The following is a 93701-nucleotide window of genomic DNA, read 5'->3' on the forward strand; positions in this document are numbered from 1 at the left end:
CTCCACCCCGCAACAAACTTTTGCTCACCTTGATTATCTGAGTAACCCTGTGGGTCGGCCTCAAACCCGAAGGTCGGTGACTCCCTTCGGCTTTCGTGGGTTGGGGAGCCCGACGAGCTACCAGACTGCCCCACCCCGCAACAAACTTTTGCTCGCTCTCTGTATCTGAGCGGCTTCAACGAGGTGCGTATATTAGGCACTATTTTACATTTTGTCAATTCATTGAGCGAAAAGATCGGCAGAAAAAGTTAGTTCCGGATCCTTGGATAAGCTTACGGGCAAGCCCATTTGCGCAATGGCTTCCTGTACCGGGCGGAAGGATCGGCGGTGGTGGGGCGTGGCGCCAAGACGAGCCAGGGCCTCCAGGTGATTCGGGGTGGCATAGCCTTTATGCTGGGCCAGACCGTAGCCCGGGTATTCCAGTTCCAGGGCAACCATTTCCCTGTCGCGAGTTACCTTGGCCAGTATGGAGGCCGCGCTTATAGCCTCTACCCGGCCATCGCCCTTGATGACAGCCTCAGAGCGCCAGCACCAGTTCGGACACCGGTTGCCGTCCACCAGCACATACTCGGGATCAATGCTGAGCCCTGCCACAGCGCGCTCCATTGCGACCAGAGTGGCCTGAAAGATATTAAGCTGATCTATTTCGTCGGCCTCGCACCGACCCAGACTCCAGCAGGCGGCATTCGCAAGGATCTGCTCGTACAGTTCCTCCCGGCGCTGTTCGGTGAGTACCTTTGAGTCGGCAAGTCCCTTTATGGGCTTTGCCGGGTCCAGTATCACAGCAGCAGTCACCACCGCACCCAACAGAGGGCCGCGCCCTACTTCATCGACGCCGGCAACTTTCCAGCCCGGATATTGACACACAAACGGAGGCAGGACTTCTTTAACCATTATGTGTTCGCTCGATAAGTTCTGAGACACCGTCGGCTGCCTGTTCATCAGCATTTTGGCGCAACTGATCATGAAGGTCGGCAAACGCTGCGGTGACCTGTTCCCGCTCAGCTCGGTTTTCCAGTTGATCCAGTATTGCCGCACCCAATGATTCGGGCGTTGCCGCATCCTGCAACAGCTCGGGCACCAGCGCCTTTCCAGCCAGCAGGTTGGGAAGCGCTATGTGAGAGACCTGAATAATACGAGAGACAATGGCATAACTTAAGCCTGACAAACGATAGCCCACTACCATCGGTTTTTTCAACAGCATGGCCTCAAGAGTGGCCGTACCGGACGCCAGCAGGACCACATCAGCGGCGGCCATTACCTCACGGGACCGGCCGGACACCAGGGTCACCGGCAAGGTAACCTCAAGCGCGTCTACAAGATCCTGGACCTGCTTCTGACGTTGACGGTTTACGCAGGGGATAACCAGTTGCAGATCGGGACGCTGGCTTTGCAACCATCGCGCGGCCTCAAGAAACAGGCGGCCCAAGCGATCAATTTCGCCGGCTCGGCTGCCAGGCAGGATCGCCAGCACCGGCACGCCAGGCGGTATGCCCAGCCCTTCGCGGGCAGCCGTAGTGTCGGTTTCCATTGCAATGCGATCTGCAAGCGGATGCCCGACAAAGCGCACAGGGACCTTGTGGTCTTCGTAAAACCGGGCTTCAAAGGGAAACAGGGTCAGCATCAGATCAACGGACCTGGCAATCTTGAAAATACGCTTTTGACGCCAGGCCCAGACTGAAGGGCTGACATAGTGGGCCGTTGGAATACCGGCCTCTTTGCAGCGTCGCTCAACAGCCAGGGTAAAGTCAGGCGAATCGATCCCAACCACCACATCCGGCGGCGTTACCAGGAAGTAATCGAGCAAACGGCGCCGTATCTCGAAAAGCTCCTGAATCCGGCCAAGCACCTCAACCAGGCCCATGACTGACAGTCGCTCCATGGGCACCAGTGAATGAAAGCCCTCAGCCTGCATTTCCTCACCCCCGATCCCGACAAAGCGAGCGCGGGGATAGCGAGCCCTGAGTGATCGTATCAGACCCGCCCCTAGAATATCTCCTGAGGCTTCGCCGGCAATAATGCCTACGGTGACAGGGCGATCGCTTATAACCCGGGGGGTAGGTACGACTGAAAGGTTTGCCTGAATTGTCACTACCTGACGATGCCCCGGGTGGCGCCTTTCAATGACGCGATCAGCGGCCTCACAGCGGCCTCATCCCCATACACCGATTCAAGTTCTGCAATGGCCTGCTCGGTACTCAGGCCCTGGCGATAAACCGTTTTATAGGCCCGCTTGAGGATCAGAAGCGTCTCGGGAGCGAAGCCACGCCGCTTGAGGCCTTCGACGTTTATTCCGTGTGGAGATGCCGACTGGCCACTGGCCATGACGTAGGCTGGAATGTCCTTGAGAACAATACTGCCCCCGGCGCTCATGCTATGGGGCCCCAGGTTACAGAACTGGTGCACCATGGTGCCGCCACCCAGAATGGCCCAATCACCCACTGTGACATGACCGGCGAGCGTGGCACAGTTTGCCAGTATGGTGTGGTCGCCTATCAGGCAGTCATGAGCAACGTGTACATACGCCATCAGAAGATTATGGCTTCCGAGCCGGGTTTCGCCCCGGTCCTGGGCGGTGCCACGATGCACTGTGCAGTTTTCACGTACGACGTTATGGTCGCCTATCACCAGTGTGGTAGGTTCGCCGGCGTATTTTTTGTCCTGGCATTCTTCCCCAATGCTTGCGAACTGAAAAATGCGGTTATGGCGTCCTATGGTGGTGGGGCCCTTGACCACCACATGGGACAGGATTTCTGTACCCTCGCCGATTTCCACATCGGGACCGATATAGCTCCAGGGGCCAACCGTTACGTTGTCCGCCAATCTCGCCGACGGATCAACAATTGCCTGGGGATGGACTCCCGACCAGTGTTGTGTCGCCATCAAGCGCCTCTCTCAGCAGTTAGGACTTCTGCCACGCATGCGACCTGGTCGTCGACCAGTGCGCGGCACTCGAACTTCCAGATTCCATGCTTTCCGGAAATGAAGCGCGACTCCATCCGCAATTGATCTCCTGGCACAACAGGGCGCTTGAATCGCGCCTTGCTGGAGCCTGCGAGGTAGTGTACCACGCCATCTGAGGGTTTCCGGCCCACGGTCGCAAAAGCGAGAATGCCCGACAGCTGGGCCATCGCCTCAATAATCAGCACACCCGGCATGATAGGTCGGTCAGGAAAATGCCCGGTGAAAAACGGCTCATTAATAGACACGTTCTTGTAGCCTTTGATTGCCACCCCTTTCTCCAGCTCAACCACGCGGTCAACCAGCAGGAACGGGTACCGATGGGGCAAATGCTCCATGATCTCTTCGATATACATCATCAGGATTGGCCTCAGCCTTCTAATTTTTTTTCCAGCTGTTTCAGCTTACGTGCCATTTCATCGAGCTGGCGGAAACGGACGGCGTTCTTGCGCCATCGCTTGGACGTGTCCGAACTTGTGCCGGAGGAGTAAACCCCCGGCTCTTCAATATCGCCGGTTACCATGGTCATCCCCGTGAGGTGAACCTTATCGGCAATCCGTACATGGCCTGCAACCCCCGATGCCCCGCCAAAAACACAGTACCGACCGATTTTGGTGCTTCCGGCAATCCCGACAAACGCTGCCATGGCGGAGTGATCACCTATGCTCACGTTGTGGGCTATCTGGATCAGGTTATCCAGCTTCACCCCGTTGCCGATTAGGGTGTCGTCAAGGGCGCCCCGGTCTATGGTGGTGTTTGCGCCCACCTCAACATCATCGCCGAGAACGACACGTCCCAACTGGGCTATCCGATGCCATGCCCCTTTTTCGTTGGCAAATCCAAAGCCATCCGAGCCGATAACGGCGCCACTCAGGATATGGCAACGGGCCCCCAGGACCACCTCATGGGCCAGCGTCACTCTGGCGTGAAGACGGCTGCCGGCTCCGATCCGACAGCGGGCACCCACAATACTACCCGCGCCAACAACCACGCCCTCACCCAGCACTGCCCCGGCCTCTATCACAGCAAGAGGCCCAATGGATGCGGAGGCCGGTACTGAAGCGGAAGCCGCCACGATAGCGCTTGAGTGGATGCCGGGAGCCTGAACCGGCGCCGGGTCAAACCAGTGGCTGAGCCGAGCATACCCGAGGTAGGGATTGTCCAGTAAGAGGACGTTGGTCGGAGGGCATTGCTCGTAAGAGCCGGGGGCAACAATAACCGCACCGGCTCTGGTCTCGGCAAGGTACCGGGTGTATGAGGGGTTGGCGAGAAACGAAATCTGGCCAGGCCCCGCGGCCTGTAATGTTGCCAGGCCAGAAATCCGGGCCTGGGCGTCACCCTTTAGTTCAGCACCAAGGGCAGAGGCAATCTCACCCAGCGTGAAGACACCCTCGTCCATAACATTCTCCGGTTAAAGCCTGCCGGCAAATAGAGACAGGCCTCCTGACCGGGCCTGCGACGGGATTAACGGTTCAGCTTTTCCAACAGATCCGCCGTCAGATCCATCTCTGGGTCAGCATAGACCACGGCTTCGCTGGGCAGGATCAGATCGAGATTATTTTCTTCCAGCAACTCTTTGACAGCTGCATCAACCTCTGGCCGAGCGCTCTCAAGGAAGCTCTGCTTGCGGCTGGATACCGTGGAATCCAGGCGTTGTTTAAGGAAGTTGAACTCCTTGACCTTTTCCTGAAATTCACCGGCCATCTTCTGACGCTCCGACTCATTCATCATGGCGCCGTCTGTTTCGAGCCTCTCCTTCATCTTGCGAGCGCTCTCCTGGGCTTTACGGACCTCTTCTTCGTCGTCCGAAAAGTCCCGCTGCAGCTGCTCGCTGAATACCTGGGCGTCGTCGGACGAAAACAGTGCCTGACGCAGGTCGACCACGCCGATCCGGGTTTCTGCCGTCGCCGGAGTTGAAATCATAAACACCAAAAAAGCCGCAATTATGCTGTTTCTGAACATTGGTAATGCTCCTTCTTATTCATAATGATGACGACCGGATCAAAAGCTCTGGCCGAGGGAGAACTGGAACACTTGGGTGTCGTCTCCGGACTGGTCATTCAACGGCTTCGCAAGGCTGAATGCGAGCGGGCCCACAGCGGTAATCCACTGGAAGCCAATGCCTGCTGAGAGCCTGACTTCGTCAAATGCCGGATCAAAGTCTCTCTCAGGGTCGAATACCTGACCCGCATCCACGAAAAATGCGGTTCGCATTGACCGTGTGTCCCCTGCAAAGGGCGTGGGGAAGATAAGTTCCAGCCCGCCTTCCGTCAAGACACTGCCGCCAAATGGGTCTGGATCCGAGAAATCATTGGGCGCATTGGTTGCCAGCGCTCCCAGAGAGTTCGCGCGATAACCCCGAACAGAACCATAGCCACCGGCAAAGAAGTGCTCGTAAAACGGCATAACGTCACGACCGTTATAACCTCCACCATAGCCCACTTCACTTCGGGCACGAAGGACCCAGGTCTGATTGTTGTCCAGAGGCTGATAGAAATCAGTGCGGTGGGTCAGTTTGTAGTAGGTCAGGTCGCTGCCCGGAACCGCAATATCGCCGGAAAGTGAGTGACTGAAGCCGTCTGTGGGCAACACCCCACGGTTCAAAGTGCTCCGACGCCAGGACCCGTTCAGGAAAAAGTTGTCGAAGCGGTCCCCTTCCTCATCTATAAACTCCGTGACTTCCAGCGCACTGAAAGTGCCTGCCTTGATTTTGGAGAGGGTGTAACCCACGCCAAAATTGAGACGGGTCACGTTGTCTATGGGATAACCGAAGGTCAGGCGTCCACCGTATTCATCCAGCAGGAAGGAGGAGATGTCCTGGGCCTCAAAATCGGTTTCGCGGGCAAATAGGCTAAAGCCACGACTCACCCCGTCCACTGTGTAATAGGGGTTCAGGTAGGAGAAGTTGGCACTCTTGATGGAGTCGCTGAAATTGGCACCCACCGATACCCGCTTGCCTGACCCGAAGAAGTTGTTTTCAGAAATGTTGGCCCCGAGAATGATCCCCGAAACCTGGGAAAAACCAACCGAAGCCGAAAGGCTGCCCGTAGGTTGCTCCTCTACCGAGTAGTTAACATCCACCAGATCATCGGTGCCTGGCACCGGCTGGGTTTCAACATCGACAGTTTTGAAAAAGCCCAGTCGTTCGAGCCGGGTCTTGGAGAACTCGATGCGATCCGTTGAGGCCACACCGCCTTCCATTTGTGTCATTTCCTGACGCAGCACCTCATCACGGGTCGAGACATTGCCCTCGAAGTTGATCCGGCGAACATAGGCCCGCTTGCCCGGCTCCACGAAGAAGGTAACTGTGGCTGTGTTGTCCTCATCGGGCTCGGGAATGGCGTTTACATCGGCAAAGGTATAGCCCTCACGGCCCAGGCGGCGCGAAAGTCGCTCTGAGGTATTGGTCACTACCCGTCTGGAGAAAGTATCACCGGGTTCCAGCTGGATCAGCTCCCGGAGCTCTTCCTCTTCCACGATCAGGTCGCCCCTGAGTTTGACTTCGGAAACCGTGTACTGGGCACCCTCATTGATGGCAATGGCGATAAAAACTTCTTTTTTGTCAGGGGAAATCGAAACCTGGCTGGATTCCACGCTGAAGTTGAGATAGCCACGGTCCAGATAAAAGGAGCGCAAGGACTCAAGGTCTCCACTCAGGCGCTCCCTGGCGTACTTGTCAGCGCTTGTAATCGATGTCCAGAGATTGCTGGTCTGAAGCTCGAAGAGGTCAAGCAGGGTATCGTCCGAGAAGTCCTCGTTACCGATGATGTTGATGTGCTGGATGGCAGCCACGTTACCTTCATTGATCTTGAGGCGCACTGCCACGCGGTTCCTCGGCAGTTCTTCGGCGGTAGCCTTGACCCTGGCATTGTATCGTCCCTGGCCGACGTAGGAGCGCAGGATCTCCAGTTCCAGCCGCTCAAGGGTGGCGCGCCTGAAGACCTGGCCTTCCTGGAGCCCGGCACTTTCCAGCGCCTCGGTCAGCATGTCGGTTTCGATGGCCTTGTTGCCTTCAATATCGATAGAGCTGATGGCGGGCCGTTCTTTTACCGACAAGATAAGCACGTTGCCATCCCGACTGGCTTCCAGGTCTGTGAACAGACCCGTGCGAAAAAGGGTACGGATGGCATCTGCCAGAGCAACCTCATCGACAGACTCACCGATGTCGACCGGAAAGGCTGAAAATACGGTGCCCGCGGACACCCGCTGCAGGCCCTCGACCTCTATATCAGAAACTACGAACTCGTCCGCCAGGACCGGTTGGATAGACCAGGCCATCGCCAAGAGGCCAAAAACTAAACCTGCTAAAGAACGTCTCATTCAGTTAATTCGCCTGTTTACGCGCGTAAGGAGGTGGCAATTCTCACAACCGCATCAGGTCGTTGTAAAGTGCAAACACCATTAAAGTCAAAATCAGTACCATTCCAATCCGCAGGCCTATCCCCTGAACCTGCTCTGAGAGCGGCTTTCGGCGGATAGCCTCAATGCTGTAGTAAACAATATGGCCGCCGTCCAGCACGGGTATGGGGAGCAGGTTGAGCACACCCAGACTCACACTCAGGTAGGCCAGAAAGCGTATAAAGTCCTCGAAGCCGGAGCTTACACTGGCTTCAGCTACCCGGGCGATGGTGATCGGGCCACTCAGGTTACTCGGAGACAAGAGCCCGGTAACCATTTTGTGAATAGCCACAAACGTAAGGCGGGTATCACCCCAGGTTTCAGAGACGGCGTTAGGTATGGCTGCCAGAGGGCCGAACTGGACCGTTCTTTGCAATTCCTCCGGCCAGTCAACCTGGGTTACGCCTGCGCCAACACGTCCGACAGTCCTCCCTGCCTCATTTTCAACCGCCGCTGGCGTCACCGGTACCGAGAGCGTATCACCATCTCGGCTGATCGTCAGGGTAAGCTGTTCACCTGGTGCGGCCTGAATGCGCTCCACCAGGGCGAACCAGTCGTCCACGGGCTGACCATTGACTTCCAGTACTCGGTCCCCTGACTGCAGGCCGGCTTCAGCGGCTGCACCCCCACTCACGATTTCACCCAGTTGGGCGGGCACTTCAGGCCGCCAGGGCTGCACGCCGAACTGAACCAGTGGATTGGGCGCGTCTTCGTCGAGCCGCCAGCCCCCAAGCTCGGCAGAGAGGTCCTGCCGTTGTCCGTCAGTGGTTACTTCAAATGTGACCTGACCCTGCTCGCCGGTGCGCTCCAGCAAGCGCATATTGATATCACGCCAGGAGTTGACCTCACGGCCATCCACTTCATGGATCTCCATGCCTTTCGAAAGCCCCATGCGAGCTGCGATCGAGTCCTCCTGCACGCCACCTACAACCGGCGCGACAGCAGCAAACCCGACTACACTAAGAAGCCAGTAAGCGGCGATGGCAAACAGGAAATTGGCGGCCGGACCAGCTGCCGCGATGGCGATACGCTGGCCAGGAGGCTTCGAATTGAAGGCGAGGTGGCGCTGCTCTTCGGGCACCGGGGCCTCACGCTCATCCAGCATCTTGACGTAGCCGCCCAAGGGGATGGCGGCTATCGCAAACTCGGTGCCATGGCGATCAAACCATGAATAGAGGGGCTTGCCGAAGCCAACCGAGAAACGCAACACCTTGACGCCACAGCGGCGCGCGACCCAGAAATGCCCGAACTCATGAATCGTGACCAGAATGCCCAGGGTAACTATCAGGGCCAGTACGGTTTGGATTATCTGCATGGTATTACGGTCTGCCTAATGGTTCGGTGGCGGGTAAATCGCCTGAATCAGTCGTCAACTCAGACAAGCGAGCGCCTGATCTGTTCCGCAGCAATATGGCGCGCGGCCTCGTCCTGGGAAAAAATGGTTTCGAAACTGTCTGCAGCGGTGATGGAAGCCGTAGCAAGGGCGTGCTCTATGATAACGGGGATGTCGGTAAAACACAGGTCGCCAGCCAGAAATGCCGCCACCGCAACTTCATTCGCAGCATTGAGCACCGCAGGCGCGGTGCCGCCCGCCCGACAGGCCTCACTGGCAAGGCCCAGACAGGGGAAACGACCAAGGTCCGGGCGCTCGAAATTGAATTGGCCAAGGGCAAACAGATCCAGCGGCGATACGCCCGCCTCTATCCGCTCCGGCCACGCCAGCCCGTTGGCTATGGGGGTGCGCATGTCAGGACTGCCCAACTGGGCCAGGACGGACCCGTCCAGGTACTCAACCATGGAATGGATGATGCTCTCCGGGTGCACATGCACCTCGACCTGGTCCGTCGTGGCATTGAACAGCCAGCATGCCTCGATAAGCTCCAGGCCCTTGTTCATGAGTGTGGCCGAATCCACCGAAATCTTCTGGCCCATGGACCAGTTGGGATGCGCACATGCCTGGGCAGGGGACACACTGCGGAGGGACTCTGCCGAAAATGTCCGGAACGGGCCTCCGGATGCGGTGAGCAGTATCCTGCGGACACCATCATCACAGAGGTTACGGGGACGATTTCCGTTGACCGGCAAACACTGGAAAATGGCATTGTGTTCGCTGTCGATGGGTAGAAGTTGTGCCCCGGACGCAACGACCGCATCCATGAAGAGCTGTCCGGACATGACCAGAGCTTCTTTATTCGCCAACAACACGCGCTTGCCTGCCCGCACCGCTGCAAGGGTCGGCGGAAGCCCAGCTGCGCCCACGATGGCAGCCATCACGGTATCCGCTTCACTGGCCTCGGCTACCCGACAAAGCCCCTTCTCACCCGCCAGAACATCCGTTTCGTCGATATCAACAAGGGCGACCTGGAGCTTTTCAGCCGCATCGGCATCGGCCATGACCGCAAACCGTGGCCGAAATTCGCGACACAACCGGGTCATCTGCTCAACCTGGGTGTTGGCCGTCAGCGCGAAAACAGAGAATCTGTCCGGGTGCCGGCGAATGACATCCAGGGTGCTCAGACCAATGGAACCGGTCGCTCCAAGAATGGTTACCTGGCGCATCACGGCCCGCCCCGCAGCCATCCCAACAGGGTCACCAGCAGGGCAAATACCGGAATGGCCGCCGTCAGGCTGTCGACCCGGTCAAGAATCCCACCATGGCCCGGCAGCAGCTGGCTGGAGTCTTTGATGCCCCGGAACCGCTTGAACATGCTTTCAAGGAGATCCCCGAGCACCGAAACCAGACCTGTGAACAGGCTCACCATTACCAGAAGCATTGTCTGGACGGCATCAGCCTCACCCAGCCAGCTCACAATCAGGGCCAGCAGGGCAACGGCCGCAAGACCGCCCCATACCCCTGCCCAGCTTTTGCCGGGACTGACCCGCGGTGCAAGCTTGGTCTTTCCAAATGCCCGCCCGGTGAAATAGGCCCCGATATCGGCCACCCAGACAATAAAGAACACATAGAGAATCAGCAGCAGGCTATCATCCACGATCCCGAACACAACTTCTCCGAGCCGGATATGGTTAAGACCAACCCATGCCGGTACCAGCACGAAAAAACCCAGCAGGGCGCGAACTGGCAACGCCTGCCAGTACTGGATTCCCGCCGGATAGCTGCGCACGAGCATAAAACATACAGCCCACCAGACAAGTGCCAGCCAGAGAACCGGAACTGCATCTGCATGGATAAGCGCGGCCAAGACCAGCGCTACCAGAGCAGCGTAACCTGCGCGCAGAGCCTGGCTCGTCATACCCGCCAGGTTCGCCCACTCCCAGGCCGCGATTGTGATAATGGCGCCGGTAAAGAGAGCAAACCCCAGGGGCGGCAGGAAAAAGATGCCCCCAATCGCAATGGGGGCAAGAATGAGAGCAGTAATGACACGGGTTCTGAGCACAGGTCTGTTCGCTCTTTTTGTCGTTATTTTGAAACGGCCTGACGGGCAATCTGGTCGTCCGTCCGACCAAACCGTCGCTGTCGGCCCGAGTAGGCGCGGAGGGCATCACGCATCTGCATTTCCCGAAAGTCAGGCCAATATACCTCTGAGAAGTAGAGCTCGGTATAGGCCAGGTGCCATAACAGGAAGTTGCTCACACGTTGTTCGCCTGCGGTCCGTATCATCAGATCCGGCATCGGCAGGTCACCAATTGACAGATGCTCGGTAATGGTGGCATCGGTGATGTCAGCGGGTGTCAGCTTGCCGGCCTGGACTTTGCGGGCCACCTCGCGGGTCGCCTGGGTAATGTCCCAGTGTCCGCCATAATTGGCAGCAATGACCAGTGTCATCAGGGTATTGTCACGGGTGAGCGTTTCTGCTTTTTCCATGTGTTCCTGCAACGCCGGACTGAACGCTGTTCTGTCTCCAATAATACGCAGGCGGATGTTATTGCGATGGAGCTTTTTGACTTCTCTTTCCAGCGCAAAAAGGAACAGCCTCATCAAGGCTGATACCTCCTCTTCGGGTCGGCGCCAGTTTTCGCTGGAAAAAGCGAACAGCGTCAGGACTTCGACGCCTTCGCGGGCACAGGTTTCAACCACAGCCTTGACCGCATTAACGCCGGCCTTGTGGCCCGCCACCCCGGTAAGCCGGTGAGCTTTGGCCCACCGGTTATTGCCATCCATGATAATCGCTACGTGCCTGGGACGATCGCCAGCGGCGACTGGTACCCTGGCAGATACTCTTTCTGTCATGCCATCCCCTGATCAGCCGCCAATTGCGGACTACCGGCTGAGGTATGTTGGAAACAAGCTTCAGGAGGCTTACACCTCCATCAGATCTTCTTCCTTGGACTTAAGCATCTTTTCAATTTCCGCAATGTAGCGATCGGTCAGCTTCTGGACTTCCTCCTGACCACGGCGCTCTTCGTCTTCACTGATCTCTTTTTCCTTGAGCAGCTCTTTGAGATCATTGTTGGCATCGCGGCGGGCGTTGCGCACCGACACCCGGCCATGTTCAGCATCTGCCTTAGCCTGCTTGACCATGTCCTTACGGGTTTCTTCGGTCAGCATGGGCATGGGCACACGAATGACATCACCGTTGGACGACGGGTTCAGGCCCAGGTCAGCCATCATGATGGCTTTCTCAACGGTAGGCGCCATATTCTTCTCGTAGGGTGCAACCACCAGCGTACGGTTATCTTCCACGTTCACGCCCGCAATTTGCTTGAGCGGCGTTTCCTGACCGTAGTAATTCACCATTACGCTGTCGAGGATGGAGGGATGGGCCCGTCCGGTGCGTATCTTGTTAAAAGCCGAGTTCAGCGCCTCAAGGCTTTTTTTCATGCGCGTTTCAGCGTCAGATTTAATTTCGTTAATCACTGCAATTTCCTCACTCGTTGGTCAGGCGCCCTTGACCGGACACCGCAACTGGCTTTGTATGGGTTAACCTGGCCTGGCTGTTACAGGGTCGTGGCCTGCTCAACTTCCGGAGCATCACCTGATTCGATCAGGGTACCTTCGTTCTCACCAACCACGATCCGGGTGAGCACCCCCGCCTTGTTCATATTGAATACCCGAACGGGCATGCCCTGGTCGCGACACAGACAGATCGCAGTCAGATCCATCACACCCAATTTTTTGTCGAGCACCTCATCGTACGTCAGCCGGTCGTACTTTACCGCAGTCGGATCCTTCACCGGATCCGCCGAGTATACACCGTCTACCTTGGTGGCTTTCAGGACAACATCGGCTTCAATCTCGATTCCGCGCAGGCAGGCTGCTGAGTCGGTGGTGAAGAACGGGTTGCCCGTACCGGCAGAGAATATCACCACGTCTCCGTCCTTAAGATCCCTGAGCGCCCGGCGGCGGTCATAGTGTTCGACCACGCCGCTCATTGGAATGGCTGACATGACCCGAGTACGGATATTGGAGCGCTCCAGGGCGTCACGCATGGCAAGACCATTCATGACGGTGGCCAGCATTCCCATATGGTCGCCTGTGACCCGATCCATTCCGGCCGCGTTAAGCGCCGCGCCCCGGAAAAGATTTCCGCCCCCGATCACAAGTCCAACCTGGACACCAATGCCAATGAGGGCACCGATTTCCAGGGCCATTCGATCCAGAACTTTCGGATCGATGCCAAAATCATGTTCGCCCATCAATGCTTCGCCGCTGAGTTTTAGCAAAATCCGCTTGTATCTGGGCTGGGTGCTGGATGGTTTTGGCATTCGGTATGTCCCCTTCTTCACGGTGTCCCTGCGGACGATGGCTCAGTGGGCTGACCGGACGGGGGCGCAGCCACCGACGGGCCGGGCCTGTATCTGACATACCCCTCATCTACAAAGGAGGATCTCAGATACAAGCCAGCCACGATGGCCGGAATGACCGACCAACGTGGCAGACTCGACGGCACTGTTCATTGGCCCCGATGGACCGGAAGCCTGAAGAACAATGCCCGGAACCGCGGATCAGGACTTGCCGGTGCCCGCCGCAGCAGCAACTTCTGCAGCGAAGTCAACCGCTTCCCGCTCAATACCCTCGCCTACTTCCAGGCGCACGAAGCCAGACAGGTCACCACCGGCTTCCTTGATCAGGGCGCCGACAGTCTGGTCCGGGTTCTTGACGAAAGGCTGCTCCACCAGGCTGTTTTCCTTGAGGAACTTGCTGATACGCCCGGATGTCATCTTCTCCACGATTTCAGCCGGCTTGCCTTCCATGTCAGGCTGGGCGCGGATGATATCCTTCTCACGCTCAACTTCTTCGCTGGGCATGTCTTCAGTCTTGCCGACACGGGGGTTAACCGCAGCCACGTGCATGGCCACGTCCCGGGCCACGTCCGGCGTACCGCCGGTCAGGGCTACGACGGCAGCAATCTTGTTGGTGCTGTGCACGTAGCCATCGACAACAGCGCCTTCAACCCTGACCAGGCGACGCACGGTGATGTTCTCGCCAATTTTCTGGACCAGCGCTTCACGCTTGCTTTCCAGATCGCCGGACATCAGCTTTTCAATGTCGGTTTCATCATTGTTGAAAGCGACTTCCAGCACTTCGCGGGCGAAGTTCAGGAAGTTCTCGTCACGGGCAACAAAGTCCGTCTCGGAGTTCACTTCCAGAATAAGTGCGCGGGTATTGTCACTGGAAACCTTCACCAGGGAGACACCTTCAGCGGCAGTACGCCCCGCCTTCTTGGCCGCCTTGAGGCCGGATGACTTGCGCATCTCTTCGATGGCAGCGTCAACGTCACCACCAGCTTCAACCAGTGCTTTCTTGCATTCCATCATACCCAGACCAGTACGGTCGCGCAGTTCCTTGACCATTGCAGCGGTAATTGCAGCCATGTTCAGTCCTCTATATTTCACGATTCGGGGTTCTGTACCTGCCAAGGCCGGCACAGCATTATGATCTCGGCGGGACACGTGCCCAGATAATCGGGCAAACAGCGCCTGCCGGTTGCCAATCACTGTTTAAAGAAAGGGGACCGGAAGCTTATTCCTCAGTCCCCTTAACCGATGTCGTACTGCTGAATTGCGCAGCAGATTTCATCGTCGGTGCCAACTTCCATCGCCGGTGGCAAAAACTCCGGCACAGCTGGCACTTCAGTGGTCGGCTGGCGTGCAGCGATTACTCAGCCGCTGGCGCGCCTGCAACGTCTTCGCTGATTTCAACGAACTCATCAGCGCCAGTGCCTGCCTGGGATGCTTCGAGACAGGTATCAGCAACAGCTTTGACGTAGATCTGGATCGCACGGATCGCGTCGTCGTTGCCGGGGATGACATAGTCCACGCCATCGGGATCACTGTTGGTATCGACGATGCCGATCACCGGAATACCAAGCTTGTTGGCTTCCTTGATGGCGATACGCTCGTGATCTACATCGATGACGAACAGAGCGTCAGGCAGGCCACCCATATCCTTGATACCACCGATGCTGCGCTCAAGCTTGTCCATCTCGCGGGTACGCTCAAGGGCTTCTTTCTTGGTCAGCTTGTCAAAGGTGCCGTCGTGGCTCTGGGTTTCCAGCTCACGGTAGCGGCGAATCGACTGACGGATGGTCTTGTAGTTGGTCAGCATGCCACCCAACCAGCGGTGGTTTACAAATGGCTGACCGGCGCGCTCGGCTTCTTCCTTGATGGTTTTGGCCGCTGCACGCTTGGTGCCTACAAACAGAACCTTGTTTTTACTCTCTGCCAGCTTCTGAACGAAGTTCAGGGCATCATTAAAGGCAGGAACAGTCTGCTCGAGATTGATGATATGAATCTTGTTACGGGCGCCGAAGATGAACTTCGACATTTTCGGGTTCCAGTAACGGGTCTGGTGACCGAAGTGAGCACCTGCCTTGAGCAGGTCACGCATATTTACCTGAGCCATGATAATTACCTTGTTTAGCTTCGGGTTAGTCCTCCACACGTCCAATTGGCCCAACCTGTCGAAACAGGCACCCTGGGTCAACGTGTCGACGCGTGTGCGAATTTGCTGAGCGGGGGATCAGCCTGCGGACCCCTGGTTAACCGTTCAGCGGGCGCGTTTATACCATAAACCGGCGCGCTGACGCTACCGATTTCGGCTTTCACCAACCCCACTTTAACGCTTCCAGCGGGCTCCATAAAAGGCTCAAAAGCCGACGCTATACCGGCGATAGGCCCACTCATCTTGTACCCATGACGCAGGCTCCCTAAAATGGCGGTTTGACACATTAGCGGGAATCCCAATGCAGGTATCCATCAAGACGTCGGAAGAGATCGAGAAAATGCGGGTGGCCGGCCGCCTGGCAGCCGAAGTCCTCGAAATGATCGGTGAGCATGTCAAGCCTGGCGTAACCACTGAAGAACTGGACAGGATCTGCCACGACCACATTGTGAATGTCCAGAAGGCCATTCCGGCGCCGCTCAATTACAAGGGGTTTCCCAAATCCATCTGCACATCCGTGAACCACGTGATCTGCCATGGCATCCCCAGCGAAAAAAAGGTGCTGAAGAACGGCGACATCGTGAACATTGATATCACCGTCATCAAGGACGAGTTCCACGGCGACACCAGCAAGATGTTCTTCGTGGGCGAACCCAAGGTGGCCGCGGAACGCCTGGTCCGGATTACCCAGGAATGCCTCTATAAAGGTATCGAACTGGTCAGGCCCGGCGCCCGTCTGGGCGATATCGGCCATGTGATCCAGCAGCACGCAGAGAAGAACCGCTACTCGGTTGTGCGTGAGTATTGCGGACATGGCATCGGCCGGGTTTTTCACGAGGAACCCCAGGTGATGCACTACGGTAAGCCCGGGACCGGCCTTGAGCTCAAGGAAGGCATGACTTTTACCATCGAACCTATGATCAACCAGGGTAAAAAGGACTGCAAACTGCTGCCTGACGAGTGGACGGTGGTCACCAAGGATCACAAACTCAGTGCCCAGTGGGAGCACACCATCCTGGTGACAGCCGATGGCCACGAAGTTTTAACCAGACGCGCGGAGGAGCAATTCTAGGTGACCCAGGCCACGCTGGAGTCCCGTATCAGTAACGAGCCTTCGCCCATCGGACCGGCGAGGGAGTGGCTGCAAGCTGCCTACAACGCCGACGCCGAGGCCTTCCAGAACGGCGCCGATGTCCGCGAGCTGGTCCGATCCCGGGCCGTCACAGTGGATCAGGTATTACGACTGATCTGGAATCGCTATCCGTTTGCACAATCGCCGGATGTTGCTCTCGTGGCTGTCGGTGGTTATGGCCGCGGTGAGTTGCACCCACACTCAGACATCGACCTGTTGATCCTGACCCGGGACGGAGTGCAGGACAACTGGCAGGAAGACCTGAGCGCTTTCGTCACCCTGTTATGGGATCTGCGCCTGGATATCGGCCACAGCGTTCGCAGTATTCAGGAAAGCACCGATGCTGCGCGCAACGACGTCACCATTCTGACCAACCTTCTGGAAACCCGCACAATCGCGGGACCGGACAATCTGCGGCAGACCCTCAGCCATAGGATTTACTCTGATGACGTCAGCTCAGACCGGGATTATTTCATTGCCAAGCGGGAAGAGCAGAAACGCAGGCACCAGAAATACGGCGATACCGAGTACAACCTCGAACCCAACGTGAAGGGCTCACCCGGTGCCCTGCGGGATATACAGAATATAGGCTGGATCACCAAACGGCATTTTGGTCTGCAGAGCACGGCAGACCTGACACGGTTCAGCATCCTCACCGAAGAGGAATACCAGATTCTGCTGCAGGGAGAGACCTTTCTCTGGCGGCTGCGCTATGGTCTGCAACTGATCGCAAACCGCAACGAAAACCGTCTGCTGTTCGACCACCAGCGGGCCCTGGCCCGAATGCTGGGTTACCGGGACGAAGGCAAGCGTCTTGGGGTCGAACTCATGATGCAGGCCTACTATCGCACCGTACTGGCCCTGGCGGAGCTGACTGACGTCATCCTGCAGTATTACGACGAAGCGATACTGGATACCGAGGGCAAAGAAGAAATCCGGCCCCTGAACAAACGCTTCCAGATGCGCAACCACTACATTGAGGCCGTGAACAACCAGGTTTTCGCCTACGCGCCCTACGCCATCATGGAAATATTCGTGCTGATGGCACAGCGGCCCGAGATCAAGGGTATCCGAGCCACCACCATCCGCTCCCTGCGTGCCCACCGGCATCTGATCGATGACGCCTTTCGCAACGACCTGGCGGTGACTTCCCTGTTCATGGAATTGCTGAGAACACCCCACGAACTGGACCAGACCCTCTCCCACATGAAGAAATATAACGTGCTGGGCCGCTATCTTCCGGAATTCGGCCAGATCATTGGCCAGATGCAGCACGATCTTTTCCACATCTATACCGTGGATGCCCACACCCTGCGGGTCATCCGCAACATGGTACGGATGAACGGACCGGAAGCCCGCACCGAGTACCCCCTGGCATCGAGGCTGGTGCATCGCCTGCCCAAGCTGGAGGTGCTCTACATTGCCGGTATTTTCCACGATGTTGCCAAGGGCCGGGGCGGCGACCACTCGGAACTGGGTGCCATTGATGCCGAAGCCTTCTGCCGTACCCACCATCTCAGTGAACGCGACACCAAGCTGGTGTCGTGGCTGGTGGAGAATCACCTGTTGATGTCCATGACCGCCCAGCGCAAGGATATTTCCGACCCTGACATCATCCATGGATTTGCCCGGGCCGTGCCAAGCCAGGTCCACCTGGATTATCTGTACGTCATGACCGTCTGTGATATCAGTGCCACCAACCCCAAGCTCTGGAATACCTGGCGCGCCTCGCTTCTGCGTCAGCTTTATATTGAAGCCAAGCGTGCCCTGCGCCGGGGCGCGGATAACCCCGTTGACCGCATGGACTGGGTACGGGCCACGCAGTCGGAAGCCCGGGAAATCCTGCACGCCCAGAACATGACGGACGAGCAGATCGACCAGGTCTGGGAAACCCTCGACGAAGACTACTTCCTGCAGGACTCGACGGTGGATATTGCCTGGCAGACCGCTGCCATTATACGCCATGGCGATAACCCTGACCCACTGGTATTGATGCGGGACACCCGGGGCGGTCCCAGTGATGGTTACTCGCAGATCATCATTTACATGAAGGACCGGGTTGCGTTATTCGCTGCAACGACCGCCGTGCTTGAGCAGCTCAACCTGAACATCGTGGACGCCCGCATCAGCACCAGTGAAGGCCCCTACTCCATCAGTGCCTATGTGGTGCTGGACGAAAAAGGGCGCCCCCTGAGCTCTGACCCCGCGCGCAAGGAACGTGTCCGTACCCTGCTGATAGAAGAACTGGATGACCCGGAAGACTACCCGGACATCATTCACCGCAGGACGCCGCGACAACTAAAGCACTTCGCCTTTCCCACTGAGGTCACCTTTTCCAACGACACCGTCAACCAGCGTACTGTCATGGAAGTTGTTACCCCTGACCGGCCCGGTCTGTTGGCACGGGTTGGCCAGGTGCTGCTGGAACATCGGGTTCGCCTCAATACTGCCAAGATTGCGACCCTGGGCGAGCGGGTGGAGGACGTGTTCTTTATAACCGATGAAGATGGCGGACCCTTGAGCGACCCCGACGTATGTCAGTCACTGCAGGACGATCTTTGCCAAATGCTGGATGATACCCAATGAATCCAAATCTGACCCGTCTTCACCCTTATCCGTTCGAGAAGCTGACCGCGCTGAAAGCCGGCGTAGAAGCACCTGCGGGCCTGAGCTCCATTGCCCTGTCCATAGGAGAACCCAAGCACGAATCACCCGGGTTTGTGAAAGAGGTCATCGCAAACAACCTGGACCGACTCGCCAACTACCCCACCACCCGCGGCATTGATGAGCTTCGCCAGGCCATTGCCCAATGGGCCACAACCCGGTTTCAGCTCAATGCCGGCACACTGAGTGCGGAGAATCATGTGGTGCCAGTGAACGGCACTCGGGAAGCCATATTTTCACTGGTCCAGGCCGTGGTGGACAGCACCAGGCCTGCGCTCGTGGTCAGCCCCAACCCGTTCTATCAAATCTACGAGGGCGCCGCGATCCTGGCCGGCGCCACACCACACTACCTGGCCTGTGACGCCAGCAACGGGTTCATTCCCGATTTCGCAGCCGTTCCGGCAACCGTGTGGCGCGATTGCCAGATACTGTTCCTATGCTCCCCCGGCAACCCCAGCGGGGCCGTCATTCCCCGGGAGACCCTGGCCACGCTAATAGGCCTCGCCGACAGGTACGACTTTATCATTGCCTCTGATGAGTGCTACTCCGAACTATATCCGGATGAGCAAAACCCGCCGGAAGGCCTTCTGCAGACCTGCTCAGCCCTGGGTCGGGACGACTATGCCCGCTGCATCGTCTTTCATAGTCTGTCCAAACGCAGCAACCTGCCGGGCTTGCGCTCCGGTTTCGCCGCTGGCGATGCCCGTATCCTCAAGGCCTACCTGCGTTATCGCACCTATCATGGTTCGGCCATGCCAATTCAGCATCAGCTTGCCAGCATTGCCGCCTGGCAGGACGAAGACCATGTACGGGAAAACCGGGCAGCGTATCGCGCCAAGTTCGAAACGGTGGTTCCCATATTGCGTGAAGCCATGGATGTTACCTTCCCCGACGCCGGCTTCTACCTGTGGCCCCAGACTCCGGTAGATGACGAAACCTTTGCCAGGGAATTGTCACGGCAGCAGAACGTCCATGTGCTCCCGGGTCGCTACCTGTCACGCACTGTAGACGGCTATAACCCGGGCGAAAACCGGATACGCATGGCCCTCGTAGCCCCGCTGGATGAGTGCATCGAGGGCGCCCGTCGGATTGCTTCCTTCATACGATCGCTATAGAGCTGAAAGAGACTCAGTCATGAAACTGTACGGTATTAAAAACTGCGACACCGTCAGAAAAGCTCGCAAGTGGCTCACTGACGCCGGCATCCCCCATGAGTTCCATGACTTCCGATCCGATGGCCTCGATTCTGGCCTGCTCGCCTCCTGGGAACAGGCTGTGGGCTGGGAGACGCTGGTCAACCGGCGTGGAACGACCTGGCGCAAGCTGCCAGAGCAGGTTCGTGATACCATTAGCGCCCCAAGCGCCCATGACATCATGCTGAACAATCCATCCATTATTAAACGCCCGATTGTCGACCACCACGGGCAGATCAGTGTCGGATTCAGTAGCGATGAATGGGCCCGCAAATTTCAATCATTCAAGGAGTACACATCGTCATGAGTTTTGCATTCGGAATCGGCATCGGGACCCAGAACAATAAGGGCGAATGGCTGGAAGTGTTTTACCAGCAGCCGGTCTATATCCCCGAAGCCAAACTGCTGGACGTCGTGCGCCCCAAGCTGGATTACAGCGGCGGCAATCAGGCCATTGATGTGACCGCAAGCCAGTTGAGAGATCTGGGTGAGGCTCTCGATCAGGCGGGTCTGACGGACCAGGCTGGACTGGCTCGCAAAGCTGCAGGCAGTGCCCGCCCTGTGGTTGTGACAATGCTGGAGACTGACGCCACTGCCAGCTCCACGCCCGAGGTGTACCTCAAACTTCACCTGATTTCCCACCGCTACGTGAAGCCCCACGGTGTGAAGCTGGACGGCATCTTTGGCCTGCTACCGAACCTGGCCTGGACCAACGAAGGCGCCATCGACCTGGCGGAACTGCCAGATCGGCAGCTGCAAGCTCGCCTCGAGGGCCGGCTACTGGAAGTGAAGTCTGTCGACAAGTTTCCCCAGATGACCGATTACGTCGTCCCCAGGGGCGTCCGTATCGCCGACACAGCCCGGGTGCGCCTCGGCGCTTACGTGGGCGAAGGCACCACCGTCATGCACGAGGGCTTTATCAACTTCAACGCCGGAACCGAAGGCACCAGCATGATTGAAGGCCGCATTTCTGCAGGAGTATTGGTAGGCCAGGGTTCCGACCTGGGCGGCGGCTGCTCCACCATGGGCACCTTGTCCGGCGGCGGCAATATCATCATAGCGGTGGGTCAGAACTGCCTGATCGGGGCCAACTCGGGCATCGGCATTCCGCTGGGCGACCGTTGCACCGTGGAGGCAGGCCTCTACATCACCGCCGGCACCAAGGTTGCCCTGCTTGATGACGGTAATCAGCTGGTTGAGGTGGTAAAGGCACGGGATCTTGCCAACAAACCCGACCTGTTATTCCGCCGCAACAGCCAGAACGGTGCAGTCGAGTGCAAGACCAACAAATCCGCCATCGAACTCAACGAAGAGTTGCACGCCAACAACTAAGGCAAGGAAGCAGTATGTCCCACTCCCCCACCGTTGAGCTTGCCATGGACCTTATCCGGCGGGCTTCCGTAACACCGGACGATGCCGGCTGTCAGGCTCTGATGATGGCACGGCTGAAGCCGCTCGGTTTCGCGGGCGAATCCATGCGCTTTGGTGAGGTGGACAACCTGTGGGCACGCAAAGGCTCTGACGGGCCTGTATTGGCCTTCGCAGGCCATACCGATGTGGTGCCTACCGGCCCCGAGAAGAACTGGGCTCATCCACCCTTCGAGCCGGGCATACACGAGGGCTTTCTCTACGGTCGCGGCGCCGCCGACATGAAGGGCAGCCTGGCGGCGTTTGTCACCGCCTGTGAGCGCTTTATTGCAGCGCACCCTGACCATCAGGGCTCGATCGCTCTGCTAATTACCAGCGACGAAGAAGGCCCGGCACAGCACGGTACTGTCAAGGTGGTTGAGGCCCTGGAGGCCCGTGGGGAAAAGATGGACTGGTGCCTGATCGGCGAGCCCTCCAGTACTCATCAGGTCGGAGACGTTATCAAGAATGGCCGCAGAGGCTCGCTTCACGGCTACCTTACCGTGCACGGCATCCAGGGTCATGTGGCCTACCCCCACCTGGCCGAGAACCCCGTCCATCGGGCTTCGCCGGCATTGACCGAGCTGGCCGGGACCCAGTGGGACCAGGGCAATGAGTTCTTTCCGGCCACGACCTTCCAGATCACCCGCATGGAGGCCGGCACCGGCAGTAACGTCATTCCCGGCGAGCTGCTGGTGCATTTCAATTTCCGCTACTGCACGGAAAACACTGCTGACTCACTGAAAACCCGGGTGCAGGCGATTCTCGAAAACCACGGACTGCGTTACGACTTACAGTGGCACCTGAGCGGCGAGCCCTTCCTCACCGCAGAGGGTGCCCTGGTTGAAGCGGCACAAACCGCTATCCGCGCAGTGACAGGCCGGGAAACCGTGCTTTCCACCGCCGGCGGCACTTCGGATGGGCGCTTTATCGCCCCGACCGGAGCCCAGGTGCTCGAATTGGGTCCTCTGAATGCCACCATTCATAAAATTGATGAGTGTGTGAAAGCTGAGGATCTAGATACGCTTTCGCAGATCTACGAGCGCATGCTGCGGGAACTCCTGGTCTGACGCGGGCTAGTATCCCGTCTGGCTAATTCGTTAACCTACTGCGAGACACTAGTAATGGGGCGGCGGGGCTTCCTCATCTTCGCCGCGGATATTGGACGGCGAGACTTCACTCAGTTGCTTCCTGAGCAGTTGCTTGGCTTCCCAGAGCTTGCGCAGGTCCATCTCCTGCTGGGCAATCTGGTCGCTCAGTGTGGTGATCAGGTCATCCTGAAATGCGAGCCGGGTCTCGAGTTCATCCATCCGGGCTTCTAAATCATGCAGGCTCATCTGGACCTTCCGTCAATGACCGCAAAGCACCAATTCATTCCAATTGGTGGGTTCCTTGGTCAGAAAATGTGGTTATCTGGTATCATTCCGCTTTTAGGCCGCCAGCAAACTTGAAAACAGCTCGTTCAGGCGGTGTTCATCGACCGGTTAGCGGGGTAATCAGTGTCTGTACCCCAATGTTACCCGATTTCCGGTTTTTATTGTTTGTTGAATAATGGAGAGACTTTCGTCAATGCGTAATCCAGGTAGAGTGATTCTTCTGGCGGTTTTAATCGCTATCCCCGCCCCTTTTATACTCGGGTTTTTACTGGCCATCCTGACCCCCGAGGTTTTTCAGATCCTGTCCCAGACCGGCTCAAGTGAACTGGCAGGTCGGCCCACCTTTATCCTCGGCAGTGCCCAGGGCATAGCGGCCTATCTGTTGACCCTCGTTGTATTCGCCGCTGCCTGCTTCCTGACCGTGGCTCTGTCACCACGCCAGACGGTGAGCGCAGCCAATCCCCAGGCTGTGGCACGGGAACCGCGCCCCCAGCCACGAAACCAGCCGGAACCCCAGCACCATGATCAGTACGACGATGAAGAAGAAGACGATTATGACGAGTCCACACCGGAAGGCGATGAAGAGGGAACGGTAAAGTGGTTTAACGTAAAGAAAGGCTTTGGCTTCATCGTGCGCGAGAGCGGCGACGAAATATTTGTCCACTTCCGTGCCATTCGGGGCCGGGGACGACGTGTGTTACGCCAGGGGCAACTGGTTCGCTTCAATGTCGTTGAAGCTGACAAAGGCCTGCAGGCAGACAATGTCTCTATTTTAAGCGACTGAGACCGAACAGGCTTTTGCAACTGGCCCAAAGCAGTGTCAGTTTGACTGGAAAGACCGGCGCGCCCTCAGGCAAGCCGGTCTTTTTCGTTTCGGGTCAGGGTATCAGTTCCAGACCACCTGCTCTTCGCCACGGTCATCCAGGCGCCACCATCTTTCCTCGTCCACCGGCTGGCCTTCCTGCCAGTCACCGGTGCTGCAGCGAATCTCTGTGCCCAAAGCGCGCCATGCATTGCGGGCAAATTCCAGATCCGTTGCCCAGGGCAGTTCATCACCTTCCAGTATCAGCGAGCCATAGCGCTTTCCAAACGCGCCGGGATAAAGGATGACACCAACACGACTGCCGCGGTAGCTTGCCTGACCCTTAACCACTGAACGGTTAACATCGCTGTCATCCAGGTTGAGGCTGTCCAGATTCTGGCCGAGCCAGGCTGATAGCTGAGCGGGCTTCAGATCACGTATGTAGATTTCCAGGTCCTGCACTCGCTTGCCCTCGCCTCGATAAATTCAATCAGGATATAAAAACGTCCACACGTTGCCGCTTGATGGCGTGCACCTGAGTGGTTGCGGAACATGATGCCGGCGGCCGTGGCCAACCGCAATAGCTTAACTTGGCATACTGGTGATACCGGTAAGCTCGGCTTGCGCCCTGCTTTCACTGTCCGGAGCCAGTTGCATTCGCTCTGAACGCTCCTGCTCGAACTTGAGGTCGTCCACCGTAACCTGGCGAAGCTCTCCGGCTGCCTGTCGCTCGAGCCAGTCCACTTCCAGAGCTGAGCGCTCGACCGCAAGCTCTTCCAGAGCCGTCTGCAGGGCCGTTACCGAGCGCTGCCGGGCAAGAGCCACCAGCAATTGCCGATGTAGGGTATCGGCTTCACCGCCAAGGCAGCTACTGGCAAGCGGGCCCCGTTCAGCCACCAGGGCGACCCGGGCTGCTGCCCGTGAGACCCAGTCCAGGGCCTGACCCGGAGTCATACCGGACAACGCAGAGGCGGAACCGGCATAACGGAGCGCGGAGTCCGTGAGTTCTACGCCCCACCGTTTCTCTATACCAGGCTGATGAGCCGTCAGAATAGCCAAAAGCTGGGATGCGCCCGCACGAGGCATATGCAGACGGGAAAGGGGGCGGCCCAGCACCTGTTCGAGCCGTGTCACAGATTCAGTATCGCAGTGGGGACTCAGAAGCAGGATAGGGCCGGTATGGCCCGGGAGCATATGCCGGGCGATCCCCTGGCTATCCGCCATCAGCGTTAACAGGTCAGCCGGTGATGTATTGTCCAGAATCAGCAGCGGCGCGGTAATGGCGCCTCTCGTTTCCCATGGCAAGGCCCCAACCCCGGACGCCATGGTTTCCTGTTCCGCGCGCAAGTCCAGGCAGAGAAGCCCCTGCCTCAGGGAGGGAGCCAGGGCGGTCAGCCAGGCGGTCTTGCCGGACCCGCGCGCTCCGGTAAGCCAAACAAGCGCCTTGGGGCGGGCCGATGCCAGGACCGCAATATCTTCCGCCAATTGCAGAAACTCGGACTCCGTCATGACCACAGGAGCCTGGAAGTCGGCGTCTGCCGGAGGCTCCGGAAAGTCTTCACCTTCGGCCGGTGGCCAGTGACTGATCTGCTCCAATACTGCCACGTAGGCTTTACCCGAAAGCCGGTCAGCAGAACAGGTGAGACTTTGCAGAAGCACAGGCCAGTCCAGCCAGGGTTCGCTGCATAATTCCCGGCTCAGGGCGAACCAGTACTGCAACTGGGGGGCAAGCAGGCCGTCACTGTTAACCTGGGTCACAATGGGCTGCTCACACTGGATTGTACGCACCAGTTCATCAAGATCGATGCCCTGCCTGCGCAGAAAACCGGTGGTCGAGGGCTCCCCTTCAACAAGTGCAAGCAGAAAATCTTCTACCGTAATAGCACTGCCGCCGCGCTCAAGTACGCTGGCACGTGCTTGTTGAAGCGCAGTCTGACAGCGGGGACTCAGGCATCCTTGCCAGTCTTCCATGGTCGTTCCTTGTCCAGTTTCAAGTTCTGGCCGCCATCCTGGCAGCCTGTTTCATGTGATGGCAACGGGGCACCCGTTGCCAAGCCTCGGTCACACCCGATTATAGGTATCCTGATACCGGACAATGTCATCTTCGCCCAAATAACTGCCGGTCTGAACTTCGATCAGCTCGAGCGGAATGACCCCCGGGTTATTCAATCGGTGAGTCACCCCCAACGGAATATAGGTGGACTGATCTTCCGTCAGCATCAGCTCTTCTTCGCCACGGGTAACGATCGCCGTACCCTTTACTACGACCCAATGCTCAGCCCGGTGATGATGTTTCTGCAAGGACAGGGAGGCACCCGGGTTCACCGTAATATGCTTGACCTGAAAGCGTCCGCCATTGGCGATACCCTCGTAGGTACCCCAGGGGCGATGCACTTTCTTGTGGAAACGGTGTTCCGACCGGCCCTGGGCCTTGACCTGAGCCACCAGCTTTTTGACATCCTGCACCCGACTCCGGTCTGCGACCAGAACCACATCATCGGTTTCCACAATCACATGATCGCTGATTCCCAGAGCCGCAATCAGGCGTCCTTCGGAATGTATATAAGAACCCGAGACGTCCTCGATGATCACATCTCCTCGACAGACGTTGCCGTCTTTATCCTGGGGCTGGATGTCCCACAGCGCGGACCAGGAGCCAACGTCACTCCAGCCGGCATCCAGCGGCACCACCACGGCATCGCGGGTTTTTTCCATGACGGCATAGTCAATTGAGTCATCGGGACACGCCTTGAAGGCCTCGGCACCCACCCGGACAAAGTCCAGATCGCTCTGCCGATCGGTGTAGGAAGCCTGGCAGGCTTTAAGCATCTCAGGCTGATGCTTGGCCAGCTCTTCCAGATAGCGGTCGGCCCGGAACAGGAACATGCCGCTGTTCCAGAAATAGCCCCCGGTGCTCAGATAGTCCCTGGCTGTGGCTTCGTCAGGCTTCTCGACAAACGCGGCGACCTCCGCATATCCGTTGCTCTGAGCCCCAGCGCGAATATAGCCATAACCCGTATGGGGCGTTTCAGGCACGATTCCAAAGGTCACCAACTTACCGGCGCGGGCAGCCTTTGAGCCTTTTTCAACGGCCACACGGAAGGCCTTCTGGTCCCGCAATACGTGGTCAGAAGGCATGACCAGCAAGAGCTCCTCGGGATTGTTCTCCGAAACGGCCAGGGCTGCCAATGCGATCGCAGGCGCGGTGTTGCGCCCCACCGGTTCCAGCAGGATGCCCGCCACCCGCCCAACCGCCTGGGCCTGAAGGTGTGCAGCCACCACAAACCGATGGTCCTCGTTGGTAATGGCCATGACCCGGGTGTCTTCGGACAGAGCCAGACCACGGGTGATCGTTTCTGCCAACAGGGTTTCGTCAGATACAACGGGCAGGAACTGCTTAGGGTAAGCTTCCCTGGAAAGCGGCCAGAGGCGGGTTCCGGACCCGCCCGAAAGGATCACTGCTAGCATGGTTCATCCTTGGGTAAAACGTTTCGCGAATTCTAACCCAAAGCCCCGACAATGTCCTCTGCGCGGCCCGGTTGGTTCAGTCCCGCTTGTTCGACCGGCGGGCGGCAATAGCCATGCCGACCAGCCCCAGGCCCAGGAGGGCCAGAGTGGCGGGCTCAGGCACCTGGCGGGCTGACAGACGTGCAAGGAGGTCAATGGACGTCACGGACTTTTCAGCGGTGTAAAACGCCTGCGTGCCGTTTGCGAAACCGATGAGTTCCAGGCTGTAAAGGGTACCCTCAAAAGAGAAGCTGGCGTTCGACGCAACCGCCTGGTCAAAGGTTACAGCGTCGTCAACGGGGCCATTACGAAGATCGCCGAAGACCCAGCAGTGGCCGAACAAACAGAACTGAAGCGGATTGGAAGCGGTATTGGGCGTCTCTATGTGAGAAAAGCTGAACACCCCGCCTGCCGTATGGCTGCCCTCAAAACCCAGCTCCACATTCAGATCCACGCTGACGAGCGAATCGCCGGTCACAGGCGCGTTGATATGGGAGAAAGTGCCGAGGGTAAAAGCCTGATCGTCAGAGATCGTAATAGGACTCGTCCCGAAAAAGTCATAGCCGCTCTGAGCGCTATAATGGTCCGGTATTCCCCAGCGGATTGACGATGTGCCTTCACCGCTGACCTGTCCGCCAGAGGCATTGCCGAATGAGCCGGAGATGGACTCCAGATTCACTGGAAACGCTGCCACACCAGTAGCGGCTGCGAGAATCAGACTGCTAACGAGTACTTTCAATGCTGGGTTCATAAGAGGTTCTACCGCGACAGCTAGCTCACTCGGAGCATGAAATAGTTATCACGCCAGAAAGCCAATATAATGCCATTAATAAATATTCATAAATTTATCAGTAGCTTAAATATACACAGACAATGGCTATGTATATTTTTCTGACACAATTTTATTCCCGAGCCTCATGAATGTGCCATTAATGGCGTACAAGCTATCAGGTTGCAATACGGCGCACCCCCATCCCGGACAGACTGGCAAAGCGCTCTCGAGACACTTCAATTGGATAACCAGACACTCTGGTAGGGCTGCAGTGTCAATGTTCCGGAGAAGTCCGTGATCACCTCGCCGGAAATCAGGTCGTGCCAGTCATCGGTTCCGATCAGGTTGATGTCGGTCAGCGCCACTTGCTGGACTTCGTCACTGATATTGTGGATGCAAAAGACCGACTGGTCTCTGCGAACGCTCTGACGCCAGAAGCCGAATATTTTCAGGCCCAGGTGCAGGGTGAACTGGGTAGCATTGGGATGAAATGCACTCTGCTTGCGACGAATGGTAATCAGCTGCTTGAGACGGCTGAAGACCTCCCGGTGCCGGCTTTTGGGATCGCTTAGTTCCCTGTCCAGCTTGTCCGTGTCCCACTGGCCCCGATTGATGGAGCGCAGTCGTCCTGTGTGCTCTGCCCGGGCATAGTCGTTTTCCGTCCCCAGAAGACTGTGAATGTAGATTGCCGGGATACCTTCCAGGGCAAGCATGATCGCATGGGCGCAGATGAAGCGTTCCATCTGCCATTGGTCAGGGCCGTGCTCTGCGGTGCCCTTGAGCGCATCAAACAGGGTCAGATTCATTTCATAGGGCTGCTCGGTACCGGCCTCTGTACGCCGGTACGACACCTTGCCACCGAACCGCTCCATGGCAAGCACCAGCTCCTGCTTCTCGGCTTCGTTGAGAAGGCCGTCGGTGGGCCGCAGACCGATGCCGTCATGGGATGCGATGAAGTTCAGGTAGGTGGTACCCATCTGGGCCGGAGGCATGCTCATTAACCAGGTTTTAAGATGACGGCAATTGCCGGTCACCAGGGTCTGGATCAGCAGGGGTGGCAGTGAAAAGTTATAGATCACATGAGCTTCGTTGGCATTGCCCAGGTAGGTTAGGTTTTCACGGTTGGGCACATTGGTCTCGGTAATAACGACCGCGTCCGGGCTGTGGTGTTCAATCAGAAGCCGCAGGATCTTGATCAGCTCATGGGTCTGCTGCAGGTGGATACAGGGGGTGCCCACTTCTTTCCAGAGAAACGCCACAGCGTCCAGCCGGAAGATAATGATGCCTCGGGCCAGATACTCGCGAATGATATGAACAAACTCGAGCAAAACCTGGGGGTTGGCGAAATTCAGGTCGACCTGGTCCTCACTGAATGTACACCACACATGACGTTCGCCGTCTGCCGTCTGAACCGGAGTCAGCAGGGGTGATGTACGCGGGCGCACCACTGCGCTCAGGTCGTCATCCGGATTACCTTCAAAGAAGTAGTCCTTGCCCGGGTCGAGCCGCTTCTTGTAGTTGTCAAACCATCGGCTGCGGGCAGACATGTGGTTGACCACAAGATCTGCCATCAACTTGAAGTCGTCGGCAATATTCTGAATGTCTTCCCAGGTACCGTGGGATTCGTTCACCGCCAGATAGTCCATCACGGAAAAACCGTCATCGGAACTGAACGGGAAGAAAGGCAGGATGTGGACGCCAGTCAGGGTGTCCTGCAGGTGATCATTCAGGAACCGCCTCAGGGTGACCAGCGGCTTTTCACCTTCCTGACGAATGGAGTCCGCGTAGGTGATGATCAGCACATCACCTTCGTCCCAATTGTTCTGGTGAGCCGGCGGTGGTGGCGTGTCCGGCCGCAGGCCCATGGTGTCGATCAGCTGAATGGCAAGCCGCCGGTTATCGACGTCGGTATAAACCACGTCGAGCATGCCTGCGAGCTTGCCCACCAAATCCTGTGACATCACTGCTACTCCGTCTTACCGCTGATAATGACTGTGTTCCTGGTTGTCTGCCTCGACTGCTTCCATGACCTGTTCCATTATGCCAGGGATCGCGCTCTCTACCCGGCTCCAGCTCGGAATAAACGGCGTTTCCATGGGGTTATCCAGAAAATAGGCCCCCGCACGCATCACGTTCTGGGCAAAAAGTTCAACCGCCTGCTCTTCCTTATGGCGATCATAGGTCAGCCCGTTGATCGCTGCATCACTCTGGTAGGTTTCAATAAAATCCAGCGCTACGCGATAGTACGCCGCCTTGATGGTCCTGAATTTTTCATTGGAAAATACTTCACCGTTGGTGGCCAGTTTCCGGAACAGGGCCTTGCTGATGTCGGTACTCATCTTTGACAGGCCCTGGTCGGCGTCCTCCGGGGACAGGTCCTGGTGCTTGTGATCGTAGGTATCGGCAATGTCGACCTGGCACAGACGGTTGGTTGCATAGTTCCGTTTCATCTCCGACAGCACCCCCACCTCCAGGCCCCAGTCGCTGGGTATGCGCAGGTCCCGTATGACGTCGGTCCGGAAGGAAAACTCGCCCGCAAGCGGATACCGGAAGCTGTCCAGGTAGTTCAGAAAATCATTGGGTCCACAGACTTTTTTCAGGGCCCGAAGTAACGGTGTTACCAGCAGCCGACAGACCCGTCCGTTAATTTTGCCATCGGCTACCCGGGCGTAATAGCCCTTGCAGAACATGTAATGGAAGCCCGGGTGGGCCACCGGGTAGATAAGGCGGGCCACCAGATCCCGGGAGTAGGTGAGAATGTCACAGTCATGCAAGGCGACAGCCTCCGACTTGTCTGCAGCCAGCACGTAGCCAAAGCAGTACCAGACGTTACGACCCTTGCCCAACTCTTCAGGTGCCAGGCCCCTCTCCCGCAGGCTCTTATCAATGGCCTGCATCCGGGGTCCGTCATTCCAGATGACCCGGACGTGCTGGGGCAGCTCGGCAAAATATTCGAGGGCGTGACGGTACTGGGCCTCGTCCGCGCGATCCAGCCCCACCACGATCTGCTCAAGATAGGGCACTTTCGCCAGTTCGTGGACAATATTCTTCAGCGCGGGCCCCTCAAGTTCCGAGTAGAGCGAAGGCAGGACCAGAGCCATGGGGCGGGTCTTGCGAAAGCGCATCAGTTCCCGCTCCAGGTCTTCCACCGGGCGTCGACTGAGGTTGTGAAGGGTTGTTATGATTCCGTTCTGGTAAAAGTCTCCCATAGCCTTCCTCGCTTGGTGGTTGCGGTCAGTAACCCTTGCCGGCAAGAATGGTCAGTACGCACTCATTCCAGCCCTGCGGACCTTTCCGGTCGGAGTACATCACATTGTCCTGGTCGGACAACATCAGGCGCTCAGGGGCAGCAGCGCGAATGACCACGCCAATGTCCGCCGCTTCCAGCATCTGGCGATCGTTGGGGCTGTCGCCCAGGGCCACGGAGGTGACCGGTTCGCCGTAGAATTCCTGGTAGCGACGAGTCAGGTAGCGCATGGCCTGGGCCTTATCGTAAGGACCCATCACATGCTGGAAGCGCCCCCCCTTGACCAGCCTCAGCCCGCGCTCTTCCAGGGCCTGCCGGAAACCTGACATATCGATGCCATTACCTCTCCACACCAGGGGTTCAGTAGCCAGGCGCTGCTTCGCCAGAGCCGCTACCGAAGGCGTCAGATCGGCGTATTCGGCCAGCTGCTCTGCGGTCATATCCTCAAAGCCGTCGAACACGTAGCCTTGCGCCCGTAGTTCGGCCAATACGGCCAGAATCTCTGAGCGGGGCGCGGCGAAGCTGACCGTCTCATCCTCACCCTCATCTACACCGTCACCCCCCTTATGTGCGAAATAACCAGCCGGAATCACCGCAGCAGCGCCATTTTCAACGATGTAGGGGTCGGTGTTGCCCATCTCGCTTCGGAGTGCATTTAACTCCGCTGCGGTCTTACTGGAGTTCAGTACTACCGGTACCTGGGATTGCCTGAGTTTCTCCAGCGCCGGCCTGGCCGGTGTCCAGTCGTAGGTGTCATGGTCCAGCAGGGTACCGTCAAGGTCGGTAAAGATAATCAGTCTTGGTCGTGTCATCTCAACCAGTCTCCTTCGAGTTGGTCATGTAGCCGTTGTGCCTTGATCTGATGGTCCTGGTCTATTTCCAGCACAACATCGGCACGGGCTGGCATTTCAGCCAGGCAGCGGCGAGTGATCCGCTCGTAGTGCATGATGAAGCGGGCCAGCTCGTTGGGGTCCATGACCTTCCGGACTGGCTTGCCGCCCTCTTCCGGTGCACTGCCCAGTTTCTGGGCGAGTTTATGCTCCTGCAGGGTGCGCCAGCGTACAACGCTCTCCATGGACGGCGCCTTGAGCATGATCAGCCTGTCGATCTGGTCGACGAACCAGGCGTAGGGCCCCCAGAGCTGATCATTCACATATTGCCGCCACAAGCCGTCCTGATCTTCGTATTTCTCAAGCTTGTTCAAAGGCCTGGCTAACCGTTCGGGATCATGTTCAGGCTTGGCGCCCAGACACCAACCCTCGATAAGAATCACCCGGGCCGGCCCCTTGAAAACCGGCCATTCATGTTTAGGCACGCGATCGTCAATGGCTTTGTCAAAGGCTGGGATGGGCGTTTCATGGCTCGGGTCATCAACCAGTAGGCCATCGATAACCTGTTGGCCCAGAAGAAGGTCATGGGTGCCGGGCACGCCCCGGGTCAATAACAGGGGGTGAATGCTCGCAGCCAGACCTTCCCGCTCGGCCCGGGTAAGGTAGATATCATCCAGGGAAAAACGGGCGCAGGGACAATCGTGGGCTTCGTTAAGCAAACTCTGCAGAAACAATGCCACGGTAGACTTGCCCGTACCCTGGGCACCGTTAAGGCCCAGGATCAGTGGTCTATCAAGAGCCTGTTGCCAGGCTGCGACCCGGCTCGCCAGTGGCACTAGGTAGGTCTCGATATTGGCCTGATACGAGGGCGGCAGGGCCTCCTGGCGAATAAGGTCGGTAATCCGTTGAGCCGCTTGCGGTGATAGTTCTGATGGTTGTGATCGTTCTGCTGGCACGCTCAGTCTCCTGATCCACGTTCATGTGGCGGCGGTGCTTTGCTGTTCTTCAGTTTTTGAACAATACAACTGCAGTTTCTGTACCAATACAGCGTTCACCAGGTCAGGCTGGGGTGACACGCCGTAAACCCGGCTGACCTGGGTTGTCTTTGGACAGTCTGACACAATAAAACGTATAGGAAATCAGTAAAGAAACGACAGGGGTCCGGATAGGCGGGCCGAACATGATCAAGGAGCGAAGATTCTGGCTGACTATCAAATCGAACACCGGTACCTGGAACTGCCCGACGCCTTTTACAGCCGGGTGCAGCCCACACCCCTGCACAATGCACGCATGGTCTGCTTCAACACCGGTCTGGCCGCAGACATGGGGTTCCATATCGGAGATACCGAGCAATGGACGGCCATCGGTGCTGGCCGGGAACTTCTTGAGGGCATGGACCCTGTGGCCATGAAATACACCGGCCACCAGTTCGGCATGTACAACCCGGACCTGGGGGATGGCCGTGGCCTTCTGTTATGGGAGACCATTGGCCCCGATAACCGGCGCTGGGACTGGCACCTGAAGGGTGCCGGTCAGACACCCTACTCCCGGTTCGGCGACGGCCGTGCGGTCCTGAGATCAACCATCAGGGAATACCTGTGCAGCGAGGCCATGCATTTCCTTGGGATTCCCACCACCCGCGCCCTGTTCATGGTCAGTGCCCGGGACCCGGTGCGCCGGGAATCCATTGAAACCGCCGCCACCCTTATGAGGGTCGCCCAGAGTCACATCCGCTTCGGTCACTTCGAGTTTGCTGTCGACACTGGCGGCCGGGACACCCTCCAAAACCTTGCTGATCACGTCATCAAGCTCCACTTCAGCCACCTGCAAAGCCTGGCTGACGACGAGCGCTACCGGCGCTGGCTGACCGAGGTTGTCCAGCGTACCGCCCGGCTGGTGGCGGACTGGCAGACGGTCGGCTTCTGCCATGGCGTGATGAACAGCGACAATATGTCTATCATTGGCGACACCTTTGATTTCGGCCCCTACGCCTTCCTGGATGACTTCGATGCCGGGTATATCTGCAACCACACCGACGACGGTGGCCGTTATGCCTACAACCGGCAGCCGGAGATAGGCTTTATCAACTGTCAGTATCTCGCTCGGGCGCTATTGCCATTGATGGGTGAGGACAGTGTTTTGGAGGCGTTAAGGAGTTACGAGAAGGCCTATAACGAGCATTTTCTGCAAACCATGCGGAAAAAACTGGGGCTGGCGCTCGAACAGGATAAAGACATCGACCTGATCATGGAAACCTTCAGCATGCTCCATGAGCATCACATCGACTACACCCTGTTTTTCCGGGCGCTGGCCCGACTTCCGTCCAACGGGAGCGGCCCGGTCCGGGACCTGTTCGTTGACCGGACGGTGGCGGACCAGTGGCTGGAAACCTACCAGGCGCGACTGGACACGGAGACGCGAACCGCCCACGAGCGGGAAAAGGCCATGTGTGCAATCAACCCCAAGTACATCCTGCGCAACTACCTGGCCCAGGAAGTGATTCAGGATGCCCAGACCGGCAATTACGATCCACTCCATAAGCTACTGGAGGTTCTTAAATACCCCTTCGACGAGCAGCCTGACAACGAGCGCTATGCTGCCCTGCCTCCGGACTGGGGCAAGCACCTGAATATCAGCTGTTCGTCATGAGACTGGACATGGGCTATATCAGGCGCGCGAAAACCTACGATCGCCCAATAAAAAACGGGGCCGAAGCCCCGTCTTTCCAATCGTCCGGTTTACACCGCCTTGGCAGCGATGATCTTGTCGTGCCATTCGGCGGGGCCGGTCTGATGAACCGATGAGCCTTTGGAGTCCACTGCCACGGTGACCGGCATGTCTTCCACCTCGAACTCATAGATGGCTTCCATCCCCAGTTCCTCGAAGGCCACCACTTCGGCTTTCTTGATCGCCTTGGACACCAGATAGGCGGAACCGCCCACAGCCATCAGGTAGACCGCGCCAAACTCGCGAATGGCGTCGATGGCGACCTGGCCCCGTTCGGCCTTGCCGATCATGCCGGTCAGGCCGGTCTTTTCCAGCATCGTGCGGGTGAACTTGTCCATGCGGGTTGCGGTCGTCGGCCCGGCTGGCCCGACCACTTCCTCGCGTACGGGGTCCACCGGCCCCACGTAATAGATGAAGCGGCCTTTCATGCTTACCGGCAGCTCTTCGCCACGTTCGATCATGTCGACCATCTTCTTGTGGGCCGCATCACGCCCGGTCAGCATCTTGCCCGAAAGCAGAACCGTCTCGCCCGGCTTCCAGTCCTTGACGTCTTCGGGAGTCACAGTGTCGAGATTTACCCTGCGAACGCTGTCACCCACTTCCCAGGTGATCTCCGGCCAGTCTTCCAGGCTCGGCGGCGTCTGCAGTGACGGACCAGTGCCATCCAGCACAAAGTGCGCGTGACGAGTGGCTGCACAGTTGGGGATGATAGCCACCGGCTTGTTGGCAGCGTGGGTGGGGTAATCCTTCACTTTCACATCCAGCACCGTGGTCAGGCCGCCCAGGCCCTGGGCTCCGATGCCCAGATCGTTGACCTTGTCGAACAGCTCCAGACGTAGCTCCTCGGCCCGGTTGGAGGCGCCCCGGGCCTGCAGGTCATGAATATCGATTGGTTCCAGCAGGGATTCCTTTGCCAGCTCCATGGCCTTCTCAGCGGTACCGCCGATACCGATGCCCAGCATACCGGGCGGGCACCAGCCAGCGCCCATCTGGGGTACCATCTTCAGAACCCATTCCACAACGGAATCCGACGGGTTCAACATGGCAAACTTGGACTTGGCTTCCGAGCCGCCGCCTTTAGCTGCAACATGGACATCAACGGTGTTACCGGGCACGATCTTGTAGTGAATAACAGCAGGCGTGTTGTCCTTGGTATTGGCGCGTTTGCCGTCCGGATCCGCCAGCACGGAAGCACGAAGGACATTGTCAGGATGCATATAGGCCCGGCGCACCCCTTCATTAATGATGTCGTCCAGGGCCATATCCGCGTCCCACTGCACATCCATGCCCACGGTTACGAATACGGTCACGATGCCGGTGTCCTGGCAGATCGGGCGCTTGCCCTGGGCACACATGCGGGAGTTGATCAGAATCTGTGCCATCGCATCCTTGGCCGCCTGGGACTCTTCCCTCTGGTAGGCTTCATACACAGCCTGGATAAAATCCTTGGGATGGTAATACGAGATAAACTGAAGCGCGTCCGCTACGCTCTCAATCAGGTCGTCCTGGCGGATTATGGTGGTCATAGGCGTCTCATCAGGGTTATATCGGAATTATGGGTGGCCAAAAAATCTGGGTGAGTTTACCAGAAATTCGCCCCGGGCCGAATTTCATCGCGACCAATGGCTACCTATCTATTACCCTGTATCCCGTTTTCCGAAAACCACACGCCGCTATAAAGGCGCAATAAAAAGGAGCCCTTCGTTGAGCAGCCTCATTACTACTGAAAAACAGAACCACACGCTGGTCGTGCGACTCAACCGGCCCGACCGCAAGAACGCCCTCACCCGGAAGATGTACTCCGCCCTGGCGGATGCCCTGGATAACGGTCATCAGGACAGCGAGGTTCGTTGTTTCCTTTTTACCGGCAATGCCGAATGCTTTACCGCGGGAAATGACCTGGGGGAATTTTCTGCGGGACTACGCGACGAATTTCGGGCCTCCCCGGTAGGCCGCTTTCTGTTTGGTCTTGCCAACGCCACCAAGCCCGTAGTGGCCGCCGTCAATGGCCCTGCGGTAGGCATCGGTACCACCATGCTGCTGCATTGCGACCTGGTTCTGGCTGGCACCAACACCCGCTTCCAGATGCCCTTCGCCAACCTCGGTCTTTGCCCGGAAGGTGGATCTAGCCTGCTGCTACCCGCCTGGCTTGGCCGCGTGCGTGCGGCGGAACTGCTGATGCTCGGAGGGGCCTTCGATGCCAGCGAAGCCCTTCGTCTTGGGCTGATCAACCGGGTCTGTGAGCCTGACGAAACCGAAACGACCGCCCTGGCCCTCTGCCAGCAGCTGGCCGCCCAGCCCCCGGCTGCCATCCGGGCCACCAAGGATCTGCTGAACCGCTCCAGCCTGAAGGCCCTTGAAGCCACCATGCTGGAGGAAGGTGAACTCTTTGGCGAAAGGCTGAAATCCCCGGAAGCTGCCGAAGCATTCAAGGCCTTTGCCGAGAAACGCAAACCCGACTTTTCAGGCTTTAGCTGAGCCTTTCTGTGACCGGCTCCGGGGAATGTAAAATAAACCGCAGGTTAGCCCCGGAGCACTCGACAAACGTCGGAGAGCCAACTATTTTTGAGGGAACCCCTGAAGCCGTTCCTTCAGAGCACCCCGAGGACCACCTTGCCATCGCTACACCCGTGAGAATCACACTTTAGAGCGATAAACAGGTTCCTTTATCTTTCGCTATAGTCAGAGTGATAGAAAAAGTGGCTAAGAGCGCTGGCCAAGATCAAGAATAACCGGCCTCTGACAACGGGCTTACCGGCTGGCTCCGGCCCCGTCAGAAGCCGCCTATAACGATACAACAACAGGAAAGGGTTCCACCCATGTTCAAGAAAACTCTAATAAGCCTTGCCGTGGCGTCCTCACTTGGGCTGACCGGCTGTTTTAGTGATGGGGATACCGGGGCGAATGCGAACCCGGAATATAAGATTACTGATACGACCTATGATAAGAGCCTGGTTCGGCCACTTTACAACCCGAACCCGATCGCAAATGATCCGCCAGCACAGTTCCCGGTCAACTCGGACCTGATCCTCCTGCTGGGTGCGACTCAAAGTGCCAACTTTGACTTTACCGGCACCTCTGCAGGCAGCTCTCCGGCAGACGATGCAATCAACCGGCTTTCAGGATTTTCTACCTCCGGCGCATTCAGCCAGAAATTCAGCGGCGAACTGAACCCTGACTCGGTCATGGCTAATACCACCGTTTTCCTTGTACCTCTGAATGTGGATCCGGTGCTAGAGAGGGCGCCAGAAGCTCTGCCTAACACGAACCCATCCAGCATAGTTTCCGATAACCCGTTCCTGAGCGACGAGGGCCTACAGCCCAAATTTCGTGCTGATGTTGTGAGTCTTGATGGTGGTGTAAACAATGCGATTCGCGTTGTGCCCCTTCAGCCACTGATCGAAGGGCAGAAGTACCTTGTTATTGTGACCGACGATGTACAGGGCGCGAACGGTAAGCCTATTGCCCGGTCCATTCAGGATCTGGAAATTGCAGATGGCACACTAGGCAACGCTGCGCTGGAAAACGTTAAGAATATTCTGGAAAGCTCTGACGCCCTTGGCAATGGCTTCCTGGCAGTGATGGGTGTTGAGGCTGAGTCCGCCCTTTCCTATTCCTTTACTACCAATGCAGACACCGAAGTTTTGAAGGCGATGATGGCGCCAGCGGCATATGGCCAGGCGCTTGGGGAGAAAGTGGGCTTTACAGCACAGTTGAAGGCGGTGAGAGATAATTTCCCCGCGCTGAATTTCTCGCAGCTAACGACAAAACTGGGCGATCTTTCTGAAAAAGCAGGCAAACTTGAGGCTAGGCAGCTCAACCCCGCAACGCTGACGGCAGCTGAACTGGCGGCCATCACCAGACTTGGTGAGCTTCAGAAAATTACGCTGCCTGCGAACATTGAAGCTGCAATCACTGGTGAAGTTGGTAAATCTTTGCATTTACCTGTTCCCAGGCCCTCTTTTTTCTCTTCGCCTACGCCTGCCAGTGGCTTGGCCACCATTGAAGGGTTAGCTGCCCAAAACCCCAACAACCCTATTGTAATAGCCGCTGACGGGGTGCGTGTTTCGCAAGGTGCTATCGCTTTGCCATATTTTCAATCGCTCCCAGGCTCAGATGGTACAGGCCTTTCAACCGGCAGGTTTGAAGGCAGCACAAGTTTGGAAGCCGGAATCAGTGAATCTCTGGAGCCCGGCGTTGATACCTTCCGCTTTCTAAGAGATACCGACGGCGCGCTCAACGTGAACGGCTACTTCCCGTTCCCAGAGCAGAAAGCAACAACTACCGTGCCGGTCGTGGCATTCCACCCAACTTCAGACAATACGAATTGCACGGTAACCGGTGAACCCGAAGGCGTGACTATATTCCAGCATGGCATTACGGTTGACCGCAGTGTTTCAATGCTTCCAGGAATTTTACTAGCCAACCAGTCCTGCCAGGTTGTGATTGCAATAGATCAGCCTCTACATGGCCTTGCTGGTGCTACGGCGGGTCTTATTCCGGGTCTTACGCCACTGTCGGAGGCATCGCTTACTGCGGCAATACAACCATTTCTTGGCCTCAGCGAGGCACTTGACGATCAGCTCAACGCGCTGATCAGCGCTGACTACGTCGGTGAGCGTCACTTCAATTACACTGCTAACGCACAGCAGCAGCCGGTCTCGGCTGATCTTGCAGACGTTGAATCGGGTAGTCTGTTCATTAATCCGTCCAACATGCTTAACAATCGGGATAACCTTCGTCAAGGCGTTGTCGATCTATTGAACGTGGCTGCATCTGTGCAAACCATGGGCATCACTGGACCGACAAATTCAGGCGAACTTGCAGGCTTGGATCTTCACTTTGTGGGCCATTCGCTCGGCGGAATTTCCGGTACGACGTTTGCGTCACTGGTTAACGACCCCACACTGAATGCAACCTTGAAGGGTACCTACCAGGCGGCTGGCGCTCCCCTGGACTCGCTTACCTTTCCAACACTGTCCACAGTGGTGTTGCATAACACTGGAGGACAGTTAACTCGCCTGATTGAGAACTCTCCGGCTTTCTCAAGCTCAATCATTGGGGGGCTGGCTGCGGCCGGCGTAAATCAGGGTACGGCTAACTTTGAGAATTTCCTCTATGTGTTCCAGTCGGTTGTTGATGCGACGGATCCGGTGAACTTCGCCAAATCCCTTGGTGGCTCAACGAACAATATCCTGATTAGCGAAGTAATTGGTGACTCAACCGTGCCGAACGAAGCAAACGTTAACCCACTGGGTGAAGCATTCTCTGCACCGCTTGCATCCACTGAGCCTCTGATGGCATTGATTGATCTGGGTGCTGATGGAGGTACGCTGGCAGACGGTGCGGGGCTTAACCTGGTTGAGGCGGGTTCTGCAGCAGGCGAAGGCGCATTGCCAGCAGCATCGTTCTTTGAAGGCGCCAATCCATGCACAGATGCCAATCACGGCACGTTTGTCGGACCAGCAACACAGCCGGATCCTGAAGATGCGCAATGCCCTGGCGGCTCAAACACCATCCCGGCCTTCTCAGAGATGGTTCGGCAGACTATCCTAGCCATCGCTGGCGTTCCGGTTCTGACAACAACAAGCCCGGCTCCAGAAGACGCTGCAAACCTGTCAGTATTGGGCGAGAGCGATACTCTTGAGAGCGCACTGGATCAAGACGAATAACTCGAGCTGAAACTTGAAAGCCCCGGTTCGCCGGGGCTTTTTTTGCCTCGCGTTTGCCTCAATGAAATACCGGCTAGGCTCCACATGACTACCAATCAGGCCCAAGGCTCGGGATAATGGCTCTAGCTTGGTGTATTCGCCCTCTCAAAGCATGTGCCCACCAATTACTGCTGTCTTTTAACACCGCTAGGCCCTGGAGCTAGGCAGGGCATAGTCCTGAAGTGTGAGCTGTAGAAATGAATCACCAAGGAATGAACAACGTACATCGGGTATGGGGTAAAGCAGTTCGACCGTTCATCCAGTCCGGTACTGGAGCCATGGTAATGGAGAGAAACTGGAGGAGAGCGAAGAAACTCAGGGCTACCCACTCTTACACGAGGGCCGCCCTGAGCAATCCGTAGTAATTACTGGGTAATAGTCATCTCACCCTGAGGCAGAACATTGGCTGCAATGTCTTCTTCACTAAAGAACAGTTGGCGGTACTCCTTATTCGAGTACTGCACACTCTGGTCCTTGAAGTTAGGTGACATGGGATCCGTGGACTGTGAGTAACTCAGCAGACCATAAGCCTCAGGTCCGTTATCGGTGAACTCAAGCCCAAAGTGCCAGCTTGTACCACGGGCCATTAGCCAGCCATCAACATTGTCGGTGCCGTCAGACAGGCCCGCTGTGTCATCGATTGTCGAAGGATCAATTCGCGGGAACCGTGTATCCTCAGCAAACTCTGAGTCCACAACACCGATCGCGTTAAAGGCCCCGTCAACGTTGCCGTCACCGCCATGCCAGGGAATCGGATCGGTCAGGAAAACCGGCACTTGCGCTGTTCCTGGCTGAGCACCACCTGAAGGACGGTAGTACTGCAGGCTTCCCAGCTCATCCGTTGGAAGAATACTCTGGGACTTGAGCGCAGTTACCCCGGCAGCCAGGGCTTGCAGCATCGAATCCTCGGGGGTCCCTTTATTGGTATCAGAAGGAGAAGAAGGCGTTCCAACAGGGTCATCCGGGCGGAAGCCAACGGTCAGATCCGTGTCAGACTGATTGTGATAGTTCGCAATAAATACGCGGAAGATGTGGGCCCCAACACTGTCGATGTTGTATAGACCGTCCCAGCTCTGAAGCGCATCACACCAGCTGGTCAGATCTTCACCAGCAACCGTGGCAGAACCGATAGCATCACACCTCTGCTGTAGTTCGGGCAGAAATTGCTCAGCGTACCAGGCACGGTTATTCCAGATCACACCGATCAGCTCTTCGGCACTGAACTTACCGTCCTGTCCTGCTGGTGCTGGGGCAGTCGGCATGCCCGTATCCATGGGATTCTGAAGCATTTTCAGGCCGAGCCGGGTGCGGGGATTGATTTCGGACTTCTCTGGCCCGAACAGGGGCGAGAAACCGGTTAGGAAAGCATCTGGGTTAGTGGCCCAATGACTGCTATTGGAGTTCTGAACCCAGTCGGTGCGTACAAGTTTGGGTTTGTTCTCGTACGGTACCAGTCCGTTGCAAGGCCCTTCCACCCAATCATCTTCAGACGTACTGCCATCCAGGAGCGTAATACCTTCCTCGAATAGAGCTGCGTACGCCGGGCTGAACTGACGCTTGAAGTTTACAAGGGCGATGGATTTTTCCGATAGATTCGGAACCGAACTGCTGTCTATGTAGAAAGCATTTCCTTGGTCGTCCGCATAGGTGGTGTTCGTCCAGAGTGTAGTGCCACACTCCTCGAACACATTCTGGAATTCATCCAAATTGGTCGCCAGGCTCATTTTCAACCATGTATCCAGTAACTGGTTCGTGTTGGCATTGGCATCCCGATAAGTATAAGCAGCAGGGGAATTATTTACGGCACCGTTAGAACCCCAGGCAGGCAGTTCGTCATCGACTGCATTAGCCGCGAGCATCGGGCCATACTCGCTGAAATAGAAGTCGCGTTCGAGAACCATCGGTTCCGTGCCGCCCATTTTCACCTCGATCTGGAAGGTTTCAACCTTTATGGGACGCTCTTCGCCGTCCTTAATATAGGTGAGGTTATCCCCATCTTTTAGGGTGAGTTCGTACCAGGTAAACCTTTGGCTGGCGCTCACAGTATGTGACCAGGCCAGGTTCTCATTGAAATTGATCAAAGGTATAGCGGTCCCTAACAGGCCTGCCCCATGTGTATTAAGGTAGCCCGGAACCGTCATCTGCACTTCGTACAAACGGCGGTGGCCAGTGTAGGGAAAATGAGGATTTGCCAACAGTGCTCCACGGCCCTGTTCGGTCATGGTTTTGCCTATACCCCAGGCGTTGCTGGCCAGACCCATCTGCTCAAAGCCACGGTAGGAGCCAGCCCCTTTCTCCGCAGTTGCGACCACCTGTTTCAACAGTTTCTCTACCTTATCGGTATCAGTCACCGGGTTCACAGGAGTAGGCGCGGGGCTCTCGTCCCGAGGAACAGCGAGAAATACAGCCCCGGTGGCAAAAGCTGCGCCACTGGCGTACTGCGCTGCAATCCGATAGTGGGCAAGCAGATCTACAGGCGTAATCGTTTGTACCCATTCAGCATTTCTGCAGTCGGCTGGCAAGTCCGCAGGATCGGTTTCCTCAACGTACTTGTTGTACCCAGCCGAAAAGCCCTCGACCATAGCGCGGCTCTCAGGATTGAGATCGTCAACCTGTTCCTCCGCTCCGCTGTATATTCGCTGCGCTTTATAGCTGAAATCATTCACTATATTCAGCCCGACGCCAAACAGGGCATCTGGCCCAGGCCCGAAATACTTCGACCGCTCGCTCCGCGCCTTTACGATAGCCTCCGCCAGCAGGCAAACGTTGTCCTGTGCCTGGGCATAGCCATGCCCAAACGCGGCGGAAGAAAGGTTATCTGCAGTTACATGAGGAACGCCTCCAGTTGTCCGCCGAATTGTTGCGGCTAGCTTTCCGTTGGCGGGAAACAACTGTTCGTTAACCTCGTTATTGTCACTCGAGCTCGAAGACGAACTCCCACCGTCAAAGCAACCGGTTAACAGCACACTACCCGCTAGCGCGAGCCCCGTGGCATACCGTCTCATCACGGCCGACGATCGGGGTGAGTTTGAGTCCACTTTCATAGTCTTTCCCTTCCTTTTTCTCATTGTTTTTATAGATCAGCACCTCTGCCAATCTCATATAAAATTAGCAGAGAAAGGCCATTTTCGCCCTAAACAGTAGGAATCTATTCAATTTAAAAAGGCCGAAATTCACGGAATGAGTAGGCAAGATTTAAGCGGAAATGCACGGCCACTGGCTGTACGGCTATTTCGGTGGCGCTGGTTCAGGTGGGGAAAATACTGGAACGAAAAACTCCGGGCGGCCCAGTCTCGCAGGCCAGGCCGCCCGGCAGGCGAACAATCTATTGGGAGACAGTCACCTCACCCTGAGGCAGAACATTTGCTGCAATATCTTCTTCAGTAAAGAACAGTTTGCGAGGCTCCTTGTTTGAGTACTGGATACTCTGATCGACAAAGTAAGGCGACATGGGATCAGTGGACTGTGAGTAGCTCATCAGGCCATAGGCTTCGGGCCCGTTGTCGGTAAACTCCAGACCAAAATGCCAGGTCGTACCCCGTAGGACCATCCAGCCATCCACACCGTTTGAACCGTCTGAGAGACCTGCCGTGTTGTCGATGGTTGTGGATGCGATGATAGGGAAGCGGGTGTCTTCGGCAACCGCACCTTCTGCAGCGTCCATGGCCTGTATATCGTTAAAGGCGCCGTCGACGTCGCCGTTGCCACCATGCCAGGGAATCGGATCTGTTAGAAAAACCGCAACTTCGTCGGTACCTGGTTTCGCGCCGCCCGAGGGCCGGTAGTATTGAAGCGAGCCGAGCTCAGCCGTTGGCTGTATGCCCTGAGCTTCAAGTATGGCCACACCGGCCGCCAGGGCCTGGAGCATGGTGTCCTGCTCGGTTCCAGCACCCACCTCCGATGGCGTCGAGGGCGTGCCGACTGGATCGTCGGGCCTGAAATCTACCGTCAGATCGGTGGCGAACTGGGTGCGATAATTGGCCATGAATACCCGGAAGACATGCGCGCCGACACTGTCGATATTGTACAGGCCATCCCAGCTATGGAGCGCATCGCACCAGGCTGTCAGGTCCAGACCCGCCACCGGGCTAGCGCCGATAGCTGTACAACGCTGCCTCAGCTCGGGCAGGAACTGCTCCGCGTACAAGGCACGGTTATTCCATACCACCCCGAGAAGCTCCTTGGCATTGAACTTCCCATCTTGCCCTGCCGGCAGGGGCGCGTCCGGCATGCCAGGCTCCATGGGATTCTGGAGCATCTTCAGCCCCAATCTGGTCCGTGGGTTGAGCTCTGCCTTCTCCGGCCCGAACAGAGGCGAGTAGCCGGTCAGGAACTCATCGGGGTTGGTGGCCCAATGGCTGCTGTTTGAATTCTGCACCCAATCTGTCCTGACGAGCTTTGGCTTGTGCTCATAGGGAACCAGGCCGTTACATGACCCTTCGATCCAATCATCTTCAGAGGTACTGCCATCCAGCAACGTAACGCCGGCATTGAACAACTCTGCATATTCAGGGCTGGCCTGGCGTTTGAAGTTGATTAGCGCGATCGATTTATCCGAGAGATTTGGAACCGAGCTGCTATCAATGAAAAACGCATTGCCCTGGTCATCGGCATAGGTGACGTTGACCCAAAGCGTGGTACCACATTCTTCGAAAACACTCTGAAACTCATCCAGATTGCTAGCGCGACTCATCTTTAGCCAGGTATCCAACAGGTCACTGGAATCGGCATTCGCGTCGCGATAGGTGTAAGCGACAGGAGCCTGGCTGACCGGACTCGGGTCCCCCCATGCAGGCAAGGGGTTTTCACCCTCATGGAGGGCCAGCATGGGGCCGTATTCGCTGAAATAAAACTCCCGCTCCAGAACCACCGGCTCCGGAACGCCAGGCATTGCGACTTCTATCTGAAAGGTTTCAGACGTTACTGGGCGCTCCTCACCATCCTTGATATAGGTGAGAGCATCACCCTCTTTAAGGGTCAGCTCGTACCAGGTAAATCGCCGGCTTGCAGAGTTGGTATGGGACCAGCCGAGGTTCTCGTTGAAGTTGATCAGAGGTATGGCCGTACCCAACAGGCCTGCACCATGGACGTTCAGGTACCCCGGAACGGTCATCTGCACTTCGTACAGGCGTCGGTGGCCGGTAAAGGGAAAGTGGGGGTTTGACATCAGGGCGCCTCGGCCCTGCTCTGTCATGGTTTTACCGATGGCCCAAGCGTTGCTAGCCAGGCCAGTATTCAGAAAGTTCCTGTCAGCGCGAGACTGCTTTTCGGCGGTGGCAACCACCTGTTTCTGCAGGTTCTTGAGCTCATCCGTGGTCGCTACGCCATCGGCGGGGGTCGGCGCCGGGCTCATATGGGGAGGTACGGCACCAAACACCGCACCGGTGGCAAAAAGCGCTCCGCTGGCATACTGGCCAACAATGCGGTAATAAGCGATCAGGTCCGCGGGGGTGATTTCCTTGACCCACTCGGCGTTACGGCACTGTGCCGGTAAATCGGCAGGGTCTGTTTCCACGACGTACCGGTTGTAGCCTTCCGTGAAACCCTCGACCAGGGCCCGGGTTTCCGGAGTAAGCTCTTCAAACTGCTGCCCTGCCCCACTATGAATTCCCTGGGCCTTATAGCTGAAGTCACTAATTATATTGATGTCTTTCGGGCCAGCTCCGAAATATTTTGATCGCTCGCTCCGGGCTTTTACGAAAGCCTCGGCCAAGAGGCAGACATTATCCTGTGCCTGCGCATACCCGTGCCCGAATGCGGCAGAAGAAAGGTTGCTTGCGGTTATGTGGGGTACGCCACCGTCTGTCCGGCGAATTGTGGCGCTGAGCTTGCCGTCAGCCGGAAATAATTGTTCGTTGATCTGGTCGCCTGAACCCGAATCTCCCCCGTCAAAACAACCGGTCAAAAGTAGGCCAGCTGCAAGCGCCAACCCCATCGCATATCGTCCCGGCAATACGCACGATTGGGCAAAAATTGAAGTCAATTTCATACTATATCCCTTCCCTGTGGTCGTTTTTTCTTATCGATCAGCCCCTCCGCCAACCTACTCCTAAACTACCAGATAACGCTTGGTTCCGCTTACAAAACGTAACATATTCCGCTTTTAAATGGTTGTATAAACTACATTTATAGTCATTCAGGGGAAACTTTAAGGTCTTGTGATCTGAAGCAAAGCAATTGCGTATCCAACGGCTACACTGTATGGCGACTATCCAATAAAAACAGCAAGTCATTTCATGGCATCCGTGAGTTCAGACGAGGACACCCCCTCTCCTTCAGACCAGTCTGAGCAGGATCTCGTTCCCCGCCACCAGTGCCTGCGGAAAAGGCGCCTGGGCATGTCGCTTATTTCCTATTTCGTCACCTTCGCCGTGGTGGTGTTCTGTTGGTACCAGGGCATGGTTCCGGGACGGGTCGTGGGCCAGTTTGCGCTTTTCTCCATCGTCCTGAACGGCGCGTTCTGGGTACTGATTCAGTCAGATTTCAATCTGCGCTTTAAAGACCCGAGCATGACCGGCGCCCAGATGGTGCTATCGCTATTGCCCGCGCTCTGGGTCATGTTTCACCTGGACGCCGGCCAGGCACGGGCCGCCTTTCTCATGATTGCCATGGTACCGCTGCTTTATGGCATTCTGGCCCTGAGTCTCCGTCAATTCCTGGCCGTGAGCCTGTGGTTTATCGCTCTGTACGGCTTACTCTATCTGGCGATCTGGACCTTCAAGCCGCACCTGCTGACCGGCGCCCGGGATATGGTACAGACCCTGGCCTTTGTGCTTGTCATGGCGGAAATGGCCATCATCGGGGGCTTCATCAGTGGCCTGCGGGGCAAGCTCCGGGACCGGAACCGCGACCTCAAGGCAGCCATGGCCCGGATTCAGGAGCTGGTGAATGTTGATGACCTGACCGGAGTCTATAACCGCCGGCGTTTGTTCGAGGTTATCTCCGAGGAGTCCAGCCGCTACAGCCGCACCCCCGGCTCGTTCTCCCTGTGCCTGCTGGACATCGATCATTTCAAGGAAGTGAATGACAGCTATGGCCACCAGGCTGGCGACACCATCCTCAAGACCGTGGCCCAGTGTGTCGCGAACGACCTCAGAGCCATTGACTGTTTCGGACGCTATGGTGGCGAAGAGTTCCTGATCGTGCTGCCCCAAACTCCCCTCAACGGCGCCAGCGTCAAGGCCGAGCGAGTCCGCAAAGCCATTGAAGAGCTGCGTTTCCCCCAAATCACCGACGCACTCCGGATTAGCGTTTCCATCGGAGTCGCTGAATACGTGTGCGGGGAAAATACTGACGAAACCCTGGCCCGGGCTGACCAGGCTCTCTATCGGGCCAAAGACAGCGGGCGCAACCAGGTGATTACCAGCGCTGCCCCGGGCCCTTCTGCGGCAGTGGCAGCGGACTGATCACTTGTTGAGCAGGGCGTCGTTGTCGGCACCCAGGGGTTTGCCGGTATAGCGGCTGGCACAAGGGGTGCGGCTGAATTTGATGGGGTGACCGATCTGGCGCTGGCATGTTCCGTCGCCCCGGTCCACCTCGATGACCATCTCCCTTGCCTGCATTTGCGGGTGCCTGGAAGATTCGCCCACCGTCAGTACCGGCTCCACACAGGCGTCCTGTTCCCCCATCACTTGCTGCCATTGGGCCAGGGTCTTGCCGGCCACCGCTTTCTTTATGGCCGCCTTAAGTTCCGCCTGGTGGGCCGGCTTCTGGCTCAGGCCGTAGCTTGTCAGTTCAGGAATCTCCAATACTTCGCACAAGCGCGCGCAGAACTGGGGCTCCAGACTGCCTACCGACAACCAGCGTCCGTCAGCGGTTTCGTAATAGTCGTAGAAAGAACCTCCATTGAGCAGCGAGCTTTCAGGCGCCGGCTCCTCACCGCCCCCAAGGCAGGCTGCCCCTGCCATACCGTTCAAGGCAAAAGCCGCATCCGTCATGCTGATGTCCACGAACTGGCCTTCGCCGCTGTGCTGTCGATGTACCATGGCTGCCAGAATACCCATGACGGCATGATGTGAGCCACCGGCGACGTCCGCCACCTGGATACCTAATGGCGGCGGCCCGCTCGCCCTACGGCCGCTATGGCTGCTCACCCCAGCCAGCGCAAGGTAATTGATGTCATGGCCTGCCCTGTTGCGGTAAGGCCCGGTCTGGCCATAGCCGGTGATGGCGCAATAGATAAGCTGTGGGTTGATCTCCTTGAGCACGTCATAGCCGATACCCAGACGACCCATGACCCCTGGCCGGAACTGTTCGATGACAACGTCGTAGTCAGCCACGAGTTTTTTGATGATGTCGGCGCTGCCGTCCTTCTTGAGGTCCAGACCCAGGGAACGCTTGCCGCGGTTCAGGTAGGCATGGGCGGTACTGACACCGCCGTCATGGGGCGGCATGACCCGGGTCAGGTCCATGCGGTCAGGAGCTTCCACCCGCAGCACATCCGCTCCCATGTCAGCCAGCATCATGGTGGCGTAGGGCCCTGGCAACAGGGTGGTGAAATCCAGGACCTTCAACTGACTCAGGGGGCCTGTCATGATGTCTCCTCTGGTTAGACGTAGTTATGGCTAGTTGGATGGTGTTAACCGATGCTGACCTGTTTTTCGGTCCAGGCCAACCGCCAGTTGCGACATTTCCAGTGACCTTTTCTTCCAACCTTTCCCGAGGCAGTTGCAATGCACGGAAGGGGTTTTATGATGGTGCTCATTTCCAGTTTCAGGATGTAATTGATGGCAGACCTGACGGTTTCCCGGCATTTTGTGCAGGCGGCCATGACCGGGGCCGAGCGCCAGGGCTACGATGTCCAGGCTATGCTGCGGCGGGCGGGCATTTCCCCGGAATTGCTGAAAATCGATATGGCCCGGGTCAGCAGTGCCCAATACAGCCGCCTTATGCAGGTGCTCTGGACCGAGATGGACGATGAGTTCATGGGCCTGGGTCCGCGCCGGGGCCGCACCGGCACCTTCGCCACCATGTGCGCCCTGGTCATCGACTGCCCGACTCTGGAGGCGGTTTACGAGCGCGCCTTTCAGTATTCGCGCCTGTTTGAGCCGGCCCTGGCCATGAAGCTGGCAACGGAGGGCGACGAGGCGCGGCTGGTGGCGCTTATAGAAGGCGAGACGAACGACCCCATGCACTTCCTGCAGGAGAGCCTGCTGGTGATCTGGCACCGCCTGGGAAGCTGGCTGATTGGCCAGCCGGTGGAACTGAACAGCGCCGCTTTCGACTACCCGCGGCCACCCCACGGGGACGAATACCGACATATATTCCACTGCCCATTGACCTTTGATGCCCCGGAGACGGAACTCAGATTCGACCGCCGCTTTCTTGGCGCGCCGGTCATCCGTGATAAATCGGAAATGCACCAGTTCCTCAAGACCTCACCGGCGGACCTCCTGTCACGTCCGGATGAGAGCAATACCTACACCGGTCGCATACGAACGCTGATCGGACGTGACTTCTCCCGTTCATTGCCGGATTTCGAGTGGATCGCTTCAGAACTGCACACCAGCCCCCAGACACTGCGCCGTCGGCTGAAGCAGGAAAACACATCGTTTCAGGAGATCAAGGATCTGTTGCGCCGGGACCTGGCTATCTACTACCTGAGCCGCCCGGAACTTCCCATCAACGATATCGCCCACCGGGTGGGGTTTACCGAACCGTCGACCTTTCACCGGGCATTCAAGAAGTGGACCGGCGTCACCCCCGGCGCCTACAGGGAAGGTGACCGGGGGGACAAAGACTGATGGTTTGGGGCGTTAGCCTGGCGTCTGCAGGGTCTTGATCAGTCGGCCCAGGGTCTGGGCAACCTCGGCCGCACGGTCGCGGTTATCGGACAGTTTGAATAGCCGGGTGCCGTTGCGGGGATCATAAACCCAGCAGGTCTGGTTGACGCCATTGCAGTCCCAGTTAACGCTCGGATCGACGCCATAAACAGAAAGACTCTGGCTCGACAGCCTGCGTTCGACATCGCTGTCTTCCTGGCGCCGGGATTCCTGGATAACAAGTTCACCGCCGGAGCCGACCGACACACGGTACAGGATGTCGGGCTTGGCCCCGGCGCGGACAATGCGCTGCTCTTCACGCCAGCCGGCCATTTCCAGCAGGGTATTAAGGTGTATTTTCAGGGCCTCGACATCGGAATCGGCCAGGTAGAGCTGCTTCAGCTTGTCCACAGGCTCGCCCTGTCCGGCAGGCTCGATCATGGCAACGCGGTCGTTGCCATTACCGTTGCCATTGGCGGTCTTGCCTTTTTGCTGACGCTCGACTTCCGTAATCAGCCTCAGGGCATCCTTGTAGTATTCCCCCTCTTCGCCAGCAGACTCCACATAGCTCTCGAAAGCTGACTTGGCCTCGGCATGGTGACCGGACTGGAGCATGACCTTGCCGCGGTAATAGGCATAGGCGGCAGGTTTTGATGCGTCCAGTTTCTGAATGCGATTGAGGAATTCTCCGGCATCGCCCCAGCGTTCCTCCTGAACAGCCTGTTCCGTGGCCAGCATCAGGCGACGGGTTTCATGTTCCGGCGCCAGGGCGTTAGCCTGGGCTGCCCAGAGTGCGCTGACAAATACCAGTCCACCGAAAAAACGGTGGCAGACCCTGTTACTGTTGGCGTTCATTCCCGTCATCTCACTTTTCCGGTCCCGGTTATCGGGCACCTGTTGTTATGGAGCCTGGTACAAGTGCCAGACAGCCAGCTCTAGTTGCCGTTGCTTTCGGCATCCTCAACACATTCGCGACCCTCAGGGCCTTCGACACCTGCAGCACGGTCACTGTCCTGCTGATCATCAGCGTTTTCGGTATCGACTTCTGCCTGATCCATCACGGCCTTGGGCAGTTCTTTTTTAACACGAACCCCCAGTTCCACAAAGCGATTGGCCTGTGCGATAAGATTGCCCCGACCCCGGGTGAGGATATTCATGGCGTTGTCGTAGGTGCCCTGTACCGTTTGCAGTTGTGTGCCCATTTTCTCCATGGCTTCGACGAATACCCTTAACTTATCGTAGACCGCCCCTGCCCTATCCGCTATGAGACGGGCATTCTGGCTCTGGCGCTCATACCGCCAGATGTTCTCGATGGTCCTCAGGGTAGCCAGGAGCGTGGTGGGCGTGACCACGATGATCTTGTGCTCGAAGGCTTCGCTGAACAGTTTCTCGTCCTGCTGGAACGCGGCCACAAAGGCCGGCTCAATCGGCATGAACAGGAATACGAAATCCGGTGAATGCAGCCCGCTGAGCTGGCTGTAGTCTTTTTCGCTCAGACTGCGGATATGGTTACGTACTGCATCCACATGGGATTTCAGCGCCACCGCTTTGAGCTCTTCATTTTCTTCGCTGACCCACTGCTGGTAGGCCGCCAGGGAAACCTTGGAGTCCACCACCAGATGACGCTTGTCGGGCAGGTGCACAATGACGTCCGGCCTCAGTAACTGGCCGGCGCCATCCCGATAGCTGCCCTGGGTGTCATACTCAATACCCTTGCGCAGGCCTGAACGCTCCAGCACCCGCTCAAGAATCACCTCGCCCCAGTTGCCCTGAATTTTCTTGTCGCCCTTGAGTGCCCGCGTCAGGTTGGCTGCCTCCTCGGTAATCTGCATGTTCAGGGCCTGCAGGGACTTAATCTCGCTACGAAGGGCCTGGCGGTCTTTGGTTTCAACGGTGTAGACGTCTTCCACCCGCTTGCGGAAATCCTGCAATTGGTCCCGGAACGGATTCAGCAGGGTATCCAGACTGGTGCGCGTCTGCTGGCTGAAACGCTCACTTTTCTGGTCGAAGATCTTGTTCGCCAGGTTTTCAAATTCCTGTTTCAGCGCGTCCCGGTTCCTTTCCAATAGGGTCAGTTTTTCATCTGTCGCCCGGCGCTCTTCCTCCAGGGTCACTTCATACTCACGGAGTTTGATTCGCGCTCCATGAAGCTCCTGGGTCAGAGCCTCGTACCTGTGTTTGTGTTCGCCAAGTTCCTGCTCAAGCTGGCTGATCCGATGGGCCTGGGATTCACCCTGGGAAGTAACAGAAGCCAGCCGGTGCTCGCCGCTGGTGGCCTGCTGCCGCCAGTGCTCAACCGCCGCCAGCAGTTTCCTGTTATCAGACTGCAGATGCTCCAGTTGATCCTTGGTCTGACCAGACTGCTGGTCCCGCAGAGCCGTCTCATGCTCGAGGTTGCGTAACTGATCCCGTGCCTCGTCCCGCTCCCTTTGCAGCTCGACGTTCAGAGCGTCCCGGATCCGGCAGCGGCGCTGCATCAAGGTTCCCACCAACAGACCCGCAACCACAGCCGCGGCCAGAATCAGACCTGCCAGTTGCGGGGTCAGGTCAGTTACTACTGTTTCAAACACAGACAGCTCCTGCTTCGGGTTATTTATGGGGCCAGATACTTTTGCGTCTCAGAATTGGGCTCCATTTACTCATGCACCCCGACCGCGTCCGCTCGATTCTGCGCCTTCTTTACCGGGCACAGCAGACAATTTTACCGGCCACAGCAAACAGTGTTTAACAGCAGGAAACGCATTTTTGAGACGTCGGACCGGTTCCAATGCATCTTTTTTTGGAATTCCGTCGTAACATAGTTTAAACGATAACTGAGGGATAGTTTGCTATCCTCAAAGCACCGGACACGCTCCAGCATCAGGACATGACCATGTTCAAAGAACTCTGGCGAAGGACGCTCGGCCAGCCAGGGCTGGAAGGAAACACTGCGGCTAGCCGGAAGGACCAAACCTTAAGCCTGTCTTCGAATATGACCCACACCGGGGAATTTCACCTGGAGCGCCTAACTGCCTTGGTGGAGCAGCGCTATGGTGAGCGCTTTGACGAGCACGAGGATGATGCGATCCGTCACCTTATCCGTTATGCCTCCCGCATACAGGACCAGGATATACAACGGGAACTGTTGTTGTTCTACCTTAACTGCTCTCCCGTGGTACAGGATTACCTGAAATCAGAAGACGTTTTCAGCGGAGATCACTTTATCTCGCGCAGCAATGACAAGTAATACCGATAGGTAGTACGGCCTATTTGCGCGCTGCTCCACCGGCCCAGCTGAATATAAACCGTTATAATCGCTCATGATCACGACCTTACAGTACCGTATGTGCCCTGTCGCAGCGACTGCTGTATACTCCTGCCGTTATCCGTAAAGCTACCCGATAACCATACTGTCGGTTCGCCGTTCAAGACACCAGACTGTCCCCTTGAGGTTCAGTCTCAGTTCAACGATTCTGAGGTTGAGAATGCTGTCACGCAGTACCCGCTACTCCGGCCCCGCGCTTCTGTTACTTATTGTTGCTTTGACTTCGGGCTGTGCCCGGTCTGGTTTCTTTGTTGAATCCCATGATCTCAAGGAGCTGAGCGCAGCGGTATCACAGCAGGAACGGGAAATCGCCTTTCTCCAGAATCTGACGCTGGAACAACAGAGACTCATTCTGTCTCAGCAGGACCATTCCACCGACCGTATCGTCAACAGTATCCGTGAACAGGTGGAGAAGCCTTCCTGTCCCCCTGCCCAGGAACAAAAGTCGTGCCCCACCCAAACCAGGAGCGCCGATCAAAAAACCCGGACAGACAAGCTGAATGGCAAGCTCATTGTGGGAGAGCTTGAGAAGTTCTTCCTGGTAGGCCCGAATTTCGTCTATGACGCCCGTATCGACAGTGGCGCCACCACCTCGTCCATTGACGCCCGCAACATCAAGCGTTTCGAGCGCAATGGCGAGAACTGGGTAAGGTTCGACGTGCCGATTCCCGGCGACGAGGAAAACTTCAAAACCCTTGAGCGCGAGATTGTCCGAAACGTACGCATCGTCCAGGCCAACGAGGAAGATTATGATCGCCGGCCGGTTGTGGAGCTTCAGTTCGCCATGGGCGACCATCAGCAAAAGGCAGAGTTCACCCTGACTGAGCGGGCACACATGACCCATCCAATCCTTATAGGCCGCAATATCCTGCGGGATGTCATGCTGATTGACGTGGGCAAGGAATATGCCACTGAGCTGCCACCAGTCGCCGAGAGCAATGCCAATTGAAACCCAGGTCCCGTTACCCGTTTTATTTCGGCACATTTCTGCTGATCACCGCCGGCATATTGCTGGCGGTTCTGCGTCATGTGGAAATGGGCATCCCCTGGCTGGCTGGCGAGCAGCGCCCCGTGTGGATGGTGGAAGCCCGGGTTGATTTTGTAGCCCAGGGCGAGCCGGTGCTGGTGAGCCTGAATATTCCCGAGGACCCGCCCGGTTTCAGTATTCTGTCAGAGCAGGCGGCATCGCCGGGCTACGGCTTCTCCATTGTGGAAGAAGGCAGGGATCGTCGGGCGGAATGGACCATCCGCGACGCCAGCGGCCCCCAGACCCTGTACTTCATGGTGCAGATGACGCCTGACAGCTCGTCCCAACCCAAAGCCCGGGACCAGCGAGTCATGCAGCCGGAGGTAGTATACTGGGAAGAACCCCAGGCCACCGCAGTGCAGCAGATTCTGCAGCGCGCGGCGCAAAAATCCAGCACCCCCGAGAGCATGACAAGGGAGCTGATCAAACTGCTCCAGTCCGATGACCCGGACCAGAACACCGCCCTGCTGCTCAACAACACCAACGAAATCGAACTGCTTACCCGGATGCTGAACCACGCCAACATTCCGGCCCGGGTCGTGGACAGCCTGAAGCTGGAAGATGCCCGGCGGCGGCAGGGATTGCGGCAGTTCCTGCAGATCCATAACGGCGAGGAATGGCTGACTTTCAATGCCCAGACCGCGCGCCAGGGCCTGCCTGAAGACGTTGTACTCTGGCGGGAGGATTCCGCTTCGCTGATCGACCTGACGGGTGGGTCCGACTCGCAGGTCAGCTTCGCCATGCTGCGCCAGACCGTGCCGGCCCTGCAGCTCGCCCGCTCTGAAAGCGAGAGCAATGGCCTTGGCTTCCTGAGCCTCTATCAGCTGCCCATTGAAGAGCAGAGCATGTTCCGGATGCTGCTATTGCTTCCCCTCGGGGCCCTGGTTGTAGCCTTCATGCGAATCGTCATAGGGGTAAGGACCTCAGGCACGTTCATGCCCGTGCTGATTGCGGTAGCGTTTGTGCAGACGTCTCTGGTGCCGGGGCTGGTGGCTTTCATCTCGGTCGTTGCCATCGGCCTGTTACTCCGGAGTTATCTGTCCAGCCTGAACCTGCTCCTGGTCTCAAGAATTTCAGCACTGATTATCCTGGTCATATTCATTACCACGGGCATCAGCATTGTGGGCTACCAGATGGGCTTCAGTACCGGTATGACGGTCACCTTTTTCCCCATGGTGATCCTGGCGTGGACCATCGAGCGCATGTCCATTCTGTGGGAAGAGGAAGGCCCTCGGGAAGTCGTCACCCAGGGCGCAGGCAGTCTGTTCGTTGCCGTTCTCGCCTACCTGGCCATGAGTGTGCCGCTTGCCGGCCACCTGACGTTCAATTTCCCGGAACTGCACCTGGTGGTATTCGGTATCGTTCTCCTGCTTGGCCAGTACACCGGCTACAAGCTCACTGAGCTGAGCCGGTTCCATCCCATGAAGGTCTACGATAAATGAAGTGGATCTCGCCGTTCGCCATGAACAGGCTCGGCCTGCTCAACATGAACCGGCGCAACGTCGACTACATCCTGCGCTATAACGAGCGGCAGGCCTACCCACTGGTGGACAACAAGCTCAAGACCAAGCTGATCGCAACTGAGTACGATGTAAATACCCCCGAACTCCTGCAGGTAGTGAGGCAGCAGCACGAGATCTCCCATTTCCGGGAACGAGTCGAACAGCTCGAGGGTTTTGCCATCAAGCCCTCCAAGGGCTCCGGTGGCAAGGGCATCATGGTCATTCTCCGGCGGGAAGAGGAAGACTACATCAAGGCGTCTGGTGTCGCTGTGTCGCTCAGCACTCTTGAACGCCACCTGTCCAATATTCTTGCCGGACTCTATTCGCTTGGGGGCGCACCCGACGTGGCCATCATCGAAAGTCTGGTGAACTCGGACCCAAGGCTGGCCAAGTACTCGTTTCAGGGCGTTCCCGACATACGGATAGTGGTTTTTCAGGGCTACCCGGTGATGGCCATGCTCAGACTGGCCACCAAGGACTCAGACGGCAAGGCCAACCTCCACCAGGGCGCTGTGGGTGTGGGCCTTAACATCGCCAATGGCCGCTGCCTCAACGCTGTCCAGTTCAATCGCCCGATCATACTCCACCCGGACACCGGCACACCGCTGAACAGCATTGAGATAGATGGCTGGGAGCAGATGCTGATTATGGCCTCACGCTGCTATGAAGCCACCGGCCTGGGCTATATGGGTGTTGACCTGGTGGTGGATGCCGAACGCGGGCCCCTGCTGCTGGAGCTGAACGCCCGTCCGGGTCTGGCTATCCAGATGGCCAATGGACGTGGCCTGCTGCCCAGACTCAAGCATGTTGAAGGTCTGGAGCGGCCTCACTCAAGCCCTGAAAAACGTGCCCACTACGCCATGGCCAACTTTGGTGTTGCACAGCCATAAGCACCCAGCCATAAGCACCCACCGCACAAGGGAAGCCTGAGCGCTAGCGCAGCAGAGAAGCTGCAGCTAAGGCAGCGCCGAACCGGCGTATTTCAGCTGTATTCAGCATAAAAAAACGGGGCCGAAGCCCCGTTTTTTTATGCCTGACCCAGTGTTCCTAGGTCATTTTTCCTTCCGCAATCAATAGCTTCCGCTCATGATTCAGCCCTTTCATCAGGCTGTAGCACATCACCAGCAGTACGAAAGTGAAGGGTAGCCCGGCACTGACGGCGCCTGCCTGGAGCGCACTCATGGCATCGCCGCCGCCACCGAAAATCAGCGCTGCAGCTATGGCACCCTCCATCACTACCCAGAACACCCGCTGGCCGGTGGGCGCATCGGTCTTGCCGCCGGCAGTGATGCTGTCAATGACCAGAGAGCCCGAGTCGGATGAGGTTACGAAGAACACCAGTACCAGAAGAATCGCCAGGAAGGAGCTTATCGCCGTGAACGGGATATTCTCGAGCATCTGGAACATGGCCAGTGGCACCGACGTCAGGCCGTCAGAGGCCAGCGCGCCGATCTCGTTCTGGATCTGGTCCAGAGCCGAGCCACCAAAGGTGCTCATCCACAGCACAGTGATCAGGGTGGGTATGATCAGTACCGCAGTCACGAATTCACGAACTGTGCGGCCCTTGGACACCCTGGCGATGAACATGCCTACGAAAGGCGACCAGGAGATCCACCACGCCCAGTAGAACACGGTCCAGCCATGGAACCAGGTCTCGTCTTCACGGCCGAACGGGTTACTCAATGGAATGATATTAGTGGCATAGCTCGAGGCTGTGGTCCAGACGGTGCCCAGGATCGCCATGGTGGGACCGGCGAACAGTACGAAGAAAAGGAGGAATCCGGCAACGATCATATTGATGTTGCTGAGTACCTTTACACCGCCCTCAAGGCCCCGGAGCACTGACAACAGCGCTACAAAGGTCACACCTACGATGATGGCCATCTGAACATTCATGCCTCCGTCTATGGCCGGAAACAGATAGGCGAGACCGGCGGAGGCCTGCTGGGCACCAAAGCCAAGGGATGTTGCAAGGCCAAAGATGGTCGCAAGTACGGCCAGAATATCAATGAGGTGGCCAGGCCAGCCCCAGACACGGTCACCCAGGATCGGAAAGAACGCTGACCGGATGGTCAGTGGCATGCCCTTGTTGTACGTAAAGAAGGCCAGGGACAAAGCCACCACCGCATAGATTGCCCACGGGTGGAGGCCCCAATGATACATGGTGCCCCCCATGGCAAGCTCGGCGGCTTCCGGGGTATTGGCTTCCACGTTGAAGGGCGTGCCGTACCAGCCGGTATAGTAAGCCACCGGTTCCGCCACTGCCCAGAACATCAGACCGATACCCATGCCGGCTGCGAACAGCATCGAGAACCAGGAAAGACGGGTGAACTCGGGCTTGGCGTCAACGCCACCGATGCGTATCTTGCCGACCGGCATCACGATCAGAGCGAGGGAGAACAGCACGAAAATGTTCGCGCTGAGCAGGAAGAACCAGTCAAAACCCGATATGGCTCCATTCTTGGCCCCGTCCAGCAATTCCTTCGACAGCGAAGGAAACATCAGTGTGCCAACGACGAAAAGGACAATCAGCACGGATGTCACTGGAAACACAATATTGTGCATGTCAAAGCCGTACTTCTTGACGTTATCCTGACCCGCCACGTAGTCGGTTTGATATTCGTCTTCCAAAGCCTTGCCCACAGGGGAACCCCCTCTTGTTGTGTATGTGAAATTGGTAGAGCCCAAAATGCGCGGAACGCACCCGATCGTCTTATTTACTCAACAATTATTTAGGTTACAGACCGGTCAGTTTATTGTTTCGAGCACGAAAGATCAAAGTCTTACCCAAAAACGACCAATAATCGAACCCATAACGAAACAAAAACGTCAGAATCAGAACTGTTTCCTTGTCAGCACCCTGAAGTGATGGTTTTCTTCCCTGCACAAAAATAAATCGCTTCTGCAGGAGACAGGGACATGTTCTACAACGGCCGTTTCGGCGGGATATTACTGGCGCTCGCATTGGCCATTCCGCCAGTGCTGGCGGACAACAGGGAAGGTAGCTGGTACGAGGTCGGTGAGAATAATTCGGTCAAACTCTGGCGCCTGGATGTGCCCGGCGAGGCCCTGCCCGGTTTTCGCGGAGAGATAATGATTGAAGGTCCTGCCGAGGCGGTGCTGGCCCAGGTTCAGGATGTAGATAGCCATACGGAATGGATGTATCGCTGCGCAGAAGCTCGCGGTGTAGAAAAACTTGATGAGCACAGTACCGTTGCCTACAACCGAACAGACTCGCCCTGGCCTGCAGCTGACCGCGATGTGGTGGTAAAAACCAGTGTTACCCGGAGCCAGGGTGGCAAAATCCTGCAAATGGCCTTCCAAAATGTGGAGTCCGACCAGGTCCCCAGGAAGGAGGGCGTGGTCCGCATGCCCCGGCTTGAAGGCGCCTATACGATGACCGAGGTCGGCCCGAATCAGACACGGGTCACCTACCAGGTGGAAGTGGATATCGGCGGCAGGATTCCGGGCTGGATCGCCTCGATAGTGGCCCGGGATCTGCCTGTCAAAACACTGACCAGTTTGCGGGCGCGGGTGGAAAGCGAGAGGCTGGTTTCGTCAAAGTAGCATGACCGGGATAAAACCTCTCTTGTCGAGGGCTACCCACCGGGAGTGGTGAGCTGGGGGCATTCGAGCGCTTACAGCGTCCCTGTCGGTGGGTTGATCTGGTCCCTCAGGAGTTCCTCGAACTGGTCAGCGCTCACAGGCCTTGAAAAAAGGAAACCCTGGGCATAGTCGCAGCCAACCGAACGCAGCCACAGGCGCTGATCCTCTGTCTCGACCCCCTCGGCGACGATCTTGAGCCCGAGTTTATGCCCCATGACTATGATGCTCTCGGCGATGGTTCGACTGCTCGCGTTGCTGGCCATATCCTGCACAAAGGACTGGTCGATCTTGAGATAGTCTACATCGAATTTCTTGAGGTAGGCCATGGAGGAATAGCCGGTACCAAAGTCATCAATGGACAACTCGATGCCTGCACTCTGAAGCTCCAGGAGTTTGTCTGACGTGGTGGGCGTGGCATTCAGGATAACCCCTTCGGTGATCTCGACTGAGATGCTGTTGCCCGGCAGCCCCATCTGTTTGAGGTGAGCCGCCCAGTCCATACTGTGGCCACGGTCCTCGAACTGAACGGGGGATTTATTGATACTGATCTGGAAGGTCCGCCCGAGCAATCGGCTCCACTTCCTGGAAAAGATTGCGGCCTCCGAAAACACCCAGTTACCCAGGAGCTTGATCTGGCCAGTCTCTTCCGCAAGGGTGATGAACTCTTCCGGGAGTAGCAGGCCCCGGGTGGGATGCTCCCATCGGATCAGTGCCTCAGCCTTGACGATGCGACTATCGGCAAGGCGGACGATCGGCTGGAAACACAACCTGAGCTGGTTCCCAGCCAGGGCGTGACGCAGATCCGCCTGCAAGCGCAACCGGCTGAGTGCCGCCTCCTGGAAAATTCGTCTGAAGAAGCTGAACTGGCTTCGGCCATTATTCTTGGCGATGTACATCGCCTGGTCAGCATTTCTGATCAAGTCGGCCGGCTCGACGGCGTCGAGCGGATAAAGCGTAATACCAATGCTACCCGATAGATAACAGACGCTGCCATGAACCTTGAAGGGACGCGCCAGCTCATCAAGAATCTTCTGGGCGGTGGTTTCGACATGGGCCGCGTCATCCAGTTCGGTCAGAATAACGGTAAACTCATCGCCGCCAAGCCGGGCCACCGTGTCGGATTCCCGGATACTGGAGCGGATTCGAGCCGCGGCCTGGCTCAACAACTCGTCCCCGGCACCGTGGCCGTATAGGTCGTTCACTTCCTTGAAGCGATCAAGATCCAAAAAAAACAGGGCGATTGATGTACCGTTGCGCTGGGCGTGCTTGACTTCAAAATTCAAGCGGTCGCGGAATAGTCGCCGGTTAGGCAGGTTGGTCAGGCTGTCGTAATTGGCCTCCCGCCATATCCGGTCACTGGCTTTCTTGCGCTCGGTAATGTCTCGGCTCGTGCCCGCGATGGCCTCAACCTGGCCCCACTCGTCGACAACCGGGACCAGGATATACTCAAAAATCCAACCACGGCCGGACGGACCGGTAAACGGTACTTCAGCCCGGACAGGCTGTCGGGAGGCTGCCACTTCCCGGACGTGATCCGTAATCTGCTTCCCTTTCTCTGTGGTGAAGCCGAGTTCCGGGGCGGTTTTACCCGGCAAGGTTGCCGGTTCCACTTCAAGTTGTTCTGAAAAAGCACGGTTGGCATACTGCAAACGGCCGTCGAGGTCGAATACATAGCTCTGGTCTGCCGTTGAAGTCAGCATGGACTCGAACAATCTTCGTTGCTGCTCTTTTTCCTTAATCGCCGACTCAGCTTTCTGACGCGCTTCCCTTTCTGCCTTAAGGGCCTGATTGCGCTCAGTAACGTCCCGCATGAACAGTGAGGAACCGATCAGCGTGCCCATCTCTTCGCGGACACTGGAAATGGCAATTTCAACCTGGGCAAAGCCAGACGATGTCGAAATGTTCGCCTCGGTAGTGATGGCCTCATCAAGGGAACGAACTTCATCCAGGTGGCCGGCCAGGGTTTCAGTCCAGAATGGCAAACGAGCCACCGGTTGGCCTACCGCCTGCTCGGCACCGACACCGAAGAGCCGTTGGGCGCCCTCACTCCAGTAAAGAACCCTGTCTGTAGAATCCAGCGAGACAATCGCATCATGGGCCTGGGCAAGGAGGTTCTTGAGATAATGGTCCGAAAGCACCAGCCGGCGATAGTCATGGCTATCAACCGGCTTTGGGGTACCGATACGGACATTCGCCCGGTCAAGTGTTGTGCGAAGCTGAACCCGTCGCCGGCTCATCTGCGCCGACTCGACGATCAGGGTTGGGACAGCGCTACTTTCAGGGTCTACGATCGACCAGTTGGAGCCAATCATCGGTGCACGGCTTAGCTCGCGCTTGAATTTGCCAAGCTCGAGGGCATCCGGCGCAAAGATAAACCGGGTCAGGCGCCATTGGACTCGTATACGCCGGGCGAGGGCCATGACACCAGCAATGCCGGGGCCGAAGACCACGACTGCAATGGGCTCCCCCGCAATTTCTACCCGTTCAAGCTGATCAAACACCTCCGCCGCCACCGTCATGGTCACTGTCAGCCCCATGGCCCGCACTTCATCAGCTGCGTTCTCCAGCGCCACCGAACCCGGTGAATCGGGTGAAGCGACGATGATAATTTGCTGATGACCCGGGGATAAACTCACAGTAGGGGTAGCCCCAGAAGTGCACGCCCTGTCCACCCATGGAGAATATCAGTCGTCGGGGACATCACGTGGCTTGCCCTGGCGTCCCTTAGCATTTGGGCTACTCGACTGTTTTCCCGATAGGCCTGGCCCCCGCAGATGGTCATCGCATCGTTCGCTAGCCTGACAGCGGTCTCTCCAGCGTCGGCCTTGCATGCGAGAATGAAGGGGAGCGCATCCGGGTGGTTAAGATCACCGCGGGTTGCGGCTTCCCGAATCAGGCTGCGGGTCTTTTCAAGGGCAATCCACATCTCGGCGAAACGGGTCTGCAGAGTGACTACTTCCGCCAGCAGCTCGCCGGAGTGGCTGTGCCGGCGTGTACGCAGATGCTCAGAAGCGACGTCGACGGCAGACTGCGCAATACCCAGATAGGTGCCCGCCATCGCCATCAGGAAGTACGGAGCCACCACTTCGAAGACATACCAGACTTGGTCCCCTTCCTCGCCCAGCAGGTTGGCCCTGGGTACGCGGGCATCAGTAAAGCATAGCCCCCGCGATGAATTGCCACGCATGCCAAAGCCTTTCCAGGGGTCAAGCCACTGCATGCCATCGGTATGGCGATCCACCACTAGGCAATTAAAATCACCGGGCTCAGCCTGGCCGTCAGCGGCCATAGTAGAGACGACGTAGGAGTCAGCGCGGCCGCCGTTGGTTACAAACTGCTTGGTCCCGTTGAGGATAAAATCATCCCCACGCGTCACGACGTGGGTTTCGGGGATGTAGAAATGCGCCCCTGTGCCACTTTCAGCCAACGCAAGCGACGTAATATGCTCTCCCCTTGCGATGGGCCGCAGGTAGCGGTCCTGCTGTAGCTGGGTCGCCTTGGCAGCAATGACCGCGGTGCCAACGCAATGCATGCCAAAGCAAAGCGCGGTGGAGGGGCATGCCTTCGCGATCAGCTCAGTCAGTACGCTGAGGCCTAGCAGGCCCTGACCATGCCCGCCAAGTGCTTCCGGAACCTGAAGCCCCAGAAGACCCTCTTCTGCAAGGGCCTTCATTGATCGCTCCGGCCAGTCGCAATCGCGGTCGACCTGCTCCGCAAAAGGCGCGACGTACTGTTCAACTACCCGCTCAGTTCTGGCCAGAAGGTCGATCAGCTTGGGCGTCATCTTATTCATTAGGAACTGGCTCTCTCAGCATTTAAACGCGAGTATACCGGAAGCATAAAAATGGTGCGTTAATGCTCTCCATGACTGGGCCGCTTGCGATACCCGTGTCGACAAAGGCTGACGTGGCGAAGCTATACGATGCTTAAGGAAGTGGGCAGTGCTTGGGCCGCGGGCCAATACACGGCTGGTGAGAACACCTCAGAACGAAAAAACCCGGTCCTTCCGGAACCGGGCTTCTCATCAAACTGGTCGGGACGGGAGGATTTGAACCTCCGACCCCTTGCACCCCATGCAAGTGCGCTACCAGGCTGCGCTACGCCCCGAACGCCGTGGAAGCCGACCGGCTTGAGCGGTCCGCGTTCCGCCAAAGAGTGTTAACTCAATGGCTTAGCGGAGCGCAGTCTACACCAGCTCCCGCTAAAAATAAACACTCAATCCGAGGTTATTATTGGGTTGAGAGAGACTATTTGGCAGAGGTATTGAGAACGCTCAGTACTTCTTCCAGTTCAGTGATCATCTGGCGGATGAGCTGCTTGTACTGAGAGGCATCCTCCTTGATCTCGCTACCGCTGAGCTTCTGCTTGGCGCCGCCGATGGTGTAGCCCTGATCGTACAGAAGGCTGCGGATCTGGCGTATGGTCAGCACATCAGCACGCTGATAGTAGCGGCGGTTGCCACGGCGCTTTACCGGAGAAAGCTGGGGAAATTCTTGCTCCCAGTACCGTAAGACGTGCGCCTTAACGGCACAGAGGTCAGCCACCTCACCTATGGTGAAATAGCGCTTGCCTGGTATGACAGGCAGCTCGTTGTTATGACTGGGTTCCAGCATAGGCTTCTACTTTCTGTTTTAGTTTTTGTCCCGGGCGGAAAGTCACCACCCGTCTGGCGCTGATCGGGATCTCTTCACCCGTCTTGGGATTCCTGCCCGGCCGCTGTTTCTTGTCACGCAGATCAAAGTTGCCAAATCCCGACAGCTTCACCTGCTCATTGTGACTGAGCGCGTCTCTGATTTCGTCGAAAAAAGCTTCTACCATTTCCTTGGCTTCACGCTTGTTGAGACCCAACTCCTCATACAACCGCTCGGCCATTTCCGCCTTTGTCAAAGCCGCCATGCATTAACTCCTCAATGTCGCCCCAAGCTCTTTTTGCAACGCCTCGATGACGTTATTGAAGAGCGCGTGCACTTCGTCATCGTTGAGCGTGCGTTCGGGATGCTGCCAAAACAGACTCAGGGCAAGGCTTTTGTTGCCCTCACCCAGATTCTTACCTTCATAGACATCGAATGCGCGCAGGGCGGTGAGCTGGCCACCTCCATTCTGCTTCACAATACGCTCCACATCTGCGAACGCAACATCAGTTTTAATAATAATAGCCAAATCACGCCGAACTTCTGGATATTTTGAAAATTCTTTGAAATTAGGTACATATCCAGAAAGTATCGGATTCAAGAATAGCTCAAAGAGAAAGATCGTGCCATTAAGGTCGAGTTTTTTCTGCACCTGGGGGTGCAGGGCGCCAAACCAGCCCACTGTCAGGCCGTCCTGGACCAGCTTCACGGTCTGGCCCGGGTGCAGTGCCGGATGCTGACCGGCGACAAACTCCACGGTTATGCCCAGCAGGGAAAACAGGGACTCCAGCTCGCCCTTAACATCGAAAAAATCTGCATCGCGGCGGCCATTGGCCCAGTTTTCGGGCAGATGAGGACCGGCAACCACCCCTGCCAACATTGGCTTCTGCTCAATTTCATCGCCAAAACGTACAAATCTGAGTCCGGTTTCAAAGAGCCTGACACGGGACTGCTGGCGATTCTGGTTGTATCCGAGGGTCTTTAACAGCCCGCTCCACAAGGTGGTACGCATCACCGACAGATCAGACGAGATCGGGTTTGCCAGCGCTATGCCTTCATTCTCAGGATCGACCAGGGCCTGGACTCTGGGGTCCACGAAGCTGTAGGTAATAGCTTCCTGATAGCCGCAGGCCACGAAATAGTTCTGGATCGCCGATAAAGGCCGTTGGCCCTCCGGCTGGGGACGCAATTCCAGGGCCCCAATCGCCTGGGTGACCGGCAGGTTGTTATAGCCATAGATGCGGCCAATTTCTTCGATGAGGTCCACTTCGATGGTAATGTCCGGCCGGAAGCTCGGCACCCGCACGCGCCAGCCATTCCTGAGCAGCTTGTCAATGTGCATGCCCAGGCGACCCAGGATCTCTTCGGCCGTGGTACGGTCTATAGTGACGCCCAGAACGTCGGACACCTGCTGCTCCCGCAGATCGATCAATGCCTCTATGGGCAGATCCTCATCGCTGGCGACTTCAACGATTTCACCGGGCTCACCGCCCACAATGGCCATCAGGAGCGCGGTTGCCCGCTCCATAGCAGCCCGGGGCAGCTCCGGGTCCACGCCCCGTTCGAAACGGTGGGAGGCATCGGTGTGCAAGCCATAATGGCGGGCCTTGCCGGCGAGCATAACCGGCTCGAAATAGGCAGCTTCGAGGATAAGATCGCGGGTTCTGGGGCTGACCCCGGAATGTTCACCCCCCATGACACCGGCAATGGCGATAGGCTTTTCGTGGTCAGCAATGACCAGGGTGTCCGGTGTAAGTGTGACTTCCTGACCATCGAGAAGAACCAGCTTTTCTCCTGCAGCGGCCATACGGACCACAATGCCACCTTTCATCTCATCACGATCAAAGGCGTGCATGGGCTGGCCCAGTTCAAGCATCACGTAGTTGGTGACATCCACCGCCGCGTCAATGGAGCGTATCCCGGAACGACGCAGCTTCTCCTGCATCCATAGAGGAGTTTCTGCGGTCAGGTCGACGTTACGCAGTACCCGCCCGAGGTACCTCGGGCAGGCTTCCGGCGCCTTTACGGCGACGTCGACCACTTCCGAGTGCGCAGCCTCGACAGGCTCACATTCAGGCCCCTCTGCCAGCATCTGGTTGAGCACTCCCACCTCCCGGGCAATGCCACGGATCGACAGACAGTCGGCTCGGTTAGGTGTCAGGTCGACGTCGATGGTGACATCATTCAGCTTCAGGTACTCGGCAACATCGGCACCCACAGGGGCGTCGTCAGGCAGAGCCATCAGGCCATCGTGGCTATCGGAAAGACCCAGTTCGGCTTCCGAGCACAGCATGCCGTTGGAGGCCTGACCGCGTAGCTTGGCTTTCTTGATCCTGAAGTCTCCGGGCAGCACAGCGCCAACCGTGGCGAACGGCACTTTCATGCCCACCCGAACATTGGGCGCACCACAGACGACCTGAACCGGCTCACCGCCTCCGGCCACCTGGCAGACCCGAAGCTTGTCGGCATCCGGATGCGGCTCAAGGTCAGTGATTTCGCCAACCACCACGCCCGTAAAGCGGCCAGCCACCGGCTCGAAACCGTCTACTTCCAGGCCGGCCATGGTGATCTGGTGCACCAGTGCCTGGGTGTCATTGGCGGGGTTGACCCATTCGCGCAGCCACTGCTCGCTAAATTTCATGATGTACGCCTTGTTCTGATGCGGTGAAGCCTGATGATGCTGTTATGGACTGATGCGTGTTCGATCAGCGGAATTGCCGCAGGAAACGCAGGTCATTGTCGAAAAACATACGCAGGTCCGTCACGCCGTAGCGCAGCATGGCCAGACGCTCGACCCCAAGCCCGAAAGCGAACCCGCGGTACTCCTCGGCGTCCACACCACAGTGCTTGAACACCTTGGGGTGAACCATGCCGCATCCCATGACCTCAAGCCACTTGATGCTGCCATCGTCTTCCCTGCCCCATTCGATATCCACTTCGGCCGAAGGCTCGGTAAACGGAAAATAGGACGGCCTGAACCTTACTGCCAGGTCACGCTCGAAAAACACCCGAAGAAACTCCTCCACCGTGCTCTTGAGATCGGCGAAGCTGACGTCTTTCTCAACCAGCAGGCCTTCAACCTGATGGAACATGGGCGTGTGAGTCATATCCGAGTCACAGCGGTAGACCCGGCCAGGACAAATCATCCGAAAAGGCGGCTTCGACGCTTCCATGGTGCGGATCTGAACTGGTGAGGTATGGGTGCGAAGCAAGGTGCCCGGGTCGAAGTAGAAGGTGTCGTGCATCGCACGCGCCGGATGGTGGCCGGGAATATTCAGTGCCTCGAAGTTATGATAGTCGTCTTCGATCTCCGGCCCCTGCTCCACGGTATAGCCGGCGCCTGCAAAAAAATGCTCGATGCGCTGCAGTGTCCGGGTTACCGGGTGCAGGCCTCCCAGGTCCTGGCCCCGCCCCGGAATCGTCACATCAATGGCTTCGGCAGCAAGCTTCTGGTCGATCGCCGCCGTCTCAAGCTGGTCTTTTCTGGTGGTAATCGCCTGCTGGACCCGGGCCTTGGCGTCGTTGATCTTCTGGCCGGCCGCAGGACGCTCTTCAGCACTGAGCTGGCCGAGGGATTTGAGCTGCTGGGTGAGCAGGCCTTTCTTGCCGAGATAATCCACACGCACCTGATCAAGCTGCTGCAGGCTGTCTGCCTGTTCAACCGCTGCCAGACCGTCCTGAACAAGCTGTTCAAGGTTTTCCATTGACCCTGCTCCAAATCAGAATGTGGGCGCTGAAGCTGCTGCGGCAAAAGGACCGTAGCCCATTTGAAAATGGTATAGCCCTAACAAAAATAGGGGAAGAGCATGCTCTTCCCCTATTACCAGGCTCCCCGGAAAGAGGAACCTTATCGATCGACCATCGATGAAAGAGCTTAAGCCGTCAAGGACGCTTTTGCCTTTTCGACAACAGCAGTAAAGGCCTGCTGCTCGTTCATGGCCAGATCGGCCAGAACCTTACGATCGATTTCAACGTTCGCCTTTTTCAGGCCAGCAATCAGACGGCTGTATGACAGACCGTTGGCACGGGCACCAGCGTTGATCCGCGCGATCCACAGGGCGCGGAATGAGCGCTTGCGGTTGCGACGGTCACGGTACGCGTACTGACCGGCCTTGATAACCGCCTGTTTGGCAACGCGGTACACACGGCTGCGAGCGCCGTAGTAACCTTTGGCCTGATTAAGAATCTTCTTGTGACGACGACGAGCGACGACACCACGTTTTACACGAGCCATACTTTAATCCTTCTCAATATCCAGTATGCGCTTTAAAGCGCGATCATACGTCTGATAGAAGCCACATCGGATTTCGCGATCAGCTTGGTACCGCGGAGCTGACGCTTACGCTTGGGGCTCTTCTTGGTCAGAATATGACTGGTGAAGGACTGCTTGTGCTTGAAGCCGGTAGCGGTCTTTTTGAACCGCTTCGTGGCCCCGCTTTTGGTTTTCATTTTGGGCATTTTTAACTCCGCATTCTCTTTTGATTAGACTTTACGTCAAACAGTGATCCTGAACGACAAATCCCCCGCAACAACGGGGGAAATCATGATTCAGTCAGAATCACTTCTTTTTACGGGGAGCCACGACCATGGTCATCTGGCGGCCTTCCATTTTCGGCCGCTGTTCTACCTGGGCCAGTTCCTCAATATCCGCTTCGATCCGATTCATGAGCTTCATACCGATTTCCTGGTGTGCCATCTCACGTCCACGGAAGCGGATAGTCAATTTGCCGCGGTCCCCGTTCTCAAGGAAACGTATCAGGTTGCGTAGTTTTACCTGATAATCCCCTTCTTCAGTTCCTGGCCGGAACTTCAGTTCTTTCACCTGCACCTGCTTTTGCTTTTTCTTGGCAGCTGCTTTGGCTTTCTTCTCTTCGAAGATCTTCTTCCCGAAGTCCATGATCTTACAGACGACCGGATCGGAATCGGTGATCTGAACCAAATCCAGAGAAGCTTCTTCCGCTTGTTTGAGGGCATCCTCAATCGGGACTATTCCGACCTGTTCGCCTTCGGCATCAATCAACCGGACTTCTTTGGCTTGAATGTTATCATTGATTAACGCGCGTGGTGCGCGGCTCCGATTCGCTCGCTGTTTAATAATCAGTTCTCCGTCTTGGTTTTGCCTTTGCGCTCAACTTCTTCGGCCAACAGGGCACCGAACGCTTCCAGCGTCATGGTTCCGAGATCCTCCCCTTTTCGGGTGCGGACGGCGACCGAGCCGGTTTCAACTTCTTTGTCACCGACTACCGCCAAAAACGGAACCTTGTTAATTGTATGCTCGCGGATTTTAAAGCCGATCTTCTCGTTTCTCAAGTCAGCATTAACCCGATACCCCAAAGAATCGAGGTTTTTTGCCACTTTCTCACAGAAATCCCGCTGATTGTCCGTGATATTCAGCACCGCAACCTGGGTTGGGGCCAGCCAGGTCGGGAATGCCCCTTCGTAGTCTTCGATCAGTATGCCGATAAAGCGCTCGAAGGAACCCAGCACCGCACGATGCAACATAACCGGCGTACGACGCTCGGAATTATCAGCCACGTACTGGGCACCGAGGCGCCCGGGCATCGAGAAGTCAACCTGTATAGTACCGCATTGCCACACCCGACCGATGCAATCTTTCAGTGAAAACTCGATTTTCGGTCCGTAAAACGCCCCCTCACCCGGCAAAAGCTCCCAATCAACCCCTTCGCGGTTGAGGGCCTGCTCCAGGGCAGCCTCGGACTTGTCCCAGACCTCATCGGAACCCACTCGCTTTTCGGGCCGGGTCGAGAGCTTGTACAGGATCTCGGAGAAGCCGAAATCCGAGTATACCTCATGCAGAAGCTCGATAAACTTGGAAACCTCATCCTGAATGGCGTCTTCTTCACAGAAGATATGCGCGTCATCCTGGGTAAAACCACGGACCCGCATCAGGCCGTGAAGTGCGCCGGAGGCTTCGTTACGATGGCAGGAGCCGAATTCAGCCAGCCGCAGAGGCAGATCCTTGTAGCTTTTAAGACCCTGATTGAAGACCTGTATATGGCAGGGGCAGTTCATCGGCTTGATGGCAAAATCGTGCTTTTCGGACGTGGTGGTGAACATGTCATCGCCAAACTTGTCCCAATGGCCTGACTGCTCCCACAGCACCCTGGACACCACCTGGGGCGTGCGGATTTCCTGGTAGCCATGACGGCGCAGCTTTTCACGCAGGTACTGCTCAATGGCCTGATAGATGGTCCAGCCGTCTGGGTGCCAGAACACCATCCCGGGGGCTTCTTCCTGCATGTGAAACAGGTCCAGCTTCTTGCCGATCTTGCGATGGTCCCGCTTTTCAGCCTCTTCAAGACGGTTCAGGTAGGCCTTGAGCTCTTTCTTGTTGCCCCAGGCTGTGCCGTAGATACGCTGCAATTGCTCGTTGCTGGTGTCGCCCCGCCAGTAGGCGCCGGCCACCTTGGTCAGCTTGAAAGCCTTGAGCTTGCCGGTATTGGGCACATGGGGCCCGCGGCAGAGGTCAATGAAGTCGCTCTGCCGGTAAAAGGACAGATCTTCATTGCCAGGAATATCCTGGATGATCCGGACCTTGTACTCCTCGCCCATGTCCTGGAAAAGCTTCACGGCTTCGTCACGGGAGAGCACGGAGCGAGCCACCGGAATATCCTGTCTGGCCAGCTCTTCCATACGTTTTTCGATGCGCGCCAGATCTTCGTTGGTGAACGGGCGGTCGTACTTGAAGTCGTAATAGAAACCGTTGTCGATCACCGGGCCGATGGTCACCTGGGCTTCAGGAAACAGGTCTTTCACTGCCATGGCCAGAAGATGTGCGGTGGAATGGCGAATAACGTCCACTCCGTCTTCGTCACGCTCGGTGACGATGGCAAGGTCGACGTCTTCATCGATCCGATAGCTGGTGTCCACCAGCTGGCCGTTGACCCGGCCAGCCAGGGCGGCCTTCGCCAGTCCGGCGCCAATATCTGCGGCAACGTCATGAACGGAAACGGGTTCAGCAAAACTGCGGTGACTGCCATCAGGCAGAGTAACAACGGGCATCAGTAACAACTCCTATCAGCGGTGATCCGTACCAGAGACCACATGTTTTACAGGCGCCGCGCTACCATCGCGGCTTGACAGCCCGCGAGTGTATCAGCTCACCGCTGATGTTGTCATACATACGCCGGCATTTCAGGCGCTTTCAGTGGCATAGCCTCCCCTGTCCTCGTCTGTACGACGCCGCAGCTGATTGAAGGCGATCAGTCCGAGAAGCACCAGCGCCGGAATGAACATCCACTCCTTGGGAGGGCGACCAAGGGGCACTTGAATAGCGTCAATGGTCCAGCCGAACTGGAGCCTGGCGTCCTCCGCCGGGCTGCCAAACTGGACGAATTCCACATCCATGCGGCCGTCATCCCTGGGGGACAACTCAAGCCCGGCCGCCATAAGGCGCTCCTCGGGTGTCTCGCCGCTCGGCACCTCAAGCTGAACATAGGTGGATACCTCGTTCCCATCGATACTGATGCCCGAAGCCTTTAGAACCGTCATGTCGTCAGCTGGTATCTGGTCTATATACTCGACAATCTTACTCCCCGGTCGCTCTTCCGTTGGCGGATACATCATGTCCCACCAATAGCCCGGGCGGAAAAGCGTAAACGTAATCAGCACGAGCAGCGCCGACTCCCAGCGGTAGCTTTTGGTGAGCCAGTAGCCCTGGGTAGCCGCCGCAAATGCCAGCATGGCAATGACTGCGCTCACAACGGTAACCAGAAGGTCTAACCAGCCTGTGAGGCCGAGCAACAGCAACTGGGTGTTGAAGATAAACATGAAGGGCAGGATGGCTGTACGGATATCGTAGGTGAAACCCTGGATACCTGTCCGGATCGGGTCAGCCCCGGAAATCGCGGCCGCCGCGTAGGCGGCCAGCCCCACGGGCGGCGTGTCGTCCGCCAGTATGCCGAAGTAGAAGACGAACATGTGGACCGCGATCAGAGGCACCAGCAGGCCATTTTCTGCCCCCAGGGTCACAATTACAGGTGCCATCAGAGTGGAAACTACAATGTAGTTTGCAGTGGTGGGCAGGCCCATCCCCAACAACAGACTGATCACTGCCGTAAAGATCAGCATCAGCAACAGATTGCCGCCCGAAATGAATTCGACAAACTCGGTCATCACCAGACCGATACCGGTGAGCGTAACGGTACCCACCACTATGCCGGCCGTTGCTGTCGCAACACCGATGCCAACCATGTTACGGGCGCCAGTCGCCAGGGAATGCACAAAATCCTGAAGACCAAGCCTGGAAGCTTCGCCAAGCGAACCATGTTTGCGGAAGAACGCCTGCAGAGGTCGGTGAGTGAGGACGATAATGATCATGAACACTGTGGCCCAAAACGCGGACAGCTGGGGCGAGAATCGTTCCACAGTCAGGCACCACACCAGCATGACGACCGGCAGCAGGAAATAAAGCCCGGTTTTAACCGTAGGCCCTACCTCGGGCAGACTGGTCATGTCGGTCGAGGCGTCGTCGATTTCCAGCTTGGGAAAACTGGCGGAGTAAGCCACAAGCCCCAGGTAGGCGAGGATCATAGCCGGCGCGAGCACCCACAGGGCCTGGTCCCCCAGAAGCGTCTTGAGCCAGCCGATACCATAGTAGACCGCAAGGGTCAGCACGCAGAGCCCGAGCAACAGCACCACCCAGTTAAGCATGCGCCGGGCCAGAGAGGGCCGATTCGGCGGCTCTATTCCCCGCATTTTCAGCTTACAGGCCTCAATATGGACGATATAGATAAGGGCGATGTAGGAAATCATCGCAGGCAGGATGGCGGCTTTGATGACTTCCAGGTACGGAATGCCCACATACTCCACCATCAGGAACGCAGCTGCGCCCATGATGGGCGGCGTAAGCTGACCATTGGTGGAGGCCGCAACCTCAACAGCACCTGCTTTGGTGGCCGGAAAGCCGACCCGCTTCATTAGAGGAATGGTAAAGGTGCCAGTGGTCACCACGTTGGCAATGGACGAGCCGGAAATCACCCCACTCAAACCACTGGACACGACTGCGGCCTTGGCAGGTCCCCCACGCATGTGTCCGAGGCAGGCATAGGCCACTTTGATAAAATAATTGCCGGCACCGGCTTTTTCGAGCAGTGCACCAAACAGCACGAAGAGAAACACAAAGCTGGTCGAGACGCCCAGGGCCACGCCAAACACCCCCTCGGTCCCCAGCCACTGATGTGACGCCAGCTTGCTCAGACTCGCGCCCTTGTGGGCTATCACTGCCGGCATGTAGGGGCCGGCCAGCGAATAAAACAGAAACACGGCCGCGACTATGGCCAGAGGCAAACCAAGAGAACGCCTGGTCGCTTCCAGCAGAAGTACCAGCCCGCCCAGGGCAACGACGATATCAAAGTCGGTAGGGTCGCCGGGACGGGAAGACAGCTGGTCGTAGAACAGGAACAGGTAGCCGGCCGCGAATGACGCTGCCAAAGCCAGTATCCAGTCGTAAATCGGTATCCGCTCAATCTGGTGTTTGCGCTTGAGCATCGGGAAAGCGGTGAAAGCCAGGAATACCGCGAACGTCAGGTGGATGGATCGGGTTTCGGTGGAGTTGAAAATTCCGATTTCCAGGATAAAAGGTAAAGGCGACGCTATCCAGAGCTGAAACAGGGACCAGCACACCGGCACAATGAACAGCAGGGTTGCCGCCGGTCCGGTCAGGGCTCGCCCACCGGTTTCGGTCTGAAGTACTTCCGCTATCTTGTCCTTGTCGACATCTGCGGTGTCAGAGCCTGAGCGCTCAGCCTTCGCCATAATCACATCCTGTCGTGCAGTTTCAGCGTGTCAGAAAAAGACCGGGCGACAGTCTGCCGCCCGGTCCCATTTACATGCCCGGCTGTTTACAGCAGGCCGGCTTCTTTGTAGTACTTCTCGGCACCGGAGTGCAGCGGTGCGCTCAGGGCGTCAGATACCATCTCCTGTTTCTCGAGGTTGCCAAATGCCGGATGCAGGCGCTTGAAGCTGTCGAAGTTCTCGAATACCGCTTTAACAACCTGGTAGACAACTTCATCCGGAACATCGGAAGAGCTCACGAACGTGGCCGCGACACCGAAGGTGGTGGTGTCTTCGTCGTTGCCGCGATACATGCCACCCGGAATGGTGGCAACGCGATAGTAGGGGTTTTCATCAACCAGCTTTTTGGTGGCTTCGTTGTCTACGCTGACGATCACGCTGTCGCAGGAAGTCGTTGCTTCCTTGATGGCCCCGGATGGGTGTCCAACGGTGTAGAAGAACGCATCGATATTGCCGTCACACAGTGCCTGTGACTGCTCTGCGGCCTTGAGCTCAGCGGCCAGGGAGAATTTGTCCATGGTCCAGCCCATTTCTTCCATCAATACCTCAGCCGTTGCACGCTGACCGGAGCCCGGGTTGCCAACCGATACCCGCTTGCCTTCCAGGTCTTCGAAGGTCTTGATATTGGAGTCCTTGCTGGCCACTACTGTGAACGGCTCAGGATGCAGGGAAAAGACTGCTCTCAGCTTCTCATTCTTGCCGTCATCGGAAAATTCGCTGGTGCCGTTGTAGGCGTGGTACTGCCAGTCTGATTGGGCGACCGCCAGATCCAGTTCGCCCTGGCGGATTGCGTTCAGGTTATAGATGGAGCCACCGGTGCTTTCCACCGAGCAACGGATGCCGTGGTCCTTGCGATCCATATTCACCAGGCGGCAGATTGCTCCCCCCGCGGGATAGTAAACACCGGTGACACCGCCGGTACCAATGGTAATGAACTGCTGTTCTTCCGCAGTGGCGGCGCCGGACGTGCCAGCCAGGCCGATAGCAGCCGCGATGGCAAGAGAAGAGAATTTCTGTCGAAGAGCCATGAGAGCTTCCTTTTTTCCTCGTTATTTTTAAGTTACCTGTCGCTTTTTGACAGGCACATGCGTCTTTCGCTTTTGAAACATAGTTCAAAACGGTCATTAAATAAAGCAGGCTCTAGCTTGCTAACTATATGAGCAGGCGAAAAAAAAGCCCGCTATCGCGGGCTTCAAGTGGATACTTCGGTAATTACTTAGCTGCTCTTGCCTTTGCCACCATCCGGTCCGGACGCAACAGGAACCGGGCCAGTGCGGGCAGCAGCCAAATGGCGCCGATCATATTCCAAAGGAACATAAAGAACAGCAGGAAGCCCATGTCGGCCTGGAACTTGATAGGCGAGAATATCCAGGTCACAACACCAAGGCCCAGGGTCACACCGGTAAACATGACTGCTTTACCCGTCGAGCGCAGGGTCTCGAAATAGGCATCCTGCAACGTCCTGCCTTCAAGCAGGTAATGCTCCAGCTTGCTGTAGATGTAAATGCCGTAGTCGACCCCGATACCAACGCCCAGAGCGATAACCGGCAGCGTCGCCACTTTGATGCCGATGCCCGACACCGCCATGATTGCTTCACACAGGATCGAGGTCAGCCCCAGGGGCACCACGATACAAAGCACGGCCCTGATCGAACGGAAGGTCAGGAAGCACAGGAAACTCACCACACCGTAAACGAAGAGCAGCATCATGTTCTTGGCGCTGGCAATGACTTCGTTGGTGGCCGCCTCTACCCCGGCGTTACCGGCCGCAAGCAGGAACGTATGCTCTTCGTTGCTGTGTTCGGAGGCAAAGGCTTCAACCTGCTCAACCACAGTCTCCAGGGTTTCGGCCTTGTGATCTTCCAGGAAGACCAGCACCGGTGTCAGGCTACAGTTGGTATTGATCAGACCAGCCGGAGCTTCACGAATCGATGCGTTGATAATGGTCTGGTTGCGGGAGATCTCGTACCAGTTCCAGTTACCTTCGTTCAGGGCCTTGGTCACAATCTTCGACACGTCCGCCAAGGAGGCTGATGACTGTACACCAGGCGTGTTCTGAAGCTCCCACTGGAGACGATCCATGGCGCTCAGGACACTGTACTGGGTGCACTGCTCGACCGGCGTCTTGACCATCACCACAAGCACGTCCGAGCTGGTGGAGTAGTTGTCGATCATGAACGCGTTGTCCAGGTTATACCTTGAATCCGCACGCAATTCCGGCGCTCCCTGATCGAGGTCACCCACCCTCAGGTCCTGCTTGTAATACAGGCCGAGACCGAGACCAACCACTGCGATAAGCAGAGAAATGGGCGCCACGCTGGGGTGCGCAAAGTAGGACATGATGCGCCACTTGCGATCCTGCTTTTCACCGTGGTTCTGTACATGACGCACACCACCTTTGGTGATGCCGATGTAGGACATGATCAGCGGGTGGAGCACGAGGTTGGTGATAATGACAATGGCCACGCCCAGGCCAGCGGCGACCGCCAGGTCCTTGATGACATCAATCTCAATAAACAGCAGCGTCAGGAAGCCGAAGGCGTCGGAGATAAGTGCCAGCATGCCGGGTATGTACAGGGCCCGGAACGCAAGCCTTGCTGCCATCATGGGATCGAAGCCCTTGGCGGCCTCTATAGCCATGGCGTTTACGATCTGAACCCCGTGGCTGATCCCGATGGCAAAGACCAGGAAGGGCACCAGAACCGAATAGGGATCGAGCCCATAACCCAGTACCCGAAGTGTCCCCAACAGCCAGAACACGGCAATGATCGATGAGAACACAGGCACCAGCGTGCCGGCCAGACACCGGGAGTACCAGAACAGCAGCAGCGTGGTCAGCAAAATGGTAATGCCGGCGAAGTAGGCAATTGAACCAATGCCTTCGATCAGGTCGCCTACTTTCTTGGCGAAGCCAACGATGTGAATCTCGATGTTGGGGTTGTTCTCCCCGTATTTCTGACGGATCTTCTCTTCCAGGTTCTTGGAGAACTCTGCATAGTTCAGGGGTTCGCCGGTTTCCGGATCTGATTCATATAGCGGTGCATACACCACAGCTGACTTGAAATTGTCAGCTACCAGGCGCCCTACTTCGCTTGAGCGCAGGATATTCTGGCGCAGCTGCTCGAGGCTATCCCTCGAACCGTCATAGCCATCAGGAATAACCGTGCCGCCCTGAAAGCCCTGTTCGGTCACCTCGACCCAGCGGACGTTGGCGGTCCACAAGGACTTGAGGCCGGAACGGTCTACGCCGTTAAGGTAGAACACCTCATCGGTGATCTCCTTAAGGGTTTCCATGTATTCCTGGGTAAATATGTCGCCCTCTTTTACCTCTACGGCAATACGGACGAAGTTACCCAGGTTCTCAAGATCATCCCGATGCTCAAGCATGTTGACGATGTATGGATGCTCAAGGGGAATCATCCGCTCAAAACTGGCATCCGGCTGGATCTTGATCGCGTTATAGCCCAGGAACAGCGTGAGCAGTGCAAAGGCGATCAGTATGACCACCCGGTTGTTGAAAATCAGACGTTCAAGGAAGGGCTCAGCCTTCGGTGTCGTCAGGTAATGCTCGCCCTTGTCATGCTTCGGGTTGGACATTCAAAGACCCTCTTATTCTTTCGGTTCTTGCCACATCAGGGCGTGATTTACAGATTCTTTCCGTTCTCATCGGCGTGGCTTACGCCCTGCTCGCCAATCAGCACAAGACGGGTTTCCGACACCGGCATCACGTCCATCACACCTTCCCGGTCTGTACGGAAATAGCTTCTGAAGGTTTCGCCCCCTGTCGTACTGACAAGCACCGCGCCTCCGTTGCCTACCAGAATGATCCTGCCGCCGTCCGTCACAGCGCCGTCATTCAGGGTCGAGGTAGACTCGCCGCCCGGCACGGTCTTCCAATTTTTCCCCAGGTCAGCGGAGAAGAGGATGTTGCCCCTCAGGCCGAAGGCCAGCATTTCATTGACCTTGCCGGTACCGATAACACCAAAGAATGAGCCTGTGTACGGTGTTTCCCGGGCATCCCAGGTCTCGCCATTGTCGGCTGACACCAGAACCAGGCCCGCCTCACCAACAATAACCAGTGCACCACCGGTCAATTCAGTAATGGCGTTCAGATGATAACCGCTGGGGTTAGCCAGCCTGCCTGTCCAGTCCTGCCAGGTTTCACCACCGTCAGTGGTGCGAAAGGTCATGCCGTAGGCGCCAATCACAAAACCGTGATTCTCGTCTTCGAACCACACGCCCAGGAAGGGATTGACGGGCCCGATCTCAAGATCGGCCTGCTGGTTTTCCAGGGAAAACATCAGGTCGTCCAGAGCCCACTCCATATCAGCCTTTTCTTCTTCCGGCGCTTGCTCGATCTCTTCTTCGAACTCAGCAACACGCTCTTTCTTGGCCTCTATCGCCAGCTCCGCAGCCTGCATTCCGTCCAACTGCAGCTCCCAGGTTTCCCCGGCGTCCGACGAATGGAGTACAGCACCGCTGTGGCCTACCGCCCAGCCATGGGTTGCGTCAGGAAAGGAAAGCCCGGTGAGGGTAACCGAGACAGGAACCTCTGCCTGGGTCCAGGTAGTGCCCTGATCATCTGAATAGATAATATGGCCACGCTCACCAACGCTCACCAGCCTGTCACCCGCCCGTGTAATGTCCGTGAGCAGAAATTCGGTTGCAAGCTGGGTTTCACGTGCTGGCGTCTCCAGCAGATCCCCGACAGCAACCGCCGAAGGAGCAGCTGCAGCAAGGGAAACCCCGAGGCAAACCGCTCCGATAGTCTTGCGCGTTAACCGTGTAGCCATTCAGATTGCCTTAATAGTGTGAGTTCGGTGATGACCTCCTGACAGGACAAATGCTGACGCCCCTTCGGGTGCCAGCATTTGTCGGCCAGAAAACGTATATTATTCGGAACCTTACGTTTTAGCGAACGCTCCTGCGTCGCAGAGAGGCTGGCGAGTAGTAGCGCTTGTTCGGTACGTCGTCGGTGAAGACCCGGGTTTTGGGCTCTTCGGTGTCGAGGCCAAGCACATGGTATCGCCGTGCCTGCAGATCATGGAACACTTCCAGTGCGGTCCAGACCCCAGGGAGCTCATAGTAGTTCTTGAGCATACCCATGGTGACCCGCCAGAGCGCGCCACGACCGTCGTACTGGTCCAGTAGGACGGTGTTCCAGCTGTCAGCATCAATATAGAACCTGCGCTTGCCGTAAATATGACGGGCGCCGTCTTTAAGCGTCGCCTCAACCACATGCACCCGGTGCAGCTCCCAGCGGGTAAGTTCCGGGTTCAGATGTGAAACACCAAGAATTTCAGAGTAAGGCAGGCCCTTTTTGCCAAGGGTATAGTTGTTGTACGGAATGTACATTTCCCGCATGCCTTCATAACGCCAGTTGTACCGGTCCAGAGCACCGTTGAAGATGTCGGTGTCGTCCGCTGTGCGCAAGTTATCCGCAGCCGCGATCGGGGAATCGTAACCCAGGTTCGGAGCACGGCGGACCCGGCGCTGACCTGCGTTGTAGCCCCAGCCATTGCGGGGGTTGACGATCTGGTTCAGGGTTTCATGGACCAGAATGGCGCCACCGGCCAGGCGTGGTGGTGATTGGGTAAACGAGAGGTAGTAAAAGATGATGTTTTCCAGCTCACTTTCACTGCCTTCCGGATTGTAGAAGTTGAAGAAGGCTTCCTGCTGGGATGTCACCAGGGAATAGTCGCCACTCTGCTGGACGGCCACTTCACTGGAACGACGGGTAATGGAAATGCCACGCCACCGGGTCAGGTGGTTCCAGATGGCCTGCCAGGCCTTTTCTTCGTTATTGCCGTGCAGGATCGGAAAGGGGTAGCCGCCAAAAGCGCCGTCCAGACCTTCACCCTCGCCAACGATGGTGGCGCTGGTGGCGTTTTCACGGGTGTTCTTTTCGACAAATTCGGGCACCGCATGGGTACGCCTGGACTGGTAGACCGGGACCTCAAAGCTGGCAGGGTAGGTATCCAGCATCGCCTTCACGCCATCAGACAGAAACTCGCTGTACTGATCGGCATTACGGGCATTGATGGTAAACAGAACCTGGTCGTCAGGAAATGGGTTGATATGATGCTGGCCGGAGCCTTTATAGCCATCAGGCGCCTCGGTAAGCCCGCCGGTCCAGGCCGGGATGGTGCCTGCCTCGTTGCCGGCCTTTACCGACCCGAAGGGGGTGAGTTCATCGCCAAGACGTGCTGCTTCGCTACTCGATACCGCAGCGGTCGCAGAAGTACTTGCGACGGACAAAGCGAGAAGACTGCCGAGAAGCCAGTTCTTGTTGTTTCTCATTTTTGGTAACCCTACCTACATGCGTCTGAAAGCCTTTTCGGCTCTAATTGTTATAGTTGCAGTTGTTGTAGATACCAACGCTACTAGACCTTCAAAGGTTAGCGTATCGCGGGGCATTGTCCATCGACCGAAAGTGCGATTTTGTATCAGTTCGCAACGCCTTTAACAGACGCTGCGAACCACCAAACTCAGTCTGCGAGGCTTTTATGGACCACTTCATAAACGTCCGCTGACAGCCCTTCCTTGTCCCTGACCTTCTCGAGGGCAGCTTTCATGCCTTCCCGGTAGAGGCGGGCAAATTTCCGCCACCGGGTCAGCGGTGACACAAGCCGGGCGGCAATCTGCGGATTGCTGTCATCGAGCCGACAGATCTGCTCAGCAAGGAACTGATAACCTGAAGCGTCTGGATTGTGGAACTGGACAAGGTTCTGACCGGCAAAGCCGCCGATAACCGAACGAACCTTGTTCGGGTTTTTCCAGTCGAAGGCCTCATGCTCAAGCAAGGCACGGACATTGGCAAGCCGCCCTGCCCTGGGGCTTGAGGTCTGGATGGAAAACCACTGTTCAATTACCTGCGGGTCCTTCTGCCATTGCTGGTAGAAGGATTCCAGGGCGCGCTCACGATCATCCTCGAAATCAGAGTTCACCAGCGCTCGCAGGGCCCCTGACTGGTCCGTCATATTGCCCGCCTCCTGGAATTGCCTGAGGGCGAGTTCGCGGCCTTCGTCGTCATTGATGTGGAGCAGCCAGGCCAAGGCGGTGTTGCGCAGGGCCCGCTGGGCTATCGCCTGAGGTGTGAGCTCATAGGGACCGCTCTGGTGGTTACGGTGATAGCAGGCCACCAACTCATCCCGGAGGGTCAGGGCAAGCTCGTTCAGGACCCGGTTACGGGCGGTATGGATGGCCTGGACATCGGCTTCGTCCGTTATCTCGAACAGGTAAGCCTCGCTTGGCAACAGCAGCATTTTGGCTACCAGCGCCTGGTCCAGCTCGGCATTGCTGATCAGGGAACGGTAGGCGGTAACCAGCCTTGGCTCTACCGGCGTCTCGGATGGCTTGCCTACCAGCGAATTGATCACATCCACTGCCAAGCGCTGACCCGCATCCCAGCGATTAAAGCCGTCCGGGTCGTGGCTCATCAGGAACATCGATTGCTCCCGTGTCCACGGGTAAACCAGGCGCACCGGGGCCGTGAAACCCCGCAGCAACGACGGTACAGGGCGTTCCGCCAGACCATGAAATTCAAAGATATGCTCGGCGTCCGTCAGCTCCAGCACGCGTTCGGTGATCTCCGCCTCATCAGAGGCCGACATCTGCAAAGGAAGGCTATTGCCGTGGCTGTCGAGCAGGCCGACACCGAAGGGAATGTGCTGGGGCAGCTTGTTCTTCTGGCCCGGTGTGTCGGGGATATGCTGCCTGATGGTAAGACTGTATACGCCCCGGGCACTGTCGTAGTCGTCGGTGACTTTCAGCACCGGCGTGCCCGCCTGTTCATACCAGAGCCTGAACTGACTCAGATCCCGACCACTGGCATCTTCCATGGCGCGGACGAAGTCATCAGTGGTCACCGCCTGCCCATCGTGGCGGTCAAAGTACAGGTCACTGCCCTGGCGGAACAGCTCCGGCCCGAGCAGAGTGCGGATCATACGCACCACTTCAGCGCCTTTTTCGTAAATGGTCAGGGTGTAGAAATTGGTTATTTCCATATAGGAGGACGGACGCACCGGATGGGCCATAGGTCCTGCGTCCTCGGCAAACTGGGCGGTACGCAGCATGGTTACATCTTCTATGCGTTTGACCGTCGCCGAGCCCACATCTGAGGAGAACTCGGTGTCCCGGAACACCGTAAAGCCTTCCTTCAGGCTGAGCTGAAACCAGTCGCGGCAGGTGACGCGATTACCGGACCAGTTGTGAAAGTATTCGTGGGCAACGATCGACTCGATGCGCTCAAACGCAATGTCAGTGGCTGTGTCTTCGCTTGCCAGCACACAGGACGAGTTGAAGATGTTCAGACCCTTGTTCTCCATGGCCCCCATGTTGAAATCGTCAACCGCCACGATCATGAAAATATTGAGGTCGTACTCCCGTCCGTAAACTTCCTCATCCCAACGCATGGCACGTTTTAGCGAGGCCAGGGCGTGGTCACACTTCTGGGCGTTGCGGGGCTCCACGTACATGCGCAGGTCGATTTCGCGGCCGGATTCGGTGGTAAACGCATCTTTCTTCTCAACCAGGTCGCCGGCCACCAGAGCAAACAGATAGCTCGGCTTGGGGAAGGGGTCTTCCCAGGTAACGAAGTGCCGGCCGTCGCCCAGCTCGCCACGGTCCACGTCGTTGCCGTTGGACAGCAGAACCGGATAGTGTGCAAGGTCCGCTTCCACGCGCGTGCGATACCGGGACATCACGTCCGGACGGTCGGGGAAGTAGGTAATGCACCGAAAGCCTTCGGCTTCACATTGGGTGCAGAACATACCAGAGGACTTGTACAGCCCTTCCAGACGGGTATTGTTCTGGGGCTCAAGCCAGGTGACAACGTTCAGTTCGAACTCGTCAGGTACCCCGGGAACCACCATCCCGCTACTGCCAGCGGTGTACTCCCCCTCCTCCAGTGCTCGTCCGTCAAGGGCGGCGCTTTCCAGTTTCAGGAGGCTGTCGCCATCAAGTTCAAACTGGCCGGATCTGTTCGGGGACTCGGGATTACGCCGCACGCTGAGCGTACTGTGAACCCGTGCGCCTTCCTCGAAGAGCTCAAAGCGCAGATCCACGTGATCCACAAGATACGCGGGCACCTGATACTCGCTCAGGTAAATGGTTTTTGGCTGGCTGGTTCGCATGTACGTTTCTCCAGGCAATTGCTTTGTGGTTTAGCTCCAGGTACCCGCGGCTGAAAAAAAGCCCTGTTGTCGGGACGTCAGACTGACGGTCAGTGAACCCTTAGCCGAACGTGATAAGCCGTGTATTTACGAATATTGATCACGCCGGTATCCAGCAACAGATACTGACCCTTGATACCCTGCAGAATGCCCTGGACCGTGGGGTTCTTGTCGAGATTGTGAGTCTTGATCTTCTCAGGCCAGACCTCAACAGGGTAGCCCAGCGTCAAGACCTCCTTGTTGACCTCTTTCAGGGCGTCGGAGCCATGCTCTGCACGCAAGGCTTCAAGTTCGGGCCGGATCTTTGCCAGCAATTCGTCCCGGGCCTCGGCCATGTTGATACTGGCCACGCCACCTTTGAGCATGGTACGCCAGTTGGTCCGGTCCGCCACGTGCTGCTTGCAAATGACCTCCACCAGCCCGGCAAGACGCCTGTTGGCAACCGCCAGCAGGGGCACGGCTTCAATGGCGCCCTGGTCGATCCATCGAGTGGGTACCTGGGAGGCCCGGGTAATGCCCACCTTGAGGCCCGAGGAGTTCGCCAGGTAGACCACATGGCCGGTCAGACAGTGGGTTTCGCCCCACTCGGGCTCGCGGCACGTGCCCAGATGGTAGTGGCACCGCTCTGGACTCATTAGGCAGGTGTCACAGGCCGCGAGCTTTTTAAAGCACGGGTAACAGTAGCCCTGACTAAAGCTCTTGTTGGTTTTCCGATCGCAGTGAATACACCGGATGGTGCCTTCGTAATCGATCTGCACATGGCGCCCGACAAGATCATTAAGCGGAAGACGCGTATCCCCGACTTTCAGGGTATAGGTCACAGGGTCCCCCGGCTGGGCCGGCATCTTGCTCAGCCGGCCCGATACATCAATAGCTGCAGTCAAAGCTTTGCCTCAATTAAGAATACGCACCGGAGAAGTATCATCGTCCCGACCAGTTTTACTGTCCGCCCGCTTTTTGGGTTCGATATAGCCCACCCGTTCCTGCTCAGGTATGTCATGACGGTTCTCATAGTAAATCACGGCCTCAAGACAGATCGCCTTCTGCTCGTCCGAAATCCGCCGGCCATCGGGCCATTTGCCGAGTTCGACCGCGCGTTTCAGGCTGGCGTAGACCGCCGGGTCCAGCCGTTCGATCAGTTCATCGTAAGTCATGGGCAAATTTCCTCCAAAAAGAGCTTGACCCAGTTAAATGATAACGATTATCATTATTAAACCAGATGACAACACGGTCGTTTGCCATTTGGTCTCTCTCATCAGGAGCTTAACGGCTCTTTTAATGCCCCGCCCTCAAGCGGGGCTTTTTTTTGGTGGGGGCATGAGTACCGCCATCAGCAGGCCCGCCAGAAAGCCGCCCAGATGGGCTTCGTTCGCCATGGATCCCATACCCAGCATAACCGGCAATGGCGTAAACCCGATCAGCATCCACGCCACCGCAAAAACAATCAATGCCGGTGGAAACTGGAAGCGGACCTGACGTTGCTGGCTCAACCAGCAATAACCCAGCACTCCGTAGACCACGCCTGACAACCCCCCGAACAAGGGGCCGGACACCACGAACTGCAAGCTATTGGACAGGACACTGGTGACGAAAAACAGGGCAATAAGTCGACCCCGACCATCAAACCACTCGATCTGGCTGCCCAAAAACCAGAGCATGACGGAATTAAAAATGATGTGAGGCCAGCTGAAGTGCAGAAAAGCCGGCGTTATCAGCCGCCATAATTCTCCCCCGGCAAAGGTTTCCGTAAGAGCCGACATCCGCTGGCCCACTGTGTTCCAGTCATGCTGCTGGGGGTCGATGATCATCAGCACGTAAGCCAGCTGGGTCTGGCCGAGGCCGGTGAGCCAGGCCATGACCACCGCAAACACAATACTGGCCAGCACGATCGGCGCATGCCGGGGCGAAGGTTGCCAGCGTCCCCGCACGAACACGGGCGACTCGTTAACCGTGGTAACCGCCTCTCTTACCCCGGGGTCCTCCAGGTACTGCTCCATGGCCCGAAGTACGGGCTCAGCGTGGGCGGAATCCTCCAGCCACAAGACCTGCTGCCCGCCCTCTTCGGTGATCCGGTGCTCAACACCCTGTTCCCGAAGCCAGGTACTGAAACCGATGAGGTCGATATCCGTATCAATCTGCTTTACGCGATACATACCATCACCTTGAGACGCTGTCTTCGGTTTGATTGCCATCGTAACGTTCCGGCCTTTCGACATTCACATAGACGAATTTATCCGGTGACAGTACGCGCTCTCCATCCATTCGGTAGGCAACCAGTTTGCCGTACTTGACGGCACTGTAGTCAATACACGCTACATTGGGCTTCAGTGGCGCCGGTTCGCCCTCCATCCAGTAATGCCCGACAAACACCGGTTTTTCCTCGGGCGGATAAGTCCGAAGCTGTTTACGTTCAGCCGCTGTCAGAGGCCGCTGGGCAATGGACTCAGGCAGTGGGTCAGGCTGAAATACCACATCGGCGTAGGTCTGGGGATTGTCAGCCCAGAACTTGGTGCGGAAAAATTGCCGGGTGTAGCCATCGCGACTGGAAATGGACAGTCCCTCCGGCAACCTCAGATCGGTCCCCCTCAAAAGCGTATCCATGACCTGGCCGGCAAAGGATTCGATGGCAGATGAGGCATGGAGGAAATCTTCATCAATCTGGTTGCCCCCCTGTACCCGCTTGAATTTCTCAATCAGGTCACGGTCCCAGCAGGCGTGTACGGCCCTGAAATCGTCTTCCTCTATAAAGAGCGGAATGGTGTAGAACCATTCCAGGAACTCATTCCATTCATGGGGGTAATGGGCAAACTGCTCCAGTGTCTCCCTGATCAGGCGGTCATGCCTGGCATTGTGCTCCCGCAACCATTTATGCCCGCTACCGGCCCGGGCCCGGGTGCAGTAGCCCAGGGCATTATATTCGTGATTGCCCATGACGATCTGGGCGGAGCCATGGTCCACCATGTCCCGAACCAGATGCAGGGACTCACGGATGCGTGGCCCACGGTCGATGATATCGCCGATGAATATTGCCTGGCGCTTCGGATGCTGATAGATGCCATTGACCTTGCGATAGCCCATCTGCCCGAGCAGGAGCTCCAGGGTATGAGCGCAGCCATGGATATCACCGATAATGTCGTAGCCGCGGCGAGCCGCTTTCTTGGGTGTCATCATCAGCTCGCTGCTATCTCGCTCGCCCAGCCCAGCTTTTCGCGGCAGGTCGCGTAGAAATTATGGTCGGTCGGATGGATCAGGCGGATCTTGAACGGTTTTTTGGTAATGCGGATGATGTCGCCGGGGGCGCAGGATATGTCCATCTGACCATCACAACTGATTTGCGGGTAGGTTTCGTTGGTATCACCGATGACAAGTTTGATCTCGCTCTTGCCGTCCACCACGATGGGCCGGCTGCTGAGTGTGTGGGGGAACATAGGCACAAGCACAATGGCGTCCAGCTTGGGGTGCATGATGGGCCCCCCGGCAGAGAGCGAATAGGCTGTCGACCCTGTGGGAGTGGCCACGATCAGCCCGTCAGAGCGCTGGCTATAAACAAAGTGGCCATCAATATAGAGATCAAACCCGATCATTCGTGTTGATTTCCCCGGGTGCAGCACAACGTCGTTAAGGGCTGTACCATAGCCCAGCGGCTGACCATTGCGCTCAACGTTGGCATCCAGCAGGAACCGGTGCTCTTCGATGTACTCTCCCTGCAGCACCTTGCCCAGCCGTTCTTCAAGATCCGCTGGCGAAATATCAGTGAGGAAGCCCAGGCGCCCGCGGTTGACGCCCAACAGGGGAATCTTCGATTTGGCCAGTTCCCTGGCCGCACCCAGGAGACTGCCGTCGCCACCGACAACGATCACCAAGTCACAGATCTCACCGAGCAGCTTCTTACTGGCTACCTGCAGCCCGTGGCCCGGCAGCATGGTCGCAGTGTCAGACTCCAGAATGACGTGATAATTCTCGTTGACCAGATAGGTACGAAGCTGGCGCAGGGACTCCACCACCTTGACACTGCCCATCCGCCCAATGACGCCAATGTTCCTGAATTGATCCATGAAAATTCCTGTAGATTGAAGCTTGACGGGACACTGTCCGCCCATGCCTGGGAATTGATGGCCACATCTTACAGAATTACGGAATGATTCTGAAAAAGATCGCCGGACCTGAACCACAGGCAACGCTCCGAAGGCAACAATGAGAGCACACCGCAATGAAATCTGAACCGCCTCAATTCTGGAACACGGCAGCTGTCAGGCATCTGGCGTGGCTATGCCAGGCTCCGCAACTGATCACCGGTCCGCTGGTGCGGCCCCTGGCTGCGACCATACCCGCTGACCTTGCGCCGATACTGACGGCGCTCGACCAGCGCCCGGAGCCCCTGCTGACCTGCCTTAACTGTAACAAGTCCCCAAGGTTGGGGCAGTACTTCGAGAGCCTTTATGAATTTTTCCTCACCCATATCCTGGGATGGGAGGTTCTGTTGCGGAACGTGGCCATCCGTGATGTCACCGGCCGTACCCTGGGGGAACTGGATTTCGTGGTACGCAATCCGGTAACCGGGGCGATCCAGCATCATGAAGTTGCGATCAAGTTCTACCTGGGGCTGGAGGAAAACGGCACAACGCTCTGGTACGGGCCGAATGCCCAGGACCGTCTGGACCTGAAGGCCCAGCGCATGAAGAACCACCAGGCCACCATGACACAGCGGCCCGAAACCCTGGCTAAGATGGCACCCCACGGCCTTGGCGTAGACATAGAGCCGGTGATTGTCATGCCCGGGAATCTGTTCTATCCGGTGGTTCCCGGCCCGCCGGTACAGACCCCGGCGTGGGTCAACCCAGGCCACGAGAGGGGTAGCTGGATACGTCAGGGTCTGCTGGAAACCGGTCACACCAAGGACTGGACCGCACTCAAGAAGCCACACTGGCTGGGCCCCTACCAGTCTTGTTCGCCACCGGACCCGGAACTGACCTCACATACGCTGGCCACCATGGCCGAGGCCGGAAGACCCGGGCTGTTCGCGAAAATGGTGGCCCGTGAGGATGGCCGCGGCTTTGAGGAAATATCGAGGTGCTTTGTGGTGCCCGACCACTGGCCACGCCAGAGATAGAGCTTGAAGACAGCGGTACCAATAGATAGACGTCAGGCTGTGGCGGGTGCCTCGGTCTTATGGGCCTCACAGCGATCATCCCGGCCAGGATGGAACTCGGCGGGCTGACTGACCCTCATCAGGGGCTCTGCACAGGGCTTGCCGCTCTTGTGCTTGTGGCGACAGCCCGGGTTCTCGTAGTGCTCCAGCCAATCCTTGTAAGCGGGCTCATTCAGACCGCACTTTTCCGCTGCATAGGCCGTGGGATTTTCAAAATAGCGTTCAATGTCGGTAAAATGCAGGGTCAGATGCCCAACCCCGGCATGGTAGGCCACCAGAAACACGGTCTGATCGCTGAGTTGCTGCATCAGTGAGCCGTCTACCGGTTCACGGTGCTGCAATTCGTAGCTCTCCTGCTCAAGCAGGACGATTTTGTCATTGCGCATTTCCAGCTCACGCTGTTTACGCTCGAGCTGTTCCCGCAGCAAGACCACTTCGGCAAAATTGTTGTTGCTTTCCTGGCTGCGGGAATCGGCTTGCTGGCCCATTTTCTGCTGGATGGCGAGATACTGCTCGTTGCGGTCGGCAAGCCGTTTCTTGAGCTGCTCGTTGGTAAGCCGCTGACGCTGGAGTTTCTGCTCCAGCTCCGCCATTTCGCCTCGCAGGGCCTGCATTTCAAGCCGGTGTTCACGCTGGATGTCAGACAGGGCATCCCGATGCACACTTTGTAGGGTTTTGATTCTCAGCCGCTGCTCACGGATCATCTGGGCCAGGCGGGCCCGCTGGGCGGCGGCCTCGGGCTCCTCGGCGGCACTGACGGGTTTGTTGAGAGCACCGCGCAGCACCGGAATGTTCTCGTCTGGGTCCTGAACTTCGGCTTTCTTCAGCTTGAGAGTGTTGGCGTCGACTGCCTTGCGAATGGTCTGGAAATGGTTACTGCCCGGGGCCATGTCCGGGTCCCATAACTGATCCGCGAGGGATGGATGCGGGCACTGGCTGCGGCAGACGAGACGAATCGCGCCACCCCCAAGGTCAGGCCCTTTGGCACCCTGTTCGGCAAGCGCCTCTACCGGCAAGTTCCAGTGGCTGTCAGCGCGGCCCTCTTCATCAAAATAGATGCGGAAAAAGACCAGCGACCGTATTCGCAGGTCTTTTCCCATCACCACGTAAACTGCGCGTACGTCAGTGTCAGCAAGGTCGGAAAGCCCGACATAGCCATCCAGGAAGGCACCGAATTCAGATGCACGCATCTGGCGGGACACCAGCGCACCATCCATCAGAAAGACGGCCGAATACCCTTCGGCAGCCTGATCGGCAAAACCCATTGAAAACCCCCGCAAGAAACCCCTGAGGACAGACGCACCAATGACCCGATTCGTTCCGACATTATGGCACCTGATCACATTAATACATGACGTCTCGCACCATTGTAGTCAGAGTCGGCCTAACAGGGAGGCGGAAAACTGAAACGTTTTGTGTTCAACACGCGCAAAAAAAGCCCAACATATCGTGTATTACGACACAATAAGCCGGGCCCAGGTAGCGCTTTGACCGGAGGCAGTCAGAAACTAAGGATTCAGTGTCAGATTTCGGCAGCGAGCCGGCTGCCCTGGTCGATGGCCCGTTTTGCATCCAGCTCCGCAGCCACGTCGGCGCCGCCGATCAGATGCACGTTCAGCCCGGCCTGCTCCAGGCCCGCCTGCAGTTCCCGCAGGGGCTCCTGGCCCGCACAGATTATGATGGTATCCACCGCTAGCACTTTGTCGATGCCCTGATCGGCTCCCTTGGGGGTAACCGTTATGTGAAGGCCATCGTCGTCAATTTTCCGGTAAGTGACCCCAGGCAACATCTGGACCTGGCGGTGCTTGAGCGAGGTCCGGTGGATCCAGCCGGTAGTCTTGCCCAGCCCCTTACCTACCTTTGAGGTTTTCCGCTGCAGCAGGTAGACCTCCCGGGCAGGCTCAGGCAACTGCGCTTCCATACCGGCAATACCGCCCCTGTGCGCCACGGTCAGATCCACGCCCCATTCCTTCATGAAGTGGGCTGTATCCAGGGCTGCCGATGTGCCCTGATGGACAATAAACTCGGAAACGTCAAACCCGATGCCCCCCGCCCCGATCACGGCTACACTTCGGCCGACCGGCTTGCGCTCCAGAATGGCATCGAGATAGCCCATAACCTTGGGGTGATCGATACCCTCGATGGCCGGGGTCCGCGGCGCCACACCGGTTGCCAGGATCACGTCATCGAAGCCACCGGCCTTGAGTTCTGCCACATCAACACGGCTATTCAGCCGGATGTCCACCCCGTGCTTGTCCAGCATCACCGTGAAATAACGCAGGGTTTCGTAGAACTCTTCCTTACCGGGGATACGTTTGGCGATGTTGAACTGGCCACCCAACTCACTGCCGGCATCGAACAGAGTAACCCTGTGGCCTCTTTCGGCAGCGACCATGGCGAAGGCAAGACCAGCCGGCCCCGCCCCTACCACGGCAATAGAACGCGGGGATGAGGTTGGCATGTAGGACAGTTCGGTCTCGTGGCAGGCCCGTGGGTTCACCAGACACGAGGTCAGCTTGCCGCTGAAGGTATGATCCAGACACGCCTGGTTACAACCAATACAGGTGTTGATTTCTCCGGCACGGTCGGCCGCCGCCTTGTTGACCAGGTCGGCATCAGCCAGGAACGGTCGGGCCATGGAAATCATGTCAGCGTCGCCTTCGGCGAGAATCTTCTCGGCCACATCCGGCATGTTGATCCGGTTGGTGGTGACCAGGGGGATGCTGATTTCCGCCTTCAGACGGGCGGTTACCTTGGTAAAGGCACCCCGGGGCACGGAGGTGGCGATAGTCGGCACCCTGGCCTCATGCCAGCCAATACCGGTATTGATGATGGTCGCACCCGCCTGCTCAATGGCCTTGGCAAGCTGGACCACCTCCTCCCAGGTGCTGCCATCTTCAATCAGATCGAGCATCGACAACCGGTAGATAATGATGAAGTTCCGGCCAACACGGGCGCGGACCCGACGCACGATCTCCAGAGGCAGCCTGATCCTGTTCTCGTAACTGCCACCCCATTGATCGGTCCGGTGATTGGTGTGAGCCACGATGAACTGATTGATGAAGTAGCCCTCGGAACCCATGATCTCGACGCCATCGTAGCCGGCCTCCTGAGCCAGGGCGGCGCAGTCTTCGTAGGCCTGGATCTGTTTTTCGATCCCGGCCTCATCCAGCTCCTTGGGTGTAAACGGATTGATGGGCGCCTGGATGGCAGAGGGAGCGACCAGTTCGGGGTGGTAGGCGTAGCGCCCGGCGTGGAGGATCTGCATGCAGATTTTACCACCGGCTTCATGCACCGCCTGGGTTACCGGCTTGTGTCGCTCGGCTTCCTCCCGGGTGTCCATTTTAGCTGCGTGCTGGAATACCCCGCCTTCCGGGTTGGGCGCTATCCCCCCGGTCACAATAAGACCCACACCGCCGCGGGCCCGCTCTGTATAAAATGCTGCCAGGCGCTCAAACCCGTTTTTCGCTTCCTCCAGACCCGTATGCATTGACCCCATGAGGGTACGATTACGCAGCGTGGTGAAGCCCAGGTCCAGGGGCGCAAGCAGATGGGGGTATTTGGTTGCGCCAGGGGCGAAAGTCGTGGCTGTCATTTCGGGTATTCCTCTTTATCAGAGTGATCAAGGCTGTCGGGTTGATCAGATCGAGCGATTGCCAGGTATTACGAAACCGGTGCTAAGTTAGCCCTCCGGCTTGCCACTAACAATATCTTCAAATAACATTTTATTATCTTCAGACGACTTGTCAGACAATATGAATCAGCGCCGTGCTAAGCCTCGCAATCTGCTGGGGGATATCAGTGTTCTTTACGTCGCCGTCATGGCGCGCGCGGTGAAGAGTCGTGGCGCCAATCCGCAGCCGCTGCTGGACCAGTTCGGGCTTGGTGAGAGCCTGGTAACTGCCCCGGACGCCCGTATCAGCATTCCCCGGTTCATGCGCCTGGGACAGGCCGCCATCGAACTTACCAGCGAGCCCACCCTCGGGTTGAGCATGGGTGAGCTCACCCGCCCGCTGGACGCCGGTCGAGCCGGCCTGGCAGCACAGGCGGCGCCTGATGTAGGTTCCGCCCTTGCCACCCTGTTGCGCTACGACCTGCTCACCAGTCAGAACAGCCGGGGTCAGCCCCGCATGGACCTTGATGAGGGCTACGCGCAGTTCTACTCCATACGGCCCTATAACATTTTTAATTATTTTGTGGTGGACTCTGTGCTCGCTGCCTGGACCCGACTTGCCCGTGTGTTCGCGGGCACGGATGCGGTCCTGGCCAGGGTCGAGATCGAATACGCTGCCAGAGGATATGAAGAAGCGTTCGAGGCCTGGTTCGGCTGCCCGGTCACCTTCGGCGCTCAGCACAACCGCATTTACGTTCGTCCTGAGGTGATTTCAGCCCCGTGCCGGCAGGCTCAAGCCGCGATGTTCAAATTACTGAAGGGTGACTGCGACCGCGACCTGCAACGCTTGCGGGCGGGCTGGGGCATCCAGGACAGGGTACGGGAAAAGCTGGCATCGCTACTGGAAGGCGAAGCACCGGGCCTGGAAGAGGTTGCGGTGGAGCTTGGTATGGCACCCTGGACGTTACAGCGAAGGTTGGCAGGGGAAGGTGTCGGGTATCGGGCACTGGTGGACGACACAAGAAAAGATCTGGCTCTGGATTATATCCGGGAAACGCGCCTAGCCTTCTCTGAGATTGCCTGGTTACTGGGGTTTTCCAGTCCGCCAGCCTTTCATAAGGCCTACAGGCGATGGTTTGGCTTCAGTCCAGGGGAACACAGGAAGCGGTTTTTCGACGAGCAGGTCAGAAAAGGTATCTGAGCCTGTTTCAGATGCGCAAAAAACAGACGGGCGGCCGGGCCCTACATTTCAACGGCGTCGTCCAGTTCGTCGTCGTATTCCTCACACTGGATATCGATCAGCTCTTCTTCATAGTCACTCATGGTTTTTATCTCCCTGGCGTTAAAGATTGCCGTTATAGACGAGAAAACAATAAACCATTGTGTATGACAGACCGATGACAGTTGAATGAGCAAAAATACAGATAGCAGAAAGTGCAGCCCATGAATTCTGTTGCTGCAATAGAAGCTGGATGCGAGGGGAGAAAAAAATGGCGGAGCGGACGGGACTCGAACCCGCGACCCCCGGCGTGACAGGCCGGTATTCTAA

At 57.1% G+C, this 93701-nt stretch carries 74 protein-coding genes and 1 tRNA gene; 19 read left to right on the top strand and 56 right to left on the bottom strand.

Annotated elements, in window-relative coordinates:
- Nucleotides 1-219 precede the first annotated feature (219 nt).
- From rnhB to rpsB, 15 genes are all read right to left on the bottom strand, one after another.
- On the bottom strand, nt 220-894 hold the full coding sequence (rnhB, locus tag G7W63_RS01540; protein WP_166252124.1) for a ribonuclease HII: 675 nt from the start codon (nt 892-894) through the stop codon (nt 220-222).
- Complete coding sequence (gene lpxB / locus G7W63_RS01545; RefSeq protein WP_423202268.1) at nt 887-2086, bottom strand: lipid-A-disaccharide synthase; 1200 nt, start codon at nt 2084-2086, stop codon at nt 887-889. The genes rnhB and lpxB overlap by 8 nt, the downstream gene beginning before the upstream one ends.
- A 5-nt stretch (nt 2087-2091) precedes the next feature.
- Nucleotides 2092-2883, bottom strand: a complete 792-nt coding sequence (gene lpxA, locus G7W63_RS01550; protein ID WP_166252127.1) for an acyl-ACP--UDP-N-acetylglucosamine O-acyltransferase — start codon at nt 2881-2883, stop codon at nt 2092-2094.
- Nucleotides 2883-3320, bottom strand: a complete 438-nt coding sequence (fabZ, locus tag G7W63_RS01555; protein WP_166252130.1) for a 3-hydroxyacyl-ACP dehydratase FabZ — start codon at nt 3318-3320, stop codon at nt 2883-2885. The genes lpxA and fabZ overlap by 1 nt, the downstream gene beginning before the upstream one ends.
- 11 nt (nt 3321-3331) lie before the next feature.
- Nucleotides 3332-4360, bottom strand: coding sequence for a UDP-3-O-(3-hydroxymyristoyl)glucosamine N-acyltransferase (lpxD, locus tag G7W63_RS01560; protein WP_166252133.1), 1029 nt, complete (start codon nt 4358-4360; stop codon nt 3332-3334).
- A gap of 65 nt (nt 4361-4425) precedes the next feature.
- Complete coding sequence (locus tag G7W63_RS01565) at nt 4426-4923, bottom strand: OmpH/Skp family outer membrane protein (protein WP_166252136.1); 498 nt, start codon at nt 4921-4923, stop codon at nt 4426-4428.
- A gap of 39 nt (nt 4924-4962) precedes the next feature.
- Nucleotides 4963-7281: an outer membrane protein assembly factor BamA gene (gene bamA / locus G7W63_RS01570; protein ID WP_166252139.1), complete on the bottom strand. Its 2319-nt coding sequence runs from the start codon at nt 7279-7281 to the stop codon at nt 4963-4965.
- Between the two features lie 43 nt (nt 7282-7324).
- The gene (rseP, locus tag G7W63_RS01575; RefSeq protein WP_166252142.1) at nt 7325-8674 is read right to left on the bottom strand and encodes an RIP metalloprotease RseP; all 1350 of its coding nucleotides are present in this window, start codon (nt 8672-8674) and stop codon (nt 7325-7327) included.
- Between the two features lie 59 nt (nt 8675-8733).
- The gene (gene ispC / locus G7W63_RS01580; protein WP_166252145.1) at nt 8734-9918 is read right to left on the bottom strand and encodes a 1-deoxy-D-xylulose-5-phosphate reductoisomerase; all 1185 of its coding nucleotides are present in this window, start codon (nt 9916-9918) and stop codon (nt 8734-8736) included.
- Entirely contained in the window at nt 9918-10754 is an 837-nt protein-coding gene (locus G7W63_RS01585) for a phosphatidate cytidylyltransferase (protein ID WP_166252148.1), read from the bottom strand. The genes ispC and G7W63_RS01585 overlap by 1 nt, the downstream gene beginning before the upstream one ends.
- Nucleotides 10755-10777: 23 nt before the next feature.
- The gene (uppS, locus tag G7W63_RS01590) at nt 10778-11548 is read right to left on the bottom strand and encodes a polyprenyl diphosphate synthase (protein WP_166252151.1); all 771 of its coding nucleotides are present in this window, start codon (nt 11546-11548) and stop codon (nt 10778-10780) included.
- Nucleotides 11549-11617: 69 nt separating this feature from the next.
- Nucleotides 11618-12175 carry a ribosome recycling factor gene (gene frr, locus G7W63_RS01595; RefSeq protein WP_166252154.1) on the bottom strand — a complete coding sequence of 186 codons (558 nt, stop codon included), beginning with the start codon at nt 12173-12175 and terminating at the stop codon, nt 11618-11620.
- Nucleotides 12176-12255: 80 nt separating this feature from the next.
- On the bottom strand, nt 12256-13023 hold the full coding sequence (gene pyrH, locus G7W63_RS01600; RefSeq protein WP_166252157.1) for a UMP kinase: 768 nt from the start codon (nt 13021-13023) through the stop codon (nt 12256-12258).
- A 240-nt stretch (nt 13024-13263) separates the two neighbouring features.
- A complete protein-coding gene (gene tsf / locus G7W63_RS01605; RefSeq protein ID WP_166252160.1) occupies nt 13264-14133 on the bottom strand; it encodes a translation elongation factor Ts in 870 nt (289 codons plus the stop codon).
- Between the two features lie 283 nt (nt 14134-14416).
- Nucleotides 14417-15163, bottom strand: a complete 747-nt coding sequence (gene rpsB / locus G7W63_RS01610) for a 30S ribosomal protein S2 (protein WP_166252162.1) — start codon at nt 15161-15163, stop codon at nt 14417-14419.
- Nucleotides 15164-15503: 340 nt separating this feature from the next.
- On the opposite strand from rpsB, the gene map reads away from it, so the two are divergent.
- The 6 genes from map to dapE are packed head-to-tail and all read left to right on the top strand — an operon-like array spanning nt 15504 to nt 22668.
- A complete protein-coding gene (gene map, locus G7W63_RS01615) occupies nt 15504-16274 on the top strand; it encodes a type I methionyl aminopeptidase (RefSeq protein WP_166252165.1) in 771 nt (256 codons plus the stop codon).
- A complete protein-coding gene (locus tag G7W63_RS01620; RefSeq protein ID WP_166252168.1) occupies nt 16275-18920 on the top strand; it encodes a [protein-PII] uridylyltransferase in 2646 nt (881 codons plus the stop codon).
- Nucleotides 18917-20113 carry a succinyldiaminopimelate transaminase gene (gene dapC / locus G7W63_RS01625; RefSeq protein ID WP_166252171.1) on the top strand — a complete coding sequence of 399 codons (1197 nt, stop codon included), beginning with the start codon at nt 18917-18919 and terminating at the stop codon, nt 20111-20113. Before G7W63_RS01620 ends, dapC begins: the two co-directional genes overlap by 4 nt.
- Before the next feature lie 19 nt (nt 20114-20132).
- Entirely contained in the window at nt 20133-20498 is a 366-nt protein-coding gene (locus tag G7W63_RS01630) for an ArsC family reductase (protein ID WP_166252174.1), read from the top strand.
- Nucleotides 20495-21523 (top strand): 2,3,4,5-tetrahydropyridine-2,6-dicarboxylate N-succinyltransferase, encoded by a 1029-nt coding sequence (gene dapD / locus G7W63_RS01635; RefSeq protein WP_166252177.1) that lies wholly within the window; start codon nt 20495-20497, stop codon nt 21521-21523. The genes G7W63_RS01630 and dapD overlap by 4 nt, the downstream gene beginning before the upstream one ends.
- Nucleotides 21524-21537: 14 nt before the next feature.
- Nucleotides 21538-22668: a succinyl-diaminopimelate desuccinylase gene (gene dapE, locus G7W63_RS01640; protein WP_166252180.1), complete on the top strand. Its 1131-nt coding sequence runs from the start codon at nt 21538-21540 to the stop codon at nt 22666-22668.
- Between the two features lie 48 nt (nt 22669-22716).
- On the opposite strand, the gene G7W63_RS01645 is transcribed toward dapE, so the two are convergent.
- The gene (locus tag G7W63_RS01645; RefSeq protein ID WP_166252183.1) at nt 22717-22935 is read right to left on the bottom strand and encodes a SlyX family protein; all 219 of its coding nucleotides are present in this window, start codon (nt 22933-22935) and stop codon (nt 22717-22719) included.
- A 232-nt stretch (nt 22936-23167) separates the two neighbouring features.
- Here G7W63_RS01645 and G7W63_RS20100 point away from each other — a divergent pair, with 232 nt between their 5' ends.
- Nucleotides 23168-23758 carry a cold-shock protein gene (locus G7W63_RS20100; RefSeq protein WP_166252186.1) on the top strand — a complete coding sequence of 197 codons (591 nt, stop codon included), beginning with the start codon at nt 23168-23170 and terminating at the stop codon, nt 23756-23758.
- 102 nt (nt 23759-23860) lie between these two features.
- Here the strand turns inward: G7W63_RS20100 and G7W63_RS01655 are convergent, their stop codons facing one another.
- From G7W63_RS01655 to G7W63_RS01690, 8 genes are all read right to left on the bottom strand, one after another.
- Entirely contained in the window at nt 23861-24238 is a 378-nt protein-coding gene (locus G7W63_RS01655) for a hypothetical protein (protein ID WP_166252189.1), read from the bottom strand.
- A gap of 123 nt (nt 24239-24361) precedes the next feature.
- The gene (locus G7W63_RS01660; protein WP_166252192.1) at nt 24362-25747 is read right to left on the bottom strand and encodes an ATP-dependent Clp protease ATP-binding subunit; all 1386 of its coding nucleotides are present in this window, start codon (nt 25745-25747) and stop codon (nt 24362-24364) included.
- Nucleotides 25748-25837: 90 nt separating this feature from the next.
- Nucleotides 25838-27244, bottom strand: coding sequence for a mannose-1-phosphate guanylyltransferase/mannose-6-phosphate isomerase (locus tag G7W63_RS01665; protein ID WP_166252195.1), 1407 nt, complete (start codon nt 27242-27244; stop codon nt 25838-25840).
- A gap of 76 nt (nt 27245-27320) precedes the next feature.
- Nucleotides 27321-28034: a THxN family PEP-CTERM protein gene (locus G7W63_RS01670; RefSeq protein WP_423202267.1), complete on the bottom strand. Its 714-nt coding sequence runs from the start codon at nt 28032-28034 to the stop codon at nt 27321-27323.
- Between the two features lie 257 nt (nt 28035-28291).
- Nucleotides 28292-30016 carry a sugar phosphorylase gene (locus tag G7W63_RS01675; RefSeq protein ID WP_166252201.1) on the bottom strand — a complete coding sequence of 575 codons (1725 nt, stop codon included), beginning with the start codon at nt 30014-30016 and terminating at the stop codon, nt 28292-28294.
- 15 nt (nt 30017-30031) lie between these two features.
- Nucleotides 30032-31264: a glycosyltransferase family protein gene (locus tag G7W63_RS01680; RefSeq protein WP_166252204.1), complete on the bottom strand. Its 1233-nt coding sequence runs from the start codon at nt 31262-31264 to the stop codon at nt 30032-30034.
- 25 nt (nt 31265-31289) lie between these two features.
- Nucleotides 31290-32114, bottom strand: a complete 825-nt coding sequence (locus G7W63_RS01685) for an HAD-IIB family hydrolase (RefSeq protein ID WP_166252206.1) — start codon at nt 32112-32114, stop codon at nt 31290-31292.
- Nucleotides 32111-33088, bottom strand: a complete 978-nt coding sequence (locus G7W63_RS01690) for a hypothetical protein (protein ID WP_242634275.1) — start codon at nt 33086-33088, stop codon at nt 32111-32113. The genes G7W63_RS01685 and G7W63_RS01690 overlap by 4 nt, the downstream gene beginning before the upstream one ends.
- 241 nt (nt 33089-33329) lie before the next feature.
- On the opposite strand from G7W63_RS01690, the gene G7W63_RS01695 reads away from it, so the two are divergent.
- Nucleotides 33330-34781, top strand: a complete 1452-nt coding sequence (locus G7W63_RS01695; protein ID WP_166252327.1) for a protein adenylyltransferase SelO — start codon at nt 33330-33332, stop codon at nt 34779-34781.
- Between the two features lie 89 nt (nt 34782-34870).
- On the opposite strand, the gene G7W63_RS01700 is transcribed toward G7W63_RS01695, so the two are convergent.
- Nucleotides 34871-36385, bottom strand: coding sequence for a fumarate hydratase (locus G7W63_RS01700; protein WP_166252209.1), 1515 nt, complete (start codon nt 36383-36385; stop codon nt 34871-34873).
- 178 nt (nt 36386-36563) lie between these two features.
- Here G7W63_RS01700 and G7W63_RS01705 point away from each other — a divergent pair, with 178 nt between their 5' ends.
- Nucleotides 36564-37337: an enoyl-CoA hydratase gene (locus tag G7W63_RS01705; RefSeq protein ID WP_207308856.1), complete on the top strand. Its 774-nt coding sequence runs from the start codon at nt 36564-36566 to the stop codon at nt 37335-37337.
- A 341-nt stretch (nt 37338-37678) separates the two neighbouring features.
- A complete protein-coding gene (locus tag G7W63_RS01710) occupies nt 37679-40531 on the top strand; it encodes an MECDP-synthase (RefSeq protein ID WP_166252215.1) in 2853 nt (950 codons plus the stop codon).
- A 404-nt stretch (nt 40532-40935) separates the two neighbouring features.
- Here the strand turns inward: G7W63_RS01710 and G7W63_RS01715 are convergent, their stop codons facing one another.
- Both G7W63_RS01715 and G7W63_RS01720 read right to left on the bottom strand, forming a co-directional pair.
- Nucleotides 40936-43638, bottom strand: coding sequence for a penicillin acylase family protein (locus G7W63_RS01715; RefSeq protein ID WP_166252218.1), 2703 nt, complete (start codon nt 43636-43638; stop codon nt 40936-40938).
- Between the two features lie 257 nt (nt 43639-43895).
- Entirely contained in the window at nt 43896-46559 is a 2664-nt protein-coding gene (locus G7W63_RS01720; RefSeq protein ID WP_166252221.1) for a penicillin acylase family protein, read from the bottom strand.
- A gap of 349 nt (nt 46560-46908) precedes the next feature.
- Here G7W63_RS01720 and G7W63_RS01725 point away from each other — a divergent pair, with 349 nt between their 5' ends.
- Complete coding sequence (locus G7W63_RS01725; RefSeq protein ID WP_166252224.1) at nt 46909-47976, top strand: GGDEF domain-containing protein; 1068 nt, start codon at nt 46909-46911, stop codon at nt 47974-47976.
- On the opposite strand, the gene G7W63_RS01730 is transcribed toward G7W63_RS01725, so the two are convergent.
- Complete coding sequence (locus G7W63_RS01730; protein ID WP_166252227.1) at nt 47977-49104, bottom strand: CaiB/BaiF CoA transferase family protein; 1128 nt, start codon at nt 49102-49104, stop codon at nt 47977-47979.
- A 192-nt stretch (nt 49105-49296) separates the two neighbouring features.
- On the opposite strand from G7W63_RS01730, the gene G7W63_RS01735 reads away from it, so the two are divergent.
- On the top strand, nt 49297-50313 hold the full coding sequence (locus G7W63_RS01735; protein WP_166252230.1) for an AraC family transcriptional regulator: 1017 nt from the start codon (nt 49297-49299) through the stop codon (nt 50311-50313).
- 12 nt (nt 50314-50325) lie between these two features.
- Here the strand turns inward: G7W63_RS01735 and G7W63_RS01740 are convergent, their stop codons facing one another.
- Nucleotides 50326-51195, bottom strand: a complete 870-nt coding sequence (locus G7W63_RS01740; RefSeq protein WP_242634276.1) for a tetratricopeptide repeat protein — start codon at nt 51193-51195, stop codon at nt 50326-50328.
- Between the two features lie 71 nt (nt 51196-51266).
- Nucleotides 51267-52808: a DNA recombination protein RmuC gene (locus G7W63_RS01745; RefSeq protein WP_207308858.1), complete on the bottom strand. Its 1542-nt coding sequence runs from the start codon at nt 52806-52808 to the stop codon at nt 51267-51269.
- Nucleotides 52809-53203: 395 nt separating this feature from the next.
- On the opposite strand from G7W63_RS01745, the gene G7W63_RS01750 reads away from it, so the two are divergent.
- The 4 genes from G7W63_RS01750 to G7W63_RS01765 all read left to right on the top strand — a co-directional run bounded on the left by G7W63_RS01750 (nt 53204) and on the right by G7W63_RS01765 (nt 57054).
- Nucleotides 53204-53557 carry a hypothetical protein gene (locus G7W63_RS01750; protein WP_242634277.1) on the top strand — a complete coding sequence of 118 codons (354 nt, stop codon included), beginning with the start codon at nt 53204-53206 and terminating at the stop codon, nt 53555-53557.
- A 238-nt stretch (nt 53558-53795) separates the two neighbouring features.
- Nucleotides 53796-54584 (top strand): ATP-dependent zinc protease family protein, encoded by a 789-nt coding sequence (locus G7W63_RS01755; RefSeq protein WP_166252236.1) that lies wholly within the window; start codon nt 53796-53798, stop codon nt 54582-54584.
- On the top strand, nt 54581-56104 hold the full coding sequence (locus tag G7W63_RS01760; RefSeq protein WP_166252239.1) for an inactive transglutaminase family protein: 1524 nt from the start codon (nt 54581-54583) through the stop codon (nt 56102-56104). The genes G7W63_RS01755 and G7W63_RS01760 overlap by 4 nt, the downstream gene beginning before the upstream one ends.
- Complete coding sequence (locus G7W63_RS01765; protein WP_166252242.1) at nt 56101-57054, top strand: alpha-L-glutamate ligase-like protein; 954 nt, start codon at nt 56101-56103, stop codon at nt 57052-57054. The genes G7W63_RS01760 and G7W63_RS01765 overlap by 4 nt, the downstream gene beginning before the upstream one ends.
- A gap of 157 nt (nt 57055-57211) precedes the next feature.
- On the opposite strand, the gene G7W63_RS01770 is transcribed toward G7W63_RS01765, so the two are convergent.
- The gene (locus tag G7W63_RS01770) at nt 57212-58807 is read right to left on the bottom strand and encodes a BCCT family transporter (RefSeq protein WP_166252244.1); all 1596 of its coding nucleotides are present in this window, start codon (nt 58805-58807) and stop codon (nt 57212-57214) included.
- Nucleotides 58808-59083: 276 nt separating this feature from the next.
- Here G7W63_RS01770 and G7W63_RS01775 point away from each other — a divergent pair, with 276 nt between their 5' ends.
- A complete protein-coding gene (locus G7W63_RS01775) occupies nt 59084-59731 on the top strand; it encodes an START domain-containing protein (RefSeq protein ID WP_166252247.1) in 648 nt (215 codons plus the stop codon).
- A gap of 71 nt (nt 59732-59802) precedes the next feature.
- On the opposite strand, the gene G7W63_RS01780 is transcribed toward G7W63_RS01775, so the two are convergent.
- The 22 genes from G7W63_RS01780 to G7W63_RS01885 all read right to left on the bottom strand — a co-directional run bounded on the left by G7W63_RS01780 (nt 59803) and on the right by G7W63_RS01885 (nt 87445).
- A complete protein-coding gene (locus G7W63_RS01780) occupies nt 59803-62406 on the bottom strand; it encodes a putative bifunctional diguanylate cyclase/phosphodiesterase (protein WP_166252250.1) in 2604 nt (867 codons plus the stop codon).
- Complete coding sequence (locus G7W63_RS01785) at nt 62403-63554, bottom strand: acyl-CoA dehydrogenase family protein (protein ID WP_423202269.1); 1152 nt, start codon at nt 63552-63554, stop codon at nt 62403-62405. Before G7W63_RS01785 ends, G7W63_RS01780 begins: the two co-directional genes overlap by 4 nt.
- Nucleotides 63555-63800: 246 nt before the next feature.
- A tRNA-Pro gene (locus G7W63_RS01790) sits at nt 63801-63877 on the bottom strand.
- Nucleotides 63878-64017: 140 nt separating this feature from the next.
- Nucleotides 64018-64383, bottom strand: a complete 366-nt coding sequence (locus tag G7W63_RS01795) for a MerR family transcriptional regulator (RefSeq protein WP_166252256.1) — start codon at nt 64381-64383, stop codon at nt 64018-64020.
- Nucleotides 64364-64666, bottom strand: a complete 303-nt coding sequence (gene ihfA / locus G7W63_RS01800) for an integration host factor subunit alpha (protein ID WP_152206387.1) — start codon at nt 64664-64666, stop codon at nt 64364-64366. The genes G7W63_RS01795 and ihfA overlap by 20 nt, the downstream gene beginning before the upstream one ends.
- Before the next feature lie 3 nt (nt 64667-64669).
- Nucleotides 64670-67042, bottom strand: a complete 2373-nt coding sequence (gene pheT, locus G7W63_RS01805; protein ID WP_166252259.1) for a phenylalanine--tRNA ligase subunit beta — start codon at nt 67040-67042, stop codon at nt 64670-64672.
- Nucleotides 67043-67106: 64 nt separating this feature from the next.
- Nucleotides 67107-68105 carry a phenylalanine--tRNA ligase subunit alpha gene (gene pheS / locus G7W63_RS01810; RefSeq protein WP_166252262.1) on the bottom strand — a complete coding sequence of 333 codons (999 nt, stop codon included), beginning with the start codon at nt 68103-68105 and terminating at the stop codon, nt 67107-67109.
- A 170-nt stretch (nt 68106-68275) separates the two neighbouring features.
- Nucleotides 68276-68635, bottom strand: coding sequence for a 50S ribosomal protein L20 (gene rplT, locus G7W63_RS01815; RefSeq protein ID WP_166252265.1), 360 nt, complete (start codon nt 68633-68635; stop codon nt 68276-68278).
- 32 nt (nt 68636-68667) lie between these two features.
- Nucleotides 68668-68859 (bottom strand): 50S ribosomal protein L35, encoded by a 192-nt coding sequence (gene rpmI, locus G7W63_RS01820; RefSeq protein WP_166252267.1) that lies wholly within the window; start codon nt 68857-68859, stop codon nt 68668-68670.
- Between the two features lie 100 nt (nt 68860-68959).
- Nucleotides 68960-69502, bottom strand: coding sequence for a translation initiation factor IF-3 (gene infC, locus G7W63_RS01825; RefSeq protein WP_166252336.1), 543 nt, complete (start codon nt 69500-69502; stop codon nt 68960-68962).
- Nucleotides 69499-71424, bottom strand: coding sequence for a threonine--tRNA ligase (gene thrS / locus G7W63_RS01830; protein WP_166252270.1), 1926 nt, complete (start codon nt 71422-71424; stop codon nt 69499-69501). Before thrS ends, infC begins: the two co-directional genes overlap by 4 nt.
- 132 nt (nt 71425-71556) lie before the next feature.
- Nucleotides 71557-74178, bottom strand: coding sequence for a TRAP transporter permease (locus G7W63_RS01835; protein ID WP_166252273.1), 2622 nt, complete (start codon nt 74176-74178; stop codon nt 71557-71559).
- Between the two features lie 86 nt (nt 74179-74264).
- The gene (locus G7W63_RS01840) at nt 74265-75245 is read right to left on the bottom strand and encodes a TAXI family TRAP transporter solute-binding subunit (protein ID WP_166252276.1); all 981 of its coding nucleotides are present in this window, start codon (nt 75243-75245) and stop codon (nt 74265-74267) included.
- Between the two features lie 184 nt (nt 75246-75429).
- Nucleotides 75430-77814 (bottom strand): efflux RND transporter permease subunit, encoded by a 2385-nt coding sequence (locus tag G7W63_RS01845; protein WP_166252279.1) that lies wholly within the window; start codon nt 77812-77814, stop codon nt 75430-75432.
- Between the two features lie 47 nt (nt 77815-77861).
- Entirely contained in the window at nt 77862-79010 is a 1149-nt protein-coding gene (locus G7W63_RS01850) for a WD40/YVTN/BNR-like repeat-containing protein (protein ID WP_166252282.1), read from the bottom strand.
- Nucleotides 79011-79128: 118 nt separating this feature from the next.
- Nucleotides 79129-80517 carry a DUF1329 domain-containing protein gene (locus tag G7W63_RS01855; RefSeq protein WP_166252285.1) on the bottom strand — a complete coding sequence of 463 codons (1389 nt, stop codon included), beginning with the start codon at nt 80515-80517 and terminating at the stop codon, nt 79129-79131.
- A gap of 188 nt (nt 80518-80705) precedes the next feature.
- A complete protein-coding gene (gene pepN, locus G7W63_RS01860; RefSeq protein ID WP_166252288.1) occupies nt 80706-83351 on the bottom strand; it encodes an aminopeptidase N in 2646 nt (881 codons plus the stop codon).
- Nucleotides 83352-83440: 89 nt separating this feature from the next.
- A complete protein-coding gene (locus G7W63_RS01865; RefSeq protein WP_166252291.1) occupies nt 83441-84274 on the bottom strand; it encodes a DUF2797 domain-containing protein in 834 nt (277 codons plus the stop codon).
- A gap of 9 nt (nt 84275-84283) precedes the next feature.
- On the bottom strand, nt 84284-84544 hold the full coding sequence (locus G7W63_RS01870; RefSeq protein WP_166252294.1) for a YeaC family protein: 261 nt from the start codon (nt 84542-84544) through the stop codon (nt 84284-84286).
- A gap of 135 nt (nt 84545-84679) precedes the next feature.
- Nucleotides 84680-85582 (bottom strand): rhomboid family intramembrane serine protease, encoded by a 903-nt coding sequence (locus tag G7W63_RS01875; protein WP_341273674.1) that lies wholly within the window; start codon nt 85580-85582, stop codon nt 84680-84682.
- Nucleotides 85548-86561, bottom strand: coding sequence for a metallophosphoesterase (locus G7W63_RS01880; protein WP_166252300.1), 1014 nt, complete (start codon nt 86559-86561; stop codon nt 85548-85550). Before G7W63_RS01880 ends, G7W63_RS01875 begins: the two co-directional genes overlap by 35 nt.
- A complete protein-coding gene (locus G7W63_RS01885; protein WP_166252303.1) occupies nt 86561-87445 on the bottom strand; it encodes an NAD(+) kinase in 885 nt (294 codons plus the stop codon). The genes G7W63_RS01880 and G7W63_RS01885 overlap by 1 nt, the downstream gene beginning before the upstream one ends.
- Nucleotides 87446-87600: 155 nt before the next feature.
- Between G7W63_RS01885 and G7W63_RS01890 the strand changes: the two genes are divergently transcribed.
- Nucleotides 87601-88500, top strand: coding sequence for a DUF1853 family protein (locus tag G7W63_RS01890; protein ID WP_166252306.1), 900 nt, complete (start codon nt 87601-87603; stop codon nt 88498-88500).
- Nucleotides 88501-88532: 32 nt separating this feature from the next.
- Here G7W63_RS01890 and G7W63_RS01895 read toward each other — a convergent pair whose 3' ends face one another.
- Nucleotides 88533-89804, bottom strand: a complete 1272-nt coding sequence (locus G7W63_RS01895; RefSeq protein ID WP_166252309.1) for a DNA repair protein — start codon at nt 89802-89804, stop codon at nt 88533-88535.
- A 257-nt stretch (nt 89805-90061) separates the two neighbouring features.
- Entirely contained in the window at nt 90062-92134 is a 2073-nt protein-coding gene (locus G7W63_RS01900; protein WP_166252312.1) for an NADPH-dependent 2,4-dienoyl-CoA reductase, read from the bottom strand.
- 160 nt (nt 92135-92294) lie between these two features.
- On the opposite strand from G7W63_RS01900, the gene G7W63_RS01905 reads away from it, so the two are divergent.
- On the top strand, nt 92295-93353 hold the full coding sequence (locus G7W63_RS01905; protein ID WP_166252315.1) for an AraC family transcriptional regulator: 1059 nt from the start codon (nt 92295-92297) through the stop codon (nt 93351-93353).
- A 41-nt stretch (nt 93354-93394) separates the two neighbouring features.
- Here G7W63_RS01905 and G7W63_RS01910 read toward each other — a convergent pair whose 3' ends face one another.
- The gene (locus G7W63_RS01910) at nt 93395-93568 is read right to left on the bottom strand and encodes a hypothetical protein (RefSeq protein WP_166252318.1); all 174 of its coding nucleotides are present in this window, start codon (nt 93566-93568) and stop codon (nt 93395-93397) included.
- Nucleotides 93569-93701: the final 133 nt, after the last annotated feature.

Origin of the sequence: Marinobacter salicampi (assembly GCF_011074795.1) — a bacterium.
GTDB classification, from domain to species: domain Bacteria; phylum Pseudomonadota; class Gammaproteobacteria; order Pseudomonadales; family Oleiphilaceae; genus Marinobacter; species Marinobacter salicampi.

What these genes read in the sequence shown, in the direction of transcription:
- rnhB (WP_166252124.1), bottom strand. Translation starts at nt 894, where the DNA reads ATGGTTAAAGAAGTCCTGCCTCCGTTTGTGTGTCAATATCCGGGCTGG.
- lpxA (WP_166252127.1), bottom strand. Translation starts at nt 2,883, where the DNA reads ATGGCGACACAACACTGGTCGGGAGTCCATCCCCAGGCAATTGTTGAT.
- fabZ (WP_166252130.1), bottom strand. Translation starts at nt 3,320, where the DNA reads ATGATGTATATCGAAGAGATCATGGAGCATTTGCCCCATCGGTACCCG.
- lpxD (WP_166252133.1), bottom strand. Translation starts at nt 4,360, where the DNA reads ATGGACGAGGGTGTCTTCACGCTGGGTGAGATTGCCTCTGCCCTTGGT.
- G7W63_RS01565 (WP_166252136.1), bottom strand. Translation starts at nt 4,923, where the DNA reads ATGTTCAGAAACAGCATAATTGCGGCTTTTTTGGTGTTTATGATTTCA.
- bamA (WP_166252139.1), bottom strand. Translation starts at nt 7,281, where the DNA reads ATGAGACGTTCTTTAGCAGGTTTAGTTTTTGGCCTCTTGGCGATGGCC.
- rseP (WP_166252142.1), bottom strand. Translation starts at nt 8,674, where the DNA reads ATGCAGATAATCCAAACCGTACTGGCCCTGATAGTTACCCTGGGCATT.
- ispC (WP_166252145.1), bottom strand. Translation starts at nt 9,918, where the DNA reads ATGCGCCAGGTAACCATTCTTGGAGCGACCGGTTCCATTGGTCTGAGC.
- uppS (WP_166252151.1), bottom strand. Translation starts at nt 11,548, where the DNA reads ATGACAGAAAGAGTATCTGCCAGGGTACCAGTCGCCGCTGGCGATCGT.
- pyrH (WP_166252157.1), bottom strand. Translation starts at nt 13,023, where the DNA reads ATGCCAAAACCATCCAGCACCCAGCCCAGATACAAGCGGATTTTGCTA.
- tsf (WP_166252160.1), bottom strand. Translation starts at nt 14,133, where the DNA reads ATGGCTGCAATTACCGCTGCAATGGTCAAGGAACTGCGCGACCGTACT.
- rpsB (WP_166252162.1), bottom strand. Translation starts at nt 15,163, where the DNA reads ATGGCTCAGGTAAATATGCGTGACCTGCTCAAGGCAGGTGCTCACTTC.
- map (WP_166252165.1), top strand. Translation starts at nt 15,504, where the DNA reads ATGCAGGTATCCATCAAGACGTCGGAAGAGATCGAGAAAATGCGGGTG.
- dapC (WP_166252171.1), top strand. Translation starts at nt 18,917, where the DNA reads ATGAATCCAAATCTGACCCGTCTTCACCCTTATCCGTTCGAGAAGCTG.
- G7W63_RS01630 (WP_166252174.1), top strand. Translation starts at nt 20,133, where the DNA reads ATGAAACTGTACGGTATTAAAAACTGCGACACCGTCAGAAAAGCTCGC.
- dapD (WP_166252177.1), top strand. Translation starts at nt 20,495, where the DNA reads ATGAGTTTTGCATTCGGAATCGGCATCGGGACCCAGAACAATAAGGGC.
- dapE (WP_166252180.1), top strand. Translation starts at nt 21,538, where the DNA reads ATGTCCCACTCCCCCACCGTTGAGCTTGCCATGGACCTTATCCGGCGG.
- G7W63_RS01645 (WP_166252183.1), bottom strand. Translation starts at nt 22,935, where the DNA reads ATGAGCCTGCATGATTTAGAAGCCCGGATGGATGAACTCGAGACCCGG.
- G7W63_RS20100 (WP_166252186.1), top strand. Translation starts at nt 23,168, where the DNA reads ATGCGTAATCCAGGTAGAGTGATTCTTCTGGCGGTTTTAATCGCTATC.
- G7W63_RS01660 (WP_166252192.1), bottom strand. Translation starts at nt 25,747, where the DNA reads ATGGAAGACTGGCAAGGATGCCTGAGTCCCCGCTGTCAGACTGCGCTT.
- G7W63_RS01665 (WP_166252195.1), bottom strand. Translation starts at nt 27,244, where the DNA reads ATGCTAGCAGTGATCCTTTCGGGCGGGTCCGGAACCCGCCTCTGGCCG.
- G7W63_RS01670 (WP_423202267.1), bottom strand. Translation starts at nt 28,034, where the DNA reads ATGAACCCAGCATTGAAAGTACTCGTTAGCAGTCTGATTCTCGCAGCC.
- G7W63_RS01675 (WP_166252201.1), bottom strand. Translation starts at nt 30,016, where the DNA reads ATGTCACAGGATTTGGTGGGCAAGCTCGCAGGCATGCTCGACGTGGTT.
- G7W63_RS01680 (WP_166252204.1), bottom strand. Translation starts at nt 31,264, where the DNA reads ATGGGAGACTTTTACCAGAACGGAATCATAACAACCCTTCACAACCTC.
- G7W63_RS01685 (WP_166252206.1), bottom strand. Translation starts at nt 32,114, where the DNA reads ATGACACGACCAAGACTGATTATCTTTACCGACCTTGACGGTACCCTG.
- G7W63_RS01700 (WP_166252209.1), bottom strand. Translation starts at nt 36,385, where the DNA reads ATGACCACCATAATCCGCCAGGACGACCTGATTGAGAGCGTAGCGGAC.
- G7W63_RS01710 (WP_166252215.1), top strand. Translation starts at nt 37,679, where the DNA reads ATGTTCAAGAAAACTCTAATAAGCCTTGCCGTGGCGTCCTCACTTGGG.
- G7W63_RS01715 (WP_166252218.1), bottom strand. Translation starts at nt 43,638, where the DNA reads ATGAGAAAAAGGAAGGGAAAGACTATGAAAGTGGACTCAAACTCACCC.
- G7W63_RS01720 (WP_166252221.1), bottom strand. Translation starts at nt 46,559, where the DNA reads ATGAAATTGACTTCAATTTTTGCCCAATCGTGCGTATTGCCGGGACGA.
- G7W63_RS01725 (WP_166252224.1), top strand. Translation starts at nt 46,909, where the DNA reads ATGTCGCTTATTTCCTATTTCGTCACCTTCGCCGTGGTGGTGTTCTGT.
- G7W63_RS01730 (WP_166252227.1), bottom strand. Translation starts at nt 49,104, where the DNA reads ATGACAGGCCCCCTGAGTCAGTTGAAGGTCCTGGATTTCACCACCCTG.
- G7W63_RS01735 (WP_166252230.1), top strand. Translation starts at nt 49,297, where the DNA reads ATGGCAGACCTGACGGTTTCCCGGCATTTTGTGCAGGCGGCCATGACC.
- G7W63_RS01740 (WP_242634276.1), bottom strand. Translation starts at nt 51,195, where the DNA reads ATGACGGGAATGAACGCCAACAGTAACAGGGTCTGCCACCGTTTTTTC.
- G7W63_RS01745 (WP_207308858.1), bottom strand. Translation starts at nt 52,808, where the DNA reads ATGCAGCGCCGCTGCCGGATCCGGGACGCTCTGAACGTCGAGCTGCAA.
- G7W63_RS01750 (WP_242634277.1), top strand. Translation starts at nt 53,204, where the DNA reads ATGTTCAAAGAACTCTGGCGAAGGACGCTCGGCCAGCCAGGGCTGGAA.
- G7W63_RS01755 (WP_166252236.1), top strand. Translation starts at nt 53,796, where the DNA reads ATGCTGTCACGCAGTACCCGCTACTCCGGCCCCGCGCTTCTGTTACTT.
- G7W63_RS01765 (WP_166252242.1), top strand. Translation starts at nt 56,101, where the DNA reads ATGAAGTGGATCTCGCCGTTCGCCATGAACAGGCTCGGCCTGCTCAAC.
- G7W63_RS01775 (WP_166252247.1), top strand. Translation starts at nt 59,084, where the DNA reads ATGTTCTACAACGGCCGTTTCGGCGGGATATTACTGGCGCTCGCATTG.
- G7W63_RS01785 (WP_423202269.1), bottom strand. Translation starts at nt 63,554, where the DNA reads ATGACGCCCAAGCTGATCGACCTTCTGGCCAGAACTGAGCGGGTAGTT.
- G7W63_RS01795 (WP_166252256.1), bottom strand. Translation starts at nt 64,383, where the DNA reads ATGCTGGAACCCAGTCATAACAACGAGCTGCCTGTCATACCAGGCAAG.
- ihfA (WP_152206387.1), bottom strand. Translation starts at nt 64,666, where the DNA reads ATGGCGGCTTTGACAAAGGCGGAAATGGCCGAGCGGTTGTATGAGGAG.
- pheT (WP_166252259.1), bottom strand. Translation starts at nt 67,042, where the DNA reads ATGAAATTTAGCGAGCAGTGGCTGCGCGAATGGGTCAACCCCGCCAAT.
- pheS (WP_166252262.1), bottom strand. Translation starts at nt 68,105, where the DNA reads ATGGAAAACCTTGAACAGCTTGTTCAGGACGGTCTGGCAGCGGTTGAA.
- rplT (WP_166252265.1), bottom strand. Translation starts at nt 68,635, where the DNA reads ATGGCTCGTGTAAAACGTGGTGTCGTCGCTCGTCGTCGTCACAAGAAG.
- rpmI (WP_166252267.1), bottom strand. Translation starts at nt 68,859, where the DNA reads ATGCCCAAAATGAAAACCAAAAGCGGGGCCACGAAGCGGTTCAAAAAG.
- thrS (WP_166252270.1), bottom strand. Translation starts at nt 71,424, where the DNA reads ATGCCCGTTGTTACTCTGCCTGATGGCAGTCACCGCAGTTTTGCTGAA.
- G7W63_RS01835 (WP_166252273.1), bottom strand. Translation starts at nt 74,178, where the DNA reads ATGGCGAAGGCTGAGCGCTCAGGCTCTGACACCGCAGATGTCGACAAG.
- G7W63_RS01840 (WP_166252276.1), bottom strand. Translation starts at nt 75,245, where the DNA reads ATGGCTCTTCGACAGAAATTCTCTTCTCTTGCCATCGCGGCTGCTATC.
- G7W63_RS01845 (WP_166252279.1), bottom strand. Translation starts at nt 77,814, where the DNA reads ATGTCCAACCCGAAGCATGACAAGGGCGAGCATTACCTGACGACACCG.
- G7W63_RS01850 (WP_166252282.1), bottom strand. Translation starts at nt 79,010, where the DNA reads ATGGCTACACGGTTAACGCGCAAGACTATCGGAGCGGTTTGCCTCGGG.
- G7W63_RS01855 (WP_166252285.1), bottom strand. Translation starts at nt 80,517, where the DNA reads ATGAGAAACAACAAGAACTGGCTTCTCGGCAGTCTTCTCGCTTTGTCC.
- pepN (WP_166252288.1), bottom strand. Translation starts at nt 83,351, where the DNA reads ATGCGAACCAGCCAGCCAAAAACCATTTACCTGAGCGAGTATCAGGTG.
- G7W63_RS01870 (WP_166252294.1), bottom strand. Translation starts at nt 84,544, where the DNA reads ATGACTTACGATGAACTGATCGAACGGCTGGACCCGGCGGTCTACGCC.
- G7W63_RS01875 (WP_341273674.1), bottom strand. Translation starts at nt 85,582, where the DNA reads ATGGCAATCAAACCGAAGACAGCGTCTCAAGGTGATGGTATGTATCGC.
- G7W63_RS01880 (WP_166252300.1), bottom strand. Translation starts at nt 86,561, where the DNA reads ATGATGACACCCAAGAAAGCGGCTCGCCGCGGCTACGACATTATCGGT.
- G7W63_RS01885 (WP_166252303.1), bottom strand. Translation starts at nt 87,445, where the DNA reads ATGGATCAATTCAGGAACATTGGCGTCATTGGGCGGATGGGCAGTGTC.
- G7W63_RS01890 (WP_166252306.1), top strand. Translation starts at nt 87,601, where the DNA reads ATGAAATCTGAACCGCCTCAATTCTGGAACACGGCAGCTGTCAGGCAT.
- G7W63_RS01895 (WP_166252309.1), bottom strand. Translation starts at nt 89,804, where the DNA reads ATGGGTTTTGCCGATCAGGCTGCCGAAGGGTATTCGGCCGTCTTTCTG.
- G7W63_RS01900 (WP_166252312.1), bottom strand. Translation starts at nt 92,134, where the DNA reads ATGACAGCCACGACTTTCGCCCCTGGCGCAACCAAATACCCCCATCTG.
- G7W63_RS01905 (WP_166252315.1), top strand. Translation starts at nt 92,295, where the DNA reads ATGAATCAGCGCCGTGCTAAGCCTCGCAATCTGCTGGGGGATATCAGT.